The sequence below is a fragment of the Avibacterium paragallinarum genome (assembly GCF_900450705.1).
Taxonomy (GTDB): Bacteria; Pseudomonadota; Gammaproteobacteria; order Enterobacterales; family Pasteurellaceae; genus Avibacterium; species Avibacterium paragallinarum.
The window spans coordinates 1-112654 of record NZ_UGHK01000003.1; the positions used below are offsets into that span (position 1 = coordinate 1).

126 protein-coding genes, 2 tRNA genes, 1 other RNA gene and 2 pseudogenes (1 of these 131 cut by a window edge) are annotated in these 112654 nt (G+C 40.1%); 72 read left to right on the plus strand and 59 right to left on the minus strand.

What is annotated here, in order from left to right:
* The 3 genes from DXZ23_RS16195 to DXZ23_RS14285 all read right to left on the minus strand — a co-directional run.
* A partial coding sequence (locus DXZ23_RS16195; RefSeq protein ID WP_172457191.1) for an ORF6C domain-containing protein occupies nt 1-179 on the minus strand: 179 nt, incomplete at its 3' end.
* Nucleotides 180-261: 82 nt separating this feature from the next.
* Nucleotides 262-600 (minus strand): BRO-N domain-containing protein, encoded by a 339-nt coding sequence (locus DXZ23_RS14280; protein WP_256593735.1) that lies wholly within the window; start codon nt 598-600, stop codon nt 262-264.
* A 327-nt stretch (nt 601-927) separates the two neighbouring features.
* Nucleotides 928-1152, minus strand: coding sequence for a hypothetical protein (locus tag DXZ23_RS14285; protein WP_017807494.1), 225 nt, complete (start codon nt 1150-1152; stop codon nt 928-930).
* A gap of 99 nt (nt 1153-1251) precedes the next feature.
* Here DXZ23_RS14285 and DXZ23_RS14290 point away from each other — a divergent pair, with 99 nt between their 5' ends.
* Both DXZ23_RS14290 and DXZ23_RS15575 read left to right on the plus strand, forming a co-directional pair.
* A complete protein-coding gene (locus tag DXZ23_RS14290; protein WP_017807493.1) occupies nt 1252-1590 on the plus strand; it encodes a hypothetical protein in 339 nt (112 codons plus the stop codon).
* Between the two features lie 170 nt (nt 1591-1760).
* Complete coding sequence (locus DXZ23_RS15575; protein WP_165381640.1) at nt 1761-1898, plus strand: hypothetical protein; 138 nt, start codon at nt 1761-1763, stop codon at nt 1896-1898.
* Here the strand turns inward: DXZ23_RS15575 and DXZ23_RS14295 are convergent.
* From DXZ23_RS14295 to DXZ23_RS14320, 7 genes are all read right to left on the minus strand, one after another.
* Nucleotides 1895-2416, minus strand: coding sequence for a hypothetical protein (locus DXZ23_RS14295; protein WP_017807491.1), 522 nt, complete (start codon nt 2414-2416; stop codon nt 1895-1897). The genes DXZ23_RS15575 and DXZ23_RS14295 overlap by 4 nt on opposite strands.
* 135 nt (nt 2417-2551) lie before the next feature.
* On the minus strand, nt 2552-3502 hold the full coding sequence (locus DXZ23_RS14300; protein ID WP_021723964.1) for a bactofilin family protein: 951 nt from the start codon (nt 3500-3502) through the stop codon (nt 2552-2554).
* A 181-nt stretch (nt 3503-3683) separates the two neighbouring features.
* A tRNA-Asp gene (locus DXZ23_RS15580) sits at nt 3684-3759 on the minus strand.
* The gene (locus DXZ23_RS14305) at nt 3739-4446 is read right to left on the minus strand and encodes an HNH endonuclease signature motif containing protein (protein ID WP_017807507.1); all 708 of its coding nucleotides are present in this window, start codon (nt 4444-4446) and stop codon (nt 3739-3741) included. The genes DXZ23_RS15580 and DXZ23_RS14305 overlap by 21 nt, the downstream gene beginning before the upstream one ends.
* Nucleotides 4427-4684: a hypothetical protein gene (locus tag DXZ23_RS14310; protein WP_017807508.1), complete on the minus strand. Its 258-nt coding sequence runs from the start codon at nt 4682-4684 to the stop codon at nt 4427-4429. The genes DXZ23_RS14305 and DXZ23_RS14310 overlap by 20 nt, the downstream gene beginning before the upstream one ends.
* A gap of 3 nt (nt 4685-4687) precedes the next feature.
* Nucleotides 4688-5005 (minus strand): hypothetical protein, encoded by a 318-nt coding sequence (locus tag DXZ23_RS14315; protein ID WP_021723966.1) that lies wholly within the window; start codon nt 5003-5005, stop codon nt 4688-4690.
* Nucleotides 5006-5261: 256 nt separating this feature from the next.
* Entirely contained in the window at nt 5262-5483 is a 222-nt protein-coding gene (locus tag DXZ23_RS14320) for a hypothetical protein (RefSeq protein ID WP_017806446.1), read from the minus strand.
* Between the two features lie 14 nt (nt 5484-5497).
* Here DXZ23_RS14320 and DXZ23_RS14325 point away from each other — a divergent pair, with 14 nt between their 5' ends.
* Entirely contained in the window at nt 5498-5668 is a 171-nt protein-coding gene (locus tag DXZ23_RS14325) for a YegP family protein (protein ID WP_017807323.1), read from the plus strand.
* A 419-nt stretch (nt 5669-6087) separates the two neighbouring features.
* On the opposite strand, the gene DXZ23_RS14330 is transcribed toward DXZ23_RS14325, so the two are convergent.
* The 4 genes from DXZ23_RS14330 to DXZ23_RS14345 form a co-directional block, all read right to left on the minus strand.
* Nucleotides 6088-6852 carry a DUF1828 domain-containing protein gene (locus DXZ23_RS14330; RefSeq protein ID WP_017807412.1) on the minus strand — a complete coding sequence of 255 codons (765 nt, stop codon included), beginning with the start codon at nt 6850-6852 and terminating at the stop codon, nt 6088-6090.
* On the minus strand, nt 6849-7388 hold the full coding sequence (locus DXZ23_RS14335; RefSeq protein ID WP_017807413.1) for a hypothetical protein: 540 nt from the start codon (nt 7386-7388) through the stop codon (nt 6849-6851). Before DXZ23_RS14335 ends, DXZ23_RS14330 begins: the two co-directional genes overlap by 4 nt.
* A gap of 221 nt (nt 7389-7609) precedes the next feature.
* Nucleotides 7610-7948, minus strand: coding sequence for an XRE family transcriptional regulator (locus DXZ23_RS14340; protein ID WP_017807414.1), 339 nt, complete (start codon nt 7946-7948; stop codon nt 7610-7612).
* A gap of 5 nt (nt 7949-7953) precedes the next feature.
* Entirely contained in the window at nt 7954-8709 is a 756-nt protein-coding gene (locus tag DXZ23_RS14345) for an XRE family transcriptional regulator (protein ID WP_256593736.1), read from the minus strand.
* Nucleotides 8710-8839: 130 nt separating this feature from the next.
* On the opposite strand from DXZ23_RS14345, the gene DXZ23_RS14350 reads away from it, so the two are divergent.
* The gene (locus tag DXZ23_RS14350) at nt 8840-9055 is read left to right on the plus strand and encodes a transcriptional regulator (RefSeq protein ID WP_017807416.1); all 216 of its coding nucleotides are present in this window, start codon (nt 8840-8842) and stop codon (nt 9053-9055) included.
* A gap of 48 nt (nt 9056-9103) precedes the next feature.
* A complete protein-coding gene (locus tag DXZ23_RS14355; protein WP_017807417.1) occupies nt 9104-9565 on the plus strand; it encodes a phage regulatory CII family protein in 462 nt (153 codons plus the stop codon).
* 22 nt (nt 9566-9587) lie between these two features.
* On the opposite strand, the gene DXZ23_RS14360 is transcribed toward DXZ23_RS14355, so the two are convergent.
* Complete coding sequence (locus tag DXZ23_RS14360) at nt 9588-9962, minus strand: hypothetical protein (RefSeq protein ID WP_017807418.1); 375 nt, start codon at nt 9960-9962, stop codon at nt 9588-9590.
* A 166-nt stretch (nt 9963-10128) separates the two neighbouring features.
* Between DXZ23_RS14360 and DXZ23_RS14365 the strand changes: the two genes are divergently transcribed.
* From DXZ23_RS14365 to DXZ23_RS14395, 7 genes are all read left to right on the plus strand, one after another.
* Nucleotides 10129-10899, plus strand: a complete 771-nt coding sequence (locus DXZ23_RS14365; RefSeq protein ID WP_017807420.1) for a phage antirepressor KilAC domain-containing protein — start codon at nt 10129-10131, stop codon at nt 10897-10899.
* Nucleotides 10896-11702, plus strand: a complete 807-nt coding sequence (locus tag DXZ23_RS14370; RefSeq protein ID WP_017807421.1) for a helix-turn-helix domain-containing protein — start codon at nt 10896-10898, stop codon at nt 11700-11702. Before DXZ23_RS14365 ends, DXZ23_RS14370 begins: the two co-directional genes overlap by 4 nt.
* Nucleotides 11699-12379, plus strand: coding sequence for a replication protein P (locus tag DXZ23_RS14375; RefSeq protein WP_017807422.1), 681 nt, complete (start codon nt 11699-11701; stop codon nt 12377-12379). Before DXZ23_RS14370 ends, DXZ23_RS14375 begins: the two co-directional genes overlap by 4 nt.
* A 108-nt stretch (nt 12380-12487) precedes the next feature.
* Nucleotides 12488-12913: a recombination protein NinB gene (locus tag DXZ23_RS14380; RefSeq protein WP_035695771.1), complete on the plus strand. Its 426-nt coding sequence runs from the start codon at nt 12488-12490 to the stop codon at nt 12911-12913.
* 71 nt (nt 12914-12984) lie between these two features.
* A complete protein-coding gene (locus tag DXZ23_RS14385; RefSeq protein WP_035696087.1) occupies nt 12985-13581 on the plus strand; it encodes a recombination protein NinG in 597 nt (198 codons plus the stop codon).
* Nucleotides 13582-13654: 73 nt separating this feature from the next.
* Nucleotides 13655-14296, plus strand: a complete 642-nt coding sequence (locus DXZ23_RS14390; protein WP_017807425.1) for a hypothetical protein — start codon at nt 13655-13657, stop codon at nt 14294-14296.
* On the plus strand, nt 14286-14948 hold the full coding sequence (locus DXZ23_RS14395; RefSeq protein ID WP_017807426.1) for a hypothetical protein: 663 nt from the start codon (nt 14286-14288) through the stop codon (nt 14946-14948). Before DXZ23_RS14390 ends, DXZ23_RS14395 begins: the two co-directional genes overlap by 11 nt.
* 109 nt (nt 14949-15057) lie before the next feature.
* On the opposite strand, the gene DXZ23_RS14400 is transcribed toward DXZ23_RS14395, so the two are convergent.
* A complete protein-coding gene (locus DXZ23_RS14400) occupies nt 15058-15351 on the minus strand; it encodes a HigA family addiction module antitoxin (RefSeq protein WP_026138622.1) in 294 nt (97 codons plus the stop codon).
* A gap of 393 nt (nt 15352-15744) precedes the next feature.
* Between DXZ23_RS14400 and DXZ23_RS14405 the strand changes: the two genes are divergently transcribed.
* Nucleotides 15745-16263: a phage antirepressor N-terminal domain-containing protein gene (locus tag DXZ23_RS14405; protein WP_017807428.1), complete on the plus strand. Its 519-nt coding sequence runs from the start codon at nt 15745-15747 to the stop codon at nt 16261-16263.
* A gap of 11 nt (nt 16264-16274) precedes the next feature.
* On the opposite strand, the gene DXZ23_RS14410 is transcribed toward DXZ23_RS14405, so the two are convergent.
* Nucleotides 16275-16487 carry a hypothetical protein gene (locus DXZ23_RS14410; RefSeq protein ID WP_017807429.1) on the minus strand — a complete coding sequence of 71 codons (213 nt, stop codon included), beginning with the start codon at nt 16485-16487 and terminating at the stop codon, nt 16275-16277.
* 586 nt (nt 16488-17073) lie between these two features.
* Here DXZ23_RS14410 and DXZ23_RS14415 point away from each other — a divergent pair.
* The 18 genes from DXZ23_RS14415 to DXZ23_RS14490 all read left to right on the plus strand — a co-directional run bounded on the left by DXZ23_RS14415 (nt 17074) and on the right by DXZ23_RS14490 (nt 30240).
* Nucleotides 17074-17922: a P22AR C-terminal domain-containing protein gene (locus tag DXZ23_RS14415; RefSeq protein ID WP_021724782.1), complete on the plus strand. Its 849-nt coding sequence runs from the start codon at nt 17074-17076 to the stop codon at nt 17920-17922.
* Between the two features lie 313 nt (nt 17923-18235).
* Nucleotides 18236-18526, plus strand: coding sequence for a hypothetical protein (locus DXZ23_RS14420; RefSeq protein WP_017807430.1), 291 nt, complete (start codon nt 18236-18238; stop codon nt 18524-18526).
* A 10-nt stretch (nt 18527-18536) separates the two neighbouring features.
* On the plus strand, nt 18537-20000 hold the full coding sequence (locus tag DXZ23_RS14425) for a hypothetical protein (RefSeq protein WP_017807431.1): 1464 nt from the start codon (nt 18537-18539) through the stop codon (nt 19998-20000).
* 2 nt (nt 20001-20002) lie between these two features.
* A complete protein-coding gene (locus DXZ23_RS14430; RefSeq protein WP_017807432.1) occupies nt 20003-20668 on the plus strand; it encodes a hypothetical protein in 666 nt (221 codons plus the stop codon).
* Between the two features lie 13 nt (nt 20669-20681).
* On the plus strand, nt 20682-21008 hold the full coding sequence (locus tag DXZ23_RS14435) for a hypothetical protein (protein ID WP_026138624.1): 327 nt from the start codon (nt 20682-20684) through the stop codon (nt 21006-21008).
* A gap of 72 nt (nt 21009-21080) precedes the next feature.
* On the plus strand, nt 21081-23435 hold the full coding sequence (locus DXZ23_RS14440) for a pyocin knob domain-containing protein (protein ID WP_021724780.1): 2355 nt from the start codon (nt 21081-21083) through the stop codon (nt 23433-23435).
* An 8-nt stretch (nt 23436-23443) separates the two neighbouring features.
* The gene (locus DXZ23_RS15585; RefSeq protein ID WP_051185281.1) at nt 23444-24085 is read left to right on the plus strand and encodes a DUF4376 domain-containing protein; all 642 of its coding nucleotides are present in this window, start codon (nt 23444-23446) and stop codon (nt 24083-24085) included.
* On the plus strand, nt 24063-24335 hold the full coding sequence (locus DXZ23_RS15590) for a hypothetical protein (RefSeq protein ID WP_035696072.1): 273 nt from the start codon (nt 24063-24065) through the stop codon (nt 24333-24335). Before DXZ23_RS15585 ends, DXZ23_RS15590 begins: the two co-directional genes overlap by 23 nt.
* Nucleotides 24336-24445: 110 nt before the next feature.
* Complete coding sequence (locus DXZ23_RS14450; protein WP_017807434.1) at nt 24446-25354, plus strand: hypothetical protein; 909 nt, start codon at nt 24446-24448, stop codon at nt 25352-25354.
* Nucleotides 25351-26154 (plus strand): hypothetical protein, encoded by an 804-nt coding sequence (locus DXZ23_RS14455; RefSeq protein WP_017807435.1) that lies wholly within the window; start codon nt 25351-25353, stop codon nt 26152-26154. The genes DXZ23_RS14450 and DXZ23_RS14455 overlap by 4 nt, the downstream gene beginning before the upstream one ends.
* The gene (locus DXZ23_RS15595; protein WP_017807436.1) at nt 26147-26317 is read left to right on the plus strand and encodes a hypothetical protein; all 171 of its coding nucleotides are present in this window, start codon (nt 26147-26149) and stop codon (nt 26315-26317) included. The genes DXZ23_RS14455 and DXZ23_RS15595 overlap by 8 nt, the downstream gene beginning before the upstream one ends.
* Before the next feature lie 4 nt (nt 26318-26321).
* Nucleotides 26322-26663 (plus strand): phage holin, lambda family, encoded by a 342-nt coding sequence (locus DXZ23_RS14460; RefSeq protein ID WP_017807437.1) that lies wholly within the window; start codon nt 26322-26324, stop codon nt 26661-26663.
* Entirely contained in the window at nt 26656-27069 is a 414-nt protein-coding gene (locus DXZ23_RS14465) for a M15 family metallopeptidase (protein ID WP_035688213.1), read from the plus strand. The genes DXZ23_RS14460 and DXZ23_RS14465 overlap by 8 nt, the downstream gene beginning before the upstream one ends.
* Complete coding sequence (locus tag DXZ23_RS14470) at nt 27026-27391, plus strand: DUF2570 family protein (protein WP_243398548.1); 366 nt, start codon at nt 27026-27028, stop codon at nt 27389-27391. Before DXZ23_RS14465 ends, DXZ23_RS14470 begins: the two co-directional genes overlap by 44 nt.
* Nucleotides 27357-27575: an Rz1-like lysis system protein LysC gene (lysC, locus tag DXZ23_RS14475; RefSeq protein ID WP_226537699.1), complete on the plus strand. Its 219-nt coding sequence runs from the start codon at nt 27357-27359 to the stop codon at nt 27573-27575. Before DXZ23_RS14470 ends, lysC begins: the two co-directional genes overlap by 35 nt.
* Nucleotides 27572-28042, plus strand: coding sequence for a defense against restriction DarA-related protein (locus DXZ23_RS14480; protein WP_017807172.1), 471 nt, complete (start codon nt 27572-27574; stop codon nt 28040-28042). The genes lysC and DXZ23_RS14480 overlap by 4 nt, the downstream gene beginning before the upstream one ends.
* 182 nt (nt 28043-28224) lie before the next feature.
* Nucleotides 28225-29796: a hypothetical protein gene (locus tag DXZ23_RS14485; RefSeq protein ID WP_158529153.1), complete on the plus strand. Its 1572-nt coding sequence runs from the start codon at nt 28225-28227 to the stop codon at nt 29794-29796.
* Between the two features lie 9 nt (nt 29797-29805).
* Nucleotides 29806-30240: a hypothetical protein gene (locus DXZ23_RS14490; protein WP_017807175.1), complete on the plus strand. Its 435-nt coding sequence runs from the start codon at nt 29806-29808 to the stop codon at nt 30238-30240.
* A gap of 36 nt (nt 30241-30276) precedes the next feature.
* On the opposite strand, the gene DXZ23_RS14495 is transcribed toward DXZ23_RS14490, so the two are convergent.
* Genes DXZ23_RS14495 through DXZ23_RS14510 form a run of 4 tightly spaced genes read right to left on the minus strand, consistent with a single transcriptional unit; the run spans nt 30277 to nt 32842 of the window.
* On the minus strand, nt 30277-30759 hold the full coding sequence (locus DXZ23_RS14495; protein ID WP_017807176.1) for a hypothetical protein: 483 nt from the start codon (nt 30757-30759) through the stop codon (nt 30277-30279).
* 9 nt (nt 30760-30768) lie between these two features.
* Nucleotides 30769-31236: a hypothetical protein gene (locus DXZ23_RS14500; RefSeq protein WP_017807177.1), complete on the minus strand. Its 468-nt coding sequence runs from the start codon at nt 31234-31236 to the stop codon at nt 30769-30771.
* Nucleotides 31236-31973 carry a hypothetical protein gene (locus DXZ23_RS14505; RefSeq protein ID WP_021724774.1) on the minus strand — a complete coding sequence of 246 codons (738 nt, stop codon included), beginning with the start codon at nt 31971-31973 and terminating at the stop codon, nt 31236-31238. Before DXZ23_RS14505 ends, DXZ23_RS14500 begins: the two co-directional genes overlap by 1 nt.
* A gap of 2 nt (nt 31974-31975) precedes the next feature.
* The gene (locus DXZ23_RS14510; RefSeq protein ID WP_051128108.1) at nt 31976-32842 is read right to left on the minus strand and encodes a hypothetical protein; all 867 of its coding nucleotides are present in this window, start codon (nt 32840-32842) and stop codon (nt 31976-31978) included.
* A gap of 150 nt (nt 32843-32992) precedes the next feature.
* Between DXZ23_RS14510 and DXZ23_RS14515 the strand changes: the two genes are divergently transcribed.
* Nucleotides 32993-37531, plus strand: coding sequence for an LPD3 domain-containing protein (locus DXZ23_RS14515; protein ID WP_021724772.1), 4539 nt, complete (start codon nt 32993-32995; stop codon nt 37529-37531).
* 53 nt (nt 37532-37584) lie between these two features.
* Here DXZ23_RS14515 and DXZ23_RS14520 read toward each other — a convergent pair whose 3' ends face one another.
* A complete protein-coding gene (locus DXZ23_RS14520) occupies nt 37585-37770 on the minus strand; it encodes a YegP family protein (protein WP_017807181.1) in 186 nt (61 codons plus the stop codon).
* Nucleotides 37771-37782: 12 nt separating this feature from the next.
* Between DXZ23_RS14520 and DXZ23_RS14525 the strand changes: the two genes are divergently transcribed.
* Together DXZ23_RS14525 and DXZ23_RS14530 are read left to right on the plus strand one after the other, a co-directional pair.
* Nucleotides 37783-38031, plus strand: a complete 249-nt coding sequence (locus tag DXZ23_RS14525) for a hypothetical protein (RefSeq protein WP_017807182.1) — start codon at nt 37783-37785, stop codon at nt 38029-38031.
* A 1-nt stretch (nt 38032) separates the two neighbouring features.
* On the plus strand, nt 38033-40213 hold the full coding sequence (locus DXZ23_RS14530) for an N-6 DNA methylase (RefSeq protein WP_017807183.1): 2181 nt from the start codon (nt 38033-38035) through the stop codon (nt 40211-40213).
* An 87-nt stretch (nt 40214-40300) separates the two neighbouring features.
* Here DXZ23_RS14530 and DXZ23_RS14535 read toward each other — a convergent pair whose 3' ends face one another.
* The 4 genes from DXZ23_RS14535 to DXZ23_RS14550 are packed head-to-tail and all read right to left on the minus strand — an operon-like array spanning nt 40301 to nt 42662.
* Nucleotides 40301-40840 carry a hypothetical protein gene (locus DXZ23_RS14535; RefSeq protein ID WP_017807184.1) on the minus strand — a complete coding sequence of 180 codons (540 nt, stop codon included), beginning with the start codon at nt 40838-40840 and terminating at the stop codon, nt 40301-40303.
* 8 nt (nt 40841-40848) lie between these two features.
* Nucleotides 40849-41760 (minus strand): hypothetical protein, encoded by a 912-nt coding sequence (locus tag DXZ23_RS14540; RefSeq protein WP_017807185.1) that lies wholly within the window; start codon nt 41758-41760, stop codon nt 40849-40851.
* 2 nt (nt 41761-41762) lie between these two features.
* The gene (locus tag DXZ23_RS14545) at nt 41763-42146 is read right to left on the minus strand and encodes a hypothetical protein (protein WP_017807186.1); all 384 of its coding nucleotides are present in this window, start codon (nt 42144-42146) and stop codon (nt 41763-41765) included.
* Between the two features lie 3 nt (nt 42147-42149).
* Nucleotides 42150-42662, minus strand: a complete 513-nt coding sequence (locus DXZ23_RS14550; protein WP_017807187.1) for a hypothetical protein — start codon at nt 42660-42662, stop codon at nt 42150-42152.
* Nucleotides 42663-42811: 149 nt separating this feature from the next.
* On the opposite strand from DXZ23_RS14550, the gene DXZ23_RS14555 reads away from it, so the two are divergent.
* The 3 genes from DXZ23_RS14555 to DXZ23_RS14565 are packed head-to-tail and all read left to right on the plus strand — an operon-like array spanning nt 42812 to nt 47874.
* Complete coding sequence (locus tag DXZ23_RS14555; protein WP_017807188.1) at nt 42812-45823, plus strand: glycoside hydrolase family 19 protein; 3012 nt, start codon at nt 42812-42814, stop codon at nt 45821-45823.
* Entirely contained in the window at nt 45823-46884 is a 1062-nt protein-coding gene (locus DXZ23_RS14560; protein WP_021724768.1) for a hypothetical protein, read from the plus strand. The genes DXZ23_RS14555 and DXZ23_RS14560 overlap by 1 nt, the downstream gene beginning before the upstream one ends.
* Complete coding sequence (locus DXZ23_RS14565) at nt 46885-47874, plus strand: hypothetical protein (RefSeq protein WP_017807190.1); 990 nt, start codon at nt 46885-46887, stop codon at nt 47872-47874. It abuts the gene before it with no gap.
* A gap of 245 nt (nt 47875-48119) precedes the next feature.
* Here the strand turns inward: DXZ23_RS14565 and DXZ23_RS14570 are convergent, their stop codons facing one another.
* The 5 genes from DXZ23_RS14570 to DXZ23_RS14590 all read right to left on the minus strand — a co-directional run bounded on the left by DXZ23_RS14570 (nt 48120) and on the right by DXZ23_RS14590 (nt 52077).
* The gene (locus tag DXZ23_RS14570) at nt 48120-49016 is read right to left on the minus strand and encodes a KilA-N domain-containing protein (protein ID WP_021724766.1); all 897 of its coding nucleotides are present in this window, start codon (nt 49014-49016) and stop codon (nt 48120-48122) included.
* A 486-nt stretch (nt 49017-49502) separates the two neighbouring features.
* Complete coding sequence (locus DXZ23_RS14575) at nt 49503-49982, minus strand: hypothetical protein (RefSeq protein ID WP_017807194.1); 480 nt, start codon at nt 49980-49982, stop codon at nt 49503-49505.
* A gap of 272 nt (nt 49983-50254) precedes the next feature.
* Nucleotides 50255-50710 carry a DUF2335 domain-containing protein gene (locus tag DXZ23_RS14580; protein WP_017807195.1) on the minus strand — a complete coding sequence of 152 codons (456 nt, stop codon included), beginning with the start codon at nt 50708-50710 and terminating at the stop codon, nt 50255-50257.
* On the minus strand, nt 50710-50904 hold the full coding sequence (locus DXZ23_RS14585; protein WP_017807196.1) for a hypothetical protein: 195 nt from the start codon (nt 50902-50904) through the stop codon (nt 50710-50712). The genes DXZ23_RS14580 and DXZ23_RS14585 overlap by 1 nt, the downstream gene beginning before the upstream one ends.
* 414 nt (nt 50905-51318) lie before the next feature.
* Nucleotides 51319-52077 (minus strand): GIY-YIG nuclease family protein, encoded by a 759-nt coding sequence (locus tag DXZ23_RS14590; protein WP_021724764.1) that lies wholly within the window; start codon nt 52075-52077, stop codon nt 51319-51321.
* A gap of 35 nt (nt 52078-52112) precedes the next feature.
* On the opposite strand from DXZ23_RS14590, the gene DXZ23_RS14595 reads away from it, so the two are divergent.
* On the plus strand, nt 52113-57239 hold the full coding sequence (locus DXZ23_RS14595; protein ID WP_017807198.1) for an SNF2-related protein: 5127 nt from the start codon (nt 52113-52115) through the stop codon (nt 57237-57239).
* 33 nt (nt 57240-57272) lie between these two features.
* Here the strand turns inward: DXZ23_RS14595 and DXZ23_RS14600 are convergent, their stop codons facing one another.
* A complete protein-coding gene (locus DXZ23_RS14600; protein WP_017807199.1) occupies nt 57273-58805 on the minus strand; it encodes a DEAD/DEAH box helicase family protein in 1533 nt (510 codons plus the stop codon).
* A 218-nt stretch (nt 58806-59023) separates the two neighbouring features.
* On the opposite strand from DXZ23_RS14600, the gene DXZ23_RS14605 reads away from it, so the two are divergent.
* From DXZ23_RS14605 to DXZ23_RS14620, 4 genes are read left to right on the plus strand one after another with little or no spacing between them, the layout of a single operon-like run.
* Nucleotides 59024-60658, plus strand: coding sequence for a hypothetical protein (locus DXZ23_RS14605; protein ID WP_017807200.1), 1635 nt, complete (start codon nt 59024-59026; stop codon nt 60656-60658).
* A gap of 15 nt (nt 60659-60673) precedes the next feature.
* Entirely contained in the window at nt 60674-61135 is a 462-nt protein-coding gene (locus tag DXZ23_RS14610; protein ID WP_017807201.1) for a hypothetical protein, read from the plus strand.
* A gap of 3 nt (nt 61136-61138) precedes the next feature.
* Entirely contained in the window at nt 61139-62779 is a 1641-nt protein-coding gene (locus DXZ23_RS14615; protein ID WP_017807202.1) for a hypothetical protein, read from the plus strand.
* Between the two features lie 9 nt (nt 62780-62788).
* Entirely contained in the window at nt 62789-63532 is a 744-nt protein-coding gene (locus DXZ23_RS14620; protein WP_017807203.1) for a hypothetical protein, read from the plus strand.
* 34 nt (nt 63533-63566) lie between these two features.
* Here the strand turns inward: DXZ23_RS14620 and DXZ23_RS14625 are convergent, their stop codons facing one another.
* From DXZ23_RS14625 to guaB, 5 genes are all read right to left on the minus strand, one after another.
* Nucleotides 63567-64766, minus strand: coding sequence for a tyrosine-type recombinase/integrase (locus DXZ23_RS14625; RefSeq protein WP_017807204.1), 1200 nt, complete (start codon nt 64764-64766; stop codon nt 63567-63569).
* 202 nt (nt 64767-64968) lie between these two features.
* On the minus strand, nt 64969-66528 hold the full coding sequence (guaA, locus tag DXZ23_RS14630; RefSeq protein WP_017807205.1) for a glutamine-hydrolyzing GMP synthase: 1560 nt from the start codon (nt 66526-66528) through the stop codon (nt 64969-64971).
* Between the two features lie 44 nt (nt 66529-66572).
* Nucleotides 66573-67766, minus strand: a complete 1194-nt coding sequence (locus DXZ23_RS14635; protein WP_017807206.1) for a hypothetical protein — start codon at nt 67764-67766, stop codon at nt 66573-66575.
* Nucleotides 67767-67878: 112 nt separating this feature from the next.
* Nucleotides 67879-68892, minus strand: a complete 1014-nt coding sequence (locus tag DXZ23_RS14640) for a hypothetical protein (protein WP_081603165.1) — start codon at nt 68890-68892, stop codon at nt 67879-67881.
* Nucleotides 68893-69149: 257 nt separating this feature from the next.
* Nucleotides 69150-70613 carry an IMP dehydrogenase gene (gene guaB / locus DXZ23_RS14645; protein WP_017807209.1) on the minus strand — a complete coding sequence of 488 codons (1464 nt, stop codon included), beginning with the start codon at nt 70611-70613 and terminating at the stop codon, nt 69150-69152.
* Between the two features lie 166 nt (nt 70614-70779).
* Here guaB and birA point away from each other — a divergent pair, with 166 nt between their 5' ends.
* Nucleotides 70780-71718: a bifunctional biotin--[acetyl-CoA-carboxylase] ligase/biotin operon repressor BirA gene (birA, locus tag DXZ23_RS14650; RefSeq protein WP_017807210.1), complete on the plus strand. Its 939-nt coding sequence runs from the start codon at nt 70780-70782 to the stop codon at nt 71716-71718.
* 37 nt (nt 71719-71755) lie between these two features.
* On the opposite strand, the gene DXZ23_RS14655 is transcribed toward birA, so the two are convergent.
* Complete coding sequence (locus tag DXZ23_RS14655) at nt 71756-72595, minus strand: DUF5718 family protein (RefSeq protein WP_021724756.1); 840 nt, start codon at nt 72593-72595, stop codon at nt 71756-71758.
* Nucleotides 72596-72773: 178 nt separating this feature from the next.
* Here DXZ23_RS14655 and DXZ23_RS14660 point away from each other — a divergent pair, with 178 nt between their 5' ends.
* From DXZ23_RS14660 to DXZ23_RS14670, 3 genes are all read left to right on the plus strand, one after another.
* Nucleotides 72774-73142 (plus strand): hypothetical protein, encoded by a 369-nt coding sequence (locus DXZ23_RS14660; protein ID WP_017807212.1) that lies wholly within the window; start codon nt 72774-72776, stop codon nt 73140-73142.
* Nucleotides 73129-73842 carry an SEL1-like repeat protein gene (locus DXZ23_RS14665; protein ID WP_035696069.1) on the plus strand — a complete coding sequence of 238 codons (714 nt, stop codon included), beginning with the start codon at nt 73129-73131 and terminating at the stop codon, nt 73840-73842. Before DXZ23_RS14660 ends, DXZ23_RS14665 begins: the two co-directional genes overlap by 14 nt.
* Nucleotides 73843-73856: 14 nt before the next feature.
* Nucleotides 73857-75196, plus strand: a protein-coding gene (locus tag DXZ23_RS14670; protein ID WP_114995557.1) for an IS3 family transposase whose coding sequence is annotated in 2 segments (ribosomal slippage) — nt 73857-74307 and nt 74307-75196 — 1341 coding nt in all. Because the reading frame shifts where the segments join, the coding sequence is not laid out codon by codon here.
* Nucleotides 75197-75216: 20 nt separating this feature from the next.
* Here the strand turns inward: DXZ23_RS14670 and DXZ23_RS14675 are convergent.
* Nucleotides 75217-75399 (minus strand): annotated as a pseudogene (locus tag DXZ23_RS14675) (tryptophan synthase subunit alpha); the annotation flags it as partial.
* Nucleotides 75400-75753: 354 nt separating this feature from the next.
* On the opposite strand from DXZ23_RS14675, the gene DXZ23_RS14680 reads away from it, so the two are divergent.
* Together DXZ23_RS14680 and DXZ23_RS14685 are read left to right on the plus strand one after the other, a co-directional pair.
* Nucleotides 75754-75936 (plus strand): type II toxin-antitoxin system RelE family toxin, encoded by a 183-nt coding sequence (locus tag DXZ23_RS14680; RefSeq protein ID WP_021724752.1) that lies wholly within the window; start codon nt 75754-75756, stop codon nt 75934-75936.
* Nucleotides 75937-75984: 48 nt separating this feature from the next.
* Nucleotides 75985-76332, plus strand: a complete 348-nt coding sequence (locus DXZ23_RS14685; RefSeq protein ID WP_021724751.1) for a helix-turn-helix domain-containing protein — start codon at nt 75985-75987, stop codon at nt 76330-76332.
* A gap of 84 nt (nt 76333-76416) precedes the next feature.
* On the opposite strand, the gene trpA is transcribed toward DXZ23_RS14685, so the two are convergent.
* From trpA to fumC, 8 genes are all read right to left on the minus strand, one after another.
* Complete coding sequence (gene trpA, locus DXZ23_RS14690) at nt 76417-77223, minus strand: tryptophan synthase subunit alpha (protein ID WP_017807236.1); 807 nt, start codon at nt 77221-77223, stop codon at nt 76417-76419.
* Nucleotides 77223-78419 (minus strand): tryptophan synthase subunit beta, encoded by a 1197-nt coding sequence (gene trpB, locus DXZ23_RS14695; protein WP_017807237.1) that lies wholly within the window; start codon nt 78417-78419, stop codon nt 77223-77225. The genes trpA and trpB overlap by 1 nt, the downstream gene beginning before the upstream one ends.
* Nucleotides 78420-78440: 21 nt before the next feature.
* Entirely contained in the window at nt 78441-79850 is a 1410-nt protein-coding gene (trpCF, locus tag DXZ23_RS14700; protein WP_017807238.1) for a bifunctional indole-3-glycerol-phosphate synthase TrpC/phosphoribosylanthranilate isomerase TrpF, read from the minus strand.
* 15 nt (nt 79851-79865) lie between these two features.
* Entirely contained in the window at nt 79866-80870 is a 1005-nt protein-coding gene (gene trpD / locus DXZ23_RS14705) for an anthranilate phosphoribosyltransferase (RefSeq protein ID WP_017807239.1), read from the minus strand.
* Between the two features lie 59 nt (nt 80871-80929).
* Nucleotides 80930-81316: a tautomerase family protein gene (locus DXZ23_RS14710; RefSeq protein WP_017807240.1), complete on the minus strand. Its 387-nt coding sequence runs from the start codon at nt 81314-81316 to the stop codon at nt 80930-80932.
* A 10-nt stretch (nt 81317-81326) separates the two neighbouring features.
* On the minus strand, nt 81327-81908 hold the full coding sequence (locus DXZ23_RS14715) for an aminodeoxychorismate/anthranilate synthase component II (protein ID WP_017807241.1): 582 nt from the start codon (nt 81906-81908) through the stop codon (nt 81327-81329).
* Between the two features lie 9 nt (nt 81909-81917).
* Nucleotides 81918-83462, minus strand: a complete 1545-nt coding sequence (gene trpE, locus DXZ23_RS14720; RefSeq protein ID WP_017807242.1) for an anthranilate synthase component I — start codon at nt 83460-83462, stop codon at nt 81918-81920.
* 200 nt (nt 83463-83662) lie between these two features.
* On the minus strand, nt 83663-85057 hold the full coding sequence (gene fumC / locus DXZ23_RS14725) for a class II fumarate hydratase (protein WP_017807243.1): 1395 nt from the start codon (nt 85055-85057) through the stop codon (nt 83663-83665).
* Between the two features lie 241 nt (nt 85058-85298).
* On the opposite strand from fumC, the gene DXZ23_RS14730 reads away from it, so the two are divergent.
* The 10 genes from DXZ23_RS14730 (at nt 85299) to DXZ23_RS14770 (ending at nt 93444) form a co-directional block, all read left to right on the plus strand.
* Nucleotides 85299-85742, plus strand: coding sequence for a DNA polymerase III subunit chi (locus tag DXZ23_RS14730; RefSeq protein ID WP_021724747.1), 444 nt, complete (start codon nt 85299-85301; stop codon nt 85740-85742).
* Nucleotides 85742-86176, plus strand: coding sequence for a GNAT family N-acetyltransferase (locus DXZ23_RS14735; RefSeq protein WP_017807245.1), 435 nt, complete (start codon nt 85742-85744; stop codon nt 86174-86176). Before DXZ23_RS14730 ends, DXZ23_RS14735 begins: the two co-directional genes overlap by 1 nt.
* Before the next feature lie 27 nt (nt 86177-86203).
* Nucleotides 86204-86371 (plus strand): hypothetical protein, encoded by a 168-nt coding sequence (locus DXZ23_RS15600; RefSeq protein ID WP_172457192.1) that lies wholly within the window; start codon nt 86204-86206, stop codon nt 86369-86371.
* Nucleotides 86361-86951: an ATPase gene (locus tag DXZ23_RS14740; protein WP_017807247.1), complete on the plus strand. Its 591-nt coding sequence runs from the start codon at nt 86361-86363 to the stop codon at nt 86949-86951. Before DXZ23_RS15600 ends, DXZ23_RS14740 begins: the two co-directional genes overlap by 11 nt.
* Before the next feature lie 6 nt (nt 86952-86957).
* Nucleotides 86958-87920, plus strand: coding sequence for a DNA (cytosine-5-)-methyltransferase (gene dcm / locus DXZ23_RS14745; protein WP_017807248.1), 963 nt, complete (start codon nt 86958-86960; stop codon nt 87918-87920).
* Between the two features lies 1 nt (nt 87921).
* Nucleotides 87922-88671, plus strand: coding sequence for a PDDEXK family nuclease (locus tag DXZ23_RS14750; RefSeq protein WP_017807249.1), 750 nt, complete (start codon nt 87922-87924; stop codon nt 88669-88671).
* Nucleotides 88672-88685: 14 nt separating this feature from the next.
* On the plus strand, nt 88686-91550 hold the full coding sequence (locus DXZ23_RS14755; RefSeq protein WP_021724745.1) for a valine--tRNA ligase: 2865 nt from the start codon (nt 88686-88688) through the stop codon (nt 91548-91550).
* Nucleotides 91551-91666: 116 nt separating this feature from the next.
* The gene (gene pgsA / locus DXZ23_RS14760) at nt 91667-92215 is read left to right on the plus strand and encodes a CDP-diacylglycerol--glycerol-3-phosphate 3-phosphatidyltransferase (RefSeq protein WP_017807251.1); all 549 of its coding nucleotides are present in this window, start codon (nt 91667-91669) and stop codon (nt 92213-92215) included.
* A 375-nt stretch (nt 92216-92590) separates the two neighbouring features.
* On the plus strand, nt 92591-93145 hold the full coding sequence (locus tag DXZ23_RS14765) for an NAD(P)H-dependent oxidoreductase (protein ID WP_017807252.1): 555 nt from the start codon (nt 92591-92593) through the stop codon (nt 93143-93145).
* Between the two features lie 11 nt (nt 93146-93156).
* Nucleotides 93157-93444: a YciI family protein gene (locus DXZ23_RS14770; protein ID WP_017807253.1), complete on the plus strand. Its 288-nt coding sequence runs from the start codon at nt 93157-93159 to the stop codon at nt 93442-93444.
* 380 nt (nt 93445-93824) lie between these two features.
* Here DXZ23_RS14770 and DXZ23_RS14775 read toward each other — a convergent pair whose 3' ends face one another.
* From DXZ23_RS14775 to DXZ23_RS15605, 6 genes are all read right to left on the minus strand, one after another.
* Nucleotides 93825-94232: an OsmC family protein gene (locus DXZ23_RS14775; RefSeq protein ID WP_017807255.1), complete on the minus strand. Its 408-nt coding sequence runs from the start codon at nt 94230-94232 to the stop codon at nt 93825-93827.
* Between the two features lie 104 nt (nt 94233-94336).
* Nucleotides 94337-94825 carry a hypothetical protein gene (locus DXZ23_RS14780; RefSeq protein ID WP_017807256.1) on the minus strand — a complete coding sequence of 163 codons (489 nt, stop codon included), beginning with the start codon at nt 94823-94825 and terminating at the stop codon, nt 94337-94339.
* A gap of 97 nt (nt 94826-94922) precedes the next feature.
* The gene (locus DXZ23_RS14785) at nt 94923-95870 is read right to left on the minus strand and encodes an IS110 family transposase (protein ID WP_017805811.1); all 948 of its coding nucleotides are present in this window, start codon (nt 95868-95870) and stop codon (nt 94923-94925) included.
* 266 nt (nt 95871-96136) lie between these two features.
* Nucleotides 96137-96682, minus strand: a complete 546-nt coding sequence (locus tag DXZ23_RS14790) for an N-acetylmuramoyl-L-alanine amidase (protein WP_017807258.1) — start codon at nt 96680-96682, stop codon at nt 96137-96139.
* Nucleotides 96683-96765: 83 nt separating this feature from the next.
* Nucleotides 96766-97194, minus strand: coding sequence for a Mor transcription activator family protein (locus DXZ23_RS14795; RefSeq protein ID WP_017807259.1), 429 nt, complete (start codon nt 97192-97194; stop codon nt 96766-96768).
* A gap of 790 nt (nt 97195-97984) precedes the next feature.
* Complete coding sequence (locus DXZ23_RS15605; protein WP_158529152.1) at nt 97985-98122, minus strand: hypothetical protein; 138 nt, start codon at nt 98120-98122, stop codon at nt 97985-97987.
* A gap of 59 nt (nt 98123-98181) precedes the next feature.
* Between DXZ23_RS15605 and DXZ23_RS14800 the strand changes: the two genes are divergently transcribed.
* From DXZ23_RS14800 to DXZ23_RS14830, 6 genes and pseudogenes are all read left to right on the plus strand, one after another.
* A complete protein-coding gene (locus tag DXZ23_RS14800) occupies nt 98182-98832 on the plus strand; it encodes an IS1595-like element ISHpa1 family transposase (protein WP_017805306.1) in 651 nt (216 codons plus the stop codon).
* A 232-nt stretch (nt 98833-99064) separates the two neighbouring features.
* A complete protein-coding gene (locus DXZ23_RS14805; RefSeq protein WP_021724739.1) occupies nt 99065-99388 on the plus strand; it encodes a DUF2303 family protein in 324 nt (107 codons plus the stop codon).
* Nucleotides 99389-99461: 73 nt separating this feature from the next.
* Nucleotides 99462-100806: pseudogene (locus DXZ23_RS14810) on the plus strand (DNA cytosine methyltransferase).
* 33 nt (nt 100807-100839) lie between these two features.
* Nucleotides 100840-100965, plus strand: a complete 126-nt coding sequence (locus DXZ23_RS16075; RefSeq protein ID WP_017807450.1) for a hypothetical protein — start codon at nt 100840-100842, stop codon at nt 100963-100965.
* On the plus strand, nt 100947-101147 hold the full coding sequence (locus DXZ23_RS15655; RefSeq protein ID WP_017807449.1) for a hypothetical protein: 201 nt from the start codon (nt 100947-100949) through the stop codon (nt 101145-101147). Before DXZ23_RS16075 ends, DXZ23_RS15655 begins: the two co-directional genes overlap by 19 nt.
* A 208-nt stretch (nt 101148-101355) precedes the next feature.
* Nucleotides 101356-102447, plus strand: a complete 1092-nt coding sequence (locus DXZ23_RS14830) for a tyrosine-type recombinase/integrase (protein ID WP_017807448.1) — start codon at nt 101356-101358, stop codon at nt 102445-102447.
* Nucleotides 102448-102487: 40 nt separating this feature from the next.
* Here DXZ23_RS14830 and DXZ23_RS14835 read toward each other — a convergent pair.
* The 3 genes from DXZ23_RS14835 to DXZ23_RS14845 all read right to left on the minus strand — a co-directional run bounded on the left by DXZ23_RS14835 (nt 102488) and on the right by DXZ23_RS14845 (nt 104256).
* Nucleotides 102488-102574, minus strand: a tRNA-Leu gene (locus tag DXZ23_RS14835).
* A gap of 193 nt (nt 102575-102767) precedes the next feature.
* The gene (locus tag DXZ23_RS14840) at nt 102768-103316 is read right to left on the minus strand and encodes a KdsC family phosphatase (RefSeq protein WP_017807447.1); all 549 of its coding nucleotides are present in this window, start codon (nt 103314-103316) and stop codon (nt 102768-102770) included.
* Between the two features lie 4 nt (nt 103317-103320).
* Nucleotides 103321-104256, minus strand: a complete 936-nt coding sequence (locus DXZ23_RS14845; RefSeq protein WP_017807446.1) for a KpsF/GutQ family sugar isomerase — start codon at nt 104254-104256, stop codon at nt 103321-103323.
* 117 nt (nt 104257-104373) lie between these two features.
* On the opposite strand from DXZ23_RS14845, the gene rnpB reads away from it, so the two are divergent.
* An RNA gene (gene rnpB, locus DXZ23_RS14850) (RNase P RNA component class A) lies at nt 104374-104764 on the plus strand.
* Nucleotides 104765-104831: 67 nt separating this feature from the next.
* Here the strand turns inward: rnpB and prmB are convergent.
* A complete protein-coding gene (prmB, locus tag DXZ23_RS14855; protein ID WP_017807445.1) occupies nt 104832-105773 on the minus strand; it encodes a 50S ribosomal protein L3 N(5)-glutamine methyltransferase in 942 nt (313 codons plus the stop codon).
* A 95-nt stretch (nt 105774-105868) separates the two neighbouring features.
* Here prmB and smrB point away from each other — a divergent pair, with 95 nt between their 5' ends.
* From smrB to folC, 4 genes are all read left to right on the plus strand, one after another.
* On the plus strand, nt 105869-106372 hold the full coding sequence (smrB, locus tag DXZ23_RS14860; protein WP_017807444.1) for an endonuclease SmrB: 504 nt from the start codon (nt 105869-105871) through the stop codon (nt 106370-106372).
* A gap of 201 nt (nt 106373-106573) precedes the next feature.
* The gene (truA, locus tag DXZ23_RS14865; RefSeq protein WP_017807443.1) at nt 106574-107392 is read left to right on the plus strand and encodes a tRNA pseudouridine(38-40) synthase TruA; all 819 of its coding nucleotides are present in this window, start codon (nt 106574-106576) and stop codon (nt 107390-107392) included.
* A 47-nt stretch (nt 107393-107439) separates the two neighbouring features.
* Entirely contained in the window at nt 107440-108339 is a 900-nt protein-coding gene (gene accD, locus DXZ23_RS14870; protein WP_017807442.1) for an acetyl-CoA carboxylase, carboxyltransferase subunit beta, read from the plus strand.
* Nucleotides 108332-109660: a bifunctional tetrahydrofolate synthase/dihydrofolate synthase gene (gene folC / locus DXZ23_RS14875; protein WP_017807441.1), complete on the plus strand. Its 1329-nt coding sequence runs from the start codon at nt 108332-108334 to the stop codon at nt 109658-109660. Before accD ends, folC begins: the two co-directional genes overlap by 8 nt.
* 53 nt (nt 109661-109713) lie before the next feature.
* Here folC and DXZ23_RS14880 read toward each other — a convergent pair whose 3' ends face one another.
* Entirely contained in the window at nt 109714-110718 is a 1005-nt protein-coding gene (locus tag DXZ23_RS14880; protein ID WP_017807440.1) for an ornithine carbamoyltransferase, read from the minus strand.
* Nucleotides 110719-110795: 77 nt separating this feature from the next.
* On the opposite strand from DXZ23_RS14880, the gene DXZ23_RS14885 reads away from it, so the two are divergent.
* The 3 genes from DXZ23_RS14885 (at nt 110796) to cspD (ending at nt 112150) form a co-directional block, all read left to right on the plus strand.
* Complete coding sequence (locus DXZ23_RS14885) at nt 110796-110966, plus strand: YoaH family protein (RefSeq protein WP_017807439.1); 171 nt, start codon at nt 110796-110798, stop codon at nt 110964-110966.
* 92 nt (nt 110967-111058) lie between these two features.
* A complete protein-coding gene (locus DXZ23_RS14890; protein WP_017806567.1) occupies nt 111059-111709 on the plus strand; it encodes an IS1595-like element ISHpa1 family transposase in 651 nt (216 codons plus the stop codon).
* Between the two features lie 219 nt (nt 111710-111928).
* On the plus strand, nt 111929-112150 hold the full coding sequence (gene cspD, locus DXZ23_RS14895) for a cold shock domain-containing protein CspD (RefSeq protein ID WP_026138643.1): 222 nt from the start codon (nt 111929-111931) through the stop codon (nt 112148-112150).
* Between the two features lie 244 nt (nt 112151-112394).
* Here the strand turns inward: cspD and DXZ23_RS14900 are convergent, their stop codons facing one another.
* Nucleotides 112395-112654, minus strand: the final stretch of a protein-coding gene (locus DXZ23_RS14900) for an IS1595-like element ISHpa1 family transposase (protein WP_035695512.1). It continues 391 nt past the right edge of the window; only the last 260 of its 651 coding nucleotides appear in the window; its start codon lies off the right edge, out of view; it ends in the stop codon at nt 112395-112397.

Consider the following 112654-nt stretch of genomic DNA (forward strand, 5'->3'; position numbering starts at 1 on the left):
TTAGCTAGCATATAGAAATTTTCCATATCTAACGCAAGGCTATTGGGTGGCAATTCTTGCATTGAGTGCATTGAAGCAATGTAAATCATTACAGCACGATGATCTTTGCGTTTGATTTGCTCATATTTCGCCACCGCAAATTTATTTTTCACTCTTGCCCAGATTTCGCCATAACTCATTTTTGTGCGTTGATGGGTTGCAGCAACGGCGTTTTGAATAAGGCGTTGTTCTTCGGGGTGATGGTGTCATTTTCTGTTACTGCTAAGTTTTGGTGCTCTTGCCGTTCACTTCTTGATCGAGAATATCCAGCACCCATTTTCTAAACTCTTTGGCAACTTTGGTGTGAGAAAGCATTCCGATTAGGTGAGCACCACGCAAGCTGAAAATTCGCACTTTTTGCATTCCGCCGTTGGTTTGCATATTAATCAGTGCGGTCATATTTGGGGTAAATTCGTCAGCGTGGCGTTCGTAAATAGATTTTACATTTCTACTATGATCAGAATAGCCTAAAGCTTTTCCTAGCTCGAAAACTGTGAACCAAATTTGATTTTGATAATGAGTAACTAAAATAGGTTTATTTTGAAAAGTTAAAGTTGTCATATAAGACTCCGCTCAAATAAGTTTTATAAAACTCATCACAAGCAACGCCAATTACTGGTGATGAACTAGATAGGATTGGCGTTACAGTTGAGCGGTGCTTACTGCAGTTCTTTTCAGAACTCCTATCTAGCCCATCATTGACAACGTTTGAAAGGGTGGATCAATTTGATCCTACCTTTAAAAGGTCTTAATTTTACTAGATTTTAGTTACAAAAAAAGTCGCTTAGGCGACTCTCCATTTATAACCGCCACTCAATTCAGGAACGCCAATTCCCGACTTTCGTTTGAAAGTGGATATATCCTAGATCAAAGGGCGGTGGTTGTCAATTACTTTATAGTTATCTTTGGCTTAGAGCATTTCTCAGCCCATTTATTTACTTGTTCTATTTTTATCGCAATTTTTTTATTTAAAATTCTTTGCTCTTCTAGCAATAAATCTAATGCTTCTTTTTCTTCAAAATATTTTTCTAATCTCTCTTTTTGTGAAAGAAGGTTTTCCAACCAATCGTCATCAGGTTGGCCTTTATTAAAAAATCGATAATATCTGTTCATGAGCGATCTCCATTGTTAAAACCCATTCTGAAATCCCCTTAGTGCTGTGCTAGAATGTAAATGTCTAATTTATATTCATCAACAAAAGGAGATTTCAGAATGGATAAATCGTTATCAAAATTTTTACTTGATGATTGGGAATGGTACAAAATGGGTATTTTAATTGGTTTTATTTTATTCTGTCTTATTGCTGCTGGGCAAATGCCAAATTTACCGACTACACCGTCTTTATTGGCTTCAATGGGTTTATTTTGGTTAAGTCTCGGGGAGTATGTTAATCACCCACGACAAGAGCGGTTAGTTGAACGAAATGGTAAGACAGTGCTTGAAATTGCTTACCCACGAGTGAATAGCTTAATTGGTTATTTCTTTACACTGTTAGGCATTGTTTTTAGTGGACTGAGTATATATTTTTTCTATCAAATCATCTATTTTTAGATATTAAAATAGCCGTTAAAAACGGCTTACTACTCAGATTACCTTAATCCGAAGTAGGGCGGTTTGTTAACGCTGTTTTTTAACGAGAACAGCAAAACTCGCCTTACTTGTTACCACAACTTATAAGGATTATAATTGTTGCAACCACAACTTATAAATTAGGATTTGTTATGTCTAATCAAAAATCATCTCAATCAAAACCACAGCCAGCTCCTACTAAACCAACACAAACTGTTTATAGAAAACCTGAACCTGTTTTATTGGTGATAGTGCAGATAAGCCAAGACCTAAAGGAAAGCCAATCTTAGGCTGATATGCCAACAATAAGAGCCGTTGCAACAGGTATACTAAACGATAACATTATTGCTTTGTCAGTGTGGCGGCGATATTCATTATTAAGATGAAGTAATTGAATAATATACTGGTTTGCATTATGTAATTCATATCGCCTTAATATGCCCAGTTTATTTTTATCTTGACTTGATTTAAATGTGTCATTATAGAGATTTTGTGGCATATTTGTTGTCAATGGTCTTTTTTTGCTTAGAATAATGTAATGCAATAACATTACTGCGGAAATAGACCACCCAGCGATACAAATGATACTAGCCAAAATAAAGTATATGTGTAATTTTTCGATATGATTAAGTAGTATTAATGTTACAGCACCGATACCTGCAATGAGATAATTCAGTAATCTATATGCTTTTTCTCGGTTTTGTTCATTGGATTTTTGTATTTCTGCAATGCTTTGTTTGGCTTGGTCTTCGAGGTACTCAAGCATTTCATCATCGGTATCTAAGAAATAATCATCGGGTAGGCTCATTAGTTTCTCCAATATAGGTAGCAAGGCGTATTATTTTAATGTTAATTTTGTTTATAAAAAAGCCCACCTGTTACAGTGGGCAAAGTTAGGAGTATGTATGTCTGCACGGGGTTTAACGCCTTCCGTGTGGGCGTATTAGCTGTTCAACCTTGATTTAGCGACTTCAATCAAGAGCTGATATTCTCTTTTTATCTTTTCATCGTGGACTTCCGCGGATTTTTTCAAAAACTCCTCAACAGAGCCACTAAAACAGCCTCTAGTAGCCCACAATACTCCTTGTTTAGTTTTAAATATGGTTAATGTACCGTACTCCGTACCCACGTTTGAAAACCAGACAATATCAGATCTTTCACACACCACGGCATCACCGGACACCACGGCATCGCCGGACACCTTGGCATCACCGGACACCACGGCATCGCCGTACACCTTGGCATTACCGTACACCTTGGCATTACCGTACACCACGGCATCACCGCACACCACGGCATCACCGTACACCTTGGCATTACCGTACACCTTGGCATTACCGCACACCACGGCATCACCGCACACCACGGCATCACCGTACACCACGGCATCGCCGTACACCTTGGCATTACCGTACACCTTGGCATTACCGCACACCACGGCATCACCGGACACCACGCCATCACCGGACACCACGGCATCGCCGTACACCTTGGCATCACCGTACACCTCGGCATCACCGGACACCACGGCATCGCCGTACACCACGGCATCGCCGTACACCTTGGCATCGCCGGACACCTTGGCATTACCGTACACCTCGGCATCGCCGTACACCTTGGCATTATCGTACACCACGGCATCACCGGACACCACGGCATCGCCGTACACCACGGCATCACCGGACACCACGGCATTATCGTACACCTTGGCATTACCGTACACCCAGGCATCACCACTCTGATCTAAGTTTGACTCTTTCTCGACATATCCACCCAAATCACCAGCACTAACGCCGATTGATGCGATTACTACTAAAGCTTTTATGCGATAGAGTTTAATTTTAGTTGTAAATCCGATCTCAATATATTCATCGGTTAATTCATATTTTTTCACTGCGTTTCTCCTATTTCTCATCTCATTCAGAACCGCACGCAAAGCCACGATGAAAAAGACTAAAAACGAGCGGCTAAGAATGCGGTTTTGAATGAAAGTTATGACAAGGCACACTAACTACGGCAAGAAGATTGGTCTAAAATAATCCGTAGATAATGACTCAGTGTGCCTTGTGATAAATTGGCGACCGCAGTAGGACTTGAACCTACAATCTCAGGTGGTGACAGCACCTTAGCTTATCCTTTTGCTATGCGGTCCTTTTGTTGCTGTTGCTTTTTGAGTTTTATCAATTTTTCTCGTAGTTGAATAAACACATTAAAAGTTTGTTTCACACTGCTGTCTAATTCGTGGTAATTCAGCTTATGTCGCCATAGCATTTCATTACGACTGATTAGTTCTAAATTAGATAACTCACAATTTTGAATATTGCCGTCTTTAAACCACAAAACAAATCCTTGAGGGATTTTGCCAAAGGCTTGCTCCCAGATAACACGTGATTTTCTTTCATAACGCTTAACTCCTGTTTTTATCAACACGGCTTTTGCCATAGGGCAAAATCGCTCGTAACCAATAGGCTTTAAATGTTCTCCTTTTTTAAATCGCCCATTTCTACCAGTCAGCCAACCTCTTTTAGCACACAGTACCCTAATTACTTGTGCGGTCTGATTACGGTTAAACTTTTGATTAAATAGTTTGGTTAATTCCGCTTGCGGTAAAGTGCAATTTTCTTTGATAAAGGCTAACTCTTCTTTGGTATATCGATTGCAATGTTGAACCGTTGAGATAATTCCTAATCGTTTTTTTAGCTTTCTAAAAACCTGCCTATTCTTTAGCAAACCAAATTGTTGATAAAAGACCTGAATGAGATCTTTAGGAGCTAAATCTTTATGTTCACGGATAAAAGCAATATGTTCATCAGTAAACCTAAAGCGTTTTTTTGTCATTTTGTGCCTTTGATATTCTTAAAAAATCGGGTGCATCTGCCTCAATAGTGCGGTCACCGAAAAGCTGCATTGCTTTAATGGCTGTATTAGAATTTTGAATGATATTCGATGCAATACCAGATACCGCATTCGCTCTAGCAATTTCCCTTTTTAATTCTTCATCTGTTAAATCTTCATCTAACAATTTTTCTAATTGACTAAAAAGATGGTTGTTTAAATCAGTAATTTTATTTTTCATCGTCTAAATCCTCATTAACTCCTGACAACCACGGCGGATTTTTTGTGTGGCCCGCACGGTATTTACGCCGATTTCGCCTTTGTGGTAATTCGGTTTGACGGCTTGAAATTGAGCCGCCGCTTTTTCAATTTGGGATTTTGACGGAATCGGCAACATTACAAGTGCGGTCTTAATTCGGTCAGGTTTTCCCGTTTTGATTTTTTTCTGGCGAGATTTGGCAAACATTCTTGCTAATCTGCCAGCCTTGCCCATTGAGCGAATTTCTGCCTTTTCGCAGTATTTTTTGCTCACTGGGTTACGTTCAATGACGATATTCATCATTCACCTCCGTTGTTGTTATTTATTCAATGCCGCACTTGTCTAACGTTCATCTCGGCTCGGTATCACGGTTGATTCTTTGCATTTCATTCCTCTCGGTTCTGCTGCCTTGGTTCTCCGTAAATACGGCATTGAATAAATAAGCCTGTTTGCCTCAGCCCCACTGGCACAGACTTGCCAACCTTTCGGCTTCCTTTTGTAAAAAGGGGAGTGGGTTCTAAATTGTTAAAGAGCATCATCACCAAGATGAAATATTGAATTAGCTAAATTTATGTAGTAGCTTTAAAAGCAACCTTGCAATGCGTGATTGTGGCTTGACTGGAACATATATTGAACAGTAAAGCTCACCATCAATAGTTGCTTGGGACATTGCTTTGACTTTTTCTTGTGCTTCTTCAAATGAGTTGGCGTAGACATCTGAACACCACTTCTTCCCTTTGAAGAAGTAAGAAATTGCATAGCGTTTCATTTCATTTTGCATAAGGAGTTACCTCTATGTATTTTGAAATTTTCAAAGGTGTTAATGGTCAGTGGTATTGGCGACTAAAAGCCGCCAATCACGAACCTATAGCTCAAAGTGAAGGTTATACGACCAAACAAAACTGCTTACATTGTATCGGGCTTGTTATGGACACTAACCGACAAACACCTGTTCGCGAAGTTTAATTATCCAAGCCCTGTTACCGCAGGGCTTTTTATTTCATCTTGATTGTTAAAGAGCATTAAACGTTGTTTCGTTTTGATGGGTGTATAATATAGCTAAAGTTTTAATATGTAAATAGCTTTAGTTTTATTTTTCGCTATTTATTTATAGCTTTTTGTTTAAATGGTTGTTTTATAAGTGAAAATAAATTTATAAAATTTGTTTGACTGATTGTTTTTTAGTCAAAGAAGAGATGAGAAAGAGTTTTTCTAAAATTTCAGGGGAAAATGAGCAGATAAAAGTCAACTGACAGCCATTACAGTTAACAAAATGACTGCATTCAAGATAATTAGTGTTGTTTGATACCATTTTCGTGGCGTCACGAAAATGGTTCTAAGGGATTTGAGGCAAAAGAAAACCGCCGTGGGGGCGGTTTGATGTTTTAAGCGGCGAGTTTTTCAAGCCAAATATCTTTTTTATCATAAGGCAGAATCTTTGCCGGAGATTGATTAAAGAGCAGAATAAGTTTATTTAATTGATCACCTACTGCTTTATCATCAATGACCACATAAGATTCATCATTTGTTTGTGCTGTTGGATTGGTCAGATCCATTATTTTACCTAGAACGCCATAAGCACTGCTCCAACTGCCTTTTGCTTTTACACTCGTTGTAAAAATCTGTTTGGTGTGTCGCTCTCCGCCGGTTAATGAAATTGGGATTGTAATTTGATGACCGCTCAATCCTGATTTTTTCACATCAAATCCGATATTTTGAGGGAATTGATGATGGCGAAAATCAGACTTTACCATCATCTCGAATTTATCTATTGGCACGTTGTACCAATCCATAGCAAGCGTATCTGTGATAATTGCCGCTTGAATGATGCGTTGCAAATTATGTGTAAGCATTTCACCGCTTGTTGTCGTGTTGATTTCCGCTCGATCGTTCAAGTTTAATCCGTAACGTTTTAACGTGCTTTTTATTTGGTCGATACGGTTAGTGGTTAGATTGATTCCTCGAGCGTTCATTTCCCACAAAGTTTGAGCATCGTCAGTGACAGTAAAACGATTTTCTCCCACTTGTTCAATGTATGCCTGAATAACGCTACCATCTTCAAGAGTGAAAGGGGTATTAATTAAAATCAAATCATCGGCAATAGAATGACATTCATAGCCTAGATTGGATAAGACTGTGCTGCATATCATAATAGCTCCATTTGTCCGTTGTTTGATAAGATTGGGTGAGGAATTTGCCCCACTGCGACAGTATTAAATTTTGCTAGAAAATAGCACATCAATTCAAAAAAATCATTTGATTTTTGATATTTTTCATCTAGTAAATAGCCCGTTTCTTGGTTTTCTTTACCGTGTAGAATGTGGTAGTGAGCACCACAAATACGGCTTTCGGCTATGGGCTTTACATGAGTTATTTTATTTACATGAACTAACTTTTCACCTTGATCAATAGCAAATAACCGTCTGTTTTTATAAAAAGCAATAAAGTTCATCGATGGCATTAAATTTTCTCTACGAGCAGGACGATAGGCAAAATAGGCCCTAAGCTGAGGTATAGGTAATCCATCACTATCGAAGAACGGAAGCTTTAACTCAAGCCAATAAGGATAAGGCTGAGTTTTTTGTTTTTTCCCCCATGTGGCTCCTTTAAAATGAATTTGTTTTTCTATCGCCATGATATGATTGATTTCTTGCTGGGGAATAATAATATCTTCAATACTTGCCATATCGTTCCTTTAAACTTTATATCATTGATATTCGCCCTTCTAGTTGCTACAAAGCTCTATTCGTTCTTTTACCTAGCCCACAAAATTCAACTTCTGGCTTTGGTGGACTATTGTTACAGCTCCAGCCTATGCTCAACCGCCACACCCAATAAAATTCAATTACTGGTTTGGTGGTTACAAATAACTCCTATGCTCAACCGCTACGCCCATTATGTTTGAGTTTATAGATCAATCATATGTAATGGCAGTGCTTTGACCAATTTTCCCATAATGTAACAACGTTCCAATTCCTCTTGAGTAAAATCTAATGGGGCGTAGTGAGGATTGTCCGATAAAATTTTTATTCCGCCATTCGGCACTTTTTGTAGGCGTTTAATGAATAATTCTCCATGTTCATCAACAAAAGCAAACTCGCTGATTAAGTCAGTAGATAATTTTGTTAATCCCTCTTCATAACCGATCAACGTTTCTACAGATAAATGTAGGTTATCAGCAAGATCTTCTCTTGATATACCTTTTCGTTCTCTGATTTCTTTGATACGCCTAGCGATGTTTTTCATATCGTCTATAAATCCTTTACATCAATTCTCCAGCGACGGATAAATTTACCCACAAACTTAGCATTTCTATAAATTTCATTATTCATTTCTTCGGGATCATATTTTTCTTTGTTATCTGATATGACTTTGAAACTTCCGCTAATCATTTTCTGAAGACGTTTGATAAATAACTCTCCGTCAATCGCAAAGGCATAGATACCTTCCCCATTGTAGTCGTTGATGTTCATATCAATCAAAACTACATCACCTTTCTGAATAGTTGGTTCCATTGAGTCCGTAGGCACATTGATCAAGCAAATTCCATTAGTGTTTTTTCGCCCAACAAGCTCCCTAAGCCCCTCTTCTGATAAATAGATTTGATTGATGATTTCTGGGTAATCGGAATTTACAAACCCTGTCATTCCTGCAGCAGCTCTAACATCTAAGTAATCAATGCGATAGCGATGCTCATCATCTAGCTCAGATTGAGCTAATGGGAGTTTTTCGGCAAGATGCCTTGTCTCATAAGTTACAGTGTTTGTAATAGGAGAATTATTGATCCTAGAATTTTCCCCTATCATTATTCCATTACCTGTTTGTAGCCAAGCAGGATTAATACCTAAGACAGAGGCTAATGCGATGATGTGTTTGGTTTCTCCGCCAGCTTCTATTTTTTGGATAGCATTTTGCGTAACTCCTATGCGCTCAGCTAATTGTGTTTGGGTTAGTCCTGCTTTTTTTCTCGCTGTTTTCAATCTTTGACCTAATGATTCCATTGTCATCTCCATTATTTTTAATAATTTTAAAACTACAGTTGTAAGGTTTCAAATAACCAAAGCAATATTTTCCTTTACAAAAAACAACTTAAGCTATAATATATTGGTTATTTTGTTTAAGGATACAAACAAAGCGATGAACGAATCTATAAAAAAAGCCATTAATGTATTAGGCACACAGCAGCTATTAGCTGAAGCTTGCGGCGTAAGCCAAAATGCAGTGAGTAAATGGCTAAATGGAGGATCTGCTATATCTCTTGAAAATGCCTTACGAATCGAGAAAGCGACTCAAGGGAAAGTTAAAGCAGAAGATATTTCACCTGATTTTTCTCATTTGTTATCACGAGATTAATTTACCAAACCTACTCAAAAAGTAACCATAAAAAAACGAGAGAATTTTATGAAAGAAGAATCACCGTTTTTGTACATACAAAAAGCACTGCATACGCAGTTATCCCGTAGTCGCGAAATCTCAAATTTCGCGCCAGCAATGGGGAAAACGACAACCCAGCTAGCGAAAGAGCTAAAGACAGATTATGACCGCAACAAACTTGGTTTTGCCGATGCTATTCATCTGATTGCTCTCACCGATTCGATCAACATTGTTGAAATGATTGCTCAGGCAGTCGATCACACACTAATGCCTAGCCCGAAAGAATGCAAAGGATCGTTAGATTTATTGCGCGAAGTCGTCGTGCTGTCTGAATCAGTGGGGAAATTATGTGGGGAAAGTGCAAATGCCTTGTCTGATAACTCAGATTTAGGGCAAGAGCTATCCGCAAAAGAGCGTGAGAAATTAACAGGATTGATAAATCAGCTACTTTCTCAGCTGGTTTGTCTGAAATGGGAATTAAAGCAATAAAAAACACGACAAATCAAAGTTGTTAATCCTTTTTGAAGAATTTTTTTAGTGCAATCGGTAGCAATACAATAGCCCAAATATGAAAGTAAATTTTAAACATAGTAAATGTACTAATTTTTTCGACTTTAAACCCTAGAGAAATTAATTCTAACTGGCTGAATGAGCCGAGTGCGGCAAATATAGCAACGCCCAAAATCGCTGAAAAGTATGCAAATCTATCCAGATCTTGCTTGAACTTACGCTGAATAGTGATGTTGAACATAACAAAAAGTGCTGGGGTTAACAAAATAATGAGCTGCTGCATATTAACGCCGAACTTACCAATATAGGAAAGTAAAAATAGGCTAGACAGCAAAATAGAATAAGCAAATAAATCCCGAACGATAGCAAATAACATAAGGAAATCCTAATGAAAAAATGGCTAGAAAAATTGAAAGTCTTTTATTTGAGTAATGATTTTATCATTGTCCACTTGATTATCGCAATGTGTCTAATCTGGTGGGTTTTAGGGCAATAAAAAACCACCATTACAGCGGTGGTAATTCATTAGAAAGGAATTATCTATGAACGGATTATCAATGATTTCGGAACAAAATGCAAGCATAAAAATGAGCAGTCGTGAGATTGCGGAGTTATGCGGAAAACAACATAACCACGTATTAAGAGATATTAGAGCTTATGTTGGAGCTATTTTACAAATAGAACGAGGTATCAATGTTAAATCTCTTGATTGGAGTGAGAAAGAGGGTGTAGAACTTTTTGGACATACCCCCATTGGCGGTGTTGTGTGCCAGTATGAAGTTAATTCTCAAAATAATCAACGCTATCCAATCTATTATTTAGACAAATCTGCAACGTTAACAGTTATTTCTGGTTATAACGTCATTCTGCGTAAGAGAATTATTGATCGCTGGCTTGAACTAGAAAATCAGCAACAAAGCACCGCACTTTTGCCTCAAAACTATTTGCAGGCATTAGAGGCGTTGGTTGAGAAAGAACGACAAAATCAAGCTCTTGCATTAGAAAACAAGGAGCTAAAACCTAAAGCAGCATTTGTTGATCATTATGTTGACGTTGGCACAAGCAAATCCCTGCGAGAAACCGCCAAAATTTTAAATATGCCGGAGAAAGCAATGATTATCCGCCTTATTGAAGATAAGGCGTTATATCGTCAATCTGGCAACCTCTTACCTTATGCAGATAAACAGCAACAAGGTTTATTTACCGTGAAAACGGGGACAACTGATCACGATCACAATTACACGCAAACGCGAGTAACGGGCAAAGGTATTGAGTGGATCGCACAACGTTATGCTTCGGAGTTAATGCTATGAGTATGTTACTAATGGTTAAAGCAATGCAGTGCAAAGTGGGTAACCCTACCCGCAAATTAGTATTATTGAAATTAGCGGACAACGCTAATGATGAGGGCATTTGTTTTCCGTCTTACCAAAACATTGCGGATCAGTGTGAAATTACCCGTCGCAGTGCGATCTCGCATATTGAGGCATTGATAGAAACAGGCTTTGTTGAGAAAAAAACACGCAAAACACCAGAGGGTAACACCTCAAATTTATATGTGTTACACCTTGATCGAGATGGTGAAAATTCTGCACTACCTAGTGAAAATGATTCACTAAGGGTAGTGAAAAATTTACACCACCCTAGTGAAAATATTTCACCAACCCCTAGTGAAAATATTTCACCCAGAACCAGTCACTCTATTAACCAGTCAATTAACCTTCCTTCTTCGTCCGAAAAAAATTCGGACGGCGGCGAGAGCAAAAAATCTCGATTTAAATTTTCCGATGATGATATGACTGCCGCACAGTGGATTTTTGGATTAGTTCAAAAACTTAACCCCGACGTCAAACCGCCGTCTTTCGACAGCTGGGCGAATGAGATCCGCCTGATGCGTGAGCGTGATAAGCGAACGCATAGGGAAATTTGCGGACTGTTTCAGTGGGCAAACCAAGACTTGTTCTGGAAAACCAATATTCTTAGCCCTGCCAAGCTGCGGGAGAAATGGGATCAGCTCACGGTGAAGAAAAATAACGCAAAACCACAGCGCAAAACAGTTTCAGAGCTGAATGCGATTGAATGGAACACTGACGAGGGTTGGAGGGGAATGCTGTGATCACTCAAGTTAATCCACACACAATGCAAAACGCAATGGCAATGCAATCTCAATTGCCTACGACGCAGCGAAAATCTCAACGCTTGCCAAGCGAGATTGAAAAACTGGTCGATCAAATTTTTTCGCAGTTATTCGCCGCTTGCCCAGCAATGCGTAGTCAATTTGACGAAGTGCAGCTACCCATCACCAAGCGCACTTGGGTTTTAGGCTTTGCGGAAAACAATATTCGCACCATTGAGCAAGTTCGTGCGGGAATGCGTAAAGTGCGGTCGAAACCGGATGATTATTTCCCAAGTGTGGGCAAGTTTATTTCTTGGTGCAAGCAAGATCGCTTTGAAGCGTTAGGCTTGCCGAACGAAGACGAACTTTACGACCGCCTGAAAAAATTTCAAGGTTACGGAATGTTGGAAATTCACAAATTCCACTTTGAGAGCGATGCGGAATATTGGCTGCTGACGGATTTGTATTGCAACAACCGAGAAGCCACGGAAGAAAAATTGTGCAAAGCAGTGAGCAAAGCGTTGAAAGCGATGGCAGCACGCTTGGAAGCGGGCGAAACGTTGCCTAAACCGCAAATCACCCTGCCAGCGAAACCGAGCTTTGTTCCGCCTGAAGTGCAAAGAAAAATTAATCAACACGGCATTGAAAAATGCAAAGCGATTTTAGGGATGAAATGATGACCGAACAACAATTCGACAAAGACACGTGGTGCACGCCGAAATATGTTTTTGACTGGCTCTTACAGCGTTCGGTTACGTTAGATTTTGTGAAGAAGTGCGGTGGGTATGGAAACTAAACAACGCTTTTTCTTGCGTAACGCTCGCATACAGGCGAATGCGATTGGGGTAATACATTCCCTTGCCCTAGATGATAAAAACCCCGTAGTGGTGGAAATAAAGCCCTTAACGCGTACGTTGGCACAGAATGCAAAACTCCACGCAATGCTTGGCGATATTGCCAAACAATGCGAGTTTCAGGGCAAAAAGCGAGATATTGAAACGTGGAAAATGATTATGGTGTCCGCTCACAAAATCGCAACGGGCGGACAAGCTGAAATGGCGATTGGGCTAGAGGGCGAAGTGTTGAACTTACGTGAAAGCACGGCACAAATGGGCGTGAAACGGTTAGCGAGTTTGATTGATTATATTGAAGCGTGGGCAGCAGAGCAAGGGGTGAGATTTAGCGACAAGCAAGGCTTTTACGGCTATTAAAAATTGCTTAGTGGCGGATTGTCAAGATTGGGAGATGAATTAATGGTTATAGAAGGTTGGGATGGTTTTTAATGGCAAAAGCACCAAAACAGCATAAGTGCAAAGTCTGTGGCACTTATTACACAAAGACAGTAAGTAGCTTACAGAAAGTCTGTAGTGTGGATTGTGCGATCAAATTATCGGCAGAACAATCACGCAAAAAGCGTGAAAAAATGGCTAAGGTGGAGCGAACAGAAACTCGCAAAAGAATGACCGCACTTAAAGAAAAGAATAAAACACATAACCAGCTTATCGCCGAAGCTCAAAGTGCGGTGAATAAATATATCCGTTTTCGTGATGCGAATAAGGAATGTATCTCGTGCGGTACGCCGTTGATTAGCGAGAAATTAGGCGGGGGATTTGATGCGGGGCATTATCGTAGCCGTGGTTCAGCCCCGCACTTGCGGTTTTATACGCTTAATATTTTTGGTCAATGCAAACGCTGCAATCGATGGTTGGGCGGAAATTACCACGAATATCGCGTAGGGCTGATTGAGCGTTTGGGAATCGAAAAGGTGCGAGAAATCGAAAGCGATCAACGCCCAAGACATTATAGCGATGAGGATTTAAGGCGGATTAAGCGGATTTTTGAGCGGAAAGTGAAGTTATTAGAAAAGCGGGAGCGGTAATATTTATTTAGTCGTTTATAAAAAGTTAGAAATGAGAGTGTAGTTAAGTGGATTAGTTAAGTAAGGTTGTTGTATGACGAAAAAAATTAGTAACTTTAAGTTAAATCCTGATTTAATCCGTGCGCGTTGTTTAAGCGCACGTTTACTTGCAAGGAAAAGCCCAGAGAGAGCCGCAGCGGAAATGGGCTATACTAATACGAGTATGATTTCCAAGATGGAAAGAAAAACCTCGAAAACGGCGATTAATCATAATTTTCTTGCTCGGGCATCATTGTGCTATGGCGTGTCAATGGATTATTTGCTGGGTATGTCGAATTACCCAGAACGAGATCCAAGAAGTGTTGAGCAACTCGCTATTTATAGCAGTGTGCAGCATTATGCTAATCAGCTTTTAGAGGGGCTGACAGAAACCATAGTTAAAGGTGCGTCAGCTCAGGTTCTGAGTATGCACTTATCAATGCTTTGTGATGAGAGTGCTGAACTCGTTGATGCGGTAAATCGAATGCGTGAACTCAACCCTAATTTCGATGAGGATATTAAAGCGGGGTCATTAGTGATGAAGCAAGTCGATAAAATCAACCAACGTATTTCATCCACTCGAAGAAGGCTATCAAAAGAATCCTATGATGATAATATATTGCGTCAATTCAAGAGCGTGTTAAGTGATGGAAGCGAAAAGCAACTGGATTTAGTGGGATATAGATATGGCGACTAGAAAGGAAGCTGCAACAACGGCAAAAACAAAAGTTAAACGTAAAGCAAAAGTGAGTGCCGCAATTTCGAAGAGAGAACTCAAATTAGAAGAGGGGCAATGGGAAACCAAACGGGGACGTCCCTATAAGTTTGATCCAGATTTAGCTATTGAGAAAATGGAGGCTGCGATCAATGATTATGTTGAAGGGAAACTCAAATACTATGAGTTAATTCAAAAAGACAGTGAGGGAAAGAAAATGGATATACTTGGCGTTGCTTTCCCAACAATAACAAGAATGGCTCTATTGTGTGGTGTTGATGAACAAACATTTACAGATAATTGTACTGCGAAAAATGAAGATGGGAGTATAAAAAATAAACAATTATTCGGTGCGTACAAAAGGTTTAAAGATCTAGGCAAAACAATGCTTGTTGAGGGCGGTTTAGTTGGAATGTATGACTCAAGACTTGTGCAATTCTTGGGGAATGTAAATTATGATTTAGTTCCAAAACAACAAGTCGAATCAACCGTTGAAGTGAAAAGTATGGATAAAGTTTACGAAGAACTTGACGCAATTTTAGCTTCAGGACAGGAAGAGACGCGGTTAATGCAGGAGCGTGCTGAAATGGAAGAAAGAAAGGCGCTGTTAGATGCGGAAAATGAAGAAGCGTAAAATACGGACGATGATGAGTTTAGCCGACCCCATTTCAGGTTGGTTGAATTATCAATAAAATAGATATGTTCAAAGCCTATAGATAATCAATAGGCTTTTCTTATATTCGCTATACTACAAAAGCAGGCTGAACCGAAAATGTTTGCTTTTGTGAGGCTTTCCATAAATCATAATCCGCTTGCTGATGTAACCAGCTCTCTGGACTAGGGCTATTTTCCCCTAGCCAAGCGTGCAGCCGTAAAGCCATTTCAGCACTAATTGCGGACTTGCCGTTTAATAATCGGGAAAAGGTTACCCTGTTTACGCCTAACTGTTTAGCCGCCTGTGTTACAGTTAAGCCTAACTCGGGTAAAATATCTTCTTTGATAACTTCTGCTGGGTGCGGTGGGCAATACATATTCATCGGCCAGTTTTATAGAATTTTTCCAAGCCTTTATGCTTAAATGAAAGTATCATAAGGTAAGAATTTAATTAATAATACGGTTATTGTATATCATAGCACTACACTTTTTCAATGAGGCAACCCAAATTTACTTCCCCTTGATATAGCCTTGCTCCCCGAGTTTGCGTTTATCTGTTTACACCATTTTTCTTTTCAAGAAATTCTAAATAAAAACAACCTATTACAACACAATTTTTCCTATTAGGAAAAAACAAAATTAGCCTACTTGTTTTTTTGCTAATTTCTCTCCCGCAAAGCCTGTAAGATAGCGATGTACACGCAACAAGCGGTGTTTCCGTTCTCCACTCACTGTTTCTTACAGGCTCTTTTCTTGTGGAGAAACAGGAGAATATAATGAAAGCATTAAAAACTGAATTTTTAGGTAAAGAAATTACATTAGTGGATAACAATGGCATTGCTTATGTGGCAATGCGTGAAATTGTTGAAGGGATTGGGCTATCTTGGGGTTCTCAATCAATTAAATTGCACGAGAACAGCAAAAAATTCAACTGTTTCGATATCGAAACGGTTGGGGCAGATGGCAAAAAACGCAAAATGCTCTGTATGCCAATCAAAAAATTAAATGGTTGGTTATTTAGCATTAACCCAAACAAAGTGCGTGCTGATTTAAAAACACGACTTGAAGAATATCAGGAAGAATGTTTCTTAGCGTTATGGGATTATTGGACGGAAGGCATTGCTCGCCGTGATGAAGTGAAAAATAAACTCACTGCTTGGCAAGAGAAAATGGCAGACTATAAAGAACGAGCAAGCCAAAAGGGGAGAGAACTGAACGCCTGTAAAAAAGAAAAAGCACAACTGGATCACGAATTTTCGCAAATTCATCAAATGGATTTGTTTTTTAATCTTTAATTCTCATTCCTCTAATTCGCCCGATAAAGTTCACACAAAGCCTTCAACGCTTGCGGGCGAGAAACACCCATTTCAGCACAGATCGCGTCAAATTCATCAGCAAGATCTGCGGGCAGTTGCATTAAAATGCGTCTAGCTCGTCCTTCGGCGATGGCTTTATCATTTAAACGGCGGGCAGTTTCCGCACGAACGCGGCGAGAGTGTTCAGTCATTGAATTTGCCATTTTTACTCCTTGATTTTGCTGAATAAACGTTATAGTATTTAGGAACTGCCTAGCGGTGCGGGTAAAATCACCGCTAGGACTTTTAGCTATCTAGTAAGCGGGTAAACTTACGAAGATAAGAATAACTAGGATTAACAGTTTAACGAACATAATCCAGTTCCTTTTTGTTGCCGCTCTCAACAAGGGCGGCTTCTTCATTTTCAGCCCTTACTGAAAACAAGTGCATTATATAAATAATAGATTAAATCGTCAATAGTTATTTATATAATGAATTTTATTTTTTACTTTACAACCCAACTTTATTTCACTATTATTACTCTCATAGGTGTCGAAACCTTAAAACAGGCGGTAATCCGCAACCGAAATCCAATGCGGTTTTTTTGTATCTAGAATTTGGTGTTTCTCCTTTTCTCAGCCAGATTTGACAAAAAACGGTAAATGACAATCAATGATCGAGTGGGCGAGGAATACAATACCCGAAAGGGGAATAACTCCAGCTTACTACTAGGCTTCTGAACCACTCGATCACCAGTTACCTTTATGATAAAGGCAACTGACATTATTCAGAAAATTAGTAGAGGCAATTATGTCAAATATCATCACCGCCGATTACAACGGCACTCAAGTTTTCTTTCAAGATGACGCTTATCTCAACGCAACAGCTATCGCAAAGCATTTTAATAAACTACCAAATGAATGGTTACGTCTTGAAAGCACGCAAGAATATATTGATTTACTATGCAAAAAATTAAATACGGGAAAATCCCGTATTTTAAAAACCACTCGTGGCGTAAATGGTGGCACTTGGCTACATCGCCGCTTAGCCGTTCCATTTGCTCGCTGGCTCAATGTTGAATTTGCAATTTGGTGCGATGAAGAAATCGAGAAAATACTAATCGGGCAAAAACAACAACTCGCCTTACCCGCTTCAACCGTGGACGAACGCACAGGTTTACGAGAAGCCGTCAATGTGTTAGTTGCTAAGCGTAAATTAACCCACAGTGAAGTTTACGGCTTTATTCATCAACGCTTTAACGTTGAAAAAATTGAACAGCTAACCGCTGAACAAATTCTACAGGCGATAGAGTATGTGCAAAAACTCACTATCGGCGTAGAAATCACCTTACCCAGCCCAGAGAAAAAATACACTTTTGAGTTTACCGAGTACGAACTTCAAAAGCTTGCTTGGCTCTGGTTTGCATTCAAGCGTGGCGTAGGCACATTTCAGCATATCCACAAAGCCTTTGAAGCCCTAGGCTCAAATCTAAGCCCCCAAATTTACGGACAGGCTTATGAATATTTAAGCGTACTACGTTCATCAAACCAAATCTTAAATCGCATTACTGAAGAATTTGAAGCCGACCCAATGACAAGCTGGCGTGTATTAACACATCTGCGAGAGTTCAATCCCAAAGCCGTAAAAATCGACTTCTAAAAACCTAACCCAAAACCGACCGCACTTTTCTCCAAGAAAATTGTGTGGCGGTTTTGTTCAACCAAAATTCAGCAAGAAGGTGAAATTATGTTCAGAATTTTAATGATTATCGGCTTGCTGTGGTGTGCGTATGAACTCGATTTGAGAGCAGACTGCGACGGGCATTATTGTGGAATAACCACAGATTTGTTAGTGAAAAAGTAAGAAAAAAACGACCGCACTTTATTGTGCGGTTTTTTATTAGGAAAATTTAGCGAAGTCAAGGAAAGTAAACCCCGATAATAGCATTAATTTGATGAGGTTTATTGTCATTATGGAAACAGCAAAAATTACACAAAGTGATGTTGAAAAAATGGTGCGGCATTGGTTGGCAACACCTGTGAATAGCTATTTAGGGTCTGATTATGGTTTTGATAAACACGCCCTGTTATTCGCTCCGCTTACAATGGGGGCGGCTGATGAAGTGATTGCTAAATTGCGTCGAGATGTTCCCGTTTTGGATATGCTCCCTCCTGATGCGGTGAACATTTATTCTGTGCCTGTGAGTCCAGATAAAATGCACTTTATCTTAGAGATTGGCAATATTGTGTTAGATATTATGTGAGGATTGAACAATGTACACCAAAGAAGACTTCCTTGAGGCGGTGAAAGAAGAGGCGTTAAAAAACGAGCTGACTGCCGCCTTGTATCACGCGGGCGATCCGAGATTTTTACAAATGCAAGGGGCAATCGCTCAAATGCTTGCTATGTATAGCCAGCAACTTGAAGTCGCAATGCAAGAGCCTTTTTTGAAATCAAGAGACGCAACCGTATTGGCAGATGCCGCCTTGAAAGGATTAATCTTTACTGCAAAGCCCGCGATTGTTCAGATTAAAGCCATTAATAATGGCAATACGCCTGTTAGGATTGAAGCGGGTCGTTATTTATTTGACGCAAGCGGACGTATGTATCGAATTGACAGTCCTGTTACATTACCAGCTTCAACGCAAAATAATGGTGAGGGAGAAATTATGGCAACTCAATTACAATTTGTTAAACACTCTCATACTATGAGCGAGTCCTATCCATTTTATGCTATTGAGGTTGAAGAGCCAAAGGATGGTAGTTATATATCTACTATTCAAGTGAAAGTCAATGGTGAGGTATTTGACCCCTGTTTTAAATTTAATGGTGTTGATGCGGGAGAAAAGGTTTTTCATATTGAGTCAGATGAATATAAACGTTTATATGTTAAGTTTGGTGAAACCTCCGTTGTGGGATTTCAACCCTCGATTAATGATGTTATAACGATAGAGTGCGGACAATGTTTTGGCGACATTCAGCCTGAGCTTGGAAGTACATTTTCATTTCAATATATTCAAGCTAATGAGGAAAACGAGATTAATTTAGAAATGAAAGCATTAAAACGGGCGGGGAAAAATCCTATTGACATAGCAACATTAAGAAACTTGTGTAATTATCCTTCGACTTATGATGATAATGCTGTATTTCTCGGTGAGTTTGATAAATTACTTCGTAAAAATTTTAATCATTTGGCATTTCTAGCCGTATGGAATGAACAGATAGAAGAAAAAATACGAGGGGCTGACATTAATAATGTTAATACGCTATTTTACTCTTTTGCTTTACCCGATAATTCAGTTGAAAGTAAAGAATCTATCAAGCGACAAATATCACAAGTCATTGCGGAAGCTGATGACTCCTATAAGACAAAGTTCGTTGAACCAATTACAGAAAAAATTCATATTACCGTTAATGCAATCATTGCAAGAGCTTATGATGTATTACAAGTTAAAGCTCAAATCATTGATCTTTTGTTACAAGAATATGGCAAAAATGCTTTTTCAACCAAGCAAGGGAAGGTTGTTGTAAAAAATAAAGAAGTATTTAGTTTGATAGAGCAGGCAATTCCAGCACTTGCGGACAAAAGAAGTGATTTAAATGTATCAATATCTAATGGAGTGAATTCCGCTCCCGAAGTATTTCGATACTTAGATAAAGAGTCAATCACAATTAATTTAACGTCTAATGGGTATGAAAGTAGCGTGTGGGGCGGTGGATATAATACAGTGGAGTAAGTATGGTAAATCAGACAGGAGCAAAAGAGGTCACGCCTATTTATCCATTTGTGGCCTCAGAAATGACAGAGGAAATTGAACTAGCTTGGAAAAATGTTTTTCTTAGAGTTTTTAAGAAAATGCTATGGCATAGACAAAGGGGTTTATTACATTATGGATCGCCTTATTTGGCTCAAAGTGCATTATTAACGAAATTTGCGTTAAATGATGGGCTAAGTCTAATGCGTGCTGATGGCGATATTGATAGACTTCGTTATCTTTTTAAGGCTTGGCGAGCTAAAAACCCTAAAAGAGGTTTTCATTTTCTGCGTACTTATTTACAAATGCTTTATCCAGATGGCTTCACTATTGAGCAATTGTGGCAGGAAACAGATAAACCATATACAACATCGCTTGTAAATGCCGAAGGAGTTCGTAGAAAAAACACTCCTCATTGGCTTACATCTAGGATAAAAATTTCAATCACCGATATAAGCGAAGATGGGCAACAAATACTGCAGTATGTATCTACAATTCAATCAATTATAGGAGCTAGATTTGTTGTTGGACTGACTGTAAAAAAAGAACTAGGAAATAAAAACAAGCCTTCAAAAGTTGTTATTGGAACGGGATTTTCTGGGTTTAATTTTGCCTCATTTAAAGGCAAGTGCCGATTACCAATTATTTAAGGCAGGGGGATTTATGATAGAAAGTCATTCTATGGCTTGTAATAGATTTGTACAACTTGTTCGTGATTTTTCGATCAGAACTAAAAAATGGGAACCAGCAATTCGTTATGAAACAAAATTTGATGAAAAGCACGATCTTACTTTGGTAAGCCTACGGGTGTATGGGCGACGAAATGAGTTTCTTACTATTATGGCAGCCGCTGGGCTTGGTTCTTTTGATGAGCCACTTAATGAACAGATTCTTGTTCTGCCTACTGAAAAACAGCTTAAAGAAATAAAATCTCGTGCTGGATATGAAAATAACCAAGAAAAAAGAGAATTTTATAAAACGGTGATTTAGGAAAAAAACAAGTATTAAATATATCTACCTTTTTATACTAGCCTCACAGATTTTTATCGTTAAGGATATGTGATGGCTGTAAATCAAATCAATAGTCCCCCAACAATAACTAAGGTAGGATTAAAACTAGCTACGATGAATAATAATCAGCATTTATCGCTGACTATTACACACGCGGCATTTGGTACGGAAAAATATCGACCAACGGGAGAAGAAACTTCCCTAAAACAAGAGAGATTGCGTGTAGGTATTGCATCCGCTGTAAGATTAGATGAGAAAACAATCCAGATGCGTTTTGTTGTAAAAGCAGAACAAGATGAAGGTTTTTGGTGTAATGAAATTGGTTTTTGGGCAAATAATACGCTTATCGCTGTTTATTCTTCGGATGAAATAAAAGGCGAAGGGTTAATTTTTATCTCTGATAAAGTGGAGACAACAATTTCATTTTCGCTTGCCTTGGAAGCAATGCCTGTTGAACGTATTGATGTGCAAATAATGCAAGATCAAGATAAACTTATTCAGCTCATAAATCAGCACGAAAATGAAGATAATCCACACCCTCAATATACCCCCAAAACTCTCACCGCCACCAGCCAAAACGCCGTGGAGGAAACGGGCCACAGTCACGAAATCGACAAAGCAAGCACAAGCCAAGCTGGCATTGTGCAACTCACCAATGACACAAACAGCGAAGCAGAAACCCTAGGGCTCACCGCCAAAGCGGGGAAAACGTTGAAAGGGCTGATTGATGCCTTAACCCGCAATCTGAGTAACTATATCCCCAACAGCAAAAAATCTGACGCGGTCACTTCGCCAAGCTCTGATACTATCGCCACAAGCTTTGCCGCTAAAACCGCCTATGACAAGGCGGTTGAGGCGGATAATCACGCCGAAAGTGCTTACAATTTGGCTGAAAGCAAACAATCACCAGCCACAACCTTAGCGGGCTATAAGATTGCGGATTTTGCCCAACGTGCCTTGACCGCAAGCGATAATCTCAATGACATCACTGTAAAAGGCATCTATCACAACTCAACTTATCGCAACACGCCAAATAACAATTATCCCGAAGAACAATCCGGGGTGTTGCTTGTACTGTCAGCAGATGAGCAAATCTATTTTGCCTCTAACGGTAAGATGTTTAAACGCCTTAAAAGCAACAACAATTGGGCGAATGGCTGGGTGAGACTGGATAATTTGACTACCCCCATCGGTGCTGACCAAAATCTTGATGAGATAACCACAGACGGCAATTATTATATTGTTGGCTCGTCTAAAGCAACGCTAGCAAAAAATTACCCCGTTGAGAGAGGTGATGGGGCTTTAGAGGTCTTTGGCAACGGATATTTTCAGCGGTTTACCACGTTTCATTCGTGCCAAGTTTTCAACCGTCGTAAAGTCGGCGGCAATTGGACAAATTGGGTAATGAGTGCTGATGATAAGAGTGAGATACGCCAAAAGACCATTGATTACACCAAGGCAGAGGGTTATGCCTACAGCGGTTTTTACCGACCAAACGGCGATAAACTTAACAACCTGCCGCTTGCCAGTTTGATGGTGCACATCACACACCCATCCTACACCACCAACGCCCACGCAAGAGGGATTGGTTTTAGTTATGGTAGTTATAACGGCAATCAGGCTTGGGATATATTTACCACGGCATTTGACGCAAATGGCACTTATCTCGGACAAAAACAGATTATGACCGAGTTAGGAGGGATATTTAGAGGTGACATTAACCTTAATAATAACATGCTGGGATTTAGTGCAGATACAAAAGATTTTATCAATAGCAAGAATATTGATGGTATTTGGCACGATGACAACAGCAACACCTTTCATTTTCAGTCTGACAGCACTTACAAAAAAACAGGCGACGCAGGTAACGCAAGTTTATCGGCTGTTAATTATTTTGCCAGTGGACGAGTAGAGATTAAAAGTAACACCTGGGGGCGCATCCGTGCCATCCTACCCGATGGTGGTTATTGGCAGTGGGAAGTCAATCCTGCCTCAGCAACCGACCCACGCTTTAATTTTGTCTACCGCTATCCAAACCAGGAAAACCCTGACCGCTACGTGAGGTTCCCGACCGTTCAGCAAGGCGGTGAGACGGTTGCCTATCAAAGTTGGGTGAATGGGAAAGTGGCGGTGTTAACGGGTGTAGTTGAACACGGAGCCACTTTGCCATTACCTCCATCATTTAGCGAAGGACAATGTAAGTTTTTTGTCTCAATGAATTTTGACGATCCAAGGACACAACCATGGGATATTCAGGAATCAGGCAGAAGCAAATCTTACTATCAACGTTGTTTTGTTACAGGGCGAACAGTTACAGCTCAAGCTTGGCACGGTGAGGGGCGAGGTATGGACGTAGGCTCCTGGACAAACGGTAGAGCCAACTATCTTGTTATTGGAATTAAATAGGAGCAAATATGTTTTATGTTTTTAATAAATTGGGGGATTTCCTTTACAGTTGCGATAATCGGATGAACGAGGAAGATTTGGCGCAACGTGGCGAAACGGCGGTAGCGAGCGAAAAGGTTTTTATCAATCCCGTGCTGGTGAATGGAAACATTATCGATAAAGGCAATGCCCCGAGCGAATATCACCGTTGGAACGGGGCGGAATGGGTATTATCAACGGAAAAACAAGCCGAACTGCTTACCGACCAACGCAACCAAATCCGCTTACAAATCAACGCCAAACGCGATGCGTGCGTAAACGGCGGTGTATATGTACCAGAAATCGGCAAATGGGTGGATACGGACGAAAAAGGGCGTGCCACGTTGGTTGAAATCAAAGCGGATTTTGACTTAAACGGCAAAACGGAAGAAAACGGCGAGCCGCGTATTTTCACCCTGATTTGTGCGGATAACACCGCAGAGCCACTGGATTTTGACAAATTCAAAGCGGTGTGGAACGCGGCGAAAACGCTCAAAGAAAAAATGTTTGAAAACGCCTATATGCACAAGATTTTGTTAGAACAAGCGGAAAATCCGCTTGAGTATGACTGGTCAATCGGCTGGTCGCAAACCTATGAGGAATACCAAAATGAGCAAGAAAAATCCCTTTAAAACGTGGGGCTATCACGTTTTGATTGCCCTCGACCAACTTTGCAACGCCTTAACGGGCGGTGGGGCAGATGAAACCTTTTCCAGCCGTTGTTACCGCCGAGCCGTGTTAGAGAGCAAGCCCAAAGCCCGCTGGCGGTTTTGGTTTCGGCTGGTAAATGGGCTGTTTTTCGACAAAGACCATTGCAAAACCGCCTATGAAAGCGAGGTGAAACGGCGGCAATATCCGGAGGATTTTACCGCTATAAAGTGATTTTTCATTGACCGCATAAAGTGCGGTCATTTTTTTGAATATTGTCATTATAGGAAAATTGCACTGTTCGATTTTTTGTTCCGTAGCATATTTTACGTAAAAGACACATTATGAGTTTAGATGCTATGGGGATTTTTGATAGTACAAAACAATTTATTTCTGATGCTGTAGATAAAACGAATGAATTCCTGAAGGGAACTTTTGATAAGGCATTAACTTCTTTGAACCCTGGTTTAGGCTCAGATTGGCAAGGGTTAAATAATCATTTAATAGCAAGATTTTACCCAGTAAATTCTGTAGGGGAAGGTAAAGATCGTAGATATGTCAAAGACCCTGATGAGTTGGCGGTATACGCACCGATTCTTGATGGTGCGGAAATGGAATATCAACTTAATTGGCAATCACCTTTTGAACAAATGGGAACAGAAGCTAAAGCTCCAGCTATCAGTGCAATGTTACAGAGTGGGCTATTATCAGACTTTTTTGGTCAGTTTACGCGTTCCGTTGGTGTTGGAGGGGCAAATAGCGAGAATCCTACCCAAAATCAAGGTGCAATACAGGGTGCGCTTAAAAGTCTTGAAGGGAGAACTGGAATAACAAAGCTTAACTCTACCCAAACGTTTGCTGGAATGCCACCAGTTAAATGTACGATGAAGCTTTTATTTCGAGCATATAGCGATCCAAAGTCAGAAGTTATGGATCCTATTAAAACGCTTATTAAGTGGGCTATGCCACAAGAACTGTCGCCAGATGGTGCATTGGTAAATGTGATGCAGGCGATATCAGGCGAGGGGAAATGGCTTGATGTATTAATGCCATCAAAAGCACCTAGGCTTATTGCAATGGAATATAAAGGTCGTATTTATAAGCCACTGGTGATAGAAATGATTAGTGATCCTATAACATCTCCAACCACTTCTGATGGTAGTTATGCTAAAGCTGAAGTTTCGCTGACTATATCATCATTGACCGCTTGGGATAAGGCAGACATTCAGAGGATTTATGGAGGGAAAAAATGATTTATTTTCAACCTGTACGCACAGCACGTTTTACTTTCACATTACAAGAGTTAACTATAGCAGATATACAAGAGCTGCTTAATATTCCTACTCATTTACTTGAGACTACACGCTCTGCATTTCTTCGATTTGCTATCAAAGATCTTACTTGGCATAAAGGCTATTCAGAGCTATCAATTGATCACTTGACGGCACAAGAACGCATTTTTATTGAGGCAACTTATTTATCTAGCGTGTCAGATGTACCAGATTTTAATGTTGGTAATGGGCATTACACGAATTATTTGCAAGTTGAAAAACAATATAAATTAGATCAGGTTGAAATTGGTCAGATTCCAGATGATGAAGACCTTTGGTTTATTCAACCATTAACAGGAGCTATGCTTGATGTCATTGAAGAACGTCTCTTTATGGCAGATAAAACGCCAAATCGTGCGGACTGGTTTCTTTATATGATGGCAGCCCAACTTTTTCGCAAAGAGGAGGAGGTTGTATCCCCTTATCTGAATGCAATAAATTATGGTGATTGGCTAGAGTCTCGGGTTGAGCGATTAAGACGTTTACCTGAAAGTGCTTTTTGCTCTTTGCTAATGATGTTTATTTATAAAGGGATGAAATCAATTACTCATCTTTTTGATATTAATCTTGATAATCAAGGAGTAATTATTCAGCCATCTTATCCTATAGCCACTAATAAAAAAGGAGAGGAAGTTGAATTACTTCCTGCCCGATTTCGCTCTACTGACTCAATCAGTGATCCAGCGAAACAATTATTCGGAAAATTTGACCAAGATGGTTAATTCACTTGTTTTAGAGTATCACTGGAGCTTTAAACAAGCTGCAAATAGTACCATAAGCGATACGAAGTCTTTATTTGAAGGTGCGGAGTTTAAACGCTATAAGGAAAATGAGCAGCGAAAATTTGAAGCATTATTAAAAACAATAGCCAAAACAAGGTTGTAGAATTATGCCAGAAAAAAATCCGGATGTATGGAATCAAATTTGGACATTTATTACATTTCATTTATCTAATCATAATCATCTTATCTGTGCGGTAGTGGTTGCATTTTTTGCATCATTACTTAAGGCTTTTTTATATGGTAAGACAGATAGTCCAAGACGTGTGACAGCAGAAGCACTGTTATGTAGTTTAATTGCTGGGGTTATGCAACCAGTATTAATGCACTTTCATTTTGATATTTCTTTAATAACGCCTGCTGGAGCTGCGATAGGGTTGGCTGGAACGAGTGCGGTAAGGCAACTTTTACTAGGTTTTTTTAAAAGTAAAGCTGGTATAAAAAATGAGTAATTTTAAACTATCAACAATGAGTAAAAAGCGACTCTCGGGAGTGCATTCAGATTTAATTCTCGTAGTAAACAAAGCCCTTGAATATAGCACTGTTGATTTTGCGGTGATTGAAGGGGTGAGAACAAAAGAACGCCAAGCCCAACTCTTTAAGCAAGGGGCGACTAAGACAATGAATAGCCGTCATTTAACCGGTCACGCGGTGGATTTAGCCCCGCTGGTTGAAGGAAAAATCCCTTGGTCAGAACGGGATAAATTTAAGGAAATTGCGAAGGCAATGTTTCGAGCGGCCAAAGAGTTAAATGTCACCATTCGCTGGGGTGGAGATTGGAACGGTAATGGGAAAAGTGAAGATGAACGTTTTTATGATGGCCCGCATTTTGAATTACATCGTGCCGTTTATCCGTAAATATTCCTCGCTGTTGTGGTTATGCGTGATTTTGGGCTTGTGTGGTTGGGTTTGGTATCAGTCGCAGAGGATAAGTAGCTTAAGTGCCAAAAATCAAATGCAAGCCCAAACCATACAGCAACTAAATCATCACCTAGCGGAAAAGACAAAACAGCTCGAAGATGAACGAAAAACGACACAAAAACAGACCGCACTTGAACAAGTGCAGCGAGAAAAAGCCGATGAAGATATTCGCGTTATTTATAAAACGATTAAAGAGCAAGATTGTAGTCGCGAGCCTTTGCCTGATGATGTTATTAAGCGGTTGCAGCACAAAAACTGAAACGGAGTATCGCCTGCCGCCGAGTATTTATTTAATCCCTTGCCCGCAAACTGCCTTTAGCGGTTCAACCTATGGTGAGGCGATTATTTATTTGCGAGTGGTGCAGAAAGAGCGTGAGATTTGTGCAAGCCGTCTAAACGGGATAATTGAATGGGGAAAACAAATTGAAGGAGATAAAAAGTGATTGTTTTTGATTTCGAAAAAATGAATGGTAAAGATGACAAAAGCACGAAAGATGTGATTAAGTATTTCACCAAAGCGGGAATTGAAGTAGCTTCAAGTGAGTTGTCAGCGATTAAACGTACAAGTGGGATTTCTTATAAAGAATTGGCGTTAGGGTTTGCTGATTCACAGCAAGTCATTTTTCAAATTAAACAAACAGGCGATATTTTTAAGGTGAAAATCAATGGCAAAGAAATGCCTATTAAGAACCAACAAAATATTGATCAAGCAATACAAGAAATTATCGCTAAATTGGATAAAGGACGTTTAGATTTCCAGAAAAAATTAGCGAGAACAAAAGTTGCTTTGCCGCCTAAAATTAAATCAACGATTACCAGTGAGGAAGCAACATTAACTCAGAGAGAACAAGAGTTAGATGAGTTAATTGCAAATGCAGACAAAACCTTAAACGAACTTCAAGCGAAATAAGTTAAATAAACGGCGATAAATGATATTGCCGTTTATTATTTTACTTTTTCATTGAAATTTTTTCCTATTAGGAAAATTGCCACAAATTTAAGCTTAACTTCTTCCAAAATGTCATTATGAAAAATTTTGAACGGCATAAGAGAATGGAACTTCCTTTGAAAAAAAAGCCTTTTTTTAAAAGTATGTTTGGATTGGGTGAAAAACAAGCGGAAAAGAGTACCGCACTTGTCGTCGCGAAACCGAATTCAATTTCTCGCTTATTAGATGATGATAGACATCTTTTACTTTTTCCTGAAGAGAAAGAGATTGCTCAAAGTCAGCAATGGGCTTCAACCTATGAATTGCCTTATGGTGATGATTTAAGTGGATTAACTATTGCAGGATTGATGGGAACAAATAATGCTCCGCCTCGTTCTCGTTCGGCAATTTACCAGCAATGGCGATTAATGGAAAAAGATCCCGTTATTTCGATAGCACTTAAAACGCACGTTACAGCTGCATTGGGCGGACACGAAACCAGTGGTGATGTTGTTTTTATTGAAGATGCCGCAAATGCGTCAGAAGTGGATAAAAAAGTTTTGGAGGAGGTGCGTTCTGATTTATCTGAAATGTTTAACAAGCACGCCTTTTCTGTTGCCTACAACGCGTTGGCTTTTGGTGATGGTTATGCAAGAACCTATTATGAGAAAGGCAAAGGGCTTGTCGGGTTAGTAACTGATGAAATGGTTCACCCTACGTTGATTTTGCCTTATGAACAAGGCGGGCGAACCGTAGGATTTTTAGCAGGATCAACACGACATCATTTGACTAGACTAACGACTTTACAAATAGCCAGAATGGCAATGGCGAGATTTGTTACTGTTCCGCAGGCGGGAATGTTGTCAAAATCCTATAAATATAATATTGCTGAAGATAACCCAGACCGATTGCCGATAGTTCCCGCTATGATTGGCGGATCGCTATTATTCACTGCGGAAAAACCTTTTACCGATTTCTATATTTCTCTTGCTTCCCTTGTCGGACAGCGTTTAGTCGATGCCATTGATGAAAGTTTTATTATGGTGAATATGAGCGGGGGGACACGAGAACAGCAAATAAAACTTGCACAAAATGTTAAGCAAACGCTGCTTAAATCTAAACTCCTTGCAGATAAAGCAATGCAAGGTGAGCCACAATATGGCCGCATTCGCCACGTATTATTTACCCACGAGGAGAAGCAAGTCATTACACAGGGCGAAGGAATGGGCTCTCGTCGTCAAGGCTCAGTCTCAATAGAGGATATTATGCTTCACGCACGTTTATTGGCGGGAACATTAGGAATTGATTTGTCTATGCTAGGTTTTGCTGATCAGTTGTCTGGCGGATTAGGTGATGGCGGATTTTTCAGAATGTCGGCACAAATTGCAGAGTCTAGCCGAGTTATTCGAGCTGCGATGGCCGATTTTTTTATCGATTTGATTGATAAACATATGCTATATAAATACGGTAAATGCTGGAATAACACAAATCGTCCATTCCAAATTAATTACTATGGCTCAATTTCAGCCTTTGAATCAGAACGCCAGCAAACGCGAGCTAATGCGATAGGCAGTGCGGGGCTGATCTCTCAGACCCTAGAGCAAGCAAAAAATCTCGGATTTAGTGAAAAAGAGATGGTACTATTTATGACAAAACAGATGTTGTTAGATCAAGATGAAGCGGAGCTTTATGCAAAAGCTATCATATCTTCACAATCTCAACAGAACGATTATTAAGGACACTTTATGAAAGCGACAGAATTTTTTCTTGAATATGAGTATTTAATTGATTTATTTAATGATGCCAAACACCATTTTTTACAGCATTCTCCCAATCTCGATTATCATAAAGAAATTTATGCTATCACCGATCGTTTTATCAAGAAATTGCCGCTGAATTACCTTAAATTTGGGCCTTATTGGTGGTCAGTAAAAGCGATTATGCACGCTAAAGGATTTATTGGCTATGAGGGGGAAACAGAAATTCTATTGCGTGATGCTTATACGGTCAAAAATCCCGCTACATTACAGATTGATGAATTAGCAACATTAATGGCAGCTTGGGAATTTAAAGACTACTATAATGCGAATTATCTTCAAGGCAATCGTGATTTTGCGATCTGGGAAGATGGGAGTTTCTATTCGCTTTATGATATAGAATTTGAGCAACAATTTAGCTAAGAAAAAAGTGCGGTAGAAAATGACCGCACTTTTTAATCATTTTGGCAAGTCTTCAATGTAATCCAAATCATCACGTTTATTCAGTAGATAGCGTTTCGCATTCATTGCAGTAGGAAGTCCAATAGGTAATTCAATGCCAACAACTTCATAGGCAAGCCCTAGCGATTGATCTATTTGGATATAAAAAATATCCCCTTTATCAAGGGTAAATTCTCCCTCAATATCTGGTTCAATCATTGCCATTATTTTAATGCGGATATCATTCGCATTTTCACCGTCAGCAAGAATTTTTGAGGCTTGCCACGGCTCGATAAATAAGACTTTTGCCATACCAAGATGTTTAAAATCAATTTCTGATACATCTTCTCCGCCTAGAACATCAAACGCCCCAATTTGATTTTTTCCATTGGCAGATAAATAGATTTTTTGAAAGCAGGTTGCATCGAACGCATTGGGGTGATTAAGTGTAACCTGTCTTGCCATATTGTGTAGTTGTTGATGAACTTGAGTTTGTGCCATCGCTCCTCCTTAAATGGTAATCCATTCATTGAAATCTGAGTAATGCTCAAAGGCATTCAATGAATCTTGCATCTGCGTCGTTTTTTTGGCGAAGAAACATAATGCGATTACGGCAAATTGTTCATTGGTTATCTCGCCATAAATGGCAAAATTTGTGCCATTTTCTGTAATTTTGTCAATTTCTACAGCGGGAATGGCTTGTTTGGCTAACTGTCCAAAGGTAAGCCGACTACTATTGTGATAGAAACGAAAATCCTGAAAGGCTTGGCGGAAGTCTTTTTCAGAAAACGAATAATCAAAATCTTTCTGAGGTTGATTGGTGATTAAGCCTGCCATTTCACCGTGTTCGTTTTTTGCTCGCTCTTTTCTCAGCGCAATAGCACGATCGATATAGAGACGCTGTTCATTTTCATCTAGTACAGCGAGAACCGTTGCAGGTCGCCCCTGAAATCCCCCGATGTTTGCTTGTAACAACATTAGTCTAATAACTCCGAAATAGATGTACCTTCTAAATTATGAAAAAACATTTGTCGAGTTTTAATTTGCTGTTCTTGCAATACTACTGCTTGAACTGTTGGTAGATAAGGAGTGCGATTAACCTTATCGCCTAAAAAGTAAGGAGTATTGCAATTAAAGGTGAGATCAAAAACTAAAACGGTCAAATTATCTTGATCTGCAATTTGTTGAGGCGCCCCAAAGATCTGGCTATCTTCTAATTGCATTGGAAAGCCGTAGTTCAAGTCATTGTAATGGTTGATAGAGAATAAATGCCGATTGCCATAATCGCCACAATACAATTTAAACTGGCTAGCAAGTGAAAAGGCGGTTTCGTGATCGGGAGCAAAAAGGACGATTTGAACACGCTGATCGTGTTTATCTAAACGAAGATAAAAAAAGTTACCTTGATCATCGCATACAGTGTATTTTGGCAGTGCCACACTACGCCCTTTTTCTAAGCCCGTGGAGCTATAATCCTTAGCGAAGCCCATTAAAAAGATCGGTAGCGGGCTGCGTGTTCCATTTGCGGCTTTTTCTCGCCATTTGTTTAATGCTTCTTCTACTTGATCAACAAGGCGGCCCGGTACAATTGCCATTTTTTTATTATCAGGGCGGGTGATAAAGTGGGCAATGGCTTGATTACCATTGGCGACAAGTTGCTGAAAAAACCGTTGCATAAAATGGGCCGCAGCTTCTTTAATTGCACGCGTTGCCATTGTTAAAATCCCCAAACTTGATTAAACCGCTTCATTGATTCGGTGATCGCTTTGGGTTCTTCGGTTTCAACCGTTTCAATTTTAGCCGTTTTAAAGTGATTAGCTTGAGAAATTGCGTCATCAAGGTCGATCGGATTAAATTTTTCGTTTTCTTTTTGTCGAACTAATTTCTGTTGCAAAAAAAGCACGTCATCAGTGAGTAAATCATTATGATTAAGCGTTTCTGCAAGAGTATCAGCAAGCTGTTTATTCTCAGTAAGTAGCTGCAGCTTATCCTTTTTGAGTTGGTCTATACTGTCTAGTAGATAGTCTATATAGTCTGCTTGTAACTCTGGAGCGATCCCCGTGCTGGTTTCTATTTCATCAAGAACAAGCACGACTTGCTCAACATTTTCGTCTGCCGAGTCAAGCATTACAGAATAAGGGCGATTCGCTGAATAATTCGGGAATAAGACATAATCAAAACCGTGAAAAGAATGATCACGACCTAAAATAACACTCGAAAAACCACCGCTCTTTTCTTGTGATTGAGCATAGGCTTTACGACCCGGATCATTATCAAAAAATTCTGCTTGATGTTCAATTGTGCCATCTTCATAGGCTTTTAAATAAACCGTACGAAAGCAAGGTTCAAGATTGATGACCTTGCCATCAATTACCCCGCCTTCTTTCGGCTCAGCCCCAAATTTTGTACGTGGCCAATGTCCATAATAACCGTGTAAATCCCCAAGTTTTACCCGCTCTTGCATTGCGGGGGAGTTAATGTTTTCAACCAATTTGGGAATATTAAAATTTCTTACCGTACCGTTAAAACGACGCATACGTTCTTTTAAGTTGTACCGAATGATCGGTGTTACCATCTTTGTCATTGCATTTCCTTTTTATTGAGATACATACCCGTATTATGAAAAATACAGTGAGAAAAAGTGCGGTATTTTTCCTAATAGGAAAATTGCAATCATCGCTTTAAAGTAAGTGCGTATGCTGTGCCTATTATTTTCACAAAAGGATAATTTGATATGGCACTTAATCTGACTTTTTGGGATAACCAACAAAACCCAGTAAATACCACTGTTGAGCAATTATTTGACGCATTACGAAACGATGATATGAAAGCAGGGCTGATGTATGAGCCTTGCACAATGGATGATGTTCTTGATGGAACAGAACCAAGTAATGCACTGATTATGGATGCAATTATTGCACAATATGCCAAATTGACAGCAAAAATGAATATTATGCAACGTGTGATGTCCCGATCAGGCGTTGATGTAAAAGATAGTGAAGGGAAAACAGTACCGCTTACTGTGGTAGGTTATCAAATCTCCGATCCGTTTATGCGATTAGGCACGGCAAATGTAGTCGCTTTATTTGAACTCTCTGATGGGCAAACCGTTTCTATCTATTTTCATAATCCCGATACAACCCCGAAAAAAATTACCCCACAAGATGAGGTGATTTCTTTCAAATGGTTGCTAAACAAAAAAGATATTACGATTGTAGTTGCCCCAGAAAAAGGTAAGGATATTGATGTGCGTCAAGTGGCATTACGCATTATGAAAATTGCCGCTAAAAATTCTGCTGCCTTTGCTCGCCAAAATAAAAATCGCAAAGAACGCCTTGAACGTGTCAATGCGTTGCGTACGCGTGTTGCGGAAAAGGAAAAAATTCTTGCTCAGAAATTGAAAAAAATTGATGAACTTCAATATTTGAAGGCACAAGAAGAGGTGGACCAGCTCCTTGAAGATGAACGCTTAATGGATAGCGAACTTAACGCTTCGCTTTACGCTGAATTAAAAGCCTTAGATCGTTTATCAGACCGCGAAGATGAGTTAGATAATATTTACCAAGCCCGAGTGGTTGCTGTTCGCAATATGTTGAGAGATAAGGGGTGGAAAGGTGAGAGTTACAAAGAATTAAGTAAAGAGGGGTACGTTTTAACCGAAACCTATCATTATTCAAAATCAGGCACAAATATGATCGGCGTAACTTATTCAATTCCTGAATTAAACCTTAGCTACACCGATGAATTAACTGATACCCCTGAGGCAATCGCAGAAATGATTAATGAACCTGTTGATAAGGCATTAAAAGCATTGCGTTTAAGTCAAGTGGAAAGTGACAAGGAAGAAGATAAAGAACAACCTATAGCGATTTCAGGCAAAGAATTTGGCGAGTTTGATACGGAGAGCGAAGAGGGGAAGACTAAGTTTAGAATGGCAGTGCGTGAGTACTTAGAAAATAACTTAAAAGGAAAATGGATTAGAAATAAAGCGTTAGATCAAGATATTGAAATTAGACAACGTGGAATTAACGAGCTTATCGCGTGGTCTGCTAATCCTAAAAAATTGCAAATTGCGGCTGTTATAGAACAGGTTATTGCAACAGCAAAACCTAAGAATGGTATAGCAGCTTGGGAAGAAAACACGAAAAAGGGGAAAAAGCGTAATGTAAAAGGCTATTATCGTTTTGCAAATAGCGTAAATATTGCTGGCGAAAACGTGAATTTTGACGTGTTGATTGAGCAAGATGAAAAAGGGCTATTGCATTATGACTTCATTTTACCAAGAAAATCAAAAGCCATTATGGATAATATTGATATCGGCTCTGATACCTATCCAGAGAAAGATCAATCAACCATAACGGCTTTTGCTAGAGAAAACAATAACATTATTCTAGATGAAGCTCAAGAAGAATATATGATCAATATCATTCTTTTAGATGAAAAAGGCGATGTGATTGAGGAGGAAGAGGGAAGTGTACAAGTAGAAAAAACAGAGGATAAATTACAAGAAGATCAACCTATAGTGATTTCAGGCAAAGAATTTGGCGAGTTTGACACTGAGACGGAAGAGGGCAAAAAGGCATTACGGAGTAAAGTGTTAGAACATTTAACTGAAACTTTAAAAGGAAAGTGGGTTAAAAACCTATTTTTAGATAGAGATATTGAGATCCGCAAGCGAGGTATTAAGAAAACGTTAGCAAACTCAGCCAACCCTCTAAAATTAAAAGCATTAGCACAACTTGAAGAGATTATCAAAACGGCTAAAGGCAGCAAGGACTATATCCAAGATAATTTTAAAAGCGATAAAAAGCCTAATGTATTAAGATATTTTCATTTAGAAAATCACGTTTTGGTTGATAATAGACCATTAAAAATTAATGTCGTAATTGAAGAGGACACTAATGGATTACTTCATTATGATTTAACGCTTGAGAAAAATAAAGTTGCACTTGATAGCATAGAACCCTTCCTGAACACAATTCCAGGGACATTCAATGCAAAAAGTGCAACTGGAAACAGTATAGAAAACTTAGAGGGAGAATGCAATAGTAAAGACGGTTTCGATGCAATTATGGATAGCATAGAAATGAAAAAGGTTGGATCGTACGAGGCTAACAAATCCTCTGTTTCCAACCTTTACCAAGCTCAATCATCTGAGCTACTGCTTGATAATATCGCTATTCTAGATGGTATTGATGTAGAAAAGGCTACAAACTTGCCGAGCAAATACGGTGAGAGTCGCCTAATCCAAGCTCAATCTGAGCCACAGCCTGATAATACCGCCATTCTAAATGGTAAGCAAGTGAAAAATAGCCTCAATCCACTTTTACTTGATGATACGCAACAAGCTAACTTAATGATTGCATTAAACTATGCCGCAACCCTTGATGACGGATTGGTTATTGACGCGACAAAACTTGCACAAGATCAGCTTGAAGCAGCATTAAGCGTCCTTGAAAATAATTTGCCAATTAACGAGCAAGAGGGGAATATCGCCCAAGCCGAACTTGAGCGTGAGCATATTGCTTCGATCAAAGAGGCTTTAGCAGTCTTACAATCTCAGCCTACCTTAGATAGTGCAGAGAGTGAGGGAAGATATGTTTTAAATCTGTTTGTGGAATATCAAGATGAAAACGGCAACTGGGTTGAGTTGAAAGATGATGAAGATGAGTCAGAGGCTCCAACAGAAGAGCCAGAAAATACTACTGAGCCTGAAAAGTTCCAACCTACACCTGTTTTACTTCATACTTCTTCACTCTATCAAGGGGAGGGTTATAGACCTGTTTTAGCTGGAAGAGATGAAGAAATTGAACAATTTAAACAGGCTGGATATACACTAGAGCCATTTTCAATTGATGGTAAATCTTCTACTTATTCTGTGTACAAAACCGAAGAACCTTATGATGTTCATATCACAGCTAACTGGTATAGCAATGGGGAGAAAAGCTATTGGGTTGATGTTTCGCCACAAGAAGGTTATGTGATTGACATAACAGAAAGTAATAGCGAGCAACCTCAAGTTGCAGGGGCCTATGACAAAGCCAACAGTGTTGCTGAGGCTATCCAATTAGCAGATAAGTTAATTGAAGAAGAAAAACACTATCGCCCATTGCGTAAAGCTGCGCCTACGTTAAATGGCTACTATCAAGCTACGAAAGGGCGGAGCAAGACGCACTATTTTAACGTTTGGCATAATCAAGAAGAGAGTGAATATGGTGCCTATATTCAATGGTCGGCAGGTGGAAAAGAGGAAATTAAGGCTTCTTCTGAAGCAGAATTAAAACAAAAAGTCGAAACATTCTTCCGCACTTATGTGAAAGGAAATTTACCTGAAATTGTTTTTGTTAAAGGAGAAGATATTTTGGGGATTACGCCCAAAGAGACAATAAATGAAACTGTTGATGATAATTTGCCTGAGTTAGTATTGCCCGAAAATGCAAGTCGTAAAGAATTAGCCGAAGTAGTGGAAAACTGGCTGAAAGCTAATTTACAAGGGAAGATTATTAAAACGGTTGATAATAAAACGGTGGCGTTTAATCGCTCAGATAGCGTAAAACATTTGAGCTTTGATGGTAGCCGTTCAGTCTTGGCTGCGAAAGCAGCAACTAAAGTCGCAGAAATATTTTCAACAGGACAATTTATTGAGCGACAAACTTTAAATAAAGAACGAAATGACAAATTTGTCGCTTTCCATTTGTATGAAAAAACCGTAGAAATTGATAAAAATATGGTAAAAATTCAAGCAAAAGCGGGAGAGAAACTAGATGGGACGTTAGAAACATTACCTAATTTACTTGCCTATCATCATAAAGTCATTTTAGACGATGGTAATAAAAATGCCATTATAGACTTTGCTGGATTCATTGGAACGGAAAACCGTCAAGAGCCACCTCCGCCTAATAATGGCATGAATGATAATACTGCTATTTTAGACGATGTGCAAGAGGAAGATCTTTTAGCAACATTAATTATTCTCGAAATTCGTGATAAAGAGGGTAATTTGATTGATTTGGATCAATTAGATGAACAAGAAGAAAATGAGGTAGAGGAGAATGCGGTGAATAACGCTATTGAACTAGATGAACAAAAACAAGCTGATATTCAATTTTTGCAAGATGTGATTGACTGCAAAATTGATGTATTAGCCGATGATTTTTACAACAAATTAGAACCAATCGCCACTCGGGTTTATGACTATAATGAAGAATTGGTATCAAAAGCCGTAGATGCTTATGCGAATAAAACCGATGAATATGCTATTGCAACAGAATAATCAATAAGGAAAAAGAAACAAGCCCTGCTATTTGGCAGGGTTTATTATTTTGATTAGGCGATAATAGGTGTTTGAGGATTTGCTTCCATAACATGCCAGATTTCTGCTTGGGCCTGGTCGTAGTCTTTATATCCTTGGTGTCCAGTTGCAATAATCTTATCATCTAGCCATAAACGCCAACGCCATTTTAAGCCCGTATCACGGTAAATTTGGAAATGTAATCCATTTAAACTATTCATCGGAGACTCCTTATGCAGCAGCAAGAAAAGAAAAAAGAAATTTATTTATGTGATTATCAGTATAACGGCAAACTACGTAGTTTTAAAGTTGAAGCCGAAAGTTGGGACGATGCAAGAGAGATTGTTAGGGCAATGGGAACTGCTGAGGTAATAGGGATTTTGTATAAAGAAATTTATATCCAGCCCCAATCATTAACCGCTCGTATAGTAACAAGAATGGCTAAATTCTTCGGCAAAGTGCCACAACGTAAGGAATTTTAATATGAATTTATTAGAAAAAATGAAGCTTGTTAAATCGCTCAATCAAGCTGTAAATGATCGAAATGCCGAAATGAACCCATTAAAGAAAATGGAATTGATTAAACAAGTCATAGTATTGCGGAAGCAGCTGGGATTAGTGAAAGAAAGAGAAGAAAGTTTACTTGTTCAAAATGAAAAAGAGATTGACGTTAGCCAATCAAATCACGCTCTTTCAAAAAGCTTAAATACACAGTCTTCATTTGAGGCGGCAAGAAGTTATTTTCGAGAAAAATTACAAGGAAAATTTGTTAATACTCAAATTGGTAAAGTATGGCTAATTGGTGGGTCTTGGCGTGAAATGAAAAAAGGAATGAAAAAAGATGAGATCAAAGCACATCTCATTCCTTTTGTTCCACAAATACTAAAGGGACATTATGACGGACAAGTGCCATCTAAAAAAATGCGAAATGACGAATTTTCAGAATTTCATTCGTTTAGCGATAGCGTTAAACTAGAAAGCCTAGGTTTTATTGTAAATGCTAGAATTATCGTTATCAAAAACCCAGCTACGCAGCAATATGAATTTTATGCCTACTCACTTCATTATGACGGCAAAAATAAAGAGAGCTACCAACTACTTGATAGCTCTCAATCAACTGATGCAGCTACCCAGGTAAGAAGCCCGGACTACGTCAGTCTTGCAAAAGGAATATCTCGCAATTCTGAGACTTTCCCTTGTTTGGATAATGTACATCTAGATGAAAATGTTGTCAATAATGATGGCTGGAATATTGAAATTATTTCTATCACCGATCTTGATGGCAATCCAATCTCTCTAGAAGATGAACCACAAACTGTGGTTAATCCTACAGATTTATTTAATTACAATCCTCAAGGCATAACTCAAACACAACGCCAAGCCGCTAACAATGCAGCCATTGAAATTGTGCAGAAAGTTCAGCGTGGAGAGTTGAATATTGAGGATATTACGCCTGAACAAAAAATCATACTTTCCACTTATTCAGGTTCTGGCGGAGGCTTAACGACAGCAGAGGGGACACGAGGTTCAAGTTATGAATATTACACGCCAAAACCAATTGCACAGGGAATGTGGGATTTATTAACAGAGATGGGATTTAACGGCGGGAAAGTACTTGATCCTTGTGCAGGAACGGGGATTTTTAGTGCGACCGCCCCCCAAAATGTTTTAATGGAAAGTATTGAGCTTGATCAGACGAGTGGCACAATCAATCAGATTTTATTTAATGATGATAGCCATAAAGTTACGATCAGTCCCTTTGAGGCGGTTGCTGCTGCGACAGAAGATGAAATTGTTGATGCAGTGATTACCAATGTTCCTTTTGGGGATAATCGCGGGGGTAATCAATTTAAAGATAGCCGTTATCAAAAAGAAAACCTAGAAAGTTACTTTATTTTGCGTTCGCTAGATAAATTACGTCCGAATGGGCTAGCTGTGTTTATGAGTGGTACAGGCATTATGACGGGAACACGCTATCGCAAAATCCGCCATCAAATTTCTCTAAAAGCGGAATTTATGGGGGCGTATCGGTTGCCAAATAAACTGTTTGAAACTGCTGGGGCTGATGTGGTTACTGATGTATTAGTCTTTAAGAAACATAGCCGACTTAACAAACTGATTATTGATGAATTGGCAAATTTATCACCAGAAACATTAAAAGAAGCGAATGTTTTATGGGAAACTTTTATTAGTGGTCGTTATTTTAAAGTGAACCCACAATATATTCTGGGTACAGAAAGCAAAGTGCGGTCAAAATATGGTGAGGATGTGTTAGCGGTAATGTCTGATGAGAGTATTGCCAATATTGCTAAATTACTACGTCGTTTTGAAGGTTCGCGGATTGATTGGGCATTACTCAATACTGCCGCTGAACCTGTCATCACCTATCAAGAGGGCGAAACCTTATATTTTGATGGAGTACTTAAAGAATATAAAAAGGGAGCTTGGGTAAATGCCAAATTGGCGGACACTAAGCCAACGTTAATTGATGATATTTACACCGAATTAGAACAATACCATTCGCCACTTGTTGTGATTGAACGTGATCTTGATTTAAATCGGTTGTTGGAACTTATCGCCCAAGTGAGAGTAATGGGATTGGATAGCCAGAAAATCCCGCAATGGGTAAGGGGATTAATGGTAAGTGCAAGAAATCATAGTTAATCGTTAGAATAATGGGTATTCAATGATGTTGGCGTGTAGGGTGATCATTTATACCGCTACACGCGAACAGAAGAGCAAATAACTTAACTAAGCACCGCCATCTCCATCACTGTCAGTGATAGAGCCTCTAGAATGAATATCGCCAGTTGCATTAATGTTTCCCTCCGTTGAAATATTGCCTTTGGCATTAAATCCGCCTTCTATGGAAACATCGCCAGAAGCACTTAATGCTCCGTTGATCTGTACCGGTGCATTAAAGACAATTTTTCCGCTAGTTACGGTGAATAAATCTGTTGCAGTTATTTCGTGGGTTTTTGCACTTTCTTTCATTACATTTTCGGCTTTGGTTTCAAAGTTTTTATGCTCAAGAAAGCGTTTATCTTTATTGAGTCCTGTATTTTTATTGCGAAAGCCCATTACAATAGGGCTATTTTCATCGCCGCCGTTAAACATAATCCAAATGGCATCACCGGGGAGAATTTTATAGCCCGTATCAGCGGGTCTATCGGCAAGTGGGTAGCAAATTTCCGCTTCGGGAAATTGATCTGCTCCATCGGTATAGCCCGGAATGGCGATTCGCATTTTTACACCGTCCCAACTTTTCACTTCAGCAGGTAATAATTTCATTTTTCCTCTTATTTTGTTTTATTCACCATATTAGATAATTCGCCCAGCCAAAATCGGCTTAATTGCGATCCTGAACCAGCGTCAAACTGGCTGAATAGATGGGTTGCAGTGATGATTACATACTTTTTATGTTCCACTTCTATGATATCTCCTGCATTGATATTAGGAGTCAGCCTAGTTGTCCATACTTTTCGTTGAATTAGGTAAGTGGATAGATTATTTAAGATTTGCTTATCGGCAAACATTGCAAAATCCGCTCCTCGTCCTAATTTGGTGGTTGATGTAATTACATCACCATTTTCTGTATTTGAATAATAGGCGGGTATTTCGTGTCGTTCGACAAAACCACTAATAAATTCTTGTGTACAATCTTGTTGCAAAATTTCTTTAGGTGGCTGTTCAAATAGATCTCGTAATCGGGTAAAAGCGATAGTTTGTTTGCCATCCCAAACTATCGTTGCTGCTTCACGTTGCAAAGCTTGTTGAATTTGAAAACTCGGTGGGGAGCCGATATAACAGGAAAAACGACGCACTTTAATATCCTTTGATACGCCAATAGTTGCTCCGCAAGCACGATAAATTGTGCTAAAATTCGTGTTTTCTTTTATGATGGCTTTTTGTTTTGCGAAAGCAATTTGATGACAAGAATCTAAGATTGCAATGACTTTAGTCAGGGTGTAGTCTGGGTTTCCCTGGGTTCTAATTCCATCGCCTTGCTTTGAGGTAGCAATAATTCGATACTTCAGGTCTTTTTCAGCGAGTGATATGATTTCCCCTTCTTGAATAAATTCATTTAATTCATTATCAACTCGAATCAAACATTCAAGGGTTGATGGCACGGCAGTTAAATCTGTCCTTTTGATCACAAGAGGCGTTAAATCACCTCGCAACACTTTGTTATTAGGTAAAATAATTTCCATTATTAGATAGTGATAATATCGAATTGAAATGCTAAATGCTGAATTTCTTGTTCTTTTTGTACAATATCGCTATTGATTTCCGATACTGTTCGTCCATAGACTTCAACGCCTAGAGTACGGCTCGCTTCAAGAATGAGTGCATTTTCTCGTTCCACATAAAGCTCAAATAACGGTGAAATGACAGTAAGTTCACTTTTGGTTAAAGGGGTATCAGGAGTAATTTGCTTTGATCCTTCTTCAGAAAATGCCAATCCGCCAAAACCCTCATAATAGCGAGTAGCTTTAAGGGCTTGGGATAAAATGACATCATCAGTGATAACAAGCCCTGTCGGACGCAAATGCCCTGAATAATTTTCAGCAAGTTCGCTTACCGTCATTTCTATCATTGATTAGTAGCCTCCCATTAAGGTTTGAACGTTCCCTTGTTCAATCTCACCGAAGTAATTGCCTGAAATATCACCCTCGATAAGCAGGATTTCGGTATTTGACTGCATATCACGCTGTGTTGGTGCAGCTTGTTCAAAGAAGCATTTTTCTAAGCGTTTTCGATTGACATATTTGTCAGGATCGCCGTGATATAGCCACGCATTGAAGTAACCGCCTTTCAGTTTGATCTCGTCAAGCATTGCTTGAACAGCACGATCTTCGGTTTCTAAAAATGATGCTGAACCATTAAATGCCGTTTTTGCTTGTTGAGGCTTATAGTAAATGTTGCCAAGTGGGGAAGGGACTTCAATATTCCCGCTAATGCCACTAGAGGGATCTGGAAACGACTTAACTTTAATGAAGAAATTCTCGTAACCATCAATGACTAAAGTGGCATCAGAGTTCGTCGCGTCTGCCCCCATTGTTTGACGTAATGAAAAATGATTTTTCAAATGTCCAGCTGTTGTTAATGCCATAAAAAGCTCCTGTATTGTGTAAATAGAGCTTTCATTTTAGAAATGAGCTGAATTCGGATTTTTGGATTTTTCCTAATAGGAAAATTACCGAGGCGAGAAGATAGCAGGGCTAGATAATGTGGCATCTCAATTTGCCAAGGAGTAGCACAATGTCAGAAAAAGATGGGTTATTTGAAAACCCGAATCAAAATGAAGCACAAACCATAGAAGAACAAAAACGTGATACCTTAGTTGAGATTAAGGAAGATACCGCATCTATTCGCGATATTTTGGAGAATTTTGGTGGTCGTCAAATTGCACTGTTAGCACAAGCCGAGAAACAAGCAAAATCGCGTCATTTGTCAGAAAAACGCACAAACGAGGCATTAATTCAAGCACTGAAAACCCCCAAGGTCGTTGATAAAGTGCGGTCAAAAAATCAGGAGAATTTGCATAAAGTAAAACAGAAAGAAGAACGAAATGATAAATCAAGATTTGACACTGGACATTTTAAAGAACGTAAAACACATCCAGGAAAAGAAAAATTAAATCCAGTTGTAAAAGCACGTCAGACAAAAAGCTCGAAACAGCAAACGCAACCTATTCTTGAACAGAATAAACCATCAAAGAAAAAGGAAAGGACTGAGAATGCTGAAGTGCTTCCTAACCAATGGCAACGAGATAAAAACGGGCGTGTTCGAGATAAAGACGGACGTTTTGTCAAAGAGGCAGAACTTGATGAACAAGGCATAAAAAATCCGACTAAATCAGATTCGGAGGAGGAAACACAGGAACTTGCACGCGAAAACGCAATGGTTGAAGTGCTAAGTGGAATTAAAGATGCCATAGATACCCCTGATAATCTCGATCCGCTTATTGATGGCGTCAAAGAAATTACAGGGCCGCTAGGTTCGGTATTTGATACCACGAAAACTGTTGTTGGTGCTACTGGGCGAGGATTTGGCAAGTTATTTGGAGGCCAAGATAAAGAGCAGCGTCAGCATAATCGTTTCTTTCGATTTTTTAAAAAATTCACTAAGCAACAGGAAAAAGCTGATAACCAACAAAATAGTTGGCTAAAGCGGATCTGGAAGAAGCCTAATGGAAATGGCGTTTTTGGGCGATTATTTGGGTTATTGAGAATGTTTGCCCGCTTCCCTTTCCTTTTGGCTCGATTACCTTTTATGTTTGCCACTGCAATTGGAAGAGGTCTTTTAAAAATGCTTGGCGGTGCGGGTAAATTGGGTGCTGGGCTTTTGGGAGGTATTGGCAAACTTGGTAAAGGTATATTTGGTGGGCTTGGACGATTAGGGAAGGGGGCATTAAAGAAAATTCCTATATTAGGTTCACTTTTAGCAATTGGCGATGGCATTGGCGGATTATTTGATGATAGCCGAGATGAAGAGGGAAAATCAAACCGTGGTAAACGTGTCGGCGGGGCTGTTGGCACCTTAATTGGAGGGGGGATTGGATCGCTTTTAGGGCCTGTTGGCACGATTGCAGGGGCAATGATCGGCGACTGGATAGGTGAAAAAATTGGTGCGTGGGCGGCAGATTTTGATTGGAGTATTATTGGTAAAAAAATTACAGGTGCTTGGGATGCTTCAATTGCGTGGATAAAAGATACTTGGGACAATCTTAGTTGGGATAGTTTTTCCGCTAAAGTCAGTGCAGCGTGGGATAGCACAAGCAGTTGGATCAAAACGCAATGGGATAGTCTTGATTGGGGAAGTTTTGGGGAAAAGCTAAACCAAATTTGGGAGGGCGTGAGTAGTTGGATTACATCTGTTTGGAATGAATTAGATTTCTCAGGCGTATGGAAAACAACTAAAAATATTGGTGCAAAAATAAAGGATGGTGCAGTAGGACTTGGTATTCAAGCTGTACAGGGTGCAAAAAATATTGGTTCATCAGTAAAAAACTGGGCGGTCGATAAAGCCGATTCTGCGATCAGTACGATCAGTGAGTGGTTGGGGCTAAATCATTCAACTCCTACAGAAAACTCGCCTCAAGAGGTAGAGCAACAGCTTCAACAAGTTAATCATTCTCAAGAAGAAAATGTAAATGCAATCAGTAATACGAATGAACGAGTATCATTGAGTAATGAATATCTAAGTTTAATTTTTACAACATTAAATGACATTTTTGCTTTTCTAAAAGAGAAATTAGGAGGTGCGACTTATATAAATGAGCAAGTAGGCTACCCGACTTCTTCTATAACTGAAAACGGTATGCCTGTGAGCAATTCATCTAGTGTGGTTTCATTTGATAATAAAGGGGATGCCGCTAAAGCGAGAGATGCCTATATTGAAATTGCTCGAAAGAATGGTGCATCAGAACAAGATATTCGTTTTGCACTTGCTAATATGGCGAGAGAAACAGGCGATTTCGCACACGGGGCATCTGAAAATATGAATTATAGCTCGGCTGAACGCATTATGGCTGTACACGGTGCAAAAATAAAAAAATGGGGTGGGGATGTAAACACGTTAGTTCGTAATCCTGAGGCACTCGCTAACGTTGTATATGCTGATGCGAATGGCTCTAAGCTAGGTAATACTCAGGAGGGCGATGGTTGGCGTTTCAGAGGTCGCGGGCTTGTTCAATTGACTGGAAGGGCTAATTATATGCGATATGGACAAATGATCGGGGAAGATTTAGTGAATAACCCTGACTTAGTTAATGATCCAGTTATCGCCGCCAAAGTCGCCGACGCTTATTTAAAAGATCGATCTTATGGAAAAGATTTTACGCGTTTTAGTGCAGGTATTATTGGTAATGTAACGACAAATGCTCACGGAAGGGATGCCTTGCTAAAAGGGCAAAGCAAATTAAATTCTGTTGATAAATTTATGAATAACCCTGTCGAGATGACTGGATTAAGTAAACAATATGTAGAGAAAAATACAGACTTACTTTCTCAGATGAAACCGGTTTCATCGATAGATGGTATGGTTATACCTAAGATTAAACAGCCACAAGATACCTCAAAAGAGTCGCTAAAAATCGTTGAGCAAGAGACGGCAAAAAAAGCAACAATAGAGCAACAAAAAGTCGAACAATCTACTGCTCAAGCATCGAATTCATTAGATCCAGCTGCTCAATATTTGACTCAAGATGTTTCTGATCGTCGTATTGCTCATATCGTAACGGGTGGAATAGCACAGAAAGGGAGAATTTAATGATGGCAAGACAAGCATCTATCGCGTCCATTGAATTAAATCACCAAAAAGTTCGGGCTAAACAAGAGATTAGTCGAAGAAATCACGTAGAGCATTCTCGATTATTACCTGAACATAGAATTGCTGAAATGTATGGTGATTTATCTCAGGGGAGTTTTTCTGAGATTTTAAATACCACATTAGGTGGGGTGTCAAGACCGATCACTGCAGAGGACCTCATTGAATTTGATAGAAAACGACATCGTTTAGATAGCAAATATAAAGAGGGGGTAACAGCTGAGTTTGTGATTAATAAGTCTCGTGCGATTGATAGAACCAGAGCAAGTAAGGAAATTCCTTGGGCACAGCCTGTTGCTGCAAGCTATCTCCCATCAAGAGGATCTTTAGTGATTACTTTTATCACAGCAGCAAGTGGTAAATATAATGAGACTAAACATTATGTCAATGTTGAATTTACTGCATTTGGTTCAATTACCAAACATCTGATTAACCTCGAACCTAAAAAGCAAGCCGAAATTGATGCCAAACAACTTAAAACCTCATTATTAAAATTTGATTGTGATTGTGGACGGCATACATTCTGGTATCGCTATATTGCAACCATTGGCGGGTTTGCTTATGTGGGGACAAATCCATTAGCACGAAAAGAAACAGCCTATCCTAAAATCCGCAATCCTAATTTACACGGTATTGCTTGTAAACACGTTTTGCGGGTAATGCAAACAATTCAGAAAAATGCAGGATTTCATAAGTTTTTGGTGAAAGCGATTTTGAAACAATATCAAGTGAAAGATAAGACGAAAATAGTCAAAACGCAAACCACAAGGCGACAGATGGAACGGCATATTGCAAAAATGCAAGTTGAAAATGGGGATATTTTAAGTGAACAAGAACAAAAAATAGCAGCGACCTTATTTTCTCGTTATCGCCAAACATTAAGTAATCCAACACCAACGCGATTTAGGAAAGATAGAAAAAATGCACAACAAAAGCTTAATGTATTATCTGCCTTGCATCAAGTTGAAGCACAAATTAGACAAAATAAAACAGGGGAGGAGTAAATGGGAATTTTTGATGAAGTTGGTTCTAAAGGAAGCGGAGCAATGGACTTATTTGGCGATAGCCCATTAGGGAAGATAGGAAATACGTTTGTTAATCAGGGCGTAAAAATAGCAGCGTCTAAAATGTCTTCTGATAAGCTCCCTTTTCTTAATGGGGCGGTTCAACTTATCAATGGAGGATTTAATGCTGAGAATGTCGCAAATGTTGTGGGATCAATTATTAACTCAAATGTACTCAATAAGTTTATACCAGGATTAATAGGTAGCGATTCCAGTAAGTTTTGGCTTGCAAGTAGTCCTTTGACAGCGAAGTTATCTCAGGAAGAAGTCAAAAGATTAATAATGTTATCCTATGCGACAGAGCAAGCAAGAAAGAATTTATGGCTCCTAAATATCTCCCCTTATTCAGGATCTGCATTTGGAAGTCTAAGCGGAATGATTAGTCAGGCAGTCGGTTCTGAACTCTCGTCTAGTATCGGTGGTGCGTGGGGCAAAGCTGCGGGATCAATTACAACAACTGCCATCAATCACGCTATTAATTCAATCCCTGTTTTGAATGCATTAGGAGAACAAGGCGGAGGGATTACCTCTAATTTTAATATGTTAGCGACAGAAATTAATTACACGCCATTCTCCATTGAGGCTGATCAGTACAATGTCGGTTCGGCAATCATTGATGGCGTAAAAAGCTCACAACAGGCGGAAATATCGATCACCACAATGGACGATGAACAAGGCACAATCAAACGCTTTTTCAAACAACAAGCCTCAGCAATGATCCATAAAGATGGCACGGTAGGCGTATTATTAGACGGTTTAGTGCAAATCCGCATTCTGCACGCTTTTGTGAATGATGCGACAAATAACGGTGGCTTTGAAGAAACCATTATCGCCCGCCCTGTTGGCATTGAATATGATTTCAGTCGCCGAGAAGACGCAATGCAAGAATTTACGATGCGATTTGTTCAAACGGACACGTTTATTCAGTAAGTGGTAAAGATAAAGAACCGCACAACAAAGTGCGGTCGTTTTTTTCTTACTTTTTCACTAACAAATCTGTGGTTATTCCGCAATAATGCCCATCGCAGTCAGCCTTTAAATCCAATTCATACGCATACCACAACAAGCCGATAATCATTAAAATTCTGAACATAATTTCACCTTTTTACTGAATTTGAGGTAAGCAAAACCGCCGCACGGTTCACGAGGAAGTGCGGTCGGTTTTGGTTAGGTTTTTAACGTAAGTAATTTACCGTTTTTGTGGGGCTTTGCTCTGTTCTTGGGCTGTTAAAAATCAAGTTTTCGATTTCTTCGCGTATGCTTGCATTTTTTAGAAATGGCGTGTGTTTTGTGATAAAACTTTCTAACGCTTGTGCAAGTCGATTGCTAGCAGTACCAAGATTAAAAGCGGTTTTGTAGTTTTTATGGCTTTCCAAGTCGGAAAATAAATCCTCTAAACGCTCCCAAGCGGCAACAGAATGATTGATGTAATTCATTGCTTTAGCTAGCATATAGAAATTTTCCATATCTAATGCAATGCTATTCGGTGGCAATTCTTGCATTGGGTGCATTGAAGCAATGTAAATCATTACATCACGATGATCTTTGCGTTTGATTTGCTCATATTTCGCCACTGCAAATTTATTTTTCACTCTTGCCCAGATTTCGCCATAACTCATTTTTGTGCGTTGATGGGTTGCAGCAACGGCGTTTTGAATAAGGCGTTGTTCTTCGGGGGTGATGGTGTCATTTTCTGTTGTTAATAAGTTTGCCTGTTTTTGCCCGATTAGTATTTTCTCGATTTCTTCATCGCACCAAATTGCAAATTCAACATTTAACCAACGGGCGAATGGAACAGCTAAACGGCGATGTAGCCAAGTTCCTTGCTTTGATAAATTTTTACCACCTCTTACTGTTTTTACAAAGTGGGATTTTTCCACTTTGGTAGCGTTACCAGATTTTCTTGTTTCGGCTTTTGATAAGGCTTCAATGTACTCTTGTGTGGTTGGTAAATTTAGCCAATCATTAGGGCGTTTGTTAAAGCGTTTAGCAATTGCTGTTGCATTGAGATAAGCGTCATCTTGAAAGAAAACTTGAGTGCCGTTGTAATCGGCGGTGATGATATTTGACATAATTTATCCTTACTTAATTTTCGAAATTAAAGCCATAAAAATATGGTGATCAAGAGGTTCGAAAGCTGAGTAAGACAGCTGGAGTTATTTCCCTTTCGGGTATTGTATTCCTCGCCCTCTCGATCATAGATTGTAATTACCACTTTTTGTCAAACTTGGCTGAGAAAAGGAGAAACACCAAATTCTAGATACAAAAAAACCGCATTGGATTTCGGTTGCGGATTACCGCTTACTTAGGTTTCGACACCTATGGGGCTAATAGTAATGAAATAAATTTAGATTGTCAAATGAAAAACCCTACCAATTTTCATTGATAGGGGTTGATTGCTCTAAGGCATAAAAGCTCATCTTTCGATGATGATCGCTCTAAGGCGTTATTCCGAAATTTCTTTTAACGAACCGTTCTTTTTTGCTTGTTGATACGCTTTTTTAAATTTTTGGGCTGCTTGTTTTTTCATTTCGGCAGCGGTCGTTTTCTTCATCATCTTATTCCTCCTTGTAGGATGGGGTTTTTATCACAAAACAATCTCTATGACTGCCTAAATCCGTTATTGGCTTAAAGTTTACCATAAAATCGCTTGGGTTTGCACAAAGTTTTTTATACATTCTGATTAATGAAGGGCGTTCCCCTACAAAAACATAGCAATCTGGCTTAAACCTTAAATAATGCTGATAGACAATTTCCTCAAGTTTTTGTTTTAATTCAGCAATTTGTTTTTTGCCAAATTTATGATCCAACGGTGGTGCGTACAAATCATCATTTTCTGTTTCAAGATAATCTTTCACAAGAAATTTAATAGAATATACCTGACGATGATGAATGTATTTTGTTATATTTACGTCATCGTTAAAGAAAAATAACGTTTCATCATCTTTTGAAAAAATGGCTAAATAAGTTACATTTTCAATATTAAATTCGGTATGAATATAAGTGATGTTATTCTCACTTGTTTCGACAAATTGCACTTCTAGTCCTTAAGTTGGTGCCAAGAGGTTCGAAAACCGCCAAAAGTCGGTCGGGATTATTCCCCTTTCGGGTATTTTATTCTCCGCCCTCTCGGCATAGAGTGAAATGTGCGATCCATTCGTGATGAGAAATAGGAGAAACACAAATTTTACGCATAAAAAAGCCGCTATGCTGTCGGGTGCGGATTTCCGCTTTTGGTTGTAGGTTTCGACGCCTTGAAATAAATGATAATAAAAAAGCCTGTCTTTGTAAACAGGCTTTCGAAAAGAAATTATTTTTTATGATTACCAACAATAAATGCCGTAACCAGTGAAACCAATCCTGATCCCATCAATAATGCGGCGCTGGTGGTATCGCCTAAATAAGCGAGATACGCGGATAAAGCGGTGAAAAGTGCAACAACAAACACCCCTACTTTTTGCCCGAAATGTTGATTATGTTGATCTTTCTGTTTCAATGAATATTCATATTGCAAGCGTTTATCAGCTAAATTCAATGATTTTTCCGCCATTGCCATAATTCTGTTTGCTCCGTCAGGAATACTTTGATTATAACGTTCAATATCTTCAGGTGCTGGCAGTGGACCAGAATGAATTTTCTGTTGTTGAATAATGAGTTCTCTAGCTTCAGGAATTTCTAAAATGCTTTCTACAATAGAAGGATTTTTCTTCACTTCTTTTACAATATCAATATTCTGGGATTTTGAAAGCTTTTTGTTTGCCGACATTATAAACCTTCTCTTTTTTCTAACGCTTCGCGTAGATATTGCCCTGTTTCTTTCCACGCATTATCAAAATATTGATACTCGTTTGAATCTGTATCAATAGTTGAAGACGCAGAAACAACGGGAGCAATATTCAATACAGAACCAAACCCCAACAAGAAATTGCGAATGCAACGAGTATGGCTGTTTTTTTTCATCTCCGTTTCCTTTAGTAAAAATAATAACGACACAAAAAGCTCACTAACTAAAAGTTAAGTGATCGAGCAATTTTGTGTGCTGTTAAAGAGCGATCATTTGATTAATCAAACTTTACTGAATAATAGATGAAAAAGATTGTTTTGGCAATGTTTGAGAACAAAAAGCTCCACGCTGTAAAGTAGATTTCCAAATGAACCCCCTACCAATTTTCATTGATAGATTGATAGGGGGAGTAAAAAGCTATAATCCATAATTCATAACACGGACTACGCCACAAGCTTCAGGGATCTTCTGTAAACACGCTCTTTCTGCAAATTTCAGGGCTATAGTTTTGTTGTATAACAAAGAGTAAAAAAAGAAGCCTATGAGTTATCAATAGGCTTCGATGCGGTTATTTTGTTAGGATAGGAAGCTCAATTTGCATTTTTTATACCTAAATCGTTAATGAAACGATTGATATTTTCTTGAGAAAACCATTCATTATGAATATGATCATTTATGAACTTTTTATGCAGTGATTTTTCAATTCGTATAGTTCCATCTATCACACCCAATAATTTCAAATCACCAACCAGAGCAGCTATATCAGAAAGCCGTTTCTGTACATCTAACGATGATCCTATTTTTATTGCACCATCAGATCGTTGGACAAAATAGATTTTTCTAGTAATAACCTTACCATTATCTAAAATCTTTATTTCTCTAGATGAAATACCTGAGTTACTCAATATTATTTGTGCTATTTTAATCACTCGTGGATCATCACCACTCGCTAAAATCATTCTTTCTAATGATTGTTTCGCTTTCAGTAGGCTATAATCTTTATCCTCTTCAATAATATTAAAATGCTTTGTAAGTGTGCATTTTTCTAACGAGTCATAAATACAGTCAATAAGATAATTAAATGATTGATTAGCAGTTTCTGAGACTTTTAATAGTTCAACCAATCGATTATTTTCTGGGTTGGCTAATTGCATTTTAACTTTCCTTATTTCCGCTAGGTGACTTAAGCACCCTAAAAGAAACAGCGAGCGGAAAGTATAAACGCTGCTTTCGTGAGTACTGGCACTATCTTTTAGGGCTTGAGCGAATAATAAGGAATAGGTGAAAAGAGAAATTTTGATTTTTCCTAATAGGAAAATTTCCCAATGGTCTAACTTTACATTATTCATAATTCTCTTGAGAAAATATGACCAAGGGGAAAACAATGCTCTCTTTAAATGATTTAACCACGGTAACTGTGGTTTTGGCTTATGATGAAGCCGAACAAAAACACGCCAATCAATCTAACATTAACAAACTTGAACTCTACCCTACGCTTTCAGAGCAAATCAAACGCTTGCGTCTTACTAAAACACGCGTCCCTGTGTGGTTTGATAAACGAATGAAAGGCACATTGAAGATTATGACTTCAACGCCTAAAGTTTATGAGGTAAAACATAATCGTTTTTCTGAGTATTGGCTCGGGCAAACGGCACAAATAGCAGAACAAAACACCTCGCTTAGTGTTTCACAACAATATGAAAAATTGCTGTATGAGCAAGGGGCGAGATTTGGACTCAATGGAGGTATTTCAAAAGCCATTTTCCAACAACATTTTCCAGAGATTGATTTAAATCAATCTCAAGAATGGTGTGTGAGCTTAAACGGTGAAAATATTATTTCCGCTGAGGATTATTATTCGGGAAACTTTGGAGATTTTCGAACATTACACGAAGAGGCGATTGCTCAAGCTGAGGGGGAACATAAAATACAGCTCATTAATCAACTTAATGCAGCAGAAGAACGGTTATTGCGTGCAAATGTGCGTGATATGGATTTTGAGATCACAACCAGTTTTGTTAGCCTTGAAGATCGTGTACGTTTTCTTAATCAATATGTTTCAAATGGCAGGGGCAATTTCATTGTTCGTACCAATACGAAAGGGGAGCAGGTGGTTGAGTTTAAGCCCTCCCGTTCATCTTCTTATGAAAGCATTGAAGACAAAGTATTAAAGCGTGTAGCGAACTTTGTCACCACACACAGCTTTACCACGGCGGCGAAAACAAAAGAAGAAGACAAAGAACGTCGAGTATTAATGAAAAAAATCCTTGCTTCTGCCAATATTCGTTTCTCCGCGTGGGTGAAATCTAATTCAAAATTAATGGGTGAAATCGATAAGAAAGTCAATGATCCTGATGCGTTAATGTTCCGCAATATTGAGAATGGCGAACCATTAAATATGATAGGGATAAATTCAGACTTCCAACCCCGCCCTCATCAGGCGGCGTTTATTCGCCAGCAATCACGTCAATTTGGTGGGATCTGTGGATTTGATGTAGGGCTTGGGAAAACGGCGAGTGCGTTATTAACCATTCAGCATTTACAATCCATTAACATTAAAAAGAAAACGATTTTCTGTGTGCCTAATACGACGCTGACTAACTGGAGAAAAGAGGCAAAAGGCATTTACGCTGATGAGGTTTTTGCACGTTGTTTATTTGTTGGTATTAGAGAAGATAAAGCTGGCAATCTCAGCGTAAAATCCAGTGAAGTGCCTGCTGATTTAGTGTCAATTTTGGACAATAAGCACGATAAGATTTTTATGACAATGGAAGCTTTTGAATCCATTTCATTGAAAGACGATACGCTTGAACGTTATTTATCGGCACAAGGTCAATTTGATCGCCAATATGAATTTGGAGAACGTACAGCGGATAATGAGCGGCTTAAATCGGCATTAGCCAAATTGAAAAAATTAATTGGCTCTAAAATGAAAAACGAATTATTGGAGCTGATGGGCATTGATAGTCTTGTGATTGATGAAGCTCATAATTTCAAAAATGGCAAAAAAGGAAATTTTGGTAGCCGTGTTAAATGGCTTTCACTTGCTGATCCCTCAGCAAGAGGTGTGAATGGTGCGGTTAAAGCCTGGTATATACGAGGGCAAAATCAAAAGCAAGATGGTGTACTTTGTCTCACGGCAACCCCTATTACGAATTCCCCATTAGAAATTTATTCAATGCTTTCTTTGGCTGTCGGCGAAGAAAAAGTCAATGGTCTTACAGGGATTAAAGGTGCGGATCAATTTTTGGAAAATTTTTGCTATATTGAGACCCGCGAGGAAAGTACCGTAGATGGGCGAGAAGTGGAAACTGAAGTTTTTTCTGGGCTACGTAATGTTGGCGTGCTTCGCAAACTTATTCAATCCGTTGCGGCGATTAAAAATGCTGATGATTTACCAAATGGGCGAGATTACATTCCAGAAAGTGAAGAAAACGAAACTCATATCGCTTTATTTGAAGAAACTAAAGCAGCAATTGAAACATTAAAAACCGATTATCGTTTAGCCAAACGCTATGTGGATAAAAACGGGGACGTGTCTTCGGAAACACAAGAACATATGATGGCTCTTACACTTAAAACAGGTGAAACGCCAGAAGTGTTGGCTCACCCGTTTAATTTTATTAATAAAGTAACAAAAACCTTACTTGATCGAGATCTGAGTTCAGAGATGACGCGTTATTTTATTGAGCCAAGTCAAAAAACGCTAGCTAAAACGGTGATCGAACAGTTTAACAAGCTCAATTTAAAAGAAGAACGTGAGAATTTGATTGGTACAACCGCAGAGATTATTCTTGATACGACGATGGCGAAAGATAAAGAGGGAATTGACGATTTCGCAACAAAAACGCTTTATACTGTTCAGATTATCGCTCGTTTAATTAACAACCAGATAGAATTAACCACGACGGATTTTGAAAATCAGAGTAAATTTTTGAAACTTGCTGAAAAAGCGGGGTTAGCACTTGATGTAAAACTCGGTTCAAAAATGGCCGCACTTTTAGAAAACGTTAATCTTGAGCGGGCTAATCCGAAAGCCAAAGGGGGCGTGTGTAAGCAAATTATTTTTTGCGATATGATCGGCTCACATAATAAATTAAAGCTCGCCCTCGTCAATAAAGCCAATATCCCAGCACATAAGATTGTGATTTTCAATGCAAAATCCGTGAAAGACAGCGGCGAGGTGCAAGAAATTCAAGATGGTTTTAATGAGGACACTGTTATTGATGAAAATGGTAAAACGCTTTCTGAAAATAAATATGAAATCATCATCGCCAATAAGAAAGCGGAAGTGGGAATCAACCTACAAAAAGGCACACAAGCTATTCATCATTTAACGGTAGGCTGGACACCCGATAGTTTGCAACAGCGTAATGGTCGTGGTGTTCGTCAAGGTAACTATTTAGCACAAGAAGGCATTGCGGTGAATGTTTATCATTATGATGCGAATGGTACATTTGATAGCTATAAACGCAAGTTGATTGGAAATAAAGCGAGTTGGATTAATCATTTACTCTATGGAGATGAAAATAAAGTTAATATTGAAAATGGACTAAGCAAAAAAGATCAGGAATATTTAGCTGACTTAATGGGTAATGAAGAAGCCTATAAACAGGCTGAGGAAAAACTGAAAAAACTTAACGAAGAAAAACGTTTAGCCACGCTTAAACAGGATTTTGTCAATACCTATCAAATGGCAGAAACGATCAAAACAGAAGCACAAAAAATCCGTACTTTTGATGATTTTCTACAATCCCATTTTAATGATGCCGTAAGGCATTTAGAGGCAATCAACAATGAAATCATTGCTCAAATTGCTCCATTAGAGAATAACATTAGCAAAATTCGTCAAGAGTTGGAAAATGAAACAAATGAGGCCACGATTTCAAGCAAACAGAAAAAACGTATTGGTTTGGAAAGCAAACTTGAGCGAAGAAATGCCGTATTAATGAAAAAGTGGGCGGCATTCGTGCGTCAATACCAATCTATTTATCCCGATGTAATGCCTGATGAGGATTTTAAACGAGCGAGCAGTCTGCTTGAAGAAAGCCAACCTTATTACGGCACCAAATCAAACCGCTTAAAACAAAATCTCGAAAAAGGAGAGCAACACCCACTTTACAATAATTGGGAAGAAGAGAGCGGGGCTTACACACAGATGATAGAAGAGTATGAACATAAGCTATCAGAACTGGCAAGTCAGGTAGATATTGATGAAGAAAGGTTGCAAGCATTAAAAGAGGCAAAAGCCTTTTTGGTGGAGAATTATCCAATATTAGAGGGGGATTTATTACAATCAGAAAATGATTTAATCTACGTTAGTTCGATTAATGATCATTATTTGTTTGGACTTGGGATTTCATTAGAACCTTTAGAGAATAAAGGAATAGATCGTTATAATGAAGAAAAATTGAAGGGATACCACTTAATTAAGGCAAATAGTCCTGAGAGTGAAGTGATTTATCAGCACATTGCAAAACGTGCGGAGCAGTCTTTATCAACCTATGAGTGGTGGACTAAAGAGATGCCTGAAATTGAAAAATATATTGACAGCTCAGCCAAAGTCAAATTGAGTGAAGCACGTCAATATCGATTCAATGATCGTAATCTTGATTTTTCACTTATTTTGAATGAGGAAGACTATCAAGCGTTAAAGCAATCACCAGAAGCTTACGAACATATTCGTCGTATTTATGATGATCAAGGTGTGGAGTATCGAGATAACGGCATTTATGCCCCGATCAGTAATATTTATCAGTCCCGATATTATTGGTCAAACGATGTGAGTGATGAATTATTCACCTTTTATGTGAAATACAATTATCCATTAAATGAGAAGGTAGCTGATGGTTACTTCTCCGATTTAATACACACGCCAATGCCTCAGCCATTAGAGGCGGTAGAAAATGCCTTTAGTCAAATTGATGTTGCGAATATCGAGAGTGGAGAAGCCTTAATTCAGAAAATGAATGAACTAGCTAATGCTCGTCTTGAAGAATTAAAGGTTATTGAGAAGGGATTTACCTTGTTTGATTATCAACGCGTTGTTTCTTCTCGTATAACGGATTTTAAGAGCAATATTTTCACTTATCTATTCCGCTTGGCATCAGATTTATTTATTGATTACCAACAAAAACAGCTTGAAAAACAGAATGCAGAAAAAGCAAAGGAAAAAGAAGCCTTACGCTATACTCTTCTTGCGAATTATCTAGTTGTTTCGGGTAATACGTTGAAATATCAAGACAGTAACGGGAATAAATTTCGTAACAGTGTAAACAGTGTATTAAAACGTGATGAACTAGATCCCGCTTATGCCATTGCGTGGCTGAAGAAAGACAAATCCTTTAATCAGAAAGGTGATGGACAATTCTTCAAACAATTTAATGATGAGCAGTTCGCCGTCTTACCCGCCAACAGCTGGATCATTCATAAGCAGGCTTGGGATTGGCTTGTCGAAGCTTATCGTGAAGATCTCAATAATGCGAAGATTACAGCAAATTCGGTTGTCTAGTCACAAAGTGCGGTCTTTTTTGACCGCACTTTTTTAGAGGTAGTTATCAAGTCCTGCTAAACTTTGAGCGATTTTATCCGACCAGCGGCGATCTATTTCTGTTTGCTCACCAATTTCTGCCGCAATATAATGCGTGCTTTCAAGGAACGCAAAGGCAAACGTATCACCAATATCAGGCGAGGGTATGCCTTGAGCTTTCATATCGGGTTTACTCATAATTTGGTAGCGGGCTTTATTATCATAATTGTAAGGTATGCGGGTTAATTCATTAATAATGCGTATGCCATAACGATCCGCAACCGCTGCACTAATACCAAAGCGTTTTTCTTGAATGGCTCTGGCAAGAGAAACGATCGACTGTGCACGTAAATTATAAAAACTCTCTTTTAATTCCTTACGGAAACAAAGATTTCCCCATTTCACTTTTTCAATATTTGGCACACCAAGGTCATTAAGGTTATGAATGAAACCTACCCCTAGCCCGCCATAGTCCACGACAAGGGTAGCGTTTTGATAATCTGTAGATTTTCTGGCGACCGCTCTTGCAAAATTCACCGTATCTTGATCATCACGCACAATGGGAATGTCTTCAATATAAACACGGCGGGCATTTTCGCCATACATTCCAAATCCCCACACACGTGCAACGGTCATTACACTGTCATCGCGAAAATCCCCACCTCCGACATCAATAGGGATCACATAGCCCCAATCTTGATAGCCATTTAATGGATTATGTCCGAAGATCGCTTCAACCTCACTACGCCCCAATAAAAAGCCATCGGATTTATTCGGAAATAATCCGCGTACTTTAATGTCGTATTGCTCTTTGCTGTACTGGCGTTTCTTCTCTTGTAAAAATTCATAGCTAACAATGGGAGAAAGTTCAGAATTGAGTGTAAGATTATTCCACGCACCACCAAAAGCACGGCTTAGTTTATGATGGGTTTCATAGAAAAAGCCCGTATTTCGGGTTGGCTGACTGGCAAGTACCATTCTGTTTCGGCGATCAGTGAGTGAACCCGTCAGCACGCCAAAGTGGGCATCTTCAATCCCTGAGGCTTCATCAGCGATGACTAAAAGATAATCGCCGTGCAACCCCGCCAAGTTTTCAGGTTCATTTTTGGGTGCCGTTTTGGCAAGAACGTGCCAATATTGCTTCGCCCCCTTAATATTAATGTCGGTAGCATTGAGTTCTACTTCTTCAGCAACCCAGCTAAAGTTGCTTTTTTTCATTCGATTGAGTGATAACGCAACTTCCTTAAATACTTGTTTTCGTACTTGTTCTACTTTTGGGGCTATAACTGCCGTGATCGAATTATAATAACAAGTTAAGTGCCAAAGTACGATCACCCCAAAGCTCGCCGTCTTTCCCGTGCCGTGGCCAGATGAAATAGAAGTACGAGATCCGAGTGTCTGTACGCTCTCCATCACATCAATTTGCTGATAAGTGAGATCTAATCCGCAAACTTCTTTCGCAAATAAAGGCAAATTGAAAGCGTACCGTTTCACAAAAGCGGCATAACGATGATCTTGAATTAATTTAGGTAGGGTATTTTTGCTCATTCCCCTAGCATAAAGGTTGATTTTTTTAGGAGAGCGGTGTTTTTCCTATCTATTCGCCACCGCACTTTATTTCGTAGTCAAATTAGGAAAAATGAAAATTTCTTTCTTCTAGTCATTTGTAAAGTAACGCTGTTTACAAAGGCAGAGTGGCTTCAATTCTCATTCATTGCCCTTTGTAATTTCAATACGTCAATTAATGAAACTATGGAGGGCAAAATATGCCATTTTATGATGATAAACGCTGCCAAGAAGCTCAGTTGTTAATGGATAGTGTACTTGCTGATGTGAATGATGTTTCATCGTTACAGTTAGATTCTGTTGAGCAAATCAATGATAAATTAGGCTCGTTTAATGATGGAAAGGAAGCCAATCAAGTGGGAATGGTGGAAATCCGACAAGCGATTTTAGATGGCATTAATGCCTATGAAAAAGCACACGGATGTAAACCGGGTTCACACTTAGTTGCGTCAGCACTTGAACAAGGAAAAGTGTATCTTGATGATGCGATTGCAACATCAAATTCAATGTCATCAGAAGCACGTGCGATGGTGCCACGCCAAGCCTTGATTGCGATTAAGTCTGTGTTATTTGCGGGTGTGCCATTTGCCTATTATTTGCAAGGGGATAAAAACACGGGTGAAGCACCGTTAATTATTATTTCTCATCACGCGGGAAATAAAACCGGTATGTATGATGTTGGAGGATCATTAAATGGTGTAAGTGGTGGTAATCCATTTATTACTTCCGATCGTACACATACATTAACTTCAAGTGATAAAACCAATTACTCAGGTAAAATTACTTCAGTAATGACCGATTTTGCTCAATGCGATCAGTCTGCTACCGTGATCCCGCTTTATCCTAGTCGTACGCAAATTATGGTAAATGGGTTAGTTGCGGCGACAACTACAAATTCAAAATCTGATACTGAAATGGTTTCGGCGGCAGTAAAAATTGGCGATACGGATTACAGTTTTTCTGCCACTGTTAAAATTCAAACTGGCGAAGTTACCGTCGTGTTTACGTCCGCCGTGCCTGAAAATACCGTTGTGGCAGCACGCGGTTATTTGAACGTGGAAGATGTGAAATTTAAAGAGGCAACGCCGTCAGTCAAAACGATTGCAAATAAATATACAATGTTTGCAAAATCCTACCGCTCAAAAGTAGTGGTAACTCCAGAAGCGGAACGTCAGTTTAGTCAAGAAATGGGTATTGATCCCGCGACAGAAGGGACAATGATGATTCGTATGCAATTTGCTCAAGAACATCTTTATAAAGCCCTGAATGATGCGACAACCATTGCGAAATTCCACAATGCGAATGAATTTGACTTTGATTGGGACGAAGCAGGTAAACGCAAATCTCAAGAAGAGATTGCCAAAATTTTATTAAGCAAAATCGATATGATTAGCCAAGAGATGGCAAATCGTAACGGCTCTCACGGGGTATCCCATATTTATGTTGATGATCGCATTCGTACTATTCTTTCTGCACTTGGTGGGGATTATTTTGAATCATCTAATATTTCAGCACGCCCAGGGAGTTATCGCTTAGGTCGCTTAGGTGGAATGTATGAAGTTTATTACACACCGAAAGGCTTAGGTAAACGCACCGAAAGTGGTGGCAAGAAAGCCGCTCGTATGTTGTTGATTGGTGCTAATTCCGCACAACCAGCGTTCAATCCATTTATTTTTGGTGAAGTGGGTGCACCAAAAATTGATCGCATTAACCCAAATTCAGAAAGCCCTGAGGGTGGCTATTGGGTAACGGGTAAAAACTTTGCAGAACAAAACCCCGTGCCAGAGTATGCGGCAAGTGTTGCTTTGCTTGATGTGTTAGACACCCCAAATTGATAAGGAGATTCCCCTATGTTCTTAATTATTGGATCAATGCTAAAAGAAAATGAAGCATTAGCGATCTTAAAACAAGAATGTGGGGAATTTAACTTCCCGCAAAAAATTACTGTAGAAAACCATATGCCCCGTGATGTTGTTGGGGCTTCGGTGAGCCTGTTTTTAGACTCTAATTTAAAAGCAAGCGGTATCACAAAGCAAGAAGTTGAATTTCCGACATTTGGTCATTTAATGCAATTCGTTACGGATATTGAATTGGTGGCAAAAGCAAATGATTTTGAAAAAGCGATCTCACTTTCTATAGCAGAAAAAGAGGTTGATACAGTTGAAGACGCTCACACAGCTGAAGTTGAAGAAACTCATACTGTTGAAACTGAAAGAAACGAAACCGGAGAGAGCAAAAAATCACGTAAACGAAGAGATAAGCATCAACAAAATGAAGATGTTAAACCTGATGAAGAAAACAACAAGGAGTAATCAATGGCAACCAGTTTTAGTCGTTCTTTAGGACACGAACCCGGTGTACAGCTTAATCCAACGCTAGACAAGAGTGAGGGATTTGCGGTTAATGCTGTCGAAGATCAAACATTTGCTGCAGTAGCTCGATTACCACGCGGTCCGATTGGTCGAGCATTTGAAGTACATAAAGGAAATGTCCTACGTATTACCGGTCGTCCTGAGCCTATTCGAGTTAATGCACTGAATGATGCACATACTCAGCTTGTTGAAGCCTTAAATAAGGGAGCAAAACGTGCGGTGATTTCTCGCTTAGTCGGAACGGATGCAAAGAACAAGTGGATTGTGGTGAAAAAGCCTGATAGCCCTAGTGGACGTTATGCGTTAAAAGTTGAATTGGTCGATGAGGTTCCTAGTGATACCTTCATTTTGGCATTAAAACATCACGGCTGTTTTAATGATGGCATACGACTTTCTATTTCAGCACCTGAATTGCAAGATGAAAGAAGCCAGTCAGTTGATGCCAAAATGATCACGTTAAAAGTAATGGATAAAAATAAATCTGTGCTTGATGAATTTACGGGATCAATCGACTTAGATTCTGTTGATGACGATGGCTACCCAAATAGCTTGCAAGCACAAATTGCGAAATACGCCTTTGATGATTATGAACTTGTTTTAGCTCAAGGTGCGGTAATTCCGAAAGATTGTGCTGCTTATGGTAAAAATGAGAATGGTATTCAACGCGTTCAAGTAACAGAGGTGCTATATCCATTTAGTGAAGGGAGCGTGAGTAGTTTCACCGCACTCCAATACCAAAGTGCAGTAAAACAGCTGAAAGATACGGATAGCAATTTTGTCTATATTTCAAGTTTAGGCTCAAATTCTACCGCACTTTGTGCTGCATTAGCACAATTAGGATTTGATAAAAATATTCAAGTAATGATTGATGTGCCCAATCATTTTACGCCAAAACAAGCGATTGCTTGGGTAAATCAATTGGGATTGAGTAGCCATTTATTAAGCTTGCTCTGGCATCCTGTTGAATGTAATGATCCTAATGGGGTAAGTGGTCGGGTCAAAATTGGGACGAGTGCTTATCGCTGTGCCTTATCTTGCCAGCGTAATGCCGTACAAAATGCACTTGGCTTCTCTGCCAAACAATACGCGGTAGCGGGTCGTCAATTCCCAATTCAACGACAAGGAATGAAGCAACTTTATAAGCCTGATAATGAGGAATTATCCGATTTAGCAGCGGCTGGAATTACGCCTGTTATTTTCCAAACATTCTCAAGTAGTAGTGGCTATGTTTTTGCTGATGCCATTACCAAAGCGGGAAAAGAAACCAGTTTCTTAAATTTAATTTCTTCTGTTGAAATTATCACCTCGCTTGAACGAGATGTTGCACGTATAGCAAGAGAATTTTTACTCTTTATGCCGATGGAAGAGGCGATAAAAGCAGCATATCGAATGATCACCCAGCATTTTGATGCCGCGAAAACGTCAGGGTGGCTTGTAAATAGCAGTGAATTAGGTGGCAAGGCTTATGAGCTAGAAATTATGCCAAATCAACAACGTCCTGCAGACGTAATGATGGTCAGCTGGCGTGTTCGCCCAGAGGGTTGTGTTCGCCAAATACATATTACATCAACGATTACTCGATAAGGAAAGATTATGTTTGAGCAATTATTACATTTATCACGCCTCCCGAAAAAAGCGGTAGGAAAACCCACCGCAATGGTTGCAAATAAAAATGCAATGATTCTTGATAGTGCAGAAGAAGACAAGCCCGATAACAGACTTGCACTTTTCCAAGAACAGCAAATTGCTTCAGAAGCCTTGAATTATTTCTCTGAATGGTGTGAAACTAATGAAGAGGATCTTGAAGAAAACGAAGGATTTGGTGATCGCCTGCTTGGGTTGATGATCGCTGTTGCAGATGATAATCAAGATGGAGAATTAGACGATGACGAGCAAGAGGTTGTTACCATCGGACTAAATGCGGTCTATGATTACTTAATTTCTAAAGGCGTTTCTGAAGAAAATGCAGGGGCACTATTAGATGATTTTGACAATGACCTTGCACGCAATATTCACGAATTTATCTTGACCAAATTGCCACAAGGTGAAGAGGAAATGCAAGGTGAGATGGACGCATTAATTTTCTCAACGGAAGAAAATGAAGCGGTGTTAGATGGTGCATTGGCTGATGAATTAATCACTGATGCCGCTTATAGAAAAGTGTTTGCTATCCGCAATGGCAAGAAAATGCGTATTAATAAACGCATTTCGGGTAAGGTTCGTTTGACCGCCAAACAACGTACAGCAATTCGCAAAGCACAACGCAGAGCTAATACAGGTGCAGCTAAAATGCGTCGCCTGAAATCATTCAAAATGCGTCGCAGAATGGGACTTTAATAACAGAGCAACCGCATCGAAAGGTGCGGTTTTTTTACAAATTCTTACCTTTAATCCATTCATCCACCTTATCAGCCCACACTTGCAACATTTCTTTTCTTTGTTCTGCATATTCAGCTTTATTATAAACTGCACGCACACCTTGTTGCTCGTGAGCTAAACTTTTCTCAATCCAATCACTATTGAATCCCATCTCGTGTAGTAAGGTGGATCCTGTGCGACGCAAATCGTGTACGGTAAAATCATCGATGAGCTGCTCGTTGCGATTAATATATTGAATACAGTTGGCAATCACTCGATTAAGAGAGCTATTGGCGATAGGTTTTTGCCGATTTATTCGACCTGGCAACAAGTATGGCGAACCCTCTGAATAAATTTGAAACGCTACAATTAAATCAATGGATTGTTCAGACAAATAAACGTTATGTGCACGTTTAGCTTTCATTCTTTCAGCGGGAATTGTCCAGACTTTATTTTTGAAATCGATTTCATCCCATTTAGCGTTGATGAGTTCGCCCTTTCGTACAAGGGTTAACAAAATGAATTTAACCGCTTTTTTCAAACCGAAGTCCGATTGAGTTTCTTCAAGAGCATTGAAGAACAAATGAATTTCGCGTGGAGTTAATGTACGCTCTCGTTTTTTGAATACAGCAATGGATGAATTAGCAATCTCATCGGCAGGGTTGCTAAATTTATGTCCGCGTTGAATAGCATAGCGATAAATATTTGCAATGAGATCACGGACAAATATCGCCGTAGAAGGAGCACCGCGATCTTTAATTTTTTCACAGTGATGACGAATTTCATCAGTTGTGATTTCAACCATCAGCCTATTGCCAAAAGTGTCTTTGATATCTCGCTCGTATGTTGCAATACGTAAGGCTTTTGTACTGTCAGCTAATTTGACGTCAGCAAGATATTTTTCCGCAAAAATACAAAAACGATCTGCATTGCGGATTTTATTACGTTCGGCACGCTTTTGTCTTGCTGGTGAAACCCCTTCACTTACTTGTTTACGAGCAATCATCAAACGCTCACGAGCTTCCGCAAGATTGATGCCATCAACACCGTATTTGCCTATAGTCAGCGTTTCTCGTCTGCCGTTTATACGATAGTCATAGCGGAAAGTGATAGTCCCAGTCACTGACACGGAAACATAAAGCCCATCTCGATCTGCGACTTTATACACTTTGTCTTTAGGTTTAAGAGATTTAATTTTTGTATCTGTTAGCATTTTACGTCAATTTCACCGTCATTACATTGACGGTATTTTCTATCATTTTATCGGCATTGGCAATGCTATGCCGTCAAAAATACCGACAAAAAAATAAACTAATATGAAACGGCGTGAAATAAGGTGAAATAGAAAAGCCCTGTAATAACAGGGCATTTGGCTATTTTTGAAATAATATGTTATGCGATGAAAAGCAGAGGTTTTATTCCCACTCGATCGTCGCTGGCGGTTTTCCGCTGACGTCATACACCACGCGGGAGATGCCATTGACTTCGTTGATAATGCGGTTGGAAATTCTGCCGAGTAAGTCGTAAGGCAGGTGAGCCCAATGTGCGGTCATAAAATCAATGGTTTCTACCGCACGGAGAGAAACAACCCAGTCGTATTTACGACCGTCGCCCATTACGCCAACGGATTTCACTGGCAGGAAGACGGTGAATGCTTGGCTAACTTTGTAGTACCAGCCTGAGTTATAAAGCTCTTCAATAAAAATGGCATCGGCACGGCGGAGCAAGTCGCAGTATTCTTTTTTGATTTCACCGAGAACACGCACGCCTAATCCTGGGCCTGGGAACGGGTGGCGGTTGAGCATTTCTGCAGGCAAACCAAGGGCTAAGCCGATTTTACGCACTTCGTCTTTGAACAATTCGCGTAATGGCTCAACTAAACCCAGTTTCATATAATCAGGCAAGCCGCCCACATTGTGGTGAGATTTGATCACGTGTGCTTTGCCCGTTTTGCTCGCGGCAGATTCGATCACATCAGGATAAATCGTGCCTTGTGCTAACCATTTGACATTTGTGAGTTTTTTCGATTCGTCATCAAACACATCAACAAACACTTTGCCAATCATTTTGCGTTTTGCTTCGGGATCAGCAATGCCTTTTAACGCGTCAAGGAAGCGATCTTCCGCATCGACACGAATGATATTTAAACCGAATTTATCGCCGAACATTTCCATCACTTGATCCGCTTCATTTAAGCGAAGTAGCCCGTTATCCACGAACACGCAATACAAATTTTTGCCGATAGTACGGTGTAACAACAGTGCGGTAACGGAGGAATCCACCCCGCCAGACAAGCCGAGAATCACTTCATCATCGCCCACTTGTGCTTTTATGCGAGCAACGGCATCTTCGATAATGTTTTCTGGTGTCCAGTTGCGTTCACAACCGCAGATATTCACCACAAAATTGGTCAAAAGGGCTAAGCCACTCTTGGTGTGAGTCACTTCTGGGTGGAATTGCACGCCGTAGAAATGACGGCTTTCATCGGACATTGCCGCAATCGGGCAAGTTGGCGTTACCCCCGTGATTTGAAAGTGCGGTGGTAATTGGGTAACTTTATCGCCGTGGCTCATCCAAACATCTAACTTATGATCGCCATCATCTAAGCCCGCGAAAAGTGCGGTGGTATTTTCAAGCAAAACAGAGGCATAGCCAAATTCGCGGTGATCGGAAGTTTCGGTTAAACCGCCAAGCTGCATTGCCATTGTTTGCATTCCGTAACAAATGCCCAACACAGGCACGCCCGCGTTAAACACATATTCAGGCGCGCGTGGGCTGTTTTCTTCGGTGGTGCTTTCAGGCCCGCCTGAAAGAATAATCCCCGTTGGATTAAATTCACGGATTTGTTCTTCCGTAACGTCCCAAGCCCACAGCTCACAATAAACGCCAATTTCCCGCACACGGCGAGCGATAAGCTGAGTGTATTGCGAACCAAAGTCTAAGATTAAAATTTTATGGTTGTGAATGTTGTTCATTGTGTACCTTAATATTATTGTATTTAGAAACTATCGAAAAGCTTTCAAAAGTTGATTGGGTTTGGCATCTCTTCAAAAAAAATTTGTTCAGGTGTAATTACATTAAGCATTAACATTAGTTTTGATAAAGTTTGGGATTTTGCATCATTTTCATTTTTGATTTTTTCTGAACCAAGAAAAACCACTTTATCGATATTTTTGGGTGGTAGAGAAAAATAGACAGTACTCATAATTCCTCCAACATAATCGGGTAATGAATTCGTCATCATTAATACTTCAAAAGGAATATTTGCTGGGATTTTCTCTGCACCTGTTTTTCTGATAATATAATCATTAATATCATCCCCTTTCGGATGGCCTTTAAAAAAGATTTTTATATCATTACCTAAATAGAACTTTCCATTTGGTTTTATAAAACTCTCAAGTATCTCAGTTTGTAATTTGGCATTATTTAATCGTTTTTTCTTATCTTTTTCCCAAGTAGTTGTTCCAGTAAAAATAAAAGTTTTATATTCTTTATTTTTAGTTCCTATATTTAATTCATTAAAAATATTTTGGTCAAAATGAGTAATTTTTAAAAAGAGTTCTTTCTGGTTTTTAGAGAAATGGCTAAAGCGAGATAAATCCATAGATACAATCGTATCTGAAAGGAAATGTTTTAGCGGTTGCATCTTTTCATCAATATCGAGATAATCAGGACGCAACAAAATATATTCCGTCGGAAAAATTTTATGCCAAGTATATCTTGTTAGTGAATGTAGTTTATCTGTATCTGTTTCACGATTTTCTAATGCATCTTTTAACTTCTTTTGTGCTTCAATGAGAATTGCAGAAATATTTTCTTGCCGATGCTGATAAAGATCAACATAGTTACCTGAACCATCATCATATAAATAGAGCTTTTCAATGTTTATTTTATGAAATAGAGGAGATAATGTCTTAAAAATCGATAATAAGCTTCTTACAGAGTGATCTAAGTTTGTATGAATTATTAGATCTACGGGAGTATCACTTTTCTCGATGTTCAAATAAAGCTTATCAGAAAATTCTTTAATATCAAGAATAGATACTTTACTGAATTCTATACGTTCTTTAGAAAACGAGTTTAAAATTTCTTTGTTAAAGTCAAATCGTTCAAAGCCGATGATTCTTTCAACTTTCTCATTATTCTTATTTTCGACGAGGTTTAGAATCATATTTAGGGATGGAAGGGAGGCATAGTCCAAATAGATTTCCATTTTTTGGCACCAAGCTGATATAGAAAAGAAAAGGCTAAAAAATGTAATTATTTTCCTCATATACTTATTTTCCCCCCATCAACATAAGATGCCATAAATATTCTTCGCGTTTCTATTTTATAGCATTTTGCTTGTTTTTCAATAGCTCTATTGATTTATTAGTATTAATTTTAAGAATAACTGAGATTAATTTCTCAAATTTAGTCAGTTTTTCTGGATTAGTATTTTCAATGTACTTATTTTCTAGGAAGATAAGTTTTCCAACTTTTTCTTTAGGTAAAGAAAAGTAAATAGAACTAGGCATTCCACAAATAGTATCTGGTAATAGATCTAAGATGATTAATATTTCTAAAGGAATATTCTCAGGAATACTTTCTATTTTTAGTGTATCTATGATAAAAGTATTGATATCTGTTGCTGCAGGGTGACCTTTAAATAGGATATGATAGTTTTTAAAATTAGTGTCAATGAGATCCTTTAATAAATTAGCTTGTAATTTTGCAAATTCTAAACGTTCATCTTTCCAAGTCGTTGTTCCAGTTAAAATAAGAGTATTTTTTTGCTTTAATGTTCTAGCTAAGGTATGTAATTGTTGGCTATCAATATTAATAAAATGCAGAAATAACGACTTATTCTCAGAAGTTAAGGTGTGAAATTGTTGAAAATTCATTTTGGTGAAATGTTTTTCTAATTCCTTATTTATATAAGACATTTTCTTATCTGTTTCAAAATACTCTGGACATAGAACAATATATTTTGTTGGAAAGAGAGTATGCCAAGTATATTTATTTAAATAGGTAAAATGAAAGCATTTACGTAAAAATTTAAACTTTCTTATAACCTTATAGATAAGTCTATATGGATGTACGCGTGGGAAATAATAAATTATTTCTTGTTTAAGTCTTAATGATGTATTTTTCTTCGCTGTTTTAAATAGTAAAGCGAGATTGTTTTCTCTTTGATTATAAAGATCAAGATAATCAGCAGAACCATCATCATATAAATAGAGTTGTTCTATATAATATTTATGTTTTACTGAATGAAGTATAGACATTATTTTAGGAATAATAACTAATGAATGATAAAGATTAGTGTGTATGGTTAATGCATATTTAGTGAAGGTAATGTTGCAACATCGAAATAAATAATCATTTTTTTGTTATCTATTTTGTTATATTTTCGATTAAACATAATATTGATTCCTTCCGAGTATTAATAGCACAATTTAGTATTAGTTTACTAGATTACTTAAATTTAAGATTATGATCCTGAACAATGTGATAAAAAATAATCAAAAATTTTGAATTCCTATTAAAATAAATAATGATAATTTAAGAGAAAATAAGCTCTATTTAAAATAAATAGAGCTTATTTGAAAGATTATTATCCCATACGATAATTCGGTGCTTCTTTCGTAATGGTTACATCGTGGACGTGGCTTTCTTTGATGCCAGCACCGCTGATTCGCACGAATTGGGCTTTGGTGCGGAGATCTTCAATGGTGGCACAGCCCGTTAAGCCCATACAAGAACGCAAGCCACCCATTTGTTGGTGGATAATTTCTTTTAAGTAGCCTTTGTATGGAATGCGTCCTTCGATGCCCTCTGGCACGAGTTTGTCGGCGGCGTTGTCGCTTTGGAAGTAGCGATCTGATGAGCCTTTGCTCATTGCCCCTAATGATCCCATTCCGCGATAAGATTTGAACGCTCTGCCTTGGTAAAGCTCGATTTCACCTGGGGCTTCTTCTGTGCCTGCGAACATCGATCCCACCATTACACAGCTTGCCCCCGCGGCGATGGCTTTGGCGATGTCGCCTGAATAGCGGATTCCGCCGTCGGCAATCACTGGGATTCCGCGATCTTTTAAGGCTTCCGCCGCGTCAGCAATGGCTGTGATTTGGGGTACGCCCACGCCCGTTACAATACGCGTGGTACAAATCGAACCTGGGCCAATGCCGATTTTCACCGCACTTGCTCCTGCGTCCGCAAGGGCGATCGCCCCTTCCGCCGTGGCAACATTGCCCGCGATAATCGGTAAATCAGGATATTTCGCACGGGTTTCACGCACGCGTTGCAACACGCCCTCAGAATGCCCGTGGGAAGAGTCGATTAATAGCACGTCCACGCCCGCTTGTACTAAGGCTTCAATGCGTTCTTCATTGCCAGCACCCGCTCCCACAGCCGCACCTACACGCAAACGCCCAAATTCGTCTTTACAAGCGTTCGGTTTTTGCTCCGCTTTTTGGAAATCTTTAACGGTGATCATTCCTTTTAATTTGAACGCGTCATCAACCACTAGCACTTTTTCTACGCGGTGGTTGTGCATTAATTCTAAAATTTCCTCGCGTGAAGTGCCTTCTTTTACGGTAACAAGGCGATCTTTCGGGGTCATCATTTTTTCGACGGTTTGTGACAAATCTTTCACAAAACGGGTATCGCGACCTGTGATAATACCAACGAGATTGCTTTCTTTATCTACCACAGGGTAGCCCGCAAAGCCGTTTTTCTTCACTAATTCCGCCAGTTCCGCTAAGGTTAAATCTGGGGAAACGGTAACAGGCTCAGACACAATGCCACTTTCAAATTTTTTCACTTTGCGTACGCGATCCGCTTGGCGTTCAATGCTCATATTTTTATGGATAAAGCCGATTCCGCCCTCTTGTGCGAGAGAAATTGCTAATTTTGCTTCGGTAACGGTATCCATCGCGGCAGAAAGCATCGGAATGTTCAAGCGAATGGTTTTGGTGAGCAGGGTGGATAAATTGGCAGTGTTTGGTAACACGGTAGAATGAGTGGGAACAAGTAGCACATCATCGAATGTGAGGGCTTCTTTGATAACTCGTAGCATAGCAATATCTCTCTTTAAAGGGGGAAAATCCCAAGGTTAATGTTAAAAAATATTGCGGCGGGATTATACAGAGTTTATGCTTATTTGAAAATGGCGAATTGCAAATATTTTTTATTTTAAAAAAATTCATTGTCGTCTGTCTGGACGAAAATTAAGGAAAAATAAAATGTTTCATTTTTTAGTCGAATTGGCGGATGGCGAGAAAAAAACACGTCAAAAAATGACCGCACTTTTAGGTTTGAACGATCACCAGCTCAGCCAGCATATTCAGGTGTTGAGGGAATTGGGGATAAAGATCCAAACCAATGGCGATGATATTCAATTACAGCCTGAGCTACCGCTACTTTCTACACAAAAAATTAATCAAGGCATTGCCCCTTATCAAGCGGTGGTGAAACCGGTGATTCACTCCACCAATCAATATTTGCTTGAGCAAATTGATCAATTAAAACAAGGGGATCTGTGTTTGGCGGAATATCAATTCGCAGGGCGGGGGCGGCGGGGACGGCAATGGCTTTCCCCCTTTGCAGGGCAAATTATTTTAAGTGCCTATTGGACACTTCCGCCACATATTTCACTGAATGGGCTGAGCCTTGTGGTTGGGTTGGCGATTGCGGAAACCTTGCAATCTTTTGGGGCAGAGGGAATTGGGCTGAAGTGGCCCAATGATGTGTTGCTGAACGGGCGAAAATTAGCAGGCGTGTTGGTGGAAATTGCTAATCATAAAAACGGCTTGCTGAATTTGATTATTGGCATCGGCATTAATCTTTCCTTGCCTAAGCAGGCGAGCATCGATCAGCCGTGGGCAGAACTGAAAGAAATCGTACCGCACTTTGATCGCAATGAGATCATCATCGCCCTTGTCAATCGGCTTTATCATTACCTCGCTCAATTTGAGCAACAAGGAATGGCGAGTTTCTATCAGCGTTGGACGGAATGGGACGCATTTTTCGGCAAACCCGTGAGTATGATAAGCGAAAAAGAAACCCTTGACGGCATTGAACGCGGCATTGATCGCGAGGGGCATTTGTTACTGGAAACGGCACGGGGCGTGATCAAATTCAATGGTGGAGAAGTGTCATTGCGGCAACGATCGCAAAAATGATTGCCAAAATGAAGGGGAAATTTTTCCCCTCTCGCATTTAAACCACTTTTTGCACAAGGGCGGAGATGTCCTCTGCAAACTGTTCTTCCACCGCCATTTGCTCAATCTGTTGGGGCGTGTATTTTTTGCCGTTATACACTGCCACAATGCTCACATCATCGGGCTGTAGAAAATGGCTCGTGCCAAATTCCGTGTAACGGGTCGCCCCAATGCTGATAATAGCTTGAGTTGGGTAATGGGCTTTTTGCAATAATTCAGCAATATTATTCATCGGGCCAAAATCAGGCTGATGATTCATTTGCCCCACAATCCAATCGAGCAATTTTTGATGAAAATAGCTGTATCCCAAGGCAGGGCTATCCACGCCATAGGCATTCAGCACGCCATTACGCTTATGGAAGCAAGCGATGCGATAATCATCTATTTCACTGCCTAAATCAAAACGGGTGAGCGGAATGGTTTTTGCCGCCAGACCTTTGGTTGCCGCCCCCCAATTTTTCTTCTCGCAAATTTTATTGGCATTCGGACGGCGGATAGAGCAGTCGTTATAGGCGGCGAAAGCCTGTGGTAAAAGTGCGGTAACTTTTTCGCCAGAATATTGCACCTCACAAAGCAAGGCGATTTCAGGCTCAATTTGCAAATTATCCGCCCCCTCACGCGGGAACACAATGCGATCCGCACTTAACGGATTTACTGCCAAAAAGGCATAATCCCCCAACTCTTCCGCTGCCGCTGGCACATAAAACGGAAAAATCGCTTTCGGCTGATGGCGTTCCTGCGTTTCCACCAGCTCAAAATCTTTCGCTTCCCCCGCTTGCTCTAAATGCCCCGCAAAATTGCCAGCCACCCCAAGCCCGATAAATGTTGTCTTTTCCATTGTTTCCCCCTTTTGTGGATTCATCGTGGTTTATCGTAAAAAACTATGCAATTTTTTACCGCACTTTGCAAGGGGCATCAAATTGCAATGGGGGCTACTATAAAATATTGTGCAAAAAAAACAATATATAATTAAAATTTATTCAATTAACCCTGTAATCATAAATTAGGAGAAAAAAATGAAAGATTACACAAACTTAATCTGCTATGAAATTGCAACACGTATTGAAAGCGAAAACCCGCAAAGCATCGTGCCTTATTTAAGCCCCGAGTTGGATTTTAAAACGGACCAAGATGCCCCACATTTGCTTTATGTCGTGCGTAAACTGTTCTTTAAAGAGGGAACGGACGACACAGCATATATGCGAAAGATGGAGCGTTTATACATTGAACGAATTATTAAAAGACATCAGCTCTCGGCGAGCGTGGAAACTGTTGAAGTTGAGCATAGCGAAACAATCCCCTTCCCAACAAGATTTATCGCCAAATATAATCCCGTGTGTTTTAGCTTTTATAAAAGCGAGGAGGACGCAAATGAAGATGCGTAAAACCCTTATAGCGAGCGTAGTATTGGCATTGAGTTTCAATGCCGTGGCAGTAGACGAAGCGAAATTAGAAAAAGCGAAAAAGGGGGATTACAGGGCGATGAAACGTGTTGCTCTTGATTATTGTAAAGAAGGGAATTACCGAGAAGCGTTTTATTGGCAAGAGAAGGTCATTAATCATCTATTCTTTAAAGCTAATGCCACAGACAAAGATAAAAAAGATCTTGAGTTTTATATGAAACAATTGGCAGAGGGTTATACTAGCGGGACGTGCGATCCATATGGTGAGGGAAAAGGAAAACAGTTATTTTTACCCGATTACCGTTTAGCAGAGCGGTGGTACAGCCGTTTGGCATTTATAAAGAACCCCGAATCCTCTCATCCCTATGATGCAAAATTCCAGCTTGCGGAGATTTATTTTTGGGGAGAAGGAGGCATTGAGAAAAATTTAGTGCGTGCCAAAGGTTATTACAAAGAACTGGCTGAATTAAGTGATGAGCTGGCAAAAGAATACTCGGTTATTCAAGAAACTCGAGGTAATGCGAGGTATCGTTTGGCACAAATGTATTATTTCGGTAATAATGCCCCACAAGATGATAAGCTAGCTTATCAATGGGTGGATAAAGCAAGACAAGATAAAAATTTCTATGGTGCGAGAATTGATCTGCACCCCAAAAGTTGGACTAAACAACCAACTGATTAAGGTGCAGATTTTTTATGACTAAATATACTCAACGTTTCAAACAACAAGTGCTCGACTTTTATCATCAAAATGGAAAAAACCGTTCGCTTACTCGCCAGTATTTTCAGCTTCCCCAAAGCACGTTAGCACGTTGGATTGCGAAATTTAATCATAATGGAATCAATGGATTAGCTGTGTTAGGTAAAAAACGATGTTATTCTGTTGAGTTTAAATTAAAGGTTATTCAAGCTATCAAAAAAGGCCAGTGCTCCGCTGAAGCCGCCTGCTTTCGCTTTGATATCCCCAGTTCAGGGATAATTAGTCAATGGTTGCAACGCTTTGAAAAACAAGGTATAGATGGGTTATTACTCAAACCTAAAGGTCGTCCAAGTATGAAACTCAACTCACCTAAAATGCCACCAACGCCCAAAACAGAAGAAGAACGCTTGCGTTACCGAATTTTGGAATTAGAAGCGGAGAATGCAATGCTAAAAAAGTTGCAGGAACTCAACCAACAAAAAATGCAGAAAAAGCCGTCATCGTAAATGCCTTACGCTCGCGTTTCCCGTTGGAATTGTTACTCAGGCTAATCGGATTGGCACGCAGTTCGTTCTTTTATCATCTCAAGCCAAAGTCGGATAAAAATGTAGCGATTTCACAGAAAATAGAGGAAATTTATCGCAAAAATGACGAAAATTATGGTTATCGTCGAATTACCTTGGAATTAAGGAAATACTTGATTATCAACCACAAAAGGGGGCAAGCGATAATGCAACGTTTGGGGTTAAAAGGAAAAAGTAAGCAGAAAAAATATCGTTCTTACCAAGGCAAAGTGGGACACATTGCCGATAATCTGTTGCAACGGGATTTTACGGCAACGATGCCGAATGAGAAGTGGGTAACGGATATCACCGAGTTCAAATGTGCGGAAGGCAAAGTGTATTTATCGCCGATTAAAGACTTGTTTAATAACGAAATTATTGCTTATGATGTGGCGAGAAGTCCGAATTTTGAGCAGATAACCAGAATGTTGACCCAGGCGGTGAACCGATTAGCGGGGGAAAAACCGATACTGCATTCCGACCAAGGATGGCAGTATCAAATGATGGGTTATCGAGAGATATTGAAAAAACACGGTATTACGCAAAGTATATCGAGAAAAGGCAATTGCCTTGATAATGGTGCGATGGAAAGCTTTTTCGGGCGATTGAAGACGGAATGTTACTTTGGCAAGCGGTTTGAAACCTTTGAACAGCTTGAAAAAGTGATTCACGAGTACATTCATTACTACAACAATGAGCGTATTCAAGTGAAGCTTAAAGGACTAAGCCCTGTGGAATACAGAACTCAGTCCTTGAATGAAATTAGAATATAGTCTAACTTTTTGGGGGCAGATCATTGTGTTGCCCTTTTCATTTTTTGTACAAACTCAGCCAGTTCAGCCAAACATTGTGGGTGGTTATGTAAATTTCGCTCAATGATTTTGACGGTGGCAGAGCCTGAAATCGCACCCGCTGCACCAAGCTGTAATGCCTCTTTCACTTGTTGCGGTTGGGCGATGCCGAAACCTTGCAGAATTAGCAATAAGCTGATTGGAATCTCGGGATATTTCGACCGCACTTTTGCTAGCAAGGCAAAACTTTCCGCTGTGCTACAGCCAACAAATTATTGCACAAAAAGATGAAGAAATCAGAGTTTTAAAAGAGATGATTGAGCTATTAAAACTCAATCAAAAGTCATAAAGATTTTTTAATAAAATGGTTTTGGGTATTGGAAAACTAAAAGAGCGGTGAAAAATAGTGAAATTTTCCACCGCTCTTTTTGGAGCTGCCCAAATAAAAGTTGCCTTTGTGGTAGATAGTTATTACCCCTCTCTTGATTTCTTATAAAATAACTTATAAGATAAGTCTAAATCACTAATGTTGAGCCAAAATGAAAACTTTAATTATCCAGCCTAAGGCTTTAAAACAACTGCGTCGCATTCCCGAGCGTTCTGTTATTATTGATAAATGTGAAGAATTAAAGCAATTTCCTTTGTGTGCTAATGTGAAATCCTTAATCATAAATACCCTTATCGCTTCCGTGTGGGGCGTTATCGGGTATTTTTCCAGTTGATTGGCGACGCATTAAGCGAGGTCTCCATTGAAGAGGTGAAAAAACGCGATGAACGCACTTACTAATATCCAATATATTAACGATGAGCAAGGTAATCCTGCTTTTGCCGTTGTGCCACTTGCAACTTTAGAATGGTTAAAAAGCAAAGCTGGCTTGAAAAATCCCCTTGATACTGGTGTCCCTTATGAAGTTGCAGCGCTTGCACTTAAACAGGATATTTCTGCCGTGCGGGCGTGGCGAGAATATTTAAATCTCACTCAAGCCGAGGTTGCAGATCGCCTTGGGGTATCGCAATCAGCTTATTGCCAGTATGAAAATGCCACTCGCCTGCGCAAAAGCACTAAACAGAAAATTGCTGATGCGTTAAATCTTCATCTTGAGCAATTGGATTTTTAATTCTCTTGCGAAAACGAAATGCAAAAGAGCGGTGAAAAATAGTGAAATTTTCCACCGCTCTTTTATTTTAGCATTGACGCTGATTTACAACGTTGCACCTTTCATCGCTTTCACGAATTGAGCCAGTTCGCTTAAGCAGTTGGCGTGATTGTCTAAATTTCGCTCAATGATTTTAACCGTGGCAGAGCCTGAAATCGCACCCGCTGCACCAAGCAGTAATGCCTCTTTCACTTGTTGCGGTTGGGCGATGCCGAAGCCTTGTAGGATTGGTGGGGCTTGGTGGGCTTTAAGCTGTTCTACTAGCGTATCCAAATTGGTGGCGTGGCTTTGGTTTTCAGCACTGGTTACACCAGCACGGGACACTAAATAAGTGTAGCCTTCGCTGTGTTGGGCAACGCCTTGAATGGAGGCATCATCGGCATTCGGTGGGCAGATGAAAACGGGTTGTACGCCCTGTTTTTTTGCCGCACGAATATAAGGCTCGGCGGCGAGTAGGGGAATATCTGCCACTAATACCGCGTCCACGCCCACTTCCGCACAGCGTTGATAGAACGAGTCTAACCCTTGTGCATAAATCAAATTAGCACAGAGCAATAAGCTGATTGGAATCTCGGGATATTTCGACCGCACTTTTGCTAGCAAGGCAAAACTTTCAGCTGTGCTGCAACCTGCGTTTAATGCACGGTTATTTGCTGCTTGGATCACGGGGCCGTCTAATAAGGGATCAGAAAAAGGGAAGCCTAATTCAAGTGCGTCTGCACCGTTATCTACAAGCGTACAAATAATTTCAAATGAGCGATCAAAATCAGGATCGCAGAGGGTTACAAATGGCACGAATGCCCCTTGTTGTTTGGCGTTAAGTTGAGCGAATAAGGTTTCAAAACGGCTCATTAGATTTTCCCCTTTTCCGTTAAAATTTTGTCCACTGTGAAAATATCTTTATCACCGCGTCCCGATAAATTCACGACAATGAGTTGCTCTTTTTCTGGATTTTGTTGGATTAATTTCAACGCATAGGCTAAGGCGTGCGAGCTTTCCAACGCGGGGATAATGCCCTCGTGTTTTGCCAGTGCTTGGAATGCGTCAAGGGCTTCATCATCGGTAATGCTTTCATATTCCGCACGTCCGATAGCATGCAAATGGGCGTGTTGTGGCCCTACAGAAGGAAAATCTAAGCCCGCGGAAATGCTGTAAGACTCTTCAATTTGTCCGTCTTCCGTTTGCATAATCGGCGATTTCATTCCGAAATAAATACCCACTTTGCCGTGGCGAAGTGGCGCACCGTGCTGCCCTGTGGCAATGCCTTTGCCCGCAGGCTCGATGCCGATTAAACGTACATTCGCTTCATCAATAAAATCTGCAAACATTCCGATAGCATTTGAACCACCGCCCACCGCAGCGATAATCACATCAGGCAAACGCCCCTCTTTTTCCAAAATTTGACGTTTGGTTTCTTCCCCGATCATTTTTTGGAACTCACGCACGATAGTTGGGAAAGGGTGAGGCCCCGCCGCTGTGCCGAGTAAATAATGCGTGGTGTCGTAATTGGCTGACCAATCCCGCATTGCTTCGCAACAAGCATCTTTGAGCGAGCAAGAGCCTTTTTCCACTGGGATAACTTCTGCCCCCATTAAACGCATACGGAAGACGTTCGGCGATTGGCGCTCCACATCTTTCGCCCCCATATAAATACGGCAAGGCATATCCAACATTGCACAGGCAAGGGCAGTGGCAACACCGTGCTGACCAGCCCCAGTTTCGGCGATAATGCGCGTTTTGCCCATTCGTTTGGCGAGCAAAATTTGCCCCAAAACTTGGTTGGTTTTGTGCGCACCGCCGTGCAATAAATCTTCCCGTTTTAGGTAAAGTTTGGCTTTTGTGCCTTTGGTGAGATTACGGCACAGCGTCAATGCCGTAGGGCGACCAGCGTAGTTTTTCAGTAAATCTTGAAATTCTGCCTGAAATTCGGGATCGGCTTGCGCTTCCACAAAGGCCTGTTCCAGCTGTTTTAGCACAGGGACTAAAATTTCTGGCACATACATTCCGCCAAATTCGCCGAAATAAGGATTAAGTTGCGTTTCTGACATAATCGTTATCGTTCCTTTTACTTAATAATCTAAAATTTGTTTAAATAATTGTGCTAATTTAGTGGCATCTTTCACGCCTGCGCTGCTTTCTGCCCCTGAATTAATATCCAACCCTAAGCAATGTTGCGATAGGGCAAGGGCTAAATTTTCCTGATTAATGCCGCCAGCGAGCATTGCGTTATCTTTGATTTCAGCAGGAATGAGCGACCAATCAAAGGCTTGCCCCGTGCCGCCTTGCTGGTGAGCGAGCTGGCTGTCTAACACATAGCGATCAACTTGAGAAATTAGCTCAATTTGCACCGCACTTTGTTTTTCTAATGGCACCGAAACAGCTTGCCAAATTTGGCATTGGGCAGGTAGCAGTGAGCGAAGTTGTGCGATAAATTCTGCATTTTCACTACCGTGTAACTGCACCGCAAAGAGATTTAACTGCGAGGCGATTTTTACAATAAAATCAATTTCTTGATTTTGAAATACGCCGACAAAACGCAACGGTGCTTGCGTCACAAGTTCTTGCGCTTGGCGCAACGAAAGTTTACGTTTTGAGCTTTCCGCAAAAATCAATCCACCATATAACGCACCTTGGTTGTACACCGCTTGCACATCTTGCGGACGGGTTAAACCGCACACTTTATTTTCGCCAAAAATCACCGCTCTTACCGCATTATTCAAATCATCGCTGTCCATCAGGCTACTGCCGATCAAAAAGCCGTTTACATAAGGTTTTAATTGCTGAACTTGTTGATGAGAATAAATGCCTGATTCACTAATCATAATGCGATCGGCAGGAATTTGACTCGCAAGTGGTGGCGTGCGGCCAAGATCTACCGAAAGATCGTGTAAATCACGGCTATTGATGCCAATCACTTTCGCTCCCAAAGCAATGGCGCGTTCTAATTCTTGCTGATTGGAGGTTTCCGTTAGCACGCCCATTCCTAATTCGTGGGCTAAATTTGCCAGTTGCACATAGGTTTCATCGTCTAGCACGGAAAGCATTAGCAAAATCGCGTCTGCTTGATGATAGCGAGCCAAGTAAACCTGATAAGGGCTAATCATAAAATCTTTGCACAGCACGGGCTGGCTCACCTGATTACGCACTTGTTGAATGTAAGTAAAATCCCCTTGGAAATATTTTTCGTCCGTCAGCACGGAAATGGCTGCCGCATAATGTTTATATACTTGGGCGATTTCATCAAGGTTAAAATCCGCACGAATCAAACCTTTAGAGGGCGAAGCTTTTTTACATTCCAAAATATAAGCGGGGCGTTGGTGTGAGCCTTGTACCAATGCCTGATAAAAAGAGCGGTCGGATTTTTCAAGTTTTTTTTCAAAATCCTGCAACGGAAAGGCTTGGGATTTCTCCGCCACCCATTGCATTTTATCTTGCACGATTTTCTGTAAAATCGTTGGAGTTTGGTTGTTGATATTCATTGTTTTTTCTCTTTTTTATTCTACTGCACGCAATGCGACTAAGGTTTCAAAGGCTTTGCCCGTGGCAAGCACATCAAGCACGTTTTCGGCATTGTGTTTGAGATCCTCATAGCCGAATAATTTCATTAATAGCGCGGTGTTCATTGCTACGGCTTGGGCGTGTTCTGCCTTGCCTTTGCTTTGCAAAAGTGCGGTCAGCATTTTCGCATTTTCTTCGGGTTCACCACCACGCAGGCTTTCCAGCGGTTGCGGTTCAAAGCCGAAATCATAAGGGGTTAAATGATAATATTCAATCTGTCCATTACGAATTTCTGCTACTTCCGTTTTACCGTGAATCGCCACTTCATCTAAGCCAGCTCCGTGTACCACAATGCTGTGTTTATGCCCTAAACGCAGGGCGGTTTCTGCATAAGGGACAATGAGATCGGGGGAATACACGCCTAATAATTGATGTTTTGGGCGTGCGGGGTTACACAATGGGCCTAAAATATTGAAAATAGTGCGAGTTTTCAAGGCTTGACGCACTGGCACGGCGTGTTTAAATCCAGGGTGATATTGTTGAGCGAAAAGGAAGCAGATCCCAATATCATCAAGGGCTTGGCGAGCTTTTTCCGCAGGAATATTCACATTCACCCCTAACGCAGTCAGTACATCACTTGCCCCCGTTTTACTCGATACACTACGGTTGCCGTGTTTCGCTACTTTCAGCCCGCAAGCCGCCCCGACAATCGCTGAAGCGGTGGAAATGTTAATCGTATTCGCACCATCACCGCCCGTGCCGACAATGTCCGCAAAAACATAATCAGGCGTTGGAAAAGGCTGAGCGTTGGCTAATACTGCATTCACAGCACCGCTGATTTCTTCGGCGGTTTCACCGCGTAATTTCAACGCAATCAAGGCAGCGGCGAGCTGTTCGTTACTCAATGCCCCTTGTAATACCGCATTAAAGAGCGTTTCCGCTTGGGCTTGATTTAGAGGTTGTTTATCAAAAAGTTGGCTGAGAAGTTGTTCGGTTTGCATAGGGTATTCCTTTTCTTGTTCTCAAATCATTAAAGTGCGGTGTGTTTTTTAGCTAAATTTTAGCGATAAATGCTATAAGTTAGATCTTTCTCCTCATCGCCTGTCATTCCACGGAAGCCCCAGCAGTGGGCGGGTTGTTCGTGGATGGTAATTTCAACATCAATCGGCGAGATGCCGAGTTTATTTTCTAATTCACAAAACAGCATTTTGATTAGCCGTTTTTTGGTAAATTCCGTGCGACCTTGCATTAAATTAATTTCAATGGCAGTGAAATTTTCGCTTCGCCCACTAGGCAGGTATAAATCTTCTGCCTCCGCACCTTGAAAGTAAATAAAATGCTTGCCTTTGGGAATGTCCATTTCTAAGTTTAGGCAATGGTAAATAATCTCTGCCAGTTGCACTTTGCGTGCGGTAAGGCGTTCTTTTAATCCATACACAATAATCATCGCTTTATCCTTAATCGCGGTGGAGCAACCAATTTACCGAGTTTTTTAACAATTTCCCCCCTTGCACGGTGAGAATGCTTTCGGGGTGAAATTGAAAACCACAAATCGGCAGGGTTTTGTGGCGAATTGCCATAATAATGCCTTGATATTCGGCATTCACCACAAATTCATCAGGCAAATTTTCCCCCATTAAGGAATGGTAACGTGCCACGGGCATTGGGTTGTTCAAGCCGTTAAACATTGCTTGTTCATCGTGTTGAATGTTGGACACTTTGCCGTGTAGCACTTCGCCAGAATGCACCACATCACCGCCAAAGGCTTCGATCAGGGCTTGATGCCCTAAACAGATGCCGATCATCGGCACTTTTCCTTTTAGGCGTTGAATGAGCGGGAGCAAAATGCCCGCTTCTTGCGGATTGCCCGGCCCCGGCGAAAGGGCAAGAATGCTGTTGGGCTGCAATGCCATTTTTTCCACTAGCTCAATGTCGCAATCGTTACGGTAAATTTGCACTTGGTGTCCGAGCGTGCGGAATTGATCCACCAAGTTATAAGTGAAGGAATCGAAATTATCTAAAAATACAATATTTGCCATAATCTTTCCTTATTGAGCAAGCTGGTTGGTTTGCATAATGGCGTTGATCACTGCACGGGCTTTGTGGCGGGTTTCATCGGCTTCCATTTGCGGATCGGAATCTAGCACTTCACCACAGCCCGCTTGGATATAAGCCACGTCTTTTTGTACGAAAGCCGAGCGGATCACAATGCAGGTGTCAAAATTGCCGTCTGATGAGAGATAGCCCACCGCACCGCCATAACTGTGGCGTTTTTGTTGCTCCACTTGATAGATGAGTTGCATCGCTTTGATTTTCGGTGCGCCCGTGAGCGTTCCCATATTCATACAGGCTTGGTAGGCGTGTAGGGCATCGAGTTCAGGGCGAAGTTTGCCGACCACACGAGAAACCAAGTGCATAATGTGGGAATAGCGATCCACTTGCATTAGATCTTTCACTTGACGCGTACCGCTTTGGCACACGCGTGCGATGTCATTACGGGCTAAATCCACCAGCATTAAATGTTCCGCCAGCTCTTTTTTGTCTAAACGCAATTCTAGCTCTAAGCGTGCGTCCAATTCAGGATCAATATTGCCTTGAGCGTCAAAACCACGTGGGCGAGAGCCCGCAATCGGGTAAATTTCCAACTGGCGAGAATCTTGGCTATATTTCAACGCACTTTCTGGCGATGCTCCAAATAGGGTGAAATCTTCATCTTGCATATAGAACATATAAGGGCTTGGATTATTCACTTTGAGCTGACGATAGGTCGCCAGCGGGTTTGGGCAAGCCATTGAAAAACGGCGAGATGGCACAATTTGAAACACATCGCCAATATTAATGTGGTGCTTTAACCGTTCAATAATGGCTTTGAATGGCGTGTCTTCAATATTGACATTCACTTCTGTTGAAGCAGCCTGAATGGTTAAGTGCGGTTCGATTTTTTGTAATTTTTGCGTAATTTGCACCGCACTTTGTTTTACTGCACTGAGTGCATTTTCGTTAAAACAAAAGCTGTGAAGCTGAGCTTGCTGTTGCTGATGATCGAGAACGAGCAACTGTTCCGCGAGATAGAAAACATAGTCGGGGCAGGTTAAACCGTCATCTTGCAGTGTAATGTTTTCCATTGGAATAAAATTCGCCACTAAATCATAGGCGAACAAACCGCCTAAAAAAATCGGCGTATCCCTTGTTTTATAAAGATCCGTTAAGCAACGCAAGCCGTCAAAAATGGTCGGTGCTTGCAATTTGCTGTCCTCATCAAGATTATGACTAAGTGGAGCAAATTCTGTAATGAGCTGATTATGTTGTAATGAAATGCGTTGTGTAATAGGTTGCAATTTTTGTTGAATGAGAGGGAGCAACGCCACACCATTTTCATTTAACGCCGTAAAGGTAACACATTGCCCTAAGCAACTGATTTTTAACGTCGAATTGATTAATAATAGACTTTTTAAGCTATTTTTACTGCTGATTTCAGCGGATTCAAGTAACAATGTGTTTTTTTTATCTTGGCACAAAGTTGCAAATACTGCAGTGGGATCGTTGTGATAACCCACTTCTTGCAAAAAAACGTGGAGGAAAGGCGTTGTCATCAGAATTCCTTTGTTGCATAAAATAATTATGTACTATTAAACTAGTACAAAGAAGGTTTGTCAAGGATTGTTTTTTACCAAAAAGGAAAATTTAGCCAGAACGGCTCGTTTAATTGATTTTGCTAATAAAAATAGAAAAAATGTTGGTAAAGAATATCCCTCACCAACATTTTACATTTAGATGAATGCTAAAATTAGCCTTATTTCAAACTGCCCACCATATCTTCAGGGCGAACCCATTCGTCAAATTGTTCAGGAGTAACTAAACCTAAATTAATAGCTTCTTCGCGTAAGGTTGTACCATTTTTATGCGCGGTTTTGGCGATTTTCGCTGCATTTTCGTAGCCGATATGGGTATTTAATGCCGTTACCAACATTAAGGAGTTTTCAAGTTGTTGCTTAATGCGTGGGTGATTTGGTTCAATACCGCTTGCACAATGCTCATCGAACGATACACAAGCATCAGCCAATAACTGGGCAGATTGTAAGAAGTTATATGCCATTACAGGTTTGAATACATTAAGTTGGAAATGCCCTTGCGAGCCAGCAAAGGAAATGGTGGTGTCGTTGCCTAGCACTTGTGCACAAACCATTGTGAGGGCTTCGCACTGCGTTGGGTTCACTTTACCTGGCATAATAGAAGAACCCGGTTCGTTTTCTGGGATTAAGATCTCACCAATGCCTGAACGCGGGCCAGATGCCAATAAGCGAATATCGTTGGCAATTTTGAACAATGACATCGCTAATTGTTTTAACGCACCGTGGGTTTCCACAATGGCATCGTGTGTTGCTAAGGCCTCAAATTTATTTTCAGCGGTAATGAATGGCAAACCTGTGAATTTTGCGATATATTCCGCTACTTTTACATCATAGCCTTTTGGCGTGTTTAACCCCGTTCCCACTGCTGTGCCACCTAGTGCAAGCTGTGCAAGGTGTGGCAAGGTGTTTTTTAACGCACGCAAACCAAAATCTAATTGTGCGGCATAAGCAGAAAATTCTTGTCCAAGTGTGAGTGGGGTCGCGTCCATTAAGTGAGTACGCCCGATTTTCACCACATCTTTGAAAGCTTCCGCTTTGGCAGCGAAGGTTTTTTGTAAGCGTTCAATGCAAGGAATGGTTACTTCCACCACTTTTTTATAGGCGGCAATGTGCATTGCGGTTGGGTAGGTGTCGTTAGATGATTGAGATTTATTCACCTCATCATTCGGGTGAATAATAGATTTTTCCCCTAATTTTCCGCCGTTGAGAACGTGTGCACGGTTAGCAATCACTTCATTTAAGTTCATATTGGATTGCGTGCCTGAACCCGTTTGCCAAATCACCAATGGGAATTGGTCATCAAGTTTATGGGCTAAAATTTCATCACAGGCTTGTGCGATTAAATCGCGTTTTTCTACCGCCAACACGCTCAATTCGTGGTTCGCGTAAGCCGCCGCTTTTTTCAAATAGCCAAAGGCCTCAATAATTTCCTGAGGCATTGAAGCTGCAGGGCCAATTTTGAAATTGTTGCGAGAGCGTTCCGTTTGTGCCGCCCAATATTTATCCGCAGGCACTTTCACTTCGCCCATTGTGTCTTTTTCAATACGAAATTCCATTCTAGTTACCTCAAATGATTGAATTAATAATAAGAAAACGCGTTGAGTTTAACACTTTGTAAGTGTGAATGGAACGTAAAGGACAGGGCGAAATTTTTGTTTTGTGATATAGATCATAAAGTGCGGTAAGATTTTTTTGAATTTTCCGATGGCACCAAAATTAATGTTTTCTATTTAATGGATTTTTCGTTAAAATTGCACATTTAAAATTTGATTTCATACAGACAAAAGACGCATTTTTATGGCAAAGCAAGCACAGTTTTACATTTTACAAAAAACACAACCCAAAGCACCGTTGGACGCAATGGAAACCTTGGCTTGTGATTTGGCTGTGCAAGCTTGGCGATTAGGCAAAAAAGTGCTAATTAGCTGCGAAAGTGAGGAACAGGCTTTTCGCCTTGATGAAGCCCTATGGGCGAGAGATCCTGAAGAATTTGTGCCGCATAATTTATCGGGCGAAATCACTCAATATGCCACACCGATTGAAATTAGCTGGGCGGGTAAACGTAACGCACAACGGCGAGATCTGCTGATTAATTTACAAAACCAAGTGCCTGATTTTATTGCGAGTTTTAATCAAGTGATTGATTTCGTCCCTAATGAAGAAAGCCAAAAGGCCATCGCACGTGAACGTTATAAACAATACCGCCAGCTCGGTTGGCAATTAAGCACGGAGCAAGCCTAATGTCGTGGATTGCAAAATCTTTCGCCCAACTTAGCACAGAAGAATTGTTTGCGATTTATCAATTACGCACCGCCGTGTTTGTGGTGGAACAACAATGTGCCTATCAAGAAGTAGATCACTGGGATAAAAGTGCGGTGCATTTTTGGCAAGAATTTGACGGCAAAATCTGTGCCTACTGCCGCATTATCCCGCAGACTGATGGTATTCACATTGGCAGAGTGCTAGTAGCGCAACAGGCACGTGGCAAAGGCTTAGCCAAAGAATTAATGCAACAAGCATTGGCTTATTGCCAACAACATTGGGCCACAGAGCCAGTGTTAATCCAAGCACAAACTTATTTGCGGAATTTTTATCAATCTTTCGGCTTCCAAGCCATTTCAACGGAATATTTAGAAGATGGCATACCGCATTTGGATATGACATTAGTGAGCTAAGGTTGTGGGGAAGAAATAATGAAACCAATGACAAAAGAAGAAATTATTGAACAGCAACGGCAATTAGCCATTCGCTTTAAGCCTTGGATGGAAGATAAGAAAAAACGTGAAATTCTCACCTTCCAGCGTCCTAATGGGAATATTGTGCGCCATTATCCTGATGGACGCGAAGAAGTGATTGAATATGCGAAATAATTTAGCCATTTTTTATTGCGGTACGAATGGAGCGGGTAAAAGTACGTTGCGTTCTTTTAATCAAGATCGGGTACAAGTGGTGATTGATTCCGATCATATTGCGATGGAAATTAATCCACAAAATCCACGATTGGCAGATATTGAAGCAGGAAGAAAAGCCGTTGAATTATTTAAGTATGCCTTAAAAAATCAGGTTTCATTTTCAATGGAATCGACTCTTGCAGGAAAGTCTATTTTGCACCGTATGCAGCAAGCCAAATCAAAAGGCTTTTATGTACGGTTAAATTATGTTGGAGTAAATAGCGTATCTATTAATTTAGATAGGGTAAATGCAAGAGTACGAAAAGGCGGCCATTTTATTGATGAAGCCACAATTCGTAAACGCTATGAAATCAGTAGGCAGAATTTAATTTTAGCTTTGCCACTGTGTGATGAAATATTTATTTATGATAATTCAGCAGAAATGCCAATACTTATTTTTCATCTTTTTAAATCAAAAATGATTACACAATTTGAACAATTATTACCTGATTGGTGTGAGGATTTATTAAGAGAATTATCCAGTAGCACAAAGAAGTAATTGAGTATGGGAAATAACTTAAAATTTATCGATTTTTGCTCTGGTATTGGTGCCGGGCGACTGGGCTTAGAATTAAATGGTATGCAGTGTATTGCTCATAGTGAGATTGATCCTGCTGCTGATAAAACTTATCAACTCTTTTTTAATGATAAAAATAATTTAGGTGATTTAACCAAAATTCAGATAGATACTTTACCTGATTTTGATCTTATGCTTGCGGGATTCCCTTGTCAGGCATTCTCTATCGTTGGGAAACGAGAAGGGTTTGAAGATGAAAGAGGGCAAATTATTTATCATTTGATTGATATATTAACTTGGAAAAATATCCCCTATTTTATCTTAGAAAATGTGAAAGGGTTAGTTAATCATAATAAAGGAAAAACGCTGAAGTCTATTTTATTTTTATTGGAACAAACAGGATATGATGTTTATTATCAAACTCTAGATAGCCAATTTTATGGTGTACCTCAAATGCGAGAGCGGATCTATTTTATTGGTATTAGAAAAGATATTAAGCATCAACCTTATAAATTTCCCGAAAAAGTAGAATGTAAGGCGATTGAACATTATTTAAGTGATGAAAGAAATTATTTTTTTGATAAGGATAATCTTACTTTTAAAAAATATTTAACTAATAAATATAATCAAGGGAAAATCGATCTTAATACTATTTTGAAGCAGGACTACAACGTTATTGATTGGCGGCAATCTGATTTTCGATTGTATCAAGGAAAAACGCCCACTTTGCGTACCGGACGGCACGGGATTTTATATACAAAAAATGGAAAACTACGCAAACTAAGCGGATATGAGGCATTACTTTTACAAGGTTTTCCCATTGAAACAGCACAGAAAGTGATTGAATATCAATTACCCGACAGCAAAGTGCTTTCCCAAGCTGGGAATGCGATGACGGTAACAGTTATTCATAAGTTGGCTGAGAATTTATTACGAAGTATAGGAAAATAAAATGGATTTGGTTCAATTGGGTTCTCAGACCGCTCGAAATGGCTTTAAAAATGAACAAGATGTTGCCAATCGTTTTAATAATTGGAAAAACAGTTGTGAAGCCCAGAAATGGCTACAAATTATGGGCTTTGATATCTCAAAAATAGAGAAGGTCAAGGCAGTTGTATTAAGTGGCTATAAAACAGATGTTAATGTTCAAGTTTTTATTTTTTCTCAAAGTGCGGTGGATATTCGTAATATTCAAGTGAAGTTGGTTAGTAATAGACGTGGCTTTAATCAAATAGATAAACGTTGGGTAAGAAATTATCAGGAAATGTGGCATTTCAATGAAGAGATTTTAACCTTATTGCAATTTTTTACCGGTGAACGAAAACCTTATAGGACGGATACAAAAAGTAAAAAACGAATGTTTATGACGGAATTTACGCAACAAGAACAGAGCCTTATTTTAGATTGGTTCAAGAAAAATAAAATGCTCGTTCTTATTGATATTATTCGAGGTCGAGGAGAGTTTGCAGCCGAATGGGTACTTGTTGCCCAAAAGATACAGGATAATGCACGTTGGGTGCTCAAAAATATTAATGATGTTTTGCAACACTATAGCGAGGGAAATGTTGAGATCTCGCCAAGAGGCTCAATAAAATTAGGTAGGGTAACTATTCAACGTAAAGGTGGCGATAATGGCAGACCTACGGCAAATATGTTGCAATTCAAGATAGATCCTACAGAATTATTTGACATAAATTATTAGAACAGAGAGTAACAATGACACAAAAATTCCAAATGGCAGATCGTTTTGATCCTTCTGCCGTAGAACAAGCACTTTATAAACACTGGGAAGAACAGGGCTATTTTAAGCCGAATGAAAACCCGAATGCACCGAGTTATTGCATTGCGATTCCACCGCCGAATGTAACAGGATCGTTGCATATGGGACACGCTTTCCAGCAAACCTTAATGGATACCCTGATCCGTTTCCACCGTATGGAGGGAGATAACACCCTTTGGCAGGCGGGGACTGACCACGCAGGGATCGCCACGCAAATGGTGGTGGAGCGTAAAATCGCAGCGGAAGAGGGCAAAACTCGCCATGATTACGGCCGTGAAGCCTTTATTGAAAAAATCTGGGATTGGAAAGCGTATTCAGGTGGCACGATCAGCCAGCAAATGCGACGTTTGGGTAACTCCATTGATTGGGAACGTGAGCGTTTCACAATGGACGATGGTCTTTCTGATGCGGTGAAAGAGGTGTTTGTGCGCCTGCACGAACAAGGCTTGATTTATCGTGGGAAACGCCTTGTAAACTGGGATCCAAAACTGCACACCGCGATTTCCGATCTCGAAGTGGAAAATAAGGAAAGCAAAGGCTCGCTCTGGCATTTCCGCTATCCATTGGCGAACGGTGAAAAAACGGCGGACGGTAAGGATTATTTAGTGGTGGCGACCACCCGTCCTGAAACAATGCTGGGAGATACGGCGGTAGCGGTACACCCTGAAGATGAACGCTATCAATCTCTTATCGGCAAAACCGTGATTTTACCACTGGCGAATCGTGAAATTCCGATTATTGCTGATGATTATGTGGATCGTGAATTTGGAACGGGGGTAGTGAAAATCACACCTGCCCACGATTTCAACGACTACGAAGTGGGTAAGCGTCATCAGTTGCCAATGGTAAATGTGATGACATTAAATGCCGATATTCGTGATGAAGCGGAAATTATCGGCGTGGATAATAAACCGTTGGCAAATTATGTGGCTGAAATTCCTGAGAAATATCGTGGAATGGAACGTTTTGCCGCACGTAAACAAATCGTGGCGGATTTCGAGGCTTTAGGTTTGTTGGAAGAAATTAAACCGCACGATCTTAAAGTTCCTTATGGCGATCGTGGTGGCGTGCCGATTGAGCCAATGCTGACTGATCAATGGTATGTGAGCGTAAAACCGTTGGCAGAAGTGGCGACCAAAGCGGTGGAAGAAGGTGAAATCCAATTTGTGCCGAAACAATATGAAAACCTCTATTTCTCGTGGATGCGTGATATTCAAGACTGGTGTATTTCTCGCCAACTGTGGTGGGGACATCGTATTCCAGCTTGGTATGATGAAGAAGGCAATATTTATGTGGCTCGCAGTGAAGAAGAAGTGCGGTCAAAATATCACTTAAATTCTGATGTGAAACTCAAACAAGATGAAGATGTGCTAGACACGTGGTTCTCTTCTGCTTTATGGACGTTCTCCACGCTTGGCTGGCCGCAGCAAACAAAAGAACTGAAAATGTTCCACCCAACAGATGTGTTAATCACAGGTTTTGACATCATTTTCTTCTGGGTTGCTCGAATGATTATGTTCACTATGCACTTCATCAAAGATGAAAATGGCAAACCGCAAGTGCCGTTCAAAACCGTGTATGTAACGGGCTTGATCCGTGATGAAAACGGACAAAAAATGTCGAAATCAAAAGGCAACGTGCTTGATCCGATTGATATGATTGACGGCATCAGCCTTGAAGATTTGTTAGAAAAACGCACCGGCAATATGATGCAACCGCAATTAGCGGAAAAAATCGCCAAGGCGACACGCAAAGAGTTTGCCGATGGCATCGCTGCACACGGTACAGACGCATTACGCTTCACCCTCGCCGCCCTTGCCAGCAATGGACGCGACATTAACTGGGATATGAAACGTTTGGAGGGTTACCGCAATTTCTGTAATAAGTTATGGAATGCGAGCCGTTTCGTTCTAACCAATGAGAAGTTCGATTTGTCTGAGGGTGAGGTGGAATATGGCCTTGCGGATCGTTGGATTCAATCAGCGTTTAACCGTACAACCCAAGCTGTTCGCACTGCATTTGGGCAATATCGTTTTGATTTGGCTGCCAATGCGATTTATGAATTTACTTGGGATCAGTTCTGCGACTGGTATTTGGAACTCACCAAGCCTGTGTTTGCTCAAGGCTCAGAAGCTCAAAAACGTGGGGCGAGCCGTACGCTAGTGAATGTGTTGGAAAAATTGTTGCGTTTAGCTCACCCGATTATTCCATTCATCACCGAAGAAATTTGGCAAAAAGTGAAAGGCTTTGCGGGCGTGAGTGGCGACACCATTATGCTTCAGCCATATCCGCAATGTGAGCCGAGTCAAATTGATGAGCAAGCCGAACAGCAAATCAACTGGCTGAAAGAGATTATCATCGCGGTGCGTAATATCCGTGCGGAATGTAACATCGCACCGAGCAAAGAACTTGAGTTGTTGTTGCGTAATCTGCCAAGTGCTGAAAAAACGGTGCTAGAAAACAACCGCACTTTATTGCAGGCAATGGCGAAGCTCGAGCGAATTGAAGTGCTAGAAGCGGGTAGCGAAGCCCCGTTCTCGGTAACGAAATTAGTGGGGGGAACAGAGTTGCTGATTCCAATGGCAGGTTTCATCGACAAAGCCACTGAATTAGCACGTCTAACCAAAGAGCTAGAGAAACTCAATGGCGAAATTGCTCGCATTGAAAACAAGTTGACCAATGAAGCTTTCGTGGTAAAAGCGCCAGAGCAGGTGATTGCCAAAGAGCGAGAAAAAATGCAAGGCTATCAAGAAGCCATTGCAAAAGTTCAAACTCAATACCAAGTGATTGAAGCACTGTAAATCTTGTGAAATATCCTTCTTTTCAGAGGGATATTTTTTTAAATAGTGTTTTCTAATTAGAAAAATATGCTTTAAAATAATCAACGATTATCTATTTTCTGTGATTGTTACATCCTATGAAATTAAATTTCCCTACAATTCTGACCCTATTCCGTGTGATTTTAATCCCATTTTTTGTCTTGACGTTTTATCTCCCTTTTTCTTGGGCACCATTTTTAACCACTGCGATCTTTTTTGTCGCAGCTGTTACAGACTGGTTTGATGGCTATCTAGCGCGAAAATGGAATCAAAGCACGCCATTTGGGGCGTTTTTAGATCCTGTGGCGGATAAAGTAATGGTGGTTGCCGCCCTAGTTTTAGTGGTGGAATATCAGCATAGTTTTTGGGTAACCTTGCCTGCAATCGTAATGATCTCAAGGGAAATTATCGTGTCTGCCCTGCGTGAATGGATGGCTGAAATCGGCAGCCGCAACAAAGTGGCGGTGTCTTGGCTCGGAAAAGTGAAAACCGCTTCACAAATGCTCGCATTAGGTGGATTGCTATGGCGTTATAATGTGTTAATGGAAATTGCAGGTATCGTGTTCTTGTATATCGCCGCCATTTTGACCGTTTGGTCTATGCTACAATATCTCAAAGCCGCAAAAGATAATTTATTAGAAGAATAAAAGTTTCAAAAATTACACCGCACTTGGATAGATAAGTGTGGTGTTTTTCACCGTATTTTTCTGATGACATTGTTCAAAGTAGCTAAGATCATTCTAGTCAAATTTTGCTTTAGCTAACTTACCTTTTTCTATTCGTACGAGTTTGATTATTGTACTTCAAACCATCCATTCTTCGATTTCCCCTAATTCTGTTTTAGCCATTCTTAATCTAGTCAATACAATTCACTTTGTCTATACTGTGCAACCTATTCATTCATTGTCGTTTCAGTCCAAAATAAGACAAGGCAATGAGCCGAAGACAGTATAGATAGTACGGCAAGGCGAAAGAACGCCGTATTATTTTGAAATCAAACGACAACACATAAGGAAAAAACAATGTCTATTCTCATCATCTCCAGCCACCCCAATTTAACCCAATCGGTGGCGAATCAAACCATTTTGAACCAGTTAAAAAAACTTTTACCAACGGCGGAATTTGTGCATTTGGATAGCCAATATCCTGATTTCCGTATTGACGTAGCGGCGGAGCAAAACCGTTTAATGCAAACGGATACCATTGTGTTGCAATTTCCGTTTTATTGGTACAGCTATCCTGCCTTGCTGAAAAAATGGGTGGACGAGGTGTTTGTGTATGGCTTCGCACACGGTTCAACGGGCGATAAAGTGAAAGGCAAAAAGCTGGTGATGTCGTTCACCACGGGTGCGGCGGCGGAGCTGTACCAGCCAGAGGCTGCGATGCACCACACGGTGGAGCAGTTTTTGCCAGCGTTTCAACAGCTTGCCTTTTTGTGCCAAATGGAATGGCAGCCGCCTGTGTATTCCAACGGTATGACGACTATTCCCAACGTCAGCACGCCTGAGCAAATCGTTGAAGTGCAAGCCAAAGGGGTGGCACACGCCGAGCGTTTAGCGGCACAGTTGCAAAAATAAGGAAGTGCGGTATGTTTTTAGTACAGATTTCATTAGCACCCAGCGACGCGGTGAACGCCTTATTAGACGGACACCGTGCGTGGCTGAAACAATACGCCGAGGCAGGCAACTTCTTGCTGTTTGGCCCCTACGATAATCATAAAGGCGGTTTGATTATCGCCCAAGCGGAAAACAAAGAAGCCTTGCAACATATTTTGACGGAAGATGTGTTTTACCGTAATGGATTAGCCGATTATCAGATCATCGCTTTTAGTGCTAAATTTATCAATATAGAAAGTTTGCAGGTACAAATTGTTTAGTTACAAAAGATGTAAAAAGCTATTGTTGTTGATAGCGTGAAAGGCATATTTATTTAATCGGTGATGATGTTGTGAAGTTGGGCTCAGTTATGATCGCAGATGACACCGTAAATCTTCGGATTAGCAGGCGGGGGATATTTGCCTCACTTCGCTCATCTGTCTCAGTTTATATGGCATTGCTTGTTTTTCTTGCTATTGGGCAGAAAGCAGGCTATTTGAAAAAAGCGAAATTAGGCGTTAAGATTTTTTACACCCATCAATAAGGACAAGCTTAGATTTGTCCTTATTTTTCTATTCAATATTTCTTCCGTATAAAGAAAAGTTAAAATAAGCAAAAAAATACGTCTAAACTAACCGTATTTTTTCACAAACAAGATGTTTTAGAGGTAATGAAAACGGAACTCTTGCACTAATTCTGCACTTAAACTTTTTGACACAGGGCAGGTGTGTGCTGCTTCTTCTAAAACACGGCGACTGTTTTCATCTAGCTCTTGGGATAAATAAAAATCCAAGCTAACGCGAGCCACCCTACGCGGATTTAATGCCATTTCTTTTTCAATTTCAACTCTAGTACCACGTAAATCAAGATCCAACGTCTTCGCCTTAATGCCCATAATCGTCATTGCACAAGCAGCGAGGGAAACCGCAAGTAAATCTGTTGGTGAAAATGCCTCACCCTTGCCATTGTTATCCACAGGGGCATCTGTGGAAATTTTATCGCCACTTTGCAAATGCACCATATCGTTGTGTAAATCGCCTGTGTAATGAAGTGTTGAGATGTGTCCCATATTAAACTCCTTTTGCTATGATGATGTTGTTAAGATGATGTTTTTTCAAGCGTTAGATTAAAACAGTCGTGATGTGGAAGCAAGGAAAAAAGTGCGGTCATTTTTCACCGCACTTTTTTATTAGCATTAGCCATATTCCCCCACATCATCACCGCACTCAACATCGCGGAAGCAGCCATTATCCACGCCATTGCCCACGCGCTGCCGTCTGAAAAGGCGGCGAGCAGCAGGGAGGAGATGATGCCACTGCCGTATTGCAATGACCCCATTAGTGCCGAGCCTGAGCCTGCCATTTCGGGGACGCGATCGAGGGAGGCAATGGTGGCACAGGCGGCGATGATGCCAACCATTGAGAAATAGAAAAATACGCTGATGATGAGGCTCACCATACCGCCGATGTGGGTGTAGGCAAAAAAGGCGATAAACAGCCCCATTAGGCTGGCGAAAGCGGTGGTGGCACGCAATAGCTGATCGAGGTTAAAGCGTTTCACCAAAAAGCGATTGGCGAGGCTCAATATCATTACGCCGACAATGTTCAACCCAAACAGCCAGCCGAAATGTTGCGGATCAATGTGGAAATGATCAATATACACTTCAGGCGAGCCGATGATAAAGGCGTAGTTACCGATGTAGAAAAAGGTAACGCAAGCAACTGTATTCAGCTAAAAAGCAAAAATACAAATTCGTTAATTAAAGTGCGTGAGCGTCCCATTGCGAGTCATCGCGGACAATCGCATTTAAAATGGTGAGAAGCTTACGCATACAGGCGTTAATCGCCACTTTGAACGCCTTACCATTAGCACGTAAGCGTTCGTAAAATTGTTTGAGTTTAGGCTCAAAACGCACACAAACAAATGTTGCCATATACAGTGCATTTCGTACGGCTTTGCGACCACCTGAACAGCGGCTTTTCCATTTGGTGTTGCCACTTTCTTTAGGATGGGGTGCAACACCAACAAGTGAAGCGATTTGTTTATGTGTGTATTGACCTAACTCAGGCAACATTGACATCAAAACGGCTATTGTTTGTGTACCCAACCCTTTGATGTCTTTAAACTTTTTTATTGTATCGTCAAAATGTTTGAGATGCTGTTCGATTTCCCTATCCAGCTCATCAATACGCAGGCTGAGATAGTCGATATGCTGTTCAACACTGAATACTTGTGTGGAATGAACTTGTTCAAGGCGGTTTTTCTCCGCAAAACGCATTTCAACAAGCTGATTACGGCGTGAAACAAGGGCTTCAAGCTGTTCCTGCTCGGGAGTGGGTGGTATGTAAAGCTGCTGTGCTACATTATCACGCATTGCGAGCATTTGGGCGTAAAAAGCCAACATTTTGGCATCTTTATTGTCGGTTTTTGCTAGTGATTGCGACATCGCAAACTGATTGGTTTGTCGCGGGTTAGCAATCACCACACGAAAGCCTGTGCGGTGGAGTGCTTTAGCTAATGGAAGTTCAAGCCCACCGGTGCTTTCAAGGACAATTAAGTCCACACTGAAACGACGTAAATACTCAATGGTATGCGCAATCCCTTTCGGATTGTTGGTTTCGGTCTTAGTTCGTTTTTGGGTAGAAAGCCCAATGACGAAATGACGTTTAGCAACATCAATACCACAATAAGTTTGTTCATTCATCATTAACCTGCCTTGCATTCGGGTTTAAGTCTGGCAACTGTTCGGTTTTTTGGTGAAATGTTATCTGCTCTCATTGCTACAACTCGGTTTGTTGCCTAGGGCGGACGCGAGATGCAGATAACGGGGTTTTGTTGCTATTTTATATTAATTTTAATATACAAGGGGCGTACCGCGTACGCCCTTTTATTTCCTTATTCGGGTTTATGGGGCGTATGCGATACGCCCTTACCAATCCCCCTCTTTGAAAAAGAGGGGCTAGGGGAGATTTCTTAATCCTTAAACAAATGATCAACGTTAATAATTTCTTCGGCGTCCAACCATTCCCACACATCAAAACACGGGCAATCCTTAAGCCACTCATTCGGGCTAATCGTGCCGTCGCCATTTAAATCAGGCGATAAATCACGATGTCCATAAATGCGTGCTTCTGGGTATTTTGCTTCAAGCTCACGCAACAGCTTGTGCAATGCTTGCCACTGCTTGGCGGTAAAACGTCCATAATTTTTGCCATCAATACTGACACCACCCACAAGGCAAATGCCTAGACTGTGGGCGTTATGCCCTTTAACGTGCGCCCCGTTCTCACCCTCTTGACGACCTGTTTCTATCGTGCCGTCCGTATCAATGACAAAGTGGTAGCCAATATGCGACAAGTGCGGGTTAAAATGTTGGGTATTGATAGGATTACGCCTAAAACCACGCTGTTTGTGCCAGTTGTCAATCACTTGGGCTGCTGACTGGGTTTTATTGCGTAAGGGTTTACCGTTCTGTGTGGCAGAACAGTGGATCACGATTTTTGTAATAGGAAAGGGCATAAAAAAACCTCAATAATCAAAGACATTATTGAGGTGATTATCAGATTTGTGTGGTTAGCCTAATAGACAAAGCACTTCCACAGTTAAAATAGGGATGATTGGGTCGCAAGCGGTGAGTTGCGTTGGGCATTACGCACAATTTCCCACGCCTGGCGATCAGAAAGGGCATATTTGGGGCAAAGTTCTAACATTGCTGTGCGTCCGCTTTTTTCTTCTACTTGAGTTTTAATCAAAAATTCATTCACAAGGCGGGTGTTGCGCAAGGTTCTTAATGCCACTTCACAGCGAGGAATATAGATTTCTTCACTTTTAAAATACTGGCGTAAAATCGTGGCATTTTCTCGTCCAATCAGGCTTTTCAGGCGTGGGAAATAGATTGCTCCATCACTAAATAAAAAACATACCCCACCAAAATGACGAACGATTTTTTCCGTAACCTCAAAACCCACCAAATCCACCATCTCCAGCACAACAGGGGGTAAGCAATCTGCAACATCTTCAAAATGACTCATTTTTAATCTCCCGTCTTGATTTCTTAGGCATTATCACACGGGATTTTTCAATCGATCACTTAACTGGGGAATTTTTTTGAAAAAAATCCCGCACTTGGCGGGATTTTGAATTAAAAGTAATGAATATAGATTTTAAAAGGTTTATTTTTCGCTCTTAACCAGTTTCCATTAGGTAAACGACGAGCCCAGCGAAGAATAAAAATACCTCTTTCATCAGAATATTCCATAAGGAACTCCTTTTTAATGAAAGAAATTCCTTGAGCTAACACGAAATAATTTGTATAATTCCCATCGCTTTTCTAAATGTCAAGCAAAAGAACACAAATTGATTCCTTGTATTTCAAGGAATTTCGTGGTTAAGGTATCATATATTTCGGTCGGGTAAACTTCGATATATGATAACCAAATTGTAGCCCCAAATAGGTTTAACTTATTTGGGGTTTTCTCTATCTTGTGCTTTTCTCCTTAGAGAAACACGAGATATTGAGCTTATTCTATATGACAAAACGATCAAAAGCAAGAAATTGATCGGCAACACCTATTAAATCCTTTCTCAAACCCTCATAGCAAGCCTAAAATGGTTAATTAATGGGGTTACCCCTCTTTAGCTTAAAAATCGCTTATACCCCCTAAAAATTGGATTTTATTTTACATAAAAATGAATGCTAAGTAGGTAAATATGGGTAAATATAAACAAATATGAACAAAAGGGGAGAATATATGAGAAAAAATTGCATTTTTATGCAATAAAAATCCCAGTTTTTATTCTGGGATTGGGGAGTTAAGTTAATTAATCAGCTACAACTATTGGCAAAAGTTGCAAGGTGATTTTCCAAGCCTTTTCAGCATCACTTGGCGATAATACTTTGCAATCAACATATTCATTGCTGTAATCACCCGTGTCTGTTTCGTCTGAGTTTGTTATCAAAATAATTTGGGGCTGTCCTAGATAACAACTAAAAAATCTATTTAGGTTAGAATGAACCAATGAGAAAAAGTCGTCTAAGTCAGCACAAACAAAATAAACTCATTGAGCTATTTGTTGCAGGTGTTACTGCAAGGACAGCAGCAGAGTTAGTCAATGTAAACAAAACGACTGCCGCATATTACTTTCATCGTTTACGCCAACTCATCTATCAAAACAGCCTTCACTTAGAGATGTTTGAAGGTGAAATTGAAGCCGATGAAAGTTATTTTGGCGGTGCTCGCAAAGGCAAACGTGGTCGTGGTGCGGCAGGGAAAATTGCGGTATTCGGGCTTCTCAAGCGCAATGGCAAGGTTTATACCGTTGCGGTTCCAAATACGCAATCTGCCACCTTGTTACCCATTATTCGGGAGCAGGTAAAGCCTGATAGTATTGTTTACACCGATAATTATCGTAGTTATGACGTGCTTGATGTGAGTGAATTTAGTCATTTTCGTATCAATCACAGCACACATTTTGCTGAAAATCATAACCACATTAACGGAATTGAGAATTTTTGGAGCCAAGCAAAACGCCATTTACGCAAATTTAATGGTATCCCAAAAGCGCATTTTGAGCTTTATTTAAAGGAATGTGAATGGCGTTTTAATTACAGCAACATAAAAAGTCAAATTTCTATTTTAAAACAATTGGTTAAAGGGAGTTTAGTCTAGTTATCTAGGACAGCCCCTATTATTTACTAGATGAAAATAAAAATGTTATTAGCTCACTGATTAATAATTATATTCCTGATTGTTTACCTAATGATTATGGCGATTATATTGATTTACATATTGATGAAGCGGGTAAGGTTACCAATATGCCTAACAAATTAATATTTGATCAGTTCTTTGGTGGTTGCAGTGAATGATCAATAAAATTTAACCGCTAAATAGCGGTTTTTTATTGGAGAAAAGGAAAGCGTATGAAGATCACGAAGTCGGTGATTTTTCGGCATCACGTTCAGCGATGGAAAGTGTTGAGGCCAAAAGTAAGTTACAGTTACCAAAATATTTTGTTTTCAACACTGTTACTTATAAAGGTCTAGATTGCCAAGCCTTTACCTTACGTCTCTCAATTTTAACTGGTGGTGATAAACCTGTATTAGTTGCTCGTCTCATTAAAGCAGAGCAAATCCAAGAAGCGATCGCGAAAGAATTTGCCGATAAATTAACAAGCGAATTAAAAGATACAGATATTACCGTTAATATTGGAACAGTAGAAATTTAACAAAATAAAACCGCTCTTTTAAGACCAATAAGCCACTGTAACAAGTGGATTTTTTATTATCGCAAGGAAATTTATGTTTACTTACGGATCTGTTTGTTCAGGCATAGAAGCTGTTACCTGTGCTTGGCACACATTCGCTACTCCCCTATGGTTTAGTGAGATTGAACCTTTCCCAAGTGCGGTACTTGCTCACCATTTCCCCAATGTCCCAAATTTAGGCGATATGACCTTATTACCGCAAAAAATACTTAATCGAGAAATCCCTGCTCCAGATGTGTTAGTGGGTGGCACACCTTGCCAAGCATTTTCAGTGGCAGGAAACCGACAATCCCTAAATGACGACTGGGGAAATTTAACCTTAGTTTTAATCCATATTTTAGAGGCAATTGATTATGTCAGATACCAAAATGGACAACGTCCCTGTGTACTTGTGTGGGAAAACGTGCCAGGTGTGTTATCCACCAAGGACAACGCATTCGGACACCTTTTGGCTGGATTGGCTCAAGAATCAAAGCCTTTACAACCAGCAGGGCGAAAATGGACAAACGCTGGTTATGTGCATTCAAAACGCACCCTCGTCTGGCGAACCCTCGACGCTCAATATTTCGGAGTCGCCCAACGCCGTAAAAGAGTGTTCCTTGTGGCAAGTGCTAGAGGGCGAAGTGTCGCCGAAATACTCGTTGAGCGCCAAAGCCTGTCTGGGAATATTACGCCGTGCGGAAATCCGCAAGAAAACTCTACCGCCTTTGCTGAAAGCAGCTTTGGAGCATACCGTTCAACAAACATCGCTGGGACGCTAAAACGTTGCGGTGGTGCGTTAAGTGGCGGTCATTATACACGGAACGCAAAACCCGATGATTGCTAAAAATCAAGCCTATTGTTTGGGACGAAATAATGGACAAGAAAATGTCCTTTTTGAAATCAAAGGCGTGGAAGCGGTAAGGATAGCGAAAAAATCCTTATCCCCCACGTTAAAAACTCGAATGAGAACAGGCGGTAACAACGTCCCCTGTATTACTCTTACAGGTAACACCATCGGACGGCAGCCTCATAACGGCGGTAATGGCAACGGCTTTGGTGACACGGATGTTCACGCCGTTGCTTACGACAACCAATGTGTGAGCTGGAACGGCGATACAACGCCTAAGAGTAGCAATAACATTGCCCTCACAATGCGGGCAAATCAAGGTAGCGAAGGATATGGTGTCGCTTATGATCATACTATAAGAAAGCTCACGCCAAAAGAATGTGAACGGTTACAAGGCTTCCCTGACGATTACACGAAAATCCCCTATCGTAATAAACCCGCGGAACAATGCCCTGATAGTCCACGCTATAAAGCAATTGGAAACAGTATGGCTGTGCCTGTTATGCAATGGATTGGGGTACGATTATCAGATTATTTACAACAAGCCTAAACTAGCAAGTTGGGCTTTTTTATTGGAGAGAATATGAACAACGATGATAAGCATCTCTTATTAGTGATGGCTGTATTTTATCTGTTGGCATTGCTTGCTTTTGTGGGATTGCCAGTGGCAATAATAACTTGGGTGATTAAATGGATATGGATAAATTAATTAAATCGAAAGCAAGGGTAAAAGATTTTGGCGAAGTGTTTACTAGCGAGAAATTGGTCGCCAAAATGCTAAACCTGCTTCAGCCTGGCCTTTTACAAGGTCAGCTTACAACAAAATACCCGATCCATTCACTCGGCAAAGTTGTTGCCGATAGAAGGGGAGCTGGGGATTTAGTGGGGTAGGAATGGAAGAAACGCTAACAATTAAAGAAGTGGCCACTAGGCTTAAGATGAGTTATGGCGCAGTTTATGCTCATCGGTTTCATTGGGGCTTTTTCCGTATGGAAGGATCTCGAGTATGGCGAGTAAGTAAAACAACGCTTGATCAGAAACGGCAAAACACGCAAAATGTTTGCCGATTAGACGATCAGGTCGGCGATAAGGAGAAATTATGCCGATCAGAAAAAATGAATTCGGTGTATGGCAAATCGATATTACCACACCGAGCGGCCAGAGAATTAGACGCTCTGCTCAAACAACTGAAAAGAAATTAGCCCAAGAGTTACACGATAAGCTAAAACACGAATATTGGCAAGTCGAGAGACTCAATAAAAAGCCCGAAAGAACGATCGAAGAAGCACTAATAAGGTTTCTTGAAGTTTCGCAAGGGCAAAAAGATTTTAAGACCAAAATACGCCACACGGAATATTGGCGATCTGTATTGGCTGGGCGAACTCTTAGCTCTTTAACAACTGATGATATTGTAAATAATCTCCCTACGCACAAAACAAGTACGGGGGAAAAATTATCGCTATCCACACAAAACCGTTATCGTAGCTCAATAATGCGTGTTTTATCGCTTGCTCAAAAAGCAGGTTGGATAGATAGTATCCCTTATATCCCTAAAAATAAAGAGCCTAAAGTTAGGGTGCGCTGGATCACTCAGCCACAAGCCCTTGAACTTCTTAACGCATTGCAGCTTAGCTGGATGCGAGATGTGTGTGCTTTTGCTCTTGCCACCGGGGCAAGAATGACTGAAATTTTATCGTTTACTTGGGATAAAATAGATCTTTCTCGCAATATTGCTATTGTAAGTAGTGATATTGCTAAATCAGGGCGTGCAAGATCGCTATTGTTAGGCGAAGAAGCTTTATCCATAATCGCAAGGCGGCGGGAAGAACAACTATCACCCTATGTTTTTCACCGTGGTAAGGGGAAGCGAATAATAGAAGTCGATCGTGATGACTTCAATCGTGCGGCCAAGCGTTGCAATATTAATGATTTTCGCTTTCACGATTTACGGCATACTTGGGCAAGTTGGCACGTCCAAAACGGTACGCCATTAATGGTATTGAAAGAACTTGGTGGCTGGGAAACATTGGAGATGGTCAAACGTTATGCGCATCTCAATGCAGACCATCTGTTAAGCTACACAAATCACGTCAAACTTACGTCAAAGTGCCTTTTAGACACGACAAAATTTGATGCTAAAAATGATATTTTGGATAGTTCACCAGAAAAGAAAAAAGCCGTAAGTTATTGATTTGAAAGGCTTAACCTACAGCTTAACACGAAATTCTTAATGGTGCCAGTGGCCGGACTCGAACCGGCACGCTTTTAAGGGCGGCGGATTTTGAATCCGCTACGTCTACCAATTTCGTCACACTGGCAAAATATTCTATTTAAAAAATAGCTTTGTTTTTAGGACGAAGCGAATTATACGAGTTTCATTTTTACTTGCAAGTAAAATTTATTTTTTTTGGTACAAGTGCATTAAAATTATTCAATCCCTCCGCATTAATTGTCGTTTAAATTTAAAAAATAGCGATTTATAAATAAAAAAGAATAGCTATGGCTGTGAAGCTATTGTGCCATATTTTCAACGGTTTTCAAAAAACCGCGAGCGGTGGCATAGGCATCGCTTGTGCCTTGGGCTTGCATAATCATATCCGACATTTCTCGAAACGCCCCTTTGCCGCCGTGATGTTGTAACACATAATCCGCACAGTTTTGTACATAATCCATCGCATCGCCCACCGCAAAGGAAAGCCCGCACACGGCGAAAGCGGGGAGATCGATGCTGTCATCGCCAATATAAGCGGTTTGCTCGGGGGTAACGCCCGCTTGCTGCATTAATTCAAAGCAGGCACTTTCTTTTTCTAATTTGCCGAGCAGAAAAAGGCTGATCCCTAAATCGGCAAGGCGTTTGCGTAAAATCGGCGAATCCCGTCCCGATAACACGGCAACTTGCACGCCATTTTCCATTAACATTCTAATACCTAATCCATCGCGAACGTGGAAACTTTTGATCGCTTCGCCATTGGCATCGTAATGGAGAAGCCCGTCGGTGAGAACGCCATCAACATCGGTAATCACCAGTTTTATTGCTTGGAGTTTTTCATTTAAAATCATAGTATTAGCTCGAAAATTCAATTAAGCCGACCACTTTATTGTTCTCATCTAAGGCAATTAAGGAATGGATTTTATTTTCTTTCATAAAGTTTTCCGCTTCTGCCAAATAACAATGAGAAGAAATGGTTTTCGGATTGGTGGTCATTATTTCTTGTGCGGTTGTAGTAAGAGCGGCAGCCCCTTGTTTGCTCAGCGTGCGGCGAATATCGCCATCAGTAATAATGCCTTTTAATTCATCATCTTGCATTATAATAGCAACGCCCATACGCCTCTCGTTCATAATGGTGAGACAATCGACAAAAGACGTATCCAGTTGAGCGATAGGGAGCTTCGTTTGCATTTGATCTTTAACCCGTGAGAGCAAACGTTTGCCAAGGCTACCACCGGGGTGATATTTGGCAAAATCTTCAGGTTGGAAATTTCTAGCGGTAATTAATGCCACCGCAAGCGCATCGCTGAGTGCCAGCGTTACCAGTGCCGAAGTGGTGGGGGCAAGATTATTCGGGCAAACTTCTCGCTCAACGGTAATATCCAGCACATAGTCCGCGTGTTTGGCGAGGGTAGATTGTTTATTGCTAGTTAAAGCAATGATTTTATTACCAAAATTCTTGAGGCTTGGAATGAGTTTGTTTACGTCATCGGTTTCGCCACTGTATGAAATCAACATCACAATATCAATGGGCTTGAGCATTCCCAAATCACCGTGAAAGGCTTCCGTTGGGTGCAGGAAAAAACTTGGTGTGCCAGTGGAAGCAAAGGTGGCAACCATTTTTTTGCCGATTAATCCTGATTTCCCAATGCCGCCAACCACAAGGCGACCTTCACAGTTCAAAATGAGATCCACCACTTGGTTGAATTGCTGATCCAAACGTTGGCTTAATTGACGTAAGGCATTTTGCTCCACCGCAAGGGTATCTTGAGCAATGTGTAGATAATCCATTATTATCTCCGATCACATAAAAAGTGCGGTTATTTTAACGTAAGTTTTTTGTGAACTCTAGCAGTCATTTTTCTGAGTTTTCTTGCATTTGTTTGATATTCCGTTATACTCTCGCCCTGAGTTAGCCAAACAATCGCTGGTTTATTGAAGCCCTAAACCGTTTGTATAAACGACCTAGTGGGACAAATAGACGAGAGGAAAGTCCGGGCTACATAGGGCAGAGTGCCAGATAACGTCTGGGAGGCGAGAGCCTACGACAAGTGCAGCAGAGAGCAGACCGCCGATGGCTCATTTGAGATCAGGTAAGGGTGAAAGGGTGCGGTAAGAGCGCACCGTGTGAGTGGTAACATTTCACAGCAGGGTAAACTCCACTCGTAGCAAGACCAAATAGGAACTCAATGGGTGGCCCGCTCAGAGTTCGGGTAGGTTGCTTGAGCGTTTGTGCGAACAAACGCCTAGATGAATGATTGTTCAACGACAGAACCCGGCTTATCGACTAACTCAAGGAATAAAATAGCCTCCATTTTGGAGGCTTTAAACTTAAGAAATATTTTTTTAAAGCAAGATATTTTAGTTTAGAGGGATTCTTTAAAATAAATAAGATCTTTTTTACCTAATGAGAATACTCCAACGCCACCATTTTTTAATTCTAGCCAATTAAAAGGAACATTGGGGAATTGCTCAATCAAGTGAATCATACTGTTTCCAACTTCACAGATAAGTATACCGTCGTCAGTTAAATAATCCGCAGCAGATTTTAAAATCCTTTTTGTAATATCTAGACCATCGATTCCAGAACCTAGTGCCATTTCAGGTTCGTAATGGTATTCCTCTGGCATTTCATCAAGATCTTCTTGATCGACATAAGGAGGATTGGCTACGATTAAATCATATTTATCTAAAGGGATATTAAAGAATAAATCTGATTGTATAGGAAATACGCGATCGTTCAAATTATGGTGGGTAATGTTGATTTCAGCAACATCTAATGCATCTGTAGAAAGATCAATTGCATCGACTTCAGCATTAGGAAACTGCATTGCACAAGCGATAGCGATACAACCGCTCCCTGTACACATATCCATAATCCTTTTTGGGGGATGTTTTAGAATACCAGCAAATTTTTCTTCGATTAACGCACTAATAGGGGAACGAGGAATAATAACACGTTCATCCACATAAAATTCTAAACCACAAAACCAAGCACTATGGGTTAAATAGGCAATAGGTATTCGCTGTTCAATACGAGCAACAATAAGGGCGATGAGTTTTGATTTTTCACTCTGAGTTAGATTAGTATCATATAACTCATTTGGAATATCAAAAGGCAATTTAAGACCACTTAGAACGAGTTGTTGGGCTTCATCCCAAGCATTGTCATAGCCGTGTCCATAGTATAAATTTGAGCAATTAAATGTGCTATATGTCCAGCGAATGAAGTCTTTAATTGTTTTTAACGAAGCGATAACGTCGTCAGTGTTAATTTGGGACGTTAATTCTTGATTGTAGTTATTCATCAACTATTTCCTAGTTAAAAGGATTAAATTGAAGCTATTTATAACATAATCCTATGCTATGATTAAGTTTATTTTTTCGTAGTTAGATAGAGAATATGTTAAAAGATGAAGATTTAGTCCTATTCCGTGATGAGGTTCAAGGAATAAAACCTTTGAAGCAAAATGAGATTATACCTGTTTATAAAAAGCCTAACCAAAATCAGAGGTTGAGAGAACAGCGAGAAAAAGAGGATACACTATTCTTTTTTTCTGATGATTATGAACCCTTATTGAATGAAGAGGGGAGACTCAAATATCTACGAAGTGGAGAAGATAGCTATTTACTTAAACAGTTGCGACGAGGTGATTTTTCTCCTGAAATCTTTTTAGATTTACATGGATTAACGAGGGAGCAGGCTAAATTAGAATTAGTGGCATTGTTTCAAGCTTGCGAAAGAGAACATATTTATTGTGCGAGCATTATGACTGGATATGGCACTTATACGTTAAAACGTCAAATACCCCGATGGTTGGTACAATATCCAAGAGTAAGGGCATTACATCAAGCACCGAAAGAGTGGGGAGGAGAAGCTGCCATTTTAGTTTTACTTGATGTATAAGATGACATCTGCAGAGGCTTTATTTGATAATCTAAAGTGCGGGTCAAAATAGCAATAATTTTTTCATAGCCTAACTGTTGGCTAAATTTTAGTGGGATCCTATTTGAAATTTCACCATCTAGTAGGGACTTCTGTTAAGAGTTCATCAAGATCTAAATTTACTTTATAATGCCTCTCTCTTTGATTAGTAAGGATCGTAAAATGAAAATCGCCCTCGGCATTGAATATAACGGAAAAAATTATTTTGGCTGGCAGAAACAAGAAAAGGTGGCTAGCGTGCAGGAATGTTTAGAAAAAGCCATTTCTTTTGTGGCGAATGAGGAATGCCAAATTTTCTGTGCGGGGCGGACGGATTCAGGGGTACACGCTACGGGGCAGGTGGTGCATTTTGAAACCAATGCGGTGCGTGCAGAAACGGCGTGGAGCTTTGGGGTGAATGCGAATTTGCCTGATGATATTGCCGTGTCTTGGGCAAAGCAGGTGAGCGATGATTTTCACGCTCGTTTTAGTGCCACTGCCCGCCGTTATCGCTATGTGATTTACAATAATAAATTGCGATCGGCGATTTTACCTGAGGGCGTAACCCATTATCATCAGCCTTTAGATCACCAATTAATGCACGAAGCGGGGCAAGCGTTGCTTGGAGAGAATGATTTTTCCTCGTTTCGAGCGGCACAGTGCCAATCTAATACGCCGTGGCGGAATATTCATCATCTGAATGTGGTCAGACAAGGGAAATACATCATCGTGGATATTCAAGCCAATGCCTTTGTACATCATATGGTGAGAAACATTGTAGGCAGCCTAATGGAAGTGGGGGCAGGGCGGCAGCCTGTGGAATGGATTAGCTGGCTGTTGGCACAACGAAACCGTAAACTCGCCGCACCCACTGCGAAACCTGAGGGGCTTTATTTGGTGCAAGTGCATTACCCTTCGTCCTTTGAAATCCCACAAAATGCACTCGGGCCGTTGTATTTGTCGGATCAGTTGTCAGATTTTAACGCTAGAATATCGCCTTAAATTATGGTGTAATAAGCGGAATTTTTTGTTAATAAGAAAGGTTTAGAATGAGCTGGATTGATCGAATTTTTAGTAAGAATACCTCTTCCAATTCGCGTAAAGCAAATGTGCCAGAAGGCGTGTGGACGAAATGTACTTCTTGCGAACAAGTGTTATATCGCGATGAATTAACACGCAATTTAGAAGTTTGTCCAAAATGTGGACACCATATGCGTATTGACGCTCGCACCCGTTTATTGGCATTGTTAGATAAAGAAAGTGCGGTAGAAATTGCAGCCGATTTAGAGCCAAAAGATGTGCTGAAATTTAAAGATTTAAAGAAATATAAAGATCGTATCTCAGCCGCACAAAAAGAAACGGGCGAGAAAGACGCGTTAATCGCAATGGCTGGAACATTATATGGAATGCCTGTGGTTACCGCCGCTTCAAACTTTAGCTTTATGGGCGGTTCAATGGGAGCAGTGGTGGGAGCGAAATTTGTCAAAGCCGCTGAAAAAGCCATTGAAGAAAATTGTCCTTTTGTCTGTTTTTCTGCCAGCGGTGGGGCAAGAATGCAAGAAGCCTTGATTTCCCTAATGCAAATGGCAAAAACCAGTGCAGTGTTAGCGAGAATGCGTGAAAAAGGCGTGCCGTTTATTTCCGTTCTCACTGATCCAACGTTGGGCGGTGTTTCAGCCAGTTTTGCAATGCTTGGGGATATTAACATTGCCGAGCCGAAAGCCTTAATTGGCTTCGCTGGCCCTCGTGTTATCGAACAAACCGTGCGTGAAAAACTGCCCGAAGGCTTCCAACGCAGTGAATTTTTACTAGAGAAAGGGGCGATTGATATGATCGTGAAACGCGGTGAAATGCGTGATACCTTGGCAAGTTTATTAAGCAAACTGTCCAATAAACCTTCGCCTTTTGTTGAGCCTGAACTCGTCGAAAATCTGCTAGAGAATGAATAACCATCGTCATCAATTAACAGCCACTTCGCCATTGTCGCAGTGGCTTTCTTATTTAGAGCAAAGCCATTTCAAAGCCATTGATCTGGGCTTAGAGCGTATTAAATCCGTAGCGGAGCAACTTGATTTATTAAATCCCGCCCCCTTTGTAATTACCGTAGGGGGAACAAATGGCAAAGGCACAACCTGCCGTTTGTTGGAGGGCATTTTGCTCAATGCAGGGTATCGCGTTGGCGTGTATTCTTCGCCCCATTTACTGCGTTATAACGAACGGGTACGCATTCAAAATCAAGAATTGCCTGATGAACAACACAGTGCGTCTTTTGCCTTTATTGAGCAAAATAAAACGCAATCTTTGACTTATTTTGAATATAGCACCTTATCCGCATTGCATTTGTTCAAACAGGCACAGCTTGATGTGGTGATTTTAGAAGTGGGGCTAGGCGGGCGTTTAGATGCCACTAATATTGTGGATAGCGATCTGGCGGTGATTACCAGTATCGATATTGATCACACCGACTTTCTCGGGGATACACGAGAGCAAATTGCTTTTGAAAAAGCGGGGATTTTTCGGGCGAATAAACCCGTTATCATCGGCGAGCCAAATGTACCTCATTCAATGTTAGCACAGGCTGAAAAATTGCATTGCCAAGTTAGCCGCCGCGATGTGGATTGGCATTTCACCGCTTCAGCCTCTGATTGGCAATGGCACAATGAAAAAGTGCGGTTAGAAAATTTACCCTTTCCGCATATACCACTTGCCAATGCCGCAACGGCTTTAGCGGTGTTGCCTTATTTACCGTTTAATATTGCTGAAGTTCAGATTCGCGAAGCCTTGCAACAGGTTCAGCTTGCGGGGCGTTTTCAGGCATTGAATGATGAGCAACGACACCGCTTGGCAGAAAAACTCGCTTGTAGTGAAAAAACATTGCCACAAACAATTTTAGACGTAGGGCATAATCCACACGCGGCAAAATATTTAGTCGAAAAACTGACCGCACTTAAAAATCCGACACAACGCATCATCGCGATTTGTGGCATTTTGAAAGACAAAGACACGCAAGGTGTGCTTTCTCCATTGCTTGATGTGATTGATGAATGGCATTGTATTAGCTTGTCAGGTTATCGCGGACAACGTGGCGAAGAATTGTTAGCCGAACTGCAAGCGGTGGCGTTATCGCAAAACAAAACGCTGAAAGCAAGTTCATCTTCTTCAATGGAGCAAGCACTACAAAGTGCGGTGCAAAATTCGCAAGAAAATGATGTCCTACTCGTTTTTGGTTCGTTTTATACCGTAGGGCAGTTGTTGGAATTATTAGCATAAAAAATGCCCGACTAAGGGCATTTTTTGTGGCAGTTATAATATTAATGAAGTCATTATGCTAAAGACGCTACCATTACCGCTTTAATAGTATGCATACGGTTTTCTGCTTGATCAAAGGCGATGTTCATTGGTGATTCAAACACCTCTTCCGTGACTTCAATGCCATTTGCTAAGTGCGGGTATTTTTCGGCGATTTTTTTGCCGACTTCGGTTTCGCAATTATGGAAAGCGGGCAGGCAGTGCATAAACTTCACTTTAGGATTGCCGCTGCGTTGCATTAGAGCAGGGGTTACTTGATAAGGTAACAGCAAATTAATGCGTTCGCCCCAGCTTTCAAGTGGTTCGCCCATTGATACCCAAACGTCCGTATGCACGAAATCAACGCCTTTCACGGCAAGCTCTACATCTTCTGTAATGGTGATTCTTGCTCCTGTTTGCTGTGCGAACTCCTGACACATTGCCACTAATTCCGCTTCTGGTTGCAAGGCTTTTGGTGCACAAATGCGTACGTCCATTCCTAATTTTGCCCCGATTAATAACAATGAATTGCCCATATTATTGCGTGCATCACCAATATACACATAGCTGATGTCTGATAAGGGTTTATCACTATGTTCCATCATGGTTAATACATCAGCAAGCATTTGAGTTGGGTGAAATTCATCAGTTAAACCGTTAAAGACTGGCACTCCCGCATATTCGGCTAGTTCATTTACTACGGCTTGCTTAAAACCGCGATATTCAATGGCGTCATACATTCTTCCAAGTACGCGTGCGGTATCTTTCATACTTTCTTTATGACCAATTTGGGAGGAGTTTGGATCAATATAGGTTACATTCGCCCCTTGATCGTAAGCAGCCACCTCAAAAGAGCAACGTGTTCGGGTAGAGGTTTTTTCAAAAATGAGAGCAATATTTTTTCCTTTTAATCTAGGTTGTTCCGTTCCTGTGTATTTAGCCTGTTTTAATTCTTTGGCTAGTTGAAGTAAAAATTGGATTTCCTGTGGGGTGTGATGAACAAGGCTGAGTAAATGACGGTTTTTTAAGTTAAAAAGCATAATTGTTTCCTCTCGAGTTGTGTTTGTAAATTTTATTGGTATATTACTGATTTCTTTTGGTTTAATAAAGGTAAAATATGTTAGATCAGGCATTATTAAGTTTAACTCACGAACAACAGCAACAAGCCGTAGAAAAAATTCAGGTATTAATGGCTCAGGGAGTGAATAGTGGGGAAGCAATTTCGATAGTCGCTAAAGAACTGAGAGAGCAGCATCAAAAAAACAAGGAAAAAAATAATGTTAAATAACGATTTCTTAGAGAAATAAAACGTATGGGGAATAATTATTTGGGGCTGTCCTAGATAACAACTAAAAAATCTATTTAGGTTAGAATGAACCAATGAGAAAAAGTCGTCTAAGTCAGCACAAACAAAATAAACTCATTGAGCTATTTGTTGCAGGTGTTACTGCAAGGACAGCAGCAGAGTTAGTCAATGTAAACAAAACGACTGCCGCATATTACTTTCATCGTTTACGCCAACTCATCTATCAAAACAGCCTTCACTTAGAGATGTTTGAAGGTGAAATTGAAGCCGATGAAAGTTATTTTGGCGGTGCTCGCAAAGGCAAACGTGGTTGTGGTGCGGCAGGGAAAATTGCGGTATTCGGGCTTCTCAAGCGCAATGGCAAGGTTTATACCGTTGCGGTTCCAAATACGCAATCTGCCACCTTGTTACCCATTATTCGGGAGCAGGTAAAGCCTGATAGTATTGTTTACACCGATAATTATCGTAGTTATGACGTGCTTGATGTGAGTGAATTTAGTCATTTTCGTATCAATCACAGCACACATTTTGCTGAAAATCATAACCACATTAACGGAATTGAGAATTTTTGGAGCCAAGCAAAACGCCATTTACGCAAATTTAATGGTATCCCAAAAGCGCATTTTGAGCTTTATTTAAAGGAATGTGAATGGCGTTTTAATTACAGCAACATAAAAAGTCAAATTTCTATTTTAAAACAATTGGTTAAAGGGAGTTTAGTCTAGTTATCTAGGACAGCCCCAATTATTTAGTTGCTGAATTGTGTAAGCTATACATAGATAAATAAATTTTGTGATCTCTGTTTGATTTTAGACTATTTTCTATTGATAAAAGAATAAATTTATTTAATGATTATGTACCACTTAGGGAGTAAGGCAAGATGCTTTATGAAGTTAAAAATTCTATCTTAGATAGAAAATCCATTTAGAGGTTAAATGTTTATTATGGAAATTGGTGTTGTTAAATGGTTCAATAACGCAAAAGGATTTGGATTTATTTCTGCAGAAGGGTGTGAATCAGATATTTTTGCTCATTATTCAGTGATTGAAATGGAAGGCTATCGTTCTTTGAAAGCAGGACAGAAAGTCAATTTTGAGGTGGTGCATGGAGAAAAAGGGTCGCATGCAACCAAGATAGTACCTATTTTTGAAACGAAAAATAGCTAATTACTTTTTTATTTATTTTTATGGGGTAGTAACAATATTTGCATAAAGTAAAGGAAAAAAATTTGGGGTAAAAATTGCGGGAGGGCTTGTGGTTATTGGGATTGTTGCGGTTGGGGCGTTGGTTTTATGCAAAATAGGAAAATGAGCAGGAATGGTAAAAAATGGGTAAAAATTGGATTATTTTTTGCATAAAAGCGATCGGGGTTTAGATGGTTTTTAAAAGATTTGGGGCTGTCCTAGATAACTAGACTAAACTCCCTTTAACCAATTGTTTTAAAATAGAAATTTGACTTTTTATGTTGCTGTAATTAAAACGCCATTCACATTCCTTTAAATAAAGCTCAAAATGCGCTTTTGGGATACCATTAAATTTGCGTAAATGGCGTTTTGCTTGGCTCCAAAAATTCTCAATTCCGTTAATGTGGTTATGATTTTCAGCAAAATGTGTGCTGTGATTGATACGAAAATGACTAAATTCACTCACATCAAGCACGTCATAACTAC

Coding starts and splice junctions, on each gene's coding strand:
- DXZ23_RS14280 (WP_256593735.1), bottom strand. CDS start 600: ATGACAACTTTAACTTTTCAAAATAAACCTATTTTAGTTACTCATTAT.
- DXZ23_RS14285 (WP_017807494.1), bottom strand. CDS start 1,152: ATGAACAGATATTATCGATTTTTTAATAAAGGCCAACCTGATGACGAT.
- DXZ23_RS14290 (WP_017807493.1), top strand. CDS start 1,252: ATGGATAAATCGTTATCAAAATTTTTACTTGATGATTGGGAATGGTAC.
- DXZ23_RS15575 (WP_165381640.1), top strand. CDS start 1,761: ATGTCTAATCAAAAATCATCTCAATCAAAACCACAGCCAGCTCCTACT.
- DXZ23_RS14295 (WP_017807491.1), bottom strand. CDS start 2,416: ATGAGCCTACCCGATGATTATTTCTTAGATACCGATGATGAAATGCTT.
- DXZ23_RS14305 (WP_017807507.1), bottom strand. CDS start 4,446: ATGACAAAAAAACGCTTTAGGTTTACTGATGAACATATTGCTTTTATC.
- DXZ23_RS14310 (WP_017807508.1), bottom strand. CDS start 4,684: ATGAAAAATAAAATTACTGATTTAAACAACCATCTTTTTAGTCAATTA.
- DXZ23_RS14315 (WP_021723966.1), bottom strand. CDS start 5,005: ATGATGAATATCGTCATTGAACGTAACCCAGTGAGCAAAAAATACTGC.
- DXZ23_RS14320 (WP_017806446.1), bottom strand. CDS start 5,483: ATGCAAAATGAAATGAAACGCTATGCAATTTCTTACTTCTTCAAAGGG.
- DXZ23_RS14325 (WP_017807323.1), top strand. CDS start 5,498: ATGTATTTTGAAATTTTCAAAGGTGTTAATGGTCAGTGGTATTGGCGA.
- DXZ23_RS14330 (WP_017807412.1), bottom strand. CDS start 6,852: ATGATATGCAGCACAGTCTTATCCAATCTAGGCTATGAATGTCATTCT.
- DXZ23_RS14335 (WP_017807413.1), bottom strand. CDS start 7,388: ATGGCAAGTATTGAAGATATTATTATTCCCCAGCAAGAAATCAATCAT.
- DXZ23_RS14340 (WP_017807414.1), bottom strand. CDS start 7,948: ATGAAAAACATCGCTAGGCGTATCAAAGAAATCAGAGAACGAAAAGGT.
- DXZ23_RS14345 (WP_256593736.1), bottom strand. CDS start 8,709: ATGACAATGGAATCATTAGGTCAAAGATTGAAAACAGCGAGAAAAAAA.
- DXZ23_RS14350 (WP_017807416.1), top strand. CDS start 8,840: ATGAACGAATCTATAAAAAAAGCCATTAATGTATTAGGCACACAGCAG.
- DXZ23_RS14355 (WP_017807417.1), top strand. CDS start 9,104: ATGAAAGAAGAATCACCGTTTTTGTACATACAAAAAGCACTGCATACG.
- DXZ23_RS14360 (WP_017807418.1), bottom strand. CDS start 9,962: ATGTTATTTGCTATCGTTCGGGATTTATTTGCTTATTCTATTTTGCTG.
- DXZ23_RS14365 (WP_017807420.1), top strand. CDS start 10,129: ATGAACGGATTATCAATGATTTCGGAACAAAATGCAAGCATAAAAATG.
- DXZ23_RS14370 (WP_017807421.1), top strand. CDS start 10,896: ATGAGTATGTTACTAATGGTTAAAGCAATGCAGTGCAAAGTGGGTAAC.
- DXZ23_RS14380 (WP_035695771.1), top strand. CDS start 12,488: ATGGAAACTAAACAACGCTTTTTCTTGCGTAACGCTCGCATACAGGCG.
- DXZ23_RS14385 (WP_035696087.1), top strand. CDS start 12,985: ATGGCAAAAGCACCAAAACAGCATAAGTGCAAAGTCTGTGGCACTTAT.
- DXZ23_RS14390 (WP_017807425.1), top strand. CDS start 13,655: ATGACGAAAAAAATTAGTAACTTTAAGTTAAATCCTGATTTAATCCGT.
- DXZ23_RS14395 (WP_017807426.1), top strand. CDS start 14,286: ATGGCGACTAGAAAGGAAGCTGCAACAACGGCAAAAACAAAAGTTAAA.
- DXZ23_RS14400 (WP_026138622.1), bottom strand. CDS start 15,351: ATGAATATGTATTGCCCACCGCACCCAGCAGAAGTTATCAAAGAAGAT.
- DXZ23_RS14405 (WP_017807428.1), top strand. CDS start 15,745: ATGAAAGCATTAAAAACTGAATTTTTAGGTAAAGAAATTACATTAGTG.
- DXZ23_RS14410 (WP_017807429.1), bottom strand. CDS start 16,487: ATGGCAAATTCAATGACTGAACACTCTCGCCGCGTTCGTGCGGAAACT.
- DXZ23_RS14415 (WP_021724782.1), top strand. CDS start 17,074: ATGTCAAATATCATCACCGCCGATTACAACGGCACTCAAGTTTTCTTT.
- DXZ23_RS14420 (WP_017807430.1), top strand. CDS start 18,236: ATGGAAACAGCAAAAATTACACAAAGTGATGTTGAAAAAATGGTGCGG.
- DXZ23_RS14425 (WP_017807431.1), top strand. CDS start 18,537: ATGTACACCAAAGAAGACTTCCTTGAGGCGGTGAAAGAAGAGGCGTTA.
- DXZ23_RS14430 (WP_017807432.1), top strand. CDS start 20,003: ATGGTAAATCAGACAGGAGCAAAAGAGGTCACGCCTATTTATCCATTT.
- DXZ23_RS14435 (WP_026138624.1), top strand. CDS start 20,682: ATGATAGAAAGTCATTCTATGGCTTGTAATAGATTTGTACAACTTGTT.
- DXZ23_RS14440 (WP_021724780.1), top strand. CDS start 21,081: ATGGCTGTAAATCAAATCAATAGTCCCCCAACAATAACTAAGGTAGGA.
- DXZ23_RS15585 (WP_051185281.1), top strand. CDS start 23,444: ATGTTTTATGTTTTTAATAAATTGGGGGATTTCCTTTACAGTTGCGAT.
- DXZ23_RS15590 (WP_035696072.1), top strand. CDS start 24,063: ATGAGCAAGAAAAATCCCTTTAAAACGTGGGGCTATCACGTTTTGATT.
- DXZ23_RS14450 (WP_017807434.1), top strand. CDS start 24,446: ATGAGTTTAGATGCTATGGGGATTTTTGATAGTACAAAACAATTTATT.
- DXZ23_RS14455 (WP_017807435.1), top strand. CDS start 25,351: ATGATTTATTTTCAACCTGTACGCACAGCACGTTTTACTTTCACATTA.
- DXZ23_RS15595 (WP_017807436.1), top strand. CDS start 26,147: ATGGTTAATTCACTTGTTTTAGAGTATCACTGGAGCTTTAAACAAGCT.
- DXZ23_RS14460 (WP_017807437.1), top strand. CDS start 26,322: ATGCCAGAAAAAAATCCGGATGTATGGAATCAAATTTGGACATTTATT.
- DXZ23_RS14465 (WP_035688213.1), top strand. CDS start 26,656: ATGAGTAATTTTAAACTATCAACAATGAGTAAAAAGCGACTCTCGGGA.
- DXZ23_RS14470 (WP_243398548.1), top strand. CDS start 27,026: ATGATGGCCCGCATTTTGAATTACATCGTGCCGTTTATCCGTAAATAT.
- lysC (WP_226537699.1), top strand. CDS start 27,357: ATGATGTTATTAAGCGGTTGCAGCACAAAAACTGAAACGGAGTATCGC.
- DXZ23_RS14485 (WP_158529153.1), top strand. CDS start 28,225: ATGTTTGGATTGGGTGAAAAACAAGCGGAAAAGAGTACCGCACTTGTC.
- DXZ23_RS14490 (WP_017807175.1), top strand. CDS start 29,806: ATGAAAGCGACAGAATTTTTTCTTGAATATGAGTATTTAATTGATTTA.
- DXZ23_RS14495 (WP_017807176.1), bottom strand. CDS start 30,759: ATGGCACAAACTCAAGTTCATCAACAACTACACAATATGGCAAGACAG.
- DXZ23_RS14500 (WP_017807177.1), bottom strand. CDS start 31,236: ATGTTGTTACAAGCAAACATCGGGGGATTTCAGGGGCGACCTGCAACG.
- DXZ23_RS14505 (WP_021724774.1), bottom strand. CDS start 31,973: ATGGCAACGCGTGCAATTAAAGAAGCTGCGGCCCATTTTATGCAACGG.
- DXZ23_RS14510 (WP_051128108.1), bottom strand. CDS start 32,842: ATGACAAAGATGGTAACACCGATCATTCGGTACAACTTAAAAGAACGT.
- DXZ23_RS14515 (WP_021724772.1), top strand. CDS start 32,993: ATGGCACTTAATCTGACTTTTTGGGATAACCAACAAAACCCAGTAAAT.
- DXZ23_RS14520 (WP_017807181.1), bottom strand. CDS start 37,770: ATGAATAGTTTAAATGGATTACATTTCCAAATTTACCGTGATACGGGC.
- DXZ23_RS14525 (WP_017807182.1), top strand. CDS start 37,783: ATGCAGCAGCAAGAAAAGAAAAAAGAAATTTATTTATGTGATTATCAG.
- DXZ23_RS14530 (WP_017807183.1), top strand. CDS start 38,033: ATGAATTTATTAGAAAAAATGAAGCTTGTTAAATCGCTCAATCAAGCT.
- DXZ23_RS14535 (WP_017807184.1), bottom strand. CDS start 40,840: ATGAAATTATTACCTGCTGAAGTGAAAAGTTGGGACGGTGTAAAAATG.
- DXZ23_RS14540 (WP_017807185.1), bottom strand. CDS start 41,760: ATGGAAATTATTTTACCTAATAACAAAGTGTTGCGAGGTGATTTAACG.
- DXZ23_RS14545 (WP_017807186.1), bottom strand. CDS start 42,146: ATGATAGAAATGACGGTAAGCGAACTTGCTGAAAATTATTCAGGGCAT.
- DXZ23_RS14550 (WP_017807187.1), bottom strand. CDS start 42,662: ATGGCATTAACAACAGCTGGACATTTGAAAAATCATTTTTCATTACGT.
- DXZ23_RS14555 (WP_017807188.1), top strand. CDS start 42,812: ATGTCAGAAAAAGATGGGTTATTTGAAAACCCGAATCAAAATGAAGCA.
- DXZ23_RS14560 (WP_021724768.1), top strand. CDS start 45,823: ATGATGGCAAGACAAGCATCTATCGCGTCCATTGAATTAAATCACCAA.
- DXZ23_RS14565 (WP_017807190.1), top strand. CDS start 46,885: ATGGGAATTTTTGATGAAGTTGGTTCTAAAGGAAGCGGAGCAATGGAC.
- DXZ23_RS14570 (WP_021724766.1), bottom strand. CDS start 49,016: ATGTCAAATATCATCACCGCCGATTACAACGGCACTCAAGTTTTCTTT.
- DXZ23_RS14580 (WP_017807195.1), bottom strand. CDS start 50,710: ATGTCGGCAAACAAAAAGCTTTCAAAATCCCAGAATATTGATATTGTA.
- DXZ23_RS14585 (WP_017807196.1), bottom strand. CDS start 50,904: ATGAAAAAAAACAGCCATACTCGTTGCATTCGCAATTTCTTGTTGGGG.
- DXZ23_RS14590 (WP_021724764.1), bottom strand. CDS start 52,077: ATGAATAATGTAAAGTTAGACCATTGGGAAATTTTCCTATTAGGAAAA.
- DXZ23_RS14595 (WP_017807198.1), top strand. CDS start 52,113: ATGCTCTCTTTAAATGATTTAACCACGGTAACTGTGGTTTTGGCTTAT.
- DXZ23_RS14600 (WP_017807199.1), bottom strand. CDS start 58,805: ATGAGCAAAAATACCCTACCTAAATTAATTCAAGATCATCGTTATGCC.
- DXZ23_RS14605 (WP_017807200.1), top strand. CDS start 59,024: ATGCCATTTTATGATGATAAACGCTGCCAAGAAGCTCAGTTGTTAATG.
- DXZ23_RS14610 (WP_017807201.1), top strand. CDS start 60,674: ATGTTCTTAATTATTGGATCAATGCTAAAAGAAAATGAAGCATTAGCG.
- DXZ23_RS14615 (WP_017807202.1), top strand. CDS start 61,139: ATGGCAACCAGTTTTAGTCGTTCTTTAGGACACGAACCCGGTGTACAG.
- DXZ23_RS14620 (WP_017807203.1), top strand. CDS start 62,789: ATGTTTGAGCAATTATTACATTTATCACGCCTCCCGAAAAAAGCGGTA.
- DXZ23_RS14625 (WP_017807204.1), bottom strand. CDS start 64,766: ATGCTAACAGATACAAAAATTAAATCTCTTAAACCTAAAGACAAAGTG.
- guaA (WP_017807205.1), bottom strand. CDS start 66,528: ATGAACAACATTCACAACCATAAAATTTTAATCTTAGACTTTGGTTCG.
- DXZ23_RS14635 (WP_017807206.1), bottom strand. CDS start 67,766: ATGGAAATCTATTTGGACTATGCCTCCCTTCCATCCCTAAATATGATT.
- guaB (WP_017807209.1), bottom strand. CDS start 70,613: ATGCTACGAGTTATCAAAGAAGCCCTCACATTCGATGATGTGCTACTT.
- birA (WP_017807210.1), top strand. CDS start 70,780: ATGTTTCATTTTTTAGTCGAATTGGCGGATGGCGAGAAAAAAACACGT.
- DXZ23_RS14655 (WP_021724756.1), bottom strand. CDS start 72,595: ATGGAAAAGACAACATTTATCGGGCTTGGGGTGGCTGGCAATTTTGCG.
- DXZ23_RS14660 (WP_017807212.1), top strand. CDS start 72,774: ATGAAAGATTACACAAACTTAATCTGCTATGAAATTGCAACACGTATT.
- DXZ23_RS14665 (WP_035696069.1), top strand. CDS start 73,129: ATGAAGATGCGTAAAACCCTTATAGCGAGCGTAGTATTGGCATTGAGT.
- DXZ23_RS14680 (WP_021724752.1), top strand. CDS start 75,754: ATGAAAACTTTAATTATCCAGCCTAAGGCTTTAAAACAACTGCGTCGC.
- DXZ23_RS14685 (WP_021724751.1), top strand. CDS start 75,985: ATGAACGCACTTACTAATATCCAATATATTAACGATGAGCAAGGTAAT.
- trpA (WP_017807236.1), bottom strand. CDS start 77,223: ATGAGCCGTTTTGAAACCTTATTCGCTCAACTTAACGCCAAACAACAA.
- trpB (WP_017807237.1), bottom strand. CDS start 78,419: ATGTCAGAAACGCAACTTAATCCTTATTTCGGCGAATTTGGCGGAATG.
- trpCF (WP_017807238.1), bottom strand. CDS start 79,850: ATGAATATCAACAACCAAACTCCAACGATTTTACAGAAAATCGTGCAA.
- trpD (WP_017807239.1), bottom strand. CDS start 80,870: ATGCAAACCGAACAACTTCTCAGCCAACTTTTTGATAAACAACCTCTA.
- DXZ23_RS14710 (WP_017807240.1), bottom strand. CDS start 81,316: ATGATTATTGTGTATGGATTAAAAGAACGCCTTACCGCACGCAAAGTG.
- DXZ23_RS14715 (WP_017807241.1), bottom strand. CDS start 81,908: ATGGCAAATATTGTATTTTTAGATAATTTCGATTCCTTCACTTATAAC.
- trpE (WP_017807242.1), bottom strand. CDS start 83,462: ATGACAACGCCTTTCCTCCACGTTTTTTTGCAAGAAGTGGGTTATCAC.
- fumC (WP_017807243.1), bottom strand. CDS start 85,057: ATGGAATTTCGTATTGAAAAAGACACAATGGGCGAAGTGAAAGTGCCT.
- DXZ23_RS14730 (WP_021724747.1), top strand. CDS start 85,299: ATGGCAAAGCAAGCACAGTTTTACATTTTACAAAAAACACAACCCAAA.
- DXZ23_RS14735 (WP_017807245.1), top strand. CDS start 85,742: ATGTCGTGGATTGCAAAATCTTTCGCCCAACTTAGCACAGAAGAATTG.
- DXZ23_RS15600 (WP_172457192.1), top strand. CDS start 86,204: ATGACAAAAGAAGAAATTATTGAACAGCAACGGCAATTAGCCATTCGC.
- DXZ23_RS14740 (WP_017807247.1), top strand. CDS start 86,361: ATGCGAAATAATTTAGCCATTTTTTATTGCGGTACGAATGGAGCGGGT.
- dcm (WP_017807248.1), top strand. CDS start 86,958: ATGGGAAATAACTTAAAATTTATCGATTTTTGCTCTGGTATTGGTGCC.
- DXZ23_RS14750 (WP_017807249.1), top strand. CDS start 87,922: ATGGATTTGGTTCAATTGGGTTCTCAGACCGCTCGAAATGGCTTTAAA.
- DXZ23_RS14755 (WP_021724745.1), top strand. CDS start 88,686: ATGACACAAAAATTCCAAATGGCAGATCGTTTTGATCCTTCTGCCGTA.
- pgsA (WP_017807251.1), top strand. CDS start 91,667: ATGAAATTAAATTTCCCTACAATTCTGACCCTATTCCGTGTGATTTTA.
- DXZ23_RS14765 (WP_017807252.1), top strand. CDS start 92,591: ATGTCTATTCTCATCATCTCCAGCCACCCCAATTTAACCCAATCGGTG.
- DXZ23_RS14770 (WP_017807253.1), top strand. CDS start 93,157: ATGTTTTTAGTACAGATTTCATTAGCACCCAGCGACGCGGTGAACGCC.
- DXZ23_RS14775 (WP_017807255.1), bottom strand. CDS start 94,232: ATGGGACACATCTCAACACTTCATTACACAGGCGATTTACACAACGAT.
- DXZ23_RS14785 (WP_017805811.1), bottom strand. CDS start 95,870: ATGATGAATGAACAAACTTATTGTGGTATTGATGTTGCTAAACGTCAT.
- DXZ23_RS14790 (WP_017807258.1), bottom strand. CDS start 96,682: ATGCCCTTTCCTATTACAAAAATCGTGATCCACTGTTCTGCCACACAG.
- DXZ23_RS14795 (WP_017807259.1), bottom strand. CDS start 97,194: ATGAGTCATTTTGAAGATGTTGCAGATTGCTTACCCCCTGTTGTGCTG.
- DXZ23_RS14800 (WP_017805306.1), top strand. CDS start 98,182: ATGAGAAAAAGTCGTCTAAGTCAGCACAAACAAAATAAACTCATTGAG.
- DXZ23_RS16075 (WP_017807450.1), top strand. CDS start 100,840: ATGAACAACGATGATAAGCATCTCTTATTAGTGATGGCTGTATTTTAT.
- DXZ23_RS15655 (WP_017807449.1), top strand. CDS start 100,947: ATGGATATGGATAAATTAATTAAATCGAAAGCAAGGGTAAAAGATTTT.
- DXZ23_RS14830 (WP_017807448.1), top strand. CDS start 101,356: ATGCCGATCAGAAAAAATGAATTCGGTGTATGGCAAATCGATATTACC.
- DXZ23_RS14840 (WP_017807447.1), bottom strand. CDS start 103,316: ATGATTTTAAATGAAAAACTCCAAGCAATAAAACTGGTGATTACCGAT.
- DXZ23_RS14845 (WP_017807446.1), bottom strand. CDS start 104,256: ATGGATTATCTACACATTGCTCAAGATACCCTTGCGGTGGAGCAAAAT.
- prmB (WP_017807445.1), bottom strand. CDS start 105,773: ATGAATAACTACAATCAAGAATTAACGTCCCAAATTAACACTGACGAC.
- smrB (WP_017807444.1), top strand. CDS start 105,869: ATGTTAAAAGATGAAGATTTAGTCCTATTCCGTGATGAGGTTCAAGGA.
- truA (WP_017807443.1), top strand. CDS start 106,574: ATGAAAATCGCCCTCGGCATTGAATATAACGGAAAAAATTATTTTGGC.
- accD (WP_017807442.1), top strand. CDS start 107,440: ATGAGCTGGATTGATCGAATTTTTAGTAAGAATACCTCTTCCAATTCG.
- folC (WP_017807441.1), top strand. CDS start 108,332: ATGAATAACCATCGTCATCAATTAACAGCCACTTCGCCATTGTCGCAG.
- DXZ23_RS14880 (WP_017807440.1), bottom strand. CDS start 110,718: ATGCTTTTTAACTTAAAAAACCGTCATTTACTCAGCCTTGTTCATCAC.
- DXZ23_RS14885 (WP_017807439.1), top strand. CDS start 110,796: ATGTTAGATCAGGCATTATTAAGTTTAACTCACGAACAACAGCAACAA.
- DXZ23_RS14890 (WP_017806567.1), top strand. CDS start 111,059: ATGAGAAAAAGTCGTCTAAGTCAGCACAAACAAAATAAACTCATTGAG.
- cspD (WP_026138643.1), top strand. CDS start 111,929: ATGGAAATTGGTGTTGTTAAATGGTTCAATAACGCAAAAGGATTTGGA.